Annotated in this window: 102 protein-coding genes, 1 tRNA gene and 1 pseudogene (1 of these 104 running past the window's edge); 44 read left to right on the forward strand and 60 right to left on the reverse strand. The window is 56.6% G+C overall.

The genetic code is table 11. The features are described from left to right. From GOV90_RS08415 to GOV90_RS08430, 4 genes are all read right to left on the reverse strand, one after another. Positions 1-210, reverse strand: the 5' end (the start) of a protein-coding gene (locus GOV90_RS08415; RefSeq protein WP_171092852.1) for an ABC transporter ATP-binding protein. It extends 1,629 nt beyond the left edge of the window; 210 of the gene's 1,839 nt are visible here — the first part of the coding sequence; it begins with the start codon at positions 208-210; its stop codon lies off the left edge, out of view. Between the two features lie 191 nt (positions 211-401). Further along, positions 402-1,556, reverse strand: coding sequence for a CCA tRNA nucleotidyltransferase (locus GOV90_RS08420; protein ID WP_171092849.1), 1,155 nt, complete (start codon positions 1,554-1,556; stop codon positions 402-404). Next, complete coding sequence (locus GOV90_RS08425) at positions 1,553-2,149, reverse strand: CoA pyrophosphatase (protein ID WP_171093350.1); 597 nt, start codon at positions 2,147-2,149, stop codon at positions 1,553-1,555. The genes GOV90_RS08420 and GOV90_RS08425 overlap by 4 nt, the downstream gene beginning before the upstream one ends. After that, positions 2,142-3,128 (reverse strand): Hsp33 family molecular chaperone HslO, encoded by a 987-nt coding sequence (locus tag GOV90_RS08430; protein WP_171092847.1) that lies wholly within the window; start codon positions 3,126-3,128, stop codon positions 2,142-2,144. The genes GOV90_RS08425 and GOV90_RS08430 overlap by 8 nt, the downstream gene beginning before the upstream one ends. 76 nt (positions 3,129-3,204) lie before the next feature. Here GOV90_RS08430 and GOV90_RS08435 point away from each other — a divergent pair, with 76 nt between their 5' ends. After that, positions 3,205-3,651: an NUDIX hydrolase gene (locus tag GOV90_RS08435; protein ID WP_171092845.1), complete on the forward strand. Its 447-nt coding sequence runs from the start codon at positions 3,205-3,207 to the stop codon at positions 3,649-3,651. Here GOV90_RS08435 and GOV90_RS08440 read toward each other — a convergent pair. Continuing rightward, positions 3,648-4,922: a PP2C family protein-serine/threonine phosphatase gene (locus GOV90_RS08440; protein ID WP_171092842.1), complete on the reverse strand. Its 1,275-nt coding sequence runs from the start codon at positions 4,920-4,922 to the stop codon at positions 3,648-3,650. The two genes, GOV90_RS08435 and GOV90_RS08440, sit on opposite strands and share 4 nt — an antisense overlap. A 163-nt stretch (positions 4,923-5,085) precedes the next feature. Between GOV90_RS08440 and GOV90_RS08445 the strand changes: the two genes are divergently transcribed. Beyond that, positions 5,086-5,415, forward strand: coding sequence for an Hpt domain-containing protein (locus GOV90_RS08445; RefSeq protein WP_171092840.1), 330 nt, complete (start codon positions 5,086-5,088; stop codon positions 5,413-5,415). Here the strand turns inward: GOV90_RS08445 and ilvA are convergent. Then, on the reverse strand, positions 5,412-6,638 hold the full coding sequence (ilvA, locus tag GOV90_RS08450) for a threonine ammonia-lyase IlvA (RefSeq protein WP_171092838.1): 1,227 nt from the start codon (positions 6,636-6,638) through the stop codon (positions 5,412-5,414). The two genes, GOV90_RS08445 and ilvA, sit on opposite strands and share 4 nt — an antisense overlap. A gap of 58 nt (positions 6,639-6,696) precedes the next feature. Beyond that, positions 6,697-7,464: a hypothetical protein gene (locus GOV90_RS08455; RefSeq protein WP_171092836.1), complete on the reverse strand. Its 768-nt coding sequence runs from the start codon at positions 7,462-7,464 to the stop codon at positions 6,697-6,699. Positions 7,465-7,605: 141 nt separating this feature from the next. Here GOV90_RS08455 and GOV90_RS08460 point away from each other — a divergent pair, with 141 nt between their 5' ends. From GOV90_RS08460 to GOV90_RS08470, 3 genes are all read left to right on the forward strand, one after another. Beyond that, a complete protein-coding gene (locus GOV90_RS08460) occupies positions 7,606-8,832 on the forward strand; it encodes an argininosuccinate synthase (protein WP_171092834.1) in 1,227 nt (408 codons plus the stop codon). Positions 8,833-8,864: 32 nt separating this feature from the next. Beyond that, positions 8,865-9,269, forward strand: coding sequence for a DUF1810 domain-containing protein (locus GOV90_RS08465; protein ID WP_171093348.1), 405 nt, complete (start codon positions 8,865-8,867; stop codon positions 9,267-9,269). A gap of 79 nt (positions 9,270-9,348) precedes the next feature. After that, positions 9,349-9,630 (forward strand): SCP2 sterol-binding domain-containing protein, encoded by a 282-nt coding sequence (locus GOV90_RS08470; RefSeq protein WP_171092832.1) that lies wholly within the window; start codon positions 9,349-9,351, stop codon positions 9,628-9,630. Positions 9,631-9,632: 2 nt separating this feature from the next. Here the strand turns inward: GOV90_RS08470 and GOV90_RS08475 are convergent, their stop codons facing one another. The 8 genes from GOV90_RS08475 to GOV90_RS08510 all read right to left on the reverse strand — a co-directional run bounded on the left by GOV90_RS08475 (position 9,633) and on the right by GOV90_RS08510 (position 18,274). Then, the gene (locus GOV90_RS08475) at positions 9,633-10,559 is read right to left on the reverse strand and encodes a 3-hydroxyacyl-CoA dehydrogenase NAD-binding domain-containing protein (protein WP_171092830.1); all 927 of its coding nucleotides are present in this window, start codon (positions 10,557-10,559) and stop codon (positions 9,633-9,635) included. Then, positions 10,559-11,299: an SDR family NAD(P)-dependent oxidoreductase gene (locus GOV90_RS08480; RefSeq protein ID WP_171092828.1), complete on the reverse strand. Its 741-nt coding sequence runs from the start codon at positions 11,297-11,299 to the stop codon at positions 10,559-10,561. Before GOV90_RS08480 ends, GOV90_RS08475 begins: the two co-directional genes overlap by 1 nt. After that, entirely contained in the window at positions 11,299-12,717 is a 1,419-nt protein-coding gene (locus tag GOV90_RS08485; protein ID WP_171092826.1) for a gamma-aminobutyraldehyde dehydrogenase, read from the reverse strand. Before GOV90_RS08485 ends, GOV90_RS08480 begins: the two co-directional genes overlap by 1 nt. A gap of 11 nt (positions 12,718-12,728) precedes the next feature. Next, on the reverse strand, positions 12,729-13,658 hold the full coding sequence (locus GOV90_RS08490; protein ID WP_171092824.1) for a 3-keto-5-aminohexanoate cleavage protein: 930 nt from the start codon (positions 13,656-13,658) through the stop codon (positions 12,729-12,731). Beyond that, entirely contained in the window at positions 13,655-14,449 is a 795-nt protein-coding gene (locus GOV90_RS08495) for an SDR family NAD(P)-dependent oxidoreductase (RefSeq protein ID WP_171092822.1), read from the reverse strand. The genes GOV90_RS08490 and GOV90_RS08495 overlap by 4 nt, the downstream gene beginning before the upstream one ends. Further along, positions 14,446-15,981: a choline-sulfatase gene (gene betC, locus GOV90_RS08500; protein ID WP_171092820.1), complete on the reverse strand. Its 1,536-nt coding sequence runs from the start codon at positions 15,979-15,981 to the stop codon at positions 14,446-14,448. The genes GOV90_RS08495 and betC overlap by 4 nt, the downstream gene beginning before the upstream one ends. Next, on the reverse strand, positions 15,978-17,117 hold the full coding sequence (locus GOV90_RS08505; protein WP_171092818.1) for an SRPBCC family protein: 1,140 nt from the start codon (positions 17,115-17,117) through the stop codon (positions 15,978-15,980). Before GOV90_RS08505 ends, betC begins: the two co-directional genes overlap by 4 nt. A 140-nt stretch (positions 17,118-17,257) precedes the next feature. Beyond that, positions 17,258-18,274, reverse strand: coding sequence for a GlxA family transcriptional regulator (locus GOV90_RS08510; protein WP_216602363.1), 1,017 nt, complete (start codon positions 18,272-18,274; stop codon positions 17,258-17,260). Positions 18,275-18,455: 181 nt separating this feature from the next. On the opposite strand from GOV90_RS08510, the gene msrA (GOV90_RS08515) reads away from it, so the two are divergent. Then, positions 18,456-19,127: a peptide-methionine (S)-S-oxide reductase MsrA gene (gene msrA, locus GOV90_RS08515; protein WP_171092816.1), complete on the forward strand. Its 672-nt coding sequence runs from the start codon at positions 18,456-18,458 to the stop codon at positions 19,125-19,127. On the opposite strand, the gene GOV90_RS08520 is transcribed toward msrA (GOV90_RS08515), so the two are convergent. Further along, positions 19,124-19,996, reverse strand: a complete 873-nt coding sequence (locus GOV90_RS08520; RefSeq protein ID WP_171092814.1) for a ribokinase — start codon at positions 19,994-19,996, stop codon at positions 19,124-19,126. The two genes, msrA (GOV90_RS08515) and GOV90_RS08520, sit on opposite strands and share 4 nt — an antisense overlap. A 3-nt stretch (positions 19,997-19,999) precedes the next feature. Then, positions 20,000-22,255, reverse strand: coding sequence for an NADP-dependent malic enzyme (locus GOV90_RS08525; protein ID WP_171092812.1), 2,256 nt, complete (start codon positions 22,253-22,255; stop codon positions 20,000-20,002). A gap of 162 nt (positions 22,256-22,417) precedes the next feature. Here GOV90_RS08525 and mutS point away from each other — a divergent pair, with 162 nt between their 5' ends. Next, positions 22,418-25,033, forward strand: a complete 2,616-nt coding sequence (gene mutS / locus GOV90_RS08530; RefSeq protein WP_171093344.1) for a DNA mismatch repair protein MutS — start codon at positions 22,418-22,420, stop codon at positions 25,031-25,033. Positions 25,034-25,091: 58 nt separating this feature from the next. Here the strand turns inward: mutS and GOV90_RS08535 are convergent, their stop codons facing one another. Then, positions 25,092-25,655 (reverse strand): nucleotide exchange factor GrpE, encoded by a 564-nt coding sequence (locus GOV90_RS08535; RefSeq protein ID WP_171092810.1) that lies wholly within the window; start codon positions 25,653-25,655, stop codon positions 25,092-25,094. Positions 25,656-25,665: 10 nt separating this feature from the next. After that, on the reverse strand, positions 25,666-26,730 hold the full coding sequence (hrcA, locus tag GOV90_RS08540) for a heat-inducible transcriptional repressor HrcA (RefSeq protein ID WP_171092808.1): 1,065 nt from the start codon (positions 26,728-26,730) through the stop codon (positions 25,666-25,668). 112 nt (positions 26,731-26,842) lie between these two features. Between hrcA and rph the strand changes: the two genes are divergently transcribed. The 4 genes from rph to GOV90_RS08560 are packed head-to-tail and all read left to right on the forward strand — an operon-like array spanning position 26,843 to position 29,667. Continuing rightward, positions 26,843-27,556: a ribonuclease PH gene (gene rph, locus GOV90_RS08545; protein ID WP_171092807.1), complete on the forward strand. Its 714-nt coding sequence runs from the start codon at positions 26,843-26,845 to the stop codon at positions 27,554-27,556. Then, the gene (rdgB, locus tag GOV90_RS08550; protein ID WP_171092805.1) at positions 27,553-28,167 is read left to right on the forward strand and encodes an RdgB/HAM1 family non-canonical purine NTP pyrophosphatase; all 615 of its coding nucleotides are present in this window, start codon (positions 27,553-27,555) and stop codon (positions 28,165-28,167) included. Before rph ends, rdgB begins: the two co-directional genes overlap by 4 nt. Then, a complete protein-coding gene (gene hemW / locus GOV90_RS08555) occupies positions 28,157-29,311 on the forward strand; it encodes a radical SAM family heme chaperone HemW (protein ID WP_171092803.1) in 1,155 nt (384 codons plus the stop codon). The genes rdgB and hemW overlap by 11 nt, the downstream gene beginning before the upstream one ends. 2 nt (positions 29,312-29,313) lie before the next feature. After that, positions 29,314-29,667, forward strand: coding sequence for a YbaN family protein (locus tag GOV90_RS08560; RefSeq protein WP_171092801.1), 354 nt, complete (start codon positions 29,314-29,316; stop codon positions 29,665-29,667). On the opposite strand, the gene GOV90_RS08565 is transcribed toward GOV90_RS08560, so the two are convergent. From GOV90_RS08565 to GOV90_RS08595, 7 genes are all read right to left on the reverse strand, one after another. Continuing rightward, a complete protein-coding gene (locus tag GOV90_RS08565) occupies positions 29,657-30,553 on the reverse strand; it encodes a ParB/RepB/Spo0J family partition protein (RefSeq protein ID WP_171092800.1) in 897 nt (298 codons plus the stop codon). The genes GOV90_RS08560 and GOV90_RS08565 overlap by 11 nt on opposite strands. Positions 30,554-30,573: 20 nt before the next feature. Further along, on the reverse strand, positions 30,574-31,377 hold the full coding sequence (locus GOV90_RS08570) for an AAA family ATPase (RefSeq protein ID WP_171092798.1): 804 nt from the start codon (positions 31,375-31,377) through the stop codon (positions 30,574-30,576). Further along, the gene (gene rsmG / locus GOV90_RS08575) at positions 31,370-31,990 is read right to left on the reverse strand and encodes a 16S rRNA (guanine(527)-N(7))-methyltransferase RsmG (RefSeq protein WP_171092796.1); all 621 of its coding nucleotides are present in this window, start codon (positions 31,988-31,990) and stop codon (positions 31,370-31,372) included. Before rsmG ends, GOV90_RS08570 begins: the two co-directional genes overlap by 8 nt. Beyond that, complete coding sequence (gene mnmG / locus GOV90_RS08580) at positions 31,987-33,855, reverse strand: tRNA uridine-5-carboxymethylaminomethyl(34) synthesis enzyme MnmG (RefSeq protein WP_171092794.1); 1,869 nt, start codon at positions 33,853-33,855, stop codon at positions 31,987-31,989. Before mnmG ends, rsmG begins: the two co-directional genes overlap by 4 nt. 12 nt (positions 33,856-33,867) lie before the next feature. Next, positions 33,868-35,154 (reverse strand): tRNA uridine-5-carboxymethylaminomethyl(34) synthesis GTPase MnmE, encoded by a 1,287-nt coding sequence (gene mnmE / locus GOV90_RS08585; protein ID WP_171092793.1) that lies wholly within the window; start codon positions 35,152-35,154, stop codon positions 33,868-33,870. Between the two features lie 31 nt (positions 35,155-35,185). Next, complete coding sequence (gene rho, locus GOV90_RS08590) at positions 35,186-36,457, reverse strand: transcription termination factor Rho (RefSeq protein ID WP_171092791.1); 1,272 nt, start codon at positions 36,455-36,457, stop codon at positions 35,186-35,188. Positions 36,458-36,579: 122 nt separating this feature from the next. Further along, on the reverse strand, positions 36,580-37,029 hold the full coding sequence (locus tag GOV90_RS08595) for a CopD family protein (RefSeq protein ID WP_171092789.1): 450 nt from the start codon (positions 37,027-37,029) through the stop codon (positions 36,580-36,582). 407 nt (positions 37,030-37,436) lie between these two features. Here GOV90_RS08595 and GOV90_RS08600 point away from each other — a divergent pair, with 407 nt between their 5' ends. Genes GOV90_RS08600 through dnaQ form a run of 4 tightly spaced genes read left to right on the forward strand, consistent with a single transcriptional unit; the run spans position 37,437 to position 40,171 of the window. Next, positions 37,437-38,036, forward strand: a complete 600-nt coding sequence (locus GOV90_RS08600; protein WP_171092787.1) for a nucleoside triphosphate pyrophosphatase — start codon at positions 37,437-37,439, stop codon at positions 38,034-38,036. Further along, entirely contained in the window at positions 38,033-38,866 is an 834-nt protein-coding gene (locus GOV90_RS08605; RefSeq protein ID WP_171092785.1) for a shikimate dehydrogenase, read from the forward strand. The genes GOV90_RS08600 and GOV90_RS08605 overlap by 4 nt, the downstream gene beginning before the upstream one ends. Next, a complete protein-coding gene (coaE, locus tag GOV90_RS08610; protein ID WP_171092783.1) occupies positions 38,863-39,456 on the forward strand; it encodes a dephospho-CoA kinase in 594 nt (197 codons plus the stop codon). The genes GOV90_RS08605 and coaE overlap by 4 nt, the downstream gene beginning before the upstream one ends. Further along, positions 39,449-40,171, forward strand: coding sequence for a DNA polymerase III subunit epsilon (gene dnaQ / locus GOV90_RS08615; protein ID WP_171092781.1), 723 nt, complete (start codon positions 39,449-39,451; stop codon positions 40,169-40,171). The genes coaE and dnaQ overlap by 8 nt, the downstream gene beginning before the upstream one ends. A 24-nt stretch (positions 40,172-40,195) precedes the next feature. Here the strand turns inward: dnaQ and secB are convergent, their stop codons facing one another. Together secB and GOV90_RS08625 are read right to left on the reverse strand one after the other, a co-directional pair. Beyond that, complete coding sequence (secB, locus tag GOV90_RS08620; protein ID WP_171092779.1) at positions 40,196-40,696, reverse strand: protein-export chaperone SecB; 501 nt, start codon at positions 40,694-40,696, stop codon at positions 40,196-40,198. A gap of 54 nt (positions 40,697-40,750) precedes the next feature. Further along, a complete protein-coding gene (locus GOV90_RS08625; protein ID WP_171092777.1) occupies positions 40,751-41,251 on the reverse strand; it encodes an FxsA family protein in 501 nt (166 codons plus the stop codon). A 108-nt stretch (positions 41,252-41,359) separates the two neighbouring features. On the opposite strand from GOV90_RS08625, the gene GOV90_RS08630 reads away from it, so the two are divergent. The 3 genes from GOV90_RS08630 to GOV90_RS08640 are packed head-to-tail and all read left to right on the forward strand — an operon-like array spanning position 41,360 to position 43,640. Continuing rightward, positions 41,360-42,019, forward strand: coding sequence for a Tim44/TimA family putative adaptor protein (locus GOV90_RS08630; protein WP_171092775.1), 660 nt, complete (start codon positions 41,360-41,362; stop codon positions 42,017-42,019). Beyond that, positions 42,016-43,053, forward strand: coding sequence for a murein transglycosylase A (locus GOV90_RS08635; protein WP_171092773.1), 1,038 nt, complete (start codon positions 42,016-42,018; stop codon positions 43,051-43,053). The genes GOV90_RS08630 and GOV90_RS08635 overlap by 4 nt, the downstream gene beginning before the upstream one ends. Beyond that, the gene (locus GOV90_RS08640) at positions 43,053-43,640 is read left to right on the forward strand and encodes a Smr/MutS family protein (RefSeq protein ID WP_171092771.1); all 588 of its coding nucleotides are present in this window, start codon (positions 43,053-43,055) and stop codon (positions 43,638-43,640) included. The genes GOV90_RS08635 and GOV90_RS08640 overlap by 1 nt, the downstream gene beginning before the upstream one ends. On the opposite strand, the gene GOV90_RS08645 is transcribed toward GOV90_RS08640, so the two are convergent. The 3 genes from GOV90_RS08645 to hslU all read right to left on the reverse strand — a co-directional run bounded on the left by GOV90_RS08645 (position 43,637) and on the right by hslU (position 47,360). Further along, positions 43,637-44,857, reverse strand: coding sequence for an MFS transporter (locus tag GOV90_RS08645; protein WP_171092769.1), 1,221 nt, complete (start codon positions 44,855-44,857; stop codon positions 43,637-43,639). The genes GOV90_RS08640 and GOV90_RS08645 overlap by 4 nt on opposite strands. After that, on the reverse strand, positions 44,854-45,954 hold the full coding sequence (locus GOV90_RS08650; protein ID WP_171092767.1) for an alpha/beta fold hydrolase: 1,101 nt from the start codon (positions 45,952-45,954) through the stop codon (positions 44,854-44,856). Before GOV90_RS08650 ends, GOV90_RS08645 begins: the two co-directional genes overlap by 4 nt. A gap of 98 nt (positions 45,955-46,052) precedes the next feature. Continuing rightward, entirely contained in the window at positions 46,053-47,360 is a 1,308-nt protein-coding gene (gene hslU / locus GOV90_RS08655) for an ATP-dependent protease ATPase subunit HslU (protein WP_171092764.1), read from the reverse strand. Between the two features lie 198 nt (positions 47,361-47,558). Between hslU and GOV90_RS08660 the strand changes: the two genes are divergently transcribed. Further along, positions 47,559-47,960, forward strand: a complete 402-nt coding sequence (locus GOV90_RS08660) for a DM13 domain-containing protein (RefSeq protein WP_171092762.1) — start codon at positions 47,559-47,561, stop codon at positions 47,958-47,960. 209 nt (positions 47,961-48,169) lie between these two features. Continuing rightward, positions 48,170-49,411, forward strand: a complete 1,242-nt coding sequence (locus tag GOV90_RS08665; RefSeq protein ID WP_171092760.1) for an MFS transporter — start codon at positions 48,170-48,172, stop codon at positions 49,409-49,411. On the opposite strand, the gene hslV is transcribed toward GOV90_RS08665, so the two are convergent. Further along, positions 49,403-49,960 carry an ATP-dependent protease subunit HslV gene (gene hslV / locus GOV90_RS08670; RefSeq protein ID WP_171092758.1) on the reverse strand — a complete coding sequence of 186 codons (558 nt, stop codon included), beginning with the start codon at positions 49,958-49,960 and terminating at the stop codon, positions 49,403-49,405. The two genes, GOV90_RS08665 and hslV, sit on opposite strands and share 9 nt — an antisense overlap. Before the next feature lie 197 nt (positions 49,961-50,157). Here hslV and GOV90_RS08675 point away from each other — a divergent pair, with 197 nt between their 5' ends. Beyond that, positions 50,158-50,352, forward strand: coding sequence for a DUF1127 domain-containing protein (locus tag GOV90_RS08675; protein WP_171092756.1), 195 nt, complete (start codon positions 50,158-50,160; stop codon positions 50,350-50,352). Between the two features lie 61 nt (positions 50,353-50,413). On the opposite strand, the gene GOV90_RS08680 is transcribed toward GOV90_RS08675, so the two are convergent. The 10 genes and pseudogenes from GOV90_RS08680 to regB form a co-directional block, all read right to left on the reverse strand. Then, positions 50,414-50,776, reverse strand: coding sequence for a Lin0512 family protein (locus GOV90_RS08680; protein ID WP_171092754.1), 363 nt, complete (start codon positions 50,774-50,776; stop codon positions 50,414-50,416). Further along, positions 50,773-51,123, reverse strand: a complete 351-nt coding sequence (locus tag GOV90_RS08685; protein ID WP_171092753.1) for a Lin0512 family protein — start codon at positions 51,121-51,123, stop codon at positions 50,773-50,775. The genes GOV90_RS08680 and GOV90_RS08685 overlap by 4 nt, the downstream gene beginning before the upstream one ends. A gap of 74 nt (positions 51,124-51,197) precedes the next feature. Continuing rightward, positions 51,198-51,536 (reverse strand): annotated as a pseudogene (gene trxA / locus GOV90_RS08690) (thioredoxin); the annotation flags it as partial. A 42-nt stretch (positions 51,537-51,578) separates the two neighbouring features. Further along, positions 51,579-54,935: a double-strand break repair helicase AddA gene (gene addA / locus GOV90_RS08695; RefSeq protein ID WP_171092750.1), complete on the reverse strand. Its 3,357-nt coding sequence runs from the start codon at positions 54,933-54,935 to the stop codon at positions 51,579-51,581. Further along, positions 54,932-57,856, reverse strand: a complete 2,925-nt coding sequence (gene addB / locus GOV90_RS08700; protein ID WP_171092748.1) for a double-strand break repair protein AddB — start codon at positions 57,854-57,856, stop codon at positions 54,932-54,934. Before addB ends, addA begins: the two co-directional genes overlap by 4 nt. After that, positions 57,849-58,535, reverse strand: coding sequence for a nucleotidyltransferase family protein (locus GOV90_RS08705; RefSeq protein WP_171092746.1), 687 nt, complete (start codon positions 58,533-58,535; stop codon positions 57,849-57,851). Before GOV90_RS08705 ends, addB begins: the two co-directional genes overlap by 8 nt. Further along, complete coding sequence (locus tag GOV90_RS08710) at positions 58,532-59,536, reverse strand: aminoglycoside phosphotransferase family protein (RefSeq protein ID WP_171092744.1); 1,005 nt, start codon at positions 59,534-59,536, stop codon at positions 58,532-58,534. The genes GOV90_RS08705 and GOV90_RS08710 overlap by 4 nt, the downstream gene beginning before the upstream one ends. Next, entirely contained in the window at positions 59,533-60,006 is a 474-nt protein-coding gene (tsaE, locus tag GOV90_RS08715) for a tRNA (adenosine(37)-N6)-threonylcarbamoyltransferase complex ATPase subunit type 1 TsaE (RefSeq protein WP_171092742.1), read from the reverse strand. Before tsaE ends, GOV90_RS08710 begins: the two co-directional genes overlap by 4 nt. Before the next feature lie 41 nt (positions 60,007-60,047). After that, positions 60,048-61,553, reverse strand: a complete 1,506-nt coding sequence (locus GOV90_RS08720) for a PAS-domain containing protein (RefSeq protein ID WP_171092740.1) — start codon at positions 61,551-61,553, stop codon at positions 60,048-60,050. A 66-nt stretch (positions 61,554-61,619) separates the two neighbouring features. Continuing rightward, positions 61,620-63,017 (reverse strand): sensor histidine kinase RegB, encoded by a 1,398-nt coding sequence (gene regB / locus GOV90_RS08725; protein WP_171092738.1) that lies wholly within the window; start codon positions 63,015-63,017, stop codon positions 61,620-61,622. 91 nt (positions 63,018-63,108) lie between these two features. On the opposite strand from regB, the gene GOV90_RS08730 reads away from it, so the two are divergent. Next, a complete protein-coding gene (locus GOV90_RS08730; RefSeq protein WP_171092736.1) occupies positions 63,109-63,735 on the forward strand; it encodes an SCO family protein in 627 nt (208 codons plus the stop codon). An 80-nt stretch (positions 63,736-63,815) separates the two neighbouring features. After that, positions 63,816-64,370, forward strand: coding sequence for an ActR/PrrA/RegA family redox response regulator transcription factor (locus tag GOV90_RS08735; RefSeq protein ID WP_050604676.1), 555 nt, complete (start codon positions 63,816-63,818; stop codon positions 64,368-64,370). A 51-nt stretch (positions 64,371-64,421) separates the two neighbouring features. Here the strand turns inward: GOV90_RS08735 and GOV90_RS08740 are convergent, their stop codons facing one another. Then, entirely contained in the window at positions 64,422-64,916 is a 495-nt protein-coding gene (locus tag GOV90_RS08740; RefSeq protein WP_371732498.1) for a CHAP domain-containing protein, read from the reverse strand. Between the two features lie 536 nt (positions 64,917-65,452). Beyond that, positions 65,453-66,046 (reverse strand): HD domain-containing protein, encoded by a 594-nt coding sequence (locus tag GOV90_RS08745; protein WP_171092731.1) that lies wholly within the window; start codon positions 66,044-66,046, stop codon positions 65,453-65,455. A gap of 206 nt (positions 66,047-66,252) precedes the next feature. On the opposite strand from GOV90_RS08745, the gene GOV90_RS08750 reads away from it, so the two are divergent. From GOV90_RS08750 to GOV90_RS08765, 4 genes are all read left to right on the forward strand, one after another. Further along, complete coding sequence (locus GOV90_RS08750; protein WP_171092729.1) at positions 66,253-66,567, forward strand: hypothetical protein; 315 nt, start codon at positions 66,253-66,255, stop codon at positions 66,565-66,567. A 105-nt stretch (positions 66,568-66,672) separates the two neighbouring features. Continuing rightward, complete coding sequence (gene ahcY / locus GOV90_RS08755; RefSeq protein ID WP_171093342.1) at positions 66,673-68,061, forward strand: adenosylhomocysteinase; 1,389 nt, start codon at positions 66,673-66,675, stop codon at positions 68,059-68,061. Between the two features lie 13 nt (positions 68,062-68,074). Beyond that, a complete protein-coding gene (locus GOV90_RS08760; protein WP_171092727.1) occupies positions 68,075-68,824 on the forward strand; it encodes an extensin family protein in 750 nt (249 codons plus the stop codon). A 141-nt stretch (positions 68,825-68,965) separates the two neighbouring features. Beyond that, positions 68,966-69,307, forward strand: a complete 342-nt coding sequence (locus tag GOV90_RS08765) for a DUF2853 family protein (RefSeq protein WP_171092725.1) — start codon at positions 68,966-68,968, stop codon at positions 69,305-69,307. 214 nt (positions 69,308-69,521) lie between these two features. Here GOV90_RS08765 and GOV90_RS08770 read toward each other — a convergent pair whose 3' ends face one another. The 5 genes from GOV90_RS08770 to tsaD form a co-directional block, all read right to left on the reverse strand. Beyond that, positions 69,522-70,700 (reverse strand): hypothetical protein, encoded by a 1,179-nt coding sequence (locus GOV90_RS08770; protein ID WP_171172836.1) that lies wholly within the window; start codon positions 70,698-70,700, stop codon positions 69,522-69,524. A gap of 162 nt (positions 70,701-70,862) precedes the next feature. Then, entirely contained in the window at positions 70,863-71,285 is a 423-nt protein-coding gene (locus GOV90_RS08775; RefSeq protein ID WP_171092721.1) for an EVE domain-containing protein, read from the reverse strand. Beyond that, positions 71,285-71,554: a YciI family protein gene (locus GOV90_RS08780; protein WP_171092719.1), complete on the reverse strand. Its 270-nt coding sequence runs from the start codon at positions 71,552-71,554 to the stop codon at positions 71,285-71,287. The genes GOV90_RS08775 and GOV90_RS08780 overlap by 1 nt, the downstream gene beginning before the upstream one ends. Next, entirely contained in the window at positions 71,555-72,517 is a 963-nt protein-coding gene (locus GOV90_RS08785) for an NAD(P)H-dependent glycerol-3-phosphate dehydrogenase (RefSeq protein WP_171092717.1), read from the reverse strand. Beyond that, positions 72,514-73,611: a tRNA (adenosine(37)-N6)-threonylcarbamoyltransferase complex transferase subunit TsaD gene (gene tsaD / locus GOV90_RS08790; RefSeq protein WP_171092715.1), complete on the reverse strand. Its 1,098-nt coding sequence runs from the start codon at positions 73,609-73,611 to the stop codon at positions 72,514-72,516. The genes GOV90_RS08785 and tsaD overlap by 4 nt, the downstream gene beginning before the upstream one ends. A 99-nt stretch (positions 73,612-73,710) precedes the next feature. On the opposite strand from tsaD, the gene GOV90_RS08795 reads away from it, so the two are divergent. Genes GOV90_RS08795 through GOV90_RS08805 form a run of 3 tightly spaced genes read left to right on the forward strand, consistent with a single transcriptional unit; the run spans position 73,711 to position 77,197 of the window. Beyond that, positions 73,711-74,424 carry a uroporphyrinogen-III synthase gene (locus GOV90_RS08795; RefSeq protein ID WP_171092713.1) on the forward strand — a complete coding sequence of 238 codons (714 nt, stop codon included), beginning with the start codon at positions 73,711-73,713 and terminating at the stop codon, positions 74,422-74,424. A 54-nt stretch (positions 74,425-74,478) separates the two neighbouring features. Next, positions 74,479-75,693: a hypothetical protein gene (locus tag GOV90_RS08800; RefSeq protein ID WP_171092665.1), complete on the forward strand. Its 1,215-nt coding sequence runs from the start codon at positions 74,479-74,481 to the stop codon at positions 75,691-75,693. A gap of 10 nt (positions 75,694-75,703) precedes the next feature. Continuing rightward, entirely contained in the window at positions 75,704-77,197 is a 1,494-nt protein-coding gene (locus GOV90_RS08805) for a heme biosynthesis protein HemY (RefSeq protein ID WP_171092711.1), read from the forward strand. A 296-nt stretch (positions 77,198-77,493) separates the two neighbouring features. On the opposite strand, the gene GOV90_RS08810 is transcribed toward GOV90_RS08805, so the two are convergent. Further along, a tRNA-Leu gene (locus GOV90_RS08810) sits at positions 77,494-77,580 on the reverse strand. 201 nt (positions 77,581-77,781) lie between these two features. Here GOV90_RS08810 and GOV90_RS08815 point away from each other — a divergent pair. Then, a complete protein-coding gene (locus GOV90_RS08815; RefSeq protein WP_171092709.1) occupies positions 77,782-78,774 on the forward strand; it encodes a complex I NDUFA9 subunit family protein in 993 nt (330 codons plus the stop codon). Here the strand turns inward: GOV90_RS08815 and GOV90_RS08820 are convergent. Next, positions 78,765-79,568 (reverse strand): undecaprenyl-diphosphate phosphatase, encoded by an 804-nt coding sequence (locus GOV90_RS08820; protein WP_171092707.1) that lies wholly within the window; start codon positions 79,566-79,568, stop codon positions 78,765-78,767. The two genes, GOV90_RS08815 and GOV90_RS08820, sit on opposite strands and share 10 nt — an antisense overlap. A 229-nt stretch (positions 79,569-79,797) precedes the next feature. Here GOV90_RS08820 and GOV90_RS08825 point away from each other — a divergent pair, with 229 nt between their 5' ends. From GOV90_RS08825 to GOV90_RS08855, 7 genes are all read left to right on the forward strand, one after another. Further along, positions 79,798-81,231, forward strand: coding sequence for an NAD(P)-dependent oxidoreductase (locus GOV90_RS08825; protein ID WP_171092705.1), 1,434 nt, complete (start codon positions 79,798-79,800; stop codon positions 81,229-81,231). Positions 81,232-81,289: 58 nt separating this feature from the next. Beyond that, a complete protein-coding gene (gene gltB / locus GOV90_RS08830; protein WP_171092703.1) occupies positions 81,290-85,822 on the forward strand; it encodes a glutamate synthase large subunit in 4,533 nt (1,510 codons plus the stop codon). Between the two features lie 202 nt (positions 85,823-86,024). Further along, complete coding sequence (locus GOV90_RS21360; RefSeq protein WP_171092701.1) at positions 86,025-86,939, forward strand: Hint domain-containing protein; 915 nt, start codon at positions 86,025-86,027, stop codon at positions 86,937-86,939. 39 nt (positions 86,940-86,978) lie between these two features. Beyond that, on the forward strand, positions 86,979-87,713 hold the full coding sequence (gene mtgA, locus GOV90_RS08840) for a monofunctional biosynthetic peptidoglycan transglycosylase (RefSeq protein WP_171092699.1): 735 nt from the start codon (positions 86,979-86,981) through the stop codon (positions 87,711-87,713). A 58-nt stretch (positions 87,714-87,771) separates the two neighbouring features. Next, positions 87,772-88,437, forward strand: coding sequence for a glutathione S-transferase family protein (locus GOV90_RS08845; protein ID WP_171093340.1), 666 nt, complete (start codon positions 87,772-87,774; stop codon positions 88,435-88,437). A 72-nt stretch (positions 88,438-88,509) separates the two neighbouring features. After that, complete coding sequence (queG, locus tag GOV90_RS08850) at positions 88,510-89,547, forward strand: tRNA epoxyqueuosine(34) reductase QueG (protein ID WP_171092697.1); 1,038 nt, start codon at positions 88,510-88,512, stop codon at positions 89,545-89,547. A 72-nt stretch (positions 89,548-89,619) separates the two neighbouring features. Next, positions 89,620-91,623 (forward strand): hydantoinase/oxoprolinase family protein, encoded by a 2,004-nt coding sequence (locus GOV90_RS08855; RefSeq protein ID WP_171092695.1) that lies wholly within the window; start codon positions 89,620-89,622, stop codon positions 91,621-91,623. Positions 91,624-91,662: 39 nt separating this feature from the next. Here GOV90_RS08855 and msrA (GOV90_RS08860) read toward each other — a convergent pair whose 3' ends face one another. Together msrA (GOV90_RS08860) and msrB are read right to left on the reverse strand one after the other, a co-directional pair. Further along, positions 91,663-92,175, reverse strand: coding sequence for a peptide-methionine (S)-S-oxide reductase MsrA (gene msrA, locus GOV90_RS08860; protein WP_171092693.1), 513 nt, complete (start codon positions 92,173-92,175; stop codon positions 91,663-91,665). After that, on the reverse strand, positions 92,175-92,621 hold the full coding sequence (gene msrB, locus GOV90_RS08865) for a peptide-methionine (R)-S-oxide reductase MsrB (RefSeq protein WP_171092690.1): 447 nt from the start codon (positions 92,619-92,621) through the stop codon (positions 92,175-92,177). The genes msrA (GOV90_RS08860) and msrB overlap by 1 nt, the downstream gene beginning before the upstream one ends. A 144-nt stretch (positions 92,622-92,765) precedes the next feature. On the opposite strand from msrB, the gene GOV90_RS08870 reads away from it, so the two are divergent. After that, positions 92,766-93,287, forward strand: a complete 522-nt coding sequence (locus GOV90_RS08870; protein ID WP_171092688.1) for a glutathione peroxidase — start codon at positions 92,766-92,768, stop codon at positions 93,285-93,287. Here the strand turns inward: GOV90_RS08870 and GOV90_RS08875 are convergent. Next, entirely contained in the window at positions 93,263-94,150 is an 888-nt protein-coding gene (locus GOV90_RS08875; RefSeq protein ID WP_171092685.1) for a DMT family transporter, read from the reverse strand. The genes GOV90_RS08870 and GOV90_RS08875 overlap by 25 nt on opposite strands. Before the next feature lie 182 nt (positions 94,151-94,332). Between GOV90_RS08875 and GOV90_RS08880 the strand changes: the two genes are divergently transcribed. Both GOV90_RS08880 and GOV90_RS08885 read left to right on the forward strand, forming a co-directional pair. After that, on the forward strand, positions 94,333-95,529 hold the full coding sequence (locus GOV90_RS08880) for a BCCT family transporter (protein WP_171093338.1): 1,197 nt from the start codon (positions 94,333-94,335) through the stop codon (positions 95,527-95,529). A gap of 115 nt (positions 95,530-95,644) precedes the next feature. Continuing rightward, on the forward strand, positions 95,645-95,878 hold the full coding sequence (locus GOV90_RS08885; protein ID WP_171092684.1) for a hypothetical protein: 234 nt from the start codon (positions 95,645-95,647) through the stop codon (positions 95,876-95,878). A gap of 57 nt (positions 95,879-95,935) precedes the next feature. Here the strand turns inward: GOV90_RS08885 and GOV90_RS08890 are convergent, their stop codons facing one another. From GOV90_RS08890 to GOV90_RS08905, 4 genes are all read right to left on the reverse strand, one after another. Then, positions 95,936-96,223: an HU family DNA-binding protein gene (locus GOV90_RS08890; RefSeq protein ID WP_068347305.1), complete on the reverse strand. Its 288-nt coding sequence runs from the start codon at positions 96,221-96,223 to the stop codon at positions 95,936-95,938. Between the two features lie 130 nt (positions 96,224-96,353). Next, positions 96,354-97,817, reverse strand: coding sequence for an AMP nucleosidase (locus tag GOV90_RS08895; protein ID WP_171092682.1), 1,464 nt, complete (start codon positions 97,815-97,817; stop codon positions 96,354-96,356). Beyond that, on the reverse strand, positions 97,814-99,616 hold the full coding sequence (gene ade / locus GOV90_RS08900) for an adenine deaminase (RefSeq protein WP_171092679.1): 1,803 nt from the start codon (positions 99,614-99,616) through the stop codon (positions 97,814-97,816). Before ade ends, GOV90_RS08895 begins: the two co-directional genes overlap by 4 nt. 164 nt (positions 99,617-99,780) lie before the next feature. Next, positions 99,781-100,650, reverse strand: coding sequence for a LysR family transcriptional regulator (locus GOV90_RS08905; RefSeq protein ID WP_171092677.1), 870 nt, complete (start codon positions 100,648-100,650; stop codon positions 99,781-99,783). Between the two features lie 114 nt (positions 100,651-100,764). Between GOV90_RS08905 and GOV90_RS08910 the strand changes: the two genes are divergently transcribed. Further along, positions 100,765-101,520 (forward strand): class II aldolase and adducin N-terminal domain-containing protein, encoded by a 756-nt coding sequence (locus GOV90_RS08910; RefSeq protein WP_171092675.1) that lies wholly within the window; start codon positions 100,765-100,767, stop codon positions 101,518-101,520. Between the two features lie 23 nt (positions 101,521-101,543). After that, positions 101,544-102,533 (forward strand): sterol desaturase family protein, encoded by a 990-nt coding sequence (locus GOV90_RS08915; protein ID WP_171092673.1) that lies wholly within the window; start codon positions 101,544-101,546, stop codon positions 102,531-102,533. A 24-nt stretch (positions 102,534-102,557) separates the two neighbouring features. On the opposite strand, the gene GOV90_RS08920 is transcribed toward GOV90_RS08915, so the two are convergent. Beyond that, entirely contained in the window at positions 102,558-103,190 is a 633-nt protein-coding gene (locus tag GOV90_RS08920) for a class I SAM-dependent methyltransferase (protein WP_171092672.1), read from the reverse strand. Between the two features lie 88 nt (positions 103,191-103,278). Here GOV90_RS08920 and GOV90_RS08925 point away from each other — a divergent pair, with 88 nt between their 5' ends. Beyond that, a complete protein-coding gene (locus GOV90_RS08925) occupies positions 103,279-104,124 on the forward strand; it encodes an SDR family oxidoreductase (protein WP_171092670.1) in 846 nt (281 codons plus the stop codon). A gap of 4 nt (positions 104,125-104,128) precedes the next feature. Here GOV90_RS08925 and GOV90_RS08930 read toward each other — a convergent pair whose 3' ends face one another. After that, complete coding sequence (locus GOV90_RS08930) at positions 104,129-105,748, reverse strand: GMC family oxidoreductase (protein ID WP_171092667.1); 1,620 nt, start codon at positions 105,746-105,748, stop codon at positions 104,129-104,131. Positions 105,749-106,194: the final 446 nt, after the last annotated feature.

Raw genomic sequence — 106,194 nt, forward strand, 5'->3', positions numbered from 1 at the left:
GCCGACAAGCAAATCTACGACGCGCCCCATGTAATAGATCAGACCGACCTCAACCCCCGCCACAACAATGGATAGCAGCGTGGCCCAGACAAACACGCGGAAAAACGGCCGGGAATAGTCCAGCATGAACGGCCACAGCTTTGTCGGTGGCGCGTTGGACTCTTTGTAGGCGACAAAAGGGTCAATGAGGTTTTCGAAATAGCGAAACATGGAGAGTGCTCCGATTGAGCAGAAATGCAGACGTGCGAAGAAGAATGGCGCCTGAACACCACCCTTTACGGGGCAAGTGTCCTGGCTTTAGCCGAACCAGATCCCGTAATACATTCGCTGTCCTCCATCCATGTGACAGCCGCACGTAAGCACAATCTTTTTGATTTGTCATCCCCTTTTGAGACTTAGCGCTAACTTGCCAGCAACTCCTCGCGCGACAACGCAAAGCCGGACGCGATCCAGCGGTTTTCAAGCTCGGCCAATTTCTGGCCCAGCGCTGGTCCTGTGAAGGTGGGGATCAGATCTTTGGCTTGAATTGGGAAACGGGCAGCCGCCCCTGTATGTAAGTCATGCCTCAGGTCTTCGGACCAAGGTTGTTCCAAAAAGGCGCAACGCAGAAGAGTCTCGTGCAAACCGCCTTCGTCGCCATAGCGATAGCCCAACTCGGCCACGCTTGTGGTGGCTTGTGCCTCCTCTCGCATCCGGGTCAGACGTTGCAGCTGCGAACGGCTCAACCGCAATGTCGCTGCGTCTTCGGGCGTGGCAATGGCTGCCAGCCGTCGCACCGGATCGGGATCAGCACCTGCGGCTTGTTCGAGGGCGACAAGAGGCGAAAGGGATCGGTCATTTGCACCCGGCAACAATTGCGCCAAGACACCCGTGCTGCGCATTGTAGCAATGGCAGGGGCGGGATCGGGCGCTGCCAGTAGTTTCAGCAGTTCCGCCCCGACCCGTTCGCGCGACAGTGATTTCAACCCATCAAGATTGGCACCAATTGCGGCCAGAGCGTCGGGATCAAATCCAGCGTCCGCGTCACCATACCAGGCATGAAAGCGGAAGTAGCGAAGCGAGCGCAAATAATCTTCGCGTATACGATTCTCGGCCGTTCCAATGAACCGAACCCGACGTGCCTGTAGGTCGGGTAATCCACCGAGCGGGTCTAACACTGCGCCATCGGGCCGTGCGTAGATCGCGTTCATGGTGAAATCGCGCCGGGCCGCGTCTTCCTCGACGTGATCAGAGAACGCAACAACAGCGCGCCGCCCGTCGGTTTCCACGTCACGTCGGAAAGTGGTGATCTCGTGAGGGATACCGGCACTGACGACCGTGATCGTACCGTGATCGATGCCCGTTGGAATAGCCTTGAGCCCCACAGCCTGCGCCATCTCAACAACCTGCTGGGGTCGCGCGTCGGTGGCAATATCGATATCCGAGACAGGTGCGCCCAAAAGCGCGTTGCGCACACAGCCACCCACAAAAAGTGCCTGCGCACCAGATGCAGTCAGGGCGGCGCACACCAGTTGGGTCGCTGGTTCACTGACCCAAGGCTCGTTTATCTGCATCATTCATTCACCCGTGCTGCAAGCCCGCGCAATATGCGGGCCGTCGCGCCCCAAATATAATAAGGGCCGTACGGAACTGCGTAGTATCTGCGTTTCTGACCGCGCCAGCGACGCGACTCAATCAGATAATTCTCGGGATTTAGAAGATGGGCAAGAGGGGTCGAGAAAACCTCGTCCACCTCGCCGGGCTCGGGCACAGGCTTGAATGTGTCTCGCACGATTGCGACCACAGGGGTGACGTTGAAAGAGGTGACGGTTTCATGCGCCGGCAGAAACCCCAGAACCTCGGGCTGGTCAACGGGCAGTCCAATCTCTTCCTGTGCCTCGCGCAGGGCGGCTGCGGTTACGTCGGCATCACTTTCATCCTGCTTACCGCCCGGAAAGGCGATCTGACCTGGGTGATGCTTCAGGGCTGAGGACCGTTTGGTCAAAAGCACCCGAGGCGCTTCATAAGCCAGAGAGATGGCCACCAGAACACCGGCTGGGCGCAGCCGCCGCCCGGGTGGCAAAACAGTGTCAGGGTTCAGGTCAAAGTCGCTGGACCCGTGACCGGGGCGGCGCAAGGCCGCCCGGATCTTTTCAACCGGATCATGCACCTTTGCTGTCTTCAGCTTCAAAGCCCACAGTTGCCGGATCCAGCACGTAATGCGCACCACAGAACTGGCAATCAGCGGTGACCAGACCTTCAGGCGTTGTCATCTTTTCGATGTCCTTCGCCGAATAGATCGACAAGCTTTGACGCACTCGGTCCTCGGAGCAGGTGCACCCAAACTGGACCGATTGCGCGTCATAGACACGCGGCTGTTCCTCATGGAACAGACGAACCAAAAGGTCGGTCGGCGCAACCGAAGGGCCGATCATTTCCGGATCCTCGACAGTATCCAGCAGGATATTGACGCGGCCCCAGTTCTCACCCTCTTCGCCGTCTACCAGATCGCTGGCGGTCAGGATCTCACCCGTACCTTCACCCGATGCAGCAAAGGGCGACGCTTTGGGCATGTGCTGCAACATGATGCCGCCGGCACGCCAATGCTCGCCCACGCCGGGCTCGGTCGATTTACCAAAGCTCAACGAAAACCGCGTCGGCAACTGCTCAGACTGGGCGAAATACGCCTCGGCACATGCGCTCAGCGATCCACCCGCCAGCGGCGTGATGCCCTGATACGGCTGCGTGCCTTCGCCCTGGTCGATCATGATGGCAAAATACCCCTCGCCCACCTGATCAAAAGGTGCCGCGTCGGTCAGCCGGTCGCGGTCAAAGCTGGCATATGCGCGGATTTGGGCGGCTTGGCCTTCTTCCTGCGGCGCGTAATAGTCGGTCGCGATCATGCGCACCGCCCCTTTGGACTGCACCTGCAACGACAGCTTCCAGCGCAACGCAACGGTCTGGCCGATCAACGCGGTCAGCAAAGCCATTTCAGCCACCAGCGCTTCGACTTGCGGCGGATAGTCGTGCTGCTTCAGGATGCCATCCAGCACGCCATCCAAACGGGCCACGCGGCCGCGCATGTCGGATGCATCAAGTTGAAAGGGCAGGACGGTATCGTCCCACGCGATTTTTGTTCCAAGAGACATGGGGTTTCCTTACACGCCACAGGTTGGCATACCGGCACCATATAGGTCGTACAGATTGGGTTTTAAGGGGCCATACATGATCAGACGGTTTGGTGAAACCCCTCAGGCAGGGCAGAAATACACGCAACGACCCGGCGTGTACGTGCTTTTGCCTCGTGGACGATCATTGCTGGTGACATGGTATGACGACGGCCTCAACCCAGAGCTGCAACTGCCGGGCGGTGGAATTGATCCGGGCGAATCGCCAATCACGGCCCTACATCGCGAGGTATACGAAGAAACAGGCTGGCTGGTTGCCAACCCGCGCCGGGTCGGTACCTTTCGCCGCTTTACCTATATGCCTGAATACGATCTGTGGGCGGAAAAGGTCTGCATGATCTATCGCGCGCGTCCCGTCCGCCGCATCGGACCACCAGCCGAGGCGTTTCACGAAGCACGATGGATAGATGCGTCAGATGCGGTGGTAAAGCTTGGCAATGACGGTGACCGACATTTTGCCAAGTTGCATCTTTGGTCGCTTTAAGGGCCGTTATATTCGAAGAACACGGCCGAAACGTCATCGCCGATTCCTTCTTTGGGCGACATGACCTGGGTCAGTCGCCAAAACATGTCATCCAAAAACTCGGACCCGCCATTCTCTGAAACACAGTTTTGCGCCATTTCTTGCAAACCGCCTTCATCCAACAGGCCACCATCTGCCAGAGGGCATTCGGTAAATCCGTCAGAATACAACAACAGCTTGTCCCCGGGTTGCAGTTTCGTCTCGATCTGATGGAAGCCCGCATCCTCGATCAGGCCTATAGGCAAACCACCATCGCCCAGAAATTCACTGCTGCCATCTTTGCGTAACAAAAGGGGGTGCGGATGCCCGGCCTGCACCATCTTCATAAGACCGTTGCGCAGGTCAACAATGGCATAGACCATCGTAAAATATTCTTCGATCCCCGTATCTGCCATCAGGCGGGAGTTGAGCGTTTTGGCGACATCCTCGGGCGGCAAGAGCGCGTAGAACTTGTTGAACCGCTGTTCCATCGCAACATTCTGGTCAAAGTGCTTGCTGGACAGATAGCCACCCAATCGGGCCGTCATCATGGCCGAGGTGATGCCGTGGCCGGACACATCAATGCTGTAGAACCCCAAGCGATTCACGCCAGGCGAGAACATGCCAACAAGATCGCCGCCAATATGGCCGCATGGCTTTAGCAAAAGGCTGACACGCGAGTTGCCAAAATCTCGCGATAGCTCGGGCATCAGAGATTCCTGAATCTTACGCGCCTGCATCAGATCTTTGTCGATTGCGTCATGCGCCAGTTTCAGCTCTTCCAACGCGGATTCGATCAGGCGGTTTTTCTGCGAAAGCTCGCGCTGCATGTCAAGAATACGCGCCCCGGCGGAAATGCGCGCCCGGAGTTCGTCGGCTTCCAGTGGTTTGATCAGAAAATCATCCGCCCCGGCATCCAGACCGCGTGCCACCTCTTGCTTTTCGCTTTTGGACGTCAGCAGGATGAAATAGCTGTATTGATCCGTTTCCAATGCGCGAAATGCGCAACAGAACTCCAGCCCGCTCATCCCCGGCATAACCCAGTCGCTGAGCACAAGGTCGGGCGGGTCTGTCCGACACAGCTCCAACGCGGCCTCGCCGGTATCAGCCTCGACTACGTCAAACCCCCATTTTCTGAGCGAAGCCACAAGGATGCGCCGCTGCAAACGGCTGTCATCCACAACCAGCACCTTGCGGATCGCGCCGAAGTCCAGATCTGATCTGGTGTCCTCAAGACTCGCCCCTGGCACCATTTACCCTCTGCTCTCCTGAGATTGACCGGTCAGGGCGACCCTAGCCTTCGCGGGTTTAACATCCGGTGAAGACATGACCCACGTTCAGACATTGCCGTTAACTGGGCTTTTACCAGCCGTGGCTTACCCAGAACCTTACAGATTGGTCGACGGGTAGCGCATCATGATCCACTGGGACAGAGTCAGGCAATTGCGGGACGAAGTTGGCCCGGATGAATTTGACGAGGTGGTCGAGATTTTTCTGGAAGAGGTGCAAGAGGTCATTGCGCGCCTGCATCACGATACCAACCGGATCGAATTGGAACAAAACCTGCATTTCCTGAAGGGAAGCGCGCTCAGCCTTGGCTTCGATCAGTTCTCGAAACTCTGTCAGGACGGCGAACGGCAGGCCGCAGCAGGACAGGGAGCGGAGGTTGATTTGCCAGCCCTGCTGGCCGTTTTTGAAAGCTCGAAACTCAAATTCGTATCAGAGCTGTGCGAAAACCTGAGTTAGATTACAAACTGCGCCAGTGTCTCATCTTCGGTGATGTCGGTATAGGTGAACCCGGCCTCGTCCAGATGCGCAAACAGGCGCATGAAATTTTCAGGCTTTCGGGTTTCAATCCCGATCAGGACCGAGCCGAAATTGCGCGCTGATTTTTTCATATACTCAAAGCGGGCAATGTCATCTTCGGGGCCGAGAATGCCAAGGAACTCTTTCAACGCACCCGGGCGCTGCGGCAGGCGCAGGATGAAGTACTTTTTCACCCCGGAATAGCGCTGCGCGCGTTCTTTGACCTCGGGCAAACGTTCGAAATCGAAATTCCCACCGGACGTCACACAGACAACCGTCTTGCCGCGCACAAAGCTTTGGACGTCACCCACCGCCTCAATCGCCAAAGCTCCAGCCGGTTCAAGCACGATGCCTTCAACATTCAACATTTCAATCATGGTGGCGCAGATACGGTCTTCGGACATGACAAGCACATCCGACAGATGCCGTGACTTGAGCAGTTCGAACGGCTTCTCACCAATTCGTCCGACCGCCGCGCCATCGACGAAGGTATCCACATGATCCAGCGCAACGGGATGCCCTGCCGCCAAGGCAGCACGCAGACATGCGCCCCCAGCGGGCTCGACAAACAAGCAATGACTGCGATCCCCGAACCACGTCGCCACGCCGGAGGACATTCCGCCACCACCAACCGGCAAAACGACATGATCCGGTACACCGCCCATTTGCTCTTCGATCTCAACCGCCAATGAGGCCTGACCTTCGATTACATCCGCGTCGTCAAACGGTGACAGGAAATGCCCGCCCTGCTGTGTGCACCAAGCTTGGGCAGCAGCCAGCGTGTCATCGAAATAATCGCCGGTCAGGTGAATCTCGATATTGTCGCCGCCAAAGATTCGGGTCTTTTGGATTTTCTGCTGTGGCGTCGTGACCGGCATGAAGATCACGCCTTTGACCCCCAGATGCTTGCACATGAACGCCACGCCCTGCGCGTGATTACCCGCACTGGCACAAACGAACAGATCCTGGCCCTGCTGCTTGCGCATCGCATTGAACGCGCCCCGGATCTTGTACGACCGCACCGGGCTGAGGTCTTCGCGTTTGAGCCAGATGTCCGCACCATAACGGTCGGACAAATGGGCGTTCCGCTGCAACGGCGTTGCTGGAAACACAGAGCGCATCGCCTGTTCGGCTGCGCGGGCGCGGGTCATGAAATCAGTCATGACCGTTTCACTGCCGCATCACCGCGTTAAGGGCAAGGAATACATATGTGTACGCGGGTCAGGAGAGTTCGCGTTTTTCGATGAACACGCCGTACATGGTTGTAAAAATGCTGACATTGATCATCGGAAGGATAAGCGTGCCGAAAAACACGGTCAGCAATATCCCCAGAACCGGAATGAAGGCCAGCAATGTAAAAACAAGCTGAACAGCAAACTGAAACAGAAAGGCTACGATGAGCAGGACTAGAATCGCACCGGCAGTTCCTGCTGTGTTTTTCCAAGCTTCGCCAAGTGTTATGGGGCTGCCAATAGCTGCTGCGGGCAAAATAATGGAAAGACGATACAAGCAAACGGCCAGAAACAGAAGATATGCAACAAGCAATAGAATTCCGAGAACAAGCGAACTTTGAACGAAAGTGCCGAGAACCACGCCACCCGGAAGCCACGCGATTGCCATCAATAGTACAAGCAATATAGCGCGCCCGAAATATGCGAGAATTCGGTCAGAACGGAATGTTGGCAATATACCGTTGGGATACTCTTCCAGCAGAATGAACCTGTGCCACGACACCGCAATCCAGAACATGGTTACAAAGATCACCGCAATCAGCCCAAAAACCAAAAGCAGGATAGAGCCAGGCGACGTGCCGGGCGGCAATTCTCCCGTTTCTGCTTCAAACGCTTCCAGCGGAACGCCTGACACCATGAACAATGCGACAATCAACGCGGTGGCAATCAACGCAGGACCAAATGTGATCTGTAGCACCTGCTTGAGATTTCCAAAAACCATCCGCACCGAATGCACAAAAATCTGCCATCCCAACATCCGAATACTGCCCCTTCAACCAAACATTGTTTTAATTGCGTATGTTTCACCTTAATTCCCGCTCTGCGTCAATCCACACAGCTTGCCCCCGCGTTCAAAACCCGCTAGGGGCCAATCGTTCTACGCATAAAGGGAAGTCAGATGTCCGCGCCCAAGAAAGTTGTTCTGGCCTATTCCGGTGGCCTTGATACCTCGATCATTCTGAAATGGCTGCAGACCGAGTATGGTTGTGAAGTTGTGACCTTCACCGCCGATCTGGGTCAGGGAGAAGAGCTAGAGCCCGCCCGCCAAAAGGCCGAGCTGCTGGGGATCAAGCCCGAAAACATCTATATCGAGGACATCCGCGAAGAATTCGTCCGCGACTTCGTGTTCCCAATGTTCCGCGCCAACGCGCAGTATGAAGGGCTGTATCTGCTGGGTACGTCCATCGCGCGCCCGCTGATCTCGAAACGTCTGGTTGAGATCGCCGAAGCCACCGGCGCCGATGCCGTGGCCCACGGCGCGACCGGCAAGGGCAACGATCAGGTGCGGTTCGAACTGGCAGCATACGCGCTGAACCCCGAAATCAAGGTCATTGCCCCCTGGCGTGAATGGGACTTGACCAGCCGCACCAAGCTGCTGGAGTTCGCCGAACAAAACCAGATCCCGATTGCCAAGGACAAGCGCGGCGAGGCGCCGTTCTCGGTCGATGCGAACCTGCTGCACACCTCGTCCGAGGGTAAGGTTCTGGAAGACCCTGCCGATATGGCGCCCGACTATGTCTATCAGCGCACCGTCCACCCCGAGGATGCGCCGAACGAGCCCGAGTTCATCGAGATCGGCTTTGAAAAAGGCGACGCGGTCAGCATCAATGGCGAGGCAATGAGCCCGGCCACCATCCTGACAAAGCTGAACGAATATGGCGGCAAGCACGGCATTGGCCGTCTGGATCTGGTCGAAGGCCGCTTCGTGGGCATGAAGTCGCGCGGCATCTATGAAACACCGGGCGGCACCATCCTGCTGGAAGCGCATCGCGGGATCGAATCCATCACCATGGACCGCGGCGCGATGCACCTGAAAGACCAGCTGATGCCGCAATATGCCGAGCTGATCTATAACGGCTTCTGGTATTCGCCCGAGCGTGAGATGCTGCAAGCCGCTATCGACAAATCGCAAGAGCACGTCACCGGCACCGTTCGTGTGAAACTGTACAAAGGTCTGGCCTCGACCGTGGGCCGCTGGTCGGATCACTCGCTGTACTCTGAGGCGCACGTGACCTTTGAGGAAGACGCTGGCGCATACGATCAGACAGACGCAGCCGGTTTCATCCAGCTGAACGCCCTGCGCCTGAAACTGCTGGCCGCACGCGACAAGCGTTTGTCCAAGTGATCGACGACGAAGATACCGACGACGAACTCGATATGTTCATCGAGGCGCAGGACACGGTTTGGGCCGATGTCCTGCGTGAATTGAAACAGGGGCAGAAAACCAGCCACTGGATGTGGTTTGTGTTTCCGCAACTGGCCGAGCTGGGCCAATCCCATATGGCGCAGCTTTACGGCATCGAAGATCTGGACGAGGCAACGAGCTATCTGGCCCACCCCGAACTGCGCCGTCGGCTGACAGAAGCGGCGTCGCTGATGCTGTTGCACAAAGGGCGAGATGCGGCTGACGTCCTGGGTGGGGTTGATGCAAAGAAGTTGCGATCTTCGATGACGCTGTTTTCTTCTGTCGCGGATGCTCCGGTCGAATTTCAGGCCGTTCTCGACGCCTTTTACGATGGTCAAGCCTGTGATCGGACAACCCAGATACTTGGTGCGTCATAAAGCCAAGCTCCCGTTGGGTCAGCCTTGCCTGCGCGCCGTCTGACCCTTTACGCATTCGGAAACTGCGAAAGGAACCCGGATGCTTCAAGACATCGCTGATGGAATTCAAAAGGGCTTAGACGGCAAAACCTTTGATGGCTCGTTGAAATTCGACTGTGGCGCAGACGGGGTGATTGTTCTGGCCGACAATCAGGCCACGACGCAGGATCAGGACACGGATTGCACCATCCGTATCTCACAAGACAACCTGACCAAGCTGCTGACCGGGAAACTAAACCCGACGACGGGTGTCGCTATGGGCAAGCTCAAGATCTCGGGCAATATGGGCGTCGCGATGAAACTGGGGCAGTTGCTGGGCTAAGTTCAGCGCAAATCTGCAATGGATTTCTGCATCGCCAGAATCAAAGCGTCCCGTTGCCCGGACAGCTCGGCTTGGGTTTTCCCTGCGGCCTCATCTTTCACACCATCAGCAAGTTGCTGGGCGACTTCATCTGTTAAATAGACCTGACCCAGATCGTCCCACCAGCCGTTGAACGTAGCGGTAAAGTGGTCGCAGAACGCCTTCAACCCACCTTCCCCCGCGCCGAGATTGAATAACATGGTCGGCCCCATCGCCGCCCACCTGACACCCGGTCCGGCCCAGACGGCCTTGTCCACGTCCTCAACTGATGCAACCCCCGAAACAACAAGGTGGATTGCTTCACGCCACAACGCGGCTTGCAGCCGGTTGGCAACATGGCCGGGCACCTCTTTGTTGACCCGGATCGTGGTCTTGCCCACGCTTTCATAAAACGCCTGCACCGCATCAACGACGCCATCGGCGGTTTTCTCATTCCCCATCACCTCAACCAGCGGGATCAGGTGCGGTGGATTGAAGGGATGCCCTAACACAAAATGCGACGGGTCAGACCAGCCGGGCTGCATTTGCCCCAGAGTTAGACCCGATGCAGAGCTGGCGACGATCGCGCCCGTGGACAAAGCTGGCTCAATCTCGGCAAAGGTTGTATGTTTGATCTGCAAACGCTCAGGCACGTTTTCCTGGACAAACCCCGCATCAGCCACTGCGGCAGCAGCGCTGGAATGAAACGTTATGGCGTCAGGGTTTCCGTTGCCCGTCAAGCCCAGCGCATCCAGCGTCGGCCATGCATTTTCTACATACTGGCGTACTTTCTTTTCGACGTCCGGGTCAGGATCAAAAAGGGCAACAGAACGCCCGGATGCCAGAAAAAGAGCTGCCCAACTGGCCCCAATGACGCCTCCGCCCAAGCAGGCCGTGTGTTGTATTTCCATCAGAACAATCCCGGGTTCAAAGGTGAAGCTGCCGTCATACCGCCATCCACGGTGAAAAGCTGACCTGTGGCAAAGCTTGCCTCATCTGACGCCAGCCAGACCGCCATACTCGCGATATCCTCGGGCTTGCCAAAGCGGCGCGCTGCATGGCGGGCGATTGCATCCCTTCGCGCGGCGTCGGGGTCGTTAGCCAGCTCGAACCCGGCGTCCAGCATTCCTGTTTCAATCCATCCGGGGCAAATCGCGTTGCAGCGGATCTTTGGCCCGTGATCGACCGCAATAGAACGGGTCAAGCCATGCACAAATGCCTTGGACGCGTTGTAGAGCGCCATGGACGGATCAGCGGTATTCCCTGAAATAGAGCCTATATTGATGATCGCAGCACCCTCATCCATCCGAGGTATGTGAGCCCGGCACATATTGAAGACGCCCTTGCAATTGGTGCCTATCACAGCGTCCCAATCCACGTCCGAGCTGTCTGGAACAGTCTTTTCAACCTGCACACCTGCATTATTCACCAGAATATCGGTGCCATCTGTGGCCTCGGCCAACGCTTCGACAGCGTCTGCGTCCGTGACATCCAGCGGATACCAGATGATGTCGCCAGCCAACCCATCGGGCCGCGCCCCGCGCCCGCATGTTGTTACTGTAGCGCCTTCACGGCAAAAGGCTTCGACTATTCCGCGACCAATGCCTTGCCGCCCACCTGTCACAAGCGCTCTTTTCCCAGCCAACCGCATCAGTGTGCCACCATCACATGGCGCACGGACGTGTACGCATCCAGCGCATAAACCGACATGTCACAACCCGTGCCAGACCCTTTCATCGCAGCCCAGGGCATTTCCGCCGCTGGCATTCCGTGCGTATTCACCCAGGTCATGCCGTACCGCAGCTGCGCCGTCATTTTCATCGCGGTCGAGATATCCTTGGTCCAGACAGACGACGCCAACCCGTACCGCCCCGCGTTTGCAATCCGAAGGGCTTCGTCCGCCTCGGTAAATCGCGACAGAGTCACGACCGGGCCGAACACCTCGCTACACGCGATCTCAGCGTTATTATCCACATTTGCGACGACGGTCGGCTGATAGAAGAACCCTTCCCCTTCACCAACCTTGCCGCCTACGGCGATTTCAGCGCTGCTGCGGGCGCGATCGACAAATCCGGCGACCCGGTCGCGTTGGGCGGCTGAAACGATAGGCCCCATTTCTGTTCCATCGGCCCTTGGCGCACCGATCCTGATCTGACCAACCTGATCAGCGACGGTAGCAACCACTTTGTCGTATACATCATCCTGCACCATCACCCGACAGGGCTGCGCACAATCCTGACCTGCGTTGAAGAACGAACCGTATCGGATCGTCTCGGCCACGGCGTCGATATCAGCATCATTGAACACGATGACCGGAGCCTTGCCCCCCAGTTCCAGATGCACATGGCGGATTTGGCTGGATGCCGCCCGCATCGCGGCCATTCCGGTCGCAGGAGAGCCGGTGATTGAAATCCCTTCAATCCGTGGGTCATTGATCAGGCTGTCACCAACCGACATGCCCCGACCATGGACTACGTTCAACACACCTTTGGGCAATACATCTGCCAGCAACTCTGCCAGCCGCAGCGTGGCCAGCGGCGTGATTTCGGATGGTTTCATAACAATGGTGCAACCTGCCGCCAGGGGCGCAGCGATCTTCCATGCCGCCATCATAAGCGGATAGTTCCATGGCGCGATGGAAGCCACTGGGCCAATCGGATCCTTGCGGATCATTGACGTGTGGCCCGCTGCGTATTCTCCGGCCGCCGACCCGCTCATCGTGCGTGAGGCACCGGCCATGAAGCGGAAAGTGTCGATGGTCAGAGGCATCTCTTCATCGCGGGCCATCGGCCATGGCTTGCCAACATCAAGCGTCTCTAACTCGGCCAATTCATCGATGTTTTCTTCCATTACATCCGCAATCGCGTGCAGATATCCCGACCGTTCGGAAGGCGTAACAAGCCGATAGGCGTCAAAGGCTTCATGGGCAACACACGTTGCAGCTTCGATCTGCTCGGGCGTCGCTTCGGGCACATGGGCCACGGTTTCACCGGTAGATGGATCCAGAACGGGCAGAGCATCGCCCTGACCTTCTACCATCTCTCCGTTAATCAGCATCTTTGTCTGCATGTCGTCCCCCGTCAAAAAGCTGTCTGGTCGTTGCCCTTCAGACCCAGCCGTTGGCGGGCCTCGTCCGGCGTTGCGACCGTCAGGCCAAGATTTTCGATGATTGAGCGAATCTTGCGGACCTGATCAGCGTTGGACTTCGCCTTTTCGCCGGGCCCGATGTAAAGGCTGTCTTCCAGCCCAACCCGTACATTGCCACCAAGGATCGCAGCCTGTGTCGTGAAGGCCATTTGGTGGCGACCTGCGGCCAGCACCGACCATTCATAGCTGTTTCCAAACAACTTTTCGGCGATTGTGTGCATGTGCATCAGGTTCTTGGGATCAGCCCCCACGCCACCCAGAATGCCAAACACCATCTGGATGAAAAACGGCGGTTTCACCCAGCCTTGATCTACCACCCAAGCCAGGTTGTAGAGGTGCCCCAGATCGTAGCATTCGAACTCGAATTTCGTGCCGTGACCTTCACCCAGTTCCTTCATTGCATATTCGATATCGGCAAACGTGTTGCGGAAAATGAAGTCGCGAGTCATGTCCAGAAACTCGGGTTCCCAGTCATGTTTCCAGCCTGAATATTTCTGCATCATCGGGAAGATGCCGAAGTTCATCGAGCCCATGTTCATGCTGGCCATTTCGGGGCTGGCCCGTAGTGCCGCACGCAGGCGTTCTTCGCGGGTCATGCCCAACCCGCCACCGGTTGAGACATTCATCACAGCACCGGTTGCTTGCTTGATGCGGGGCAGGAACTGCATGAAAAGGTCGGGGTCCGGATCAGGCCGACCGTTTTCCGGATTGCGGGCATGAAGATGGATGATCGAAGCCCCGGCCTCGACGGCACCAATACTGGCCTCGGTGATTTCGCTTGGCGTGATGGGCAAGTGTTCTGACATGGTGGGAGTATGAATCCCACCAGTCGGAGCACAAGTAATGATGACCGGTTTGCTCATAGCTTCATCTGCTGGACTTGCGCGCTCAGCCCTCCGTCCAGAACCCAAAGTTGACCGCTTGCATAGCGCGCCTCGTCCGAAGCCAGCCAATTCACCAGATTGGCGATATCATCCGGCGTGCCATAAGTGCGCATCGGGTGCACATCGCGCACAGCCTGCTGTAACTGGTCAATGGTCTTGCCGCCGCCACCCGAGCCATCGCCAGTGAAGAAACTCTGCAACATGGGCGTGTCGACATAGCCGGGGCATATGGCATTCACGCGAATACCCTCCGGCCCGTGATCACACGCCATCGCACGCGTCAGTGCGTGAACCGCACCTTTGGTCGCGCAATAGGCGGCAAGGCCGGGGTCCGCAATGAACCCATCGTAACTCCCGAAATTGATGATTGAGGCTGACGTTCCCGACGCGGCCCCTTTGCGCAACAGCGGCAATGCATGTTTCGAGGTCAAAAACGTGCCCGTGACATTCACTGCAAAGGACAGGTTCCATTCCTCTAGCGTTGTCTGTTCAACAGTCTTTTCAATCTCGATGCCAGCTGCGTTGACCAGAATGTCCAATTGGCCAGCCTCGGCCGTAACCTGATCCATCGCGGCTATTGCATCAGCTTCTTGCGTGACGTCCAGTTTCACAAAGATGCTGCCGTCGTCATCATGGGCTGACAGGGATCCTTCGGGCGTCAGGTCAGCCGCATAGAGCCGCGCACCTTCCCGCAGAAAACGTGCCACGATCGCGCGCCCGATCCCGCCGCGCCCACCGGTTACAAGCGCTGTTTTGCCGTCCAGCATCATTCTTTGGTCTCCTTCAACGGCGGATAGCGATAGCGAGTCGCTGCAACTGTCCAATCCATGTGATTGCGCACATATTCCTGCGTTGCATCTCGTGGCGGGGTGTAATCCCAGGCCTCTCCGGCACCCGCCTCCATCGCGGCGTGCAAGGCGCGACGAGACTTTTGCGTTGCAATGACATCCGCGCGCAGGTTTTCGCTGTTCCAACGTCGCGCCACGTCTTCAGCAAACTGCGCGGACTGCTCAGCGTAAGTCGGGTCATCGGCCACATTCACCTTTTCCAACGGGTCCTTGGACAGGTCATAAAGCTGAGGTGGGTCCGGGTCGCAATGAATATACTTCAACGGCCCGCGTCGGATCATGAATACCGGATAAGGCGTCATCTCGGCGCAATACTCACCGATGGCTTCATCCACAGGGTCGCCTTCCCCGCGTGCAAGCGGCATCAAGGATCGGCCATCAATCGGTTCCCCGAAGATCGCGTCAGAACCGCCGGCGATGTCCACGAATGTCGGCAGAAGATCGAGCAGGGAACAGGCGTTGGCAGCACAGCCTTTGGCAACACCGGGGCCAGCCATGATAAGCGGCACACGGGCCGAGTGTTCAAAGAAATTCATCTTGTACCACAACCCACGCTCACCCAGCATATCGCCGTGGTCTGCGGTGATGATGACGATGGTATTGTCTAACGCACCGATGTCTTCCAAGGCTTTGACCATCGCGCCGACTTTGCTGTCGAAGTAACTGACATTGGCCAGATAAGCGCGACGCGCGCGGCGGATTTCTTCCTCGGTCAGAGGGACATAGCTTGCCTCGATCCCATCCATCACACGGCGTGAGAACGGGTCTTGTTCCTCGGGCGTTAGTGTAAATTCCGGCATCTGGACGTCTGCGTCGGAATACAGGTTCCACCACTCGGGCTTGGCAACATAGGGGTCGTGCGGATGGATAAAGCTGGCCACCATACAGAACGGAGCATTGTCCCCAGCCGCCCGGTCTCGCCCCCTGTCGATCAGCCAGCGGCGCGCGGCAAATTCGACCTCGTCGTCATAATCCGTCTGGAAGCTAGCGACTGCCTCGCCACTTTCCTTGACCGTTTGCATGTTGTGATACCATTTGTCGATCCGTTCATCCGGGGCTTCCCAGTCCGGGGTCCAGGCAAAATCGGCGGGGTAGATGTCGGTGGTCACACGGTCCTGAAACCCGTGTTTCTGGTCCGGCCCAACAAAATGCATCTTGCCCGACAGGCAGGTCCGGTAGCCCAACGCCTTTAGGTAATGCGCAAAGGTCGGGACCGATGCGCGAAACTCGCTGGCGTTGTCATAAGCAGCGATCCGGCTGATCAGCTGCCCGGACATGAACGCAAATCGCGACGGCGCGCAAAGGGGTGAGTTGCAATAGGCCGCGTCAAATCGCATCCCGCGCGCGGCAAGCGCGTCGATGTTCGGGGTCTTGACCGTTGGATGGCCGTAGGCGCCGCAAAAATGCGGCGCCAGTTGATCGGCCATAATCACAACGATGTTCGGCCGTGTCACGGTGCGGCCTTTGCATATGCATCCAGTACAAGCCCGTGGAAATGATGCACCGCATGTTCCGATTTGCCCGAGCCATTGGGATCATGCACGATCCGGCCTTGCGCAAAGGCCGGGGTGCTCATCCCGCGTTGTACGCTTTCGACAATGTCGATGTCTTCGCGTTGCAGAACCTCATCAAGATACCGGATTGCTTCCAGCTCGGCCTCATCAGGTTCCGGGGTTTCAAGGAAGAAATCATAGGTCTCCAGCGTCCGGTCAGGACCAATCGGGATAATATTCAGCACGATCATCGAAGACCGCCCTGGATAGCGCATCAGACATGTCGTGGGCCACAACCACCAAACTGCATGGGTTCGTACTGTGGCATTGGACACGTCATAAGCGGTGTTAGCACCCTTACCCGCCTCGGCCATATGGCTGGAGTAGATGCCGTATGTAGTCACCTTGTAGGTGTCCATATCGACCAGATCACAGAAATCCTTGTGCGCTGTCGGGCAGTGATAGCATTCAAGGAAGTTGTCGACGACGTTCTTCCAGTTCGACTTGATGTCATAGGTCAGGCGGTGACCAAATGTCAGCTGCTCGATATCCGGTGCCCAATGGCGGATTTCGGTTTCCAGATTCCCGGAAACTTCGCGCAAAGGTGCTGCGTTAGGGTCTAAATTGACGTAAATGAACCCGGCAAACTCTTCGACCTGTACTTGGTCCAAACAGATATCCGACGTTTTGAAATTAGCCAGGCTCTCGGTCTCGGGCGCGCGCACCAATTGGCCGTCCAGCTTGTAAACCCAAGCGTGATATGGGCACATGATGCGCGTGGTTTCGCCCTCGCCCGACAGCAAATGATGAGCGCGGTGTTTGCAGACATTATAGAACGCACGCAATGTGCCCTCGCGGTCGCGCACAACAGCAATTGGACGCCCGGCGATTTCGACGGTTGTGTATGACCCCGGAGCGCGCAGCTTTTCAACGTGGCACACCCATTGCCAGGTCTTGGCTAGCACTTCGTTTTGATCGACCTGATACCAGGACGGATCGACATAGGCTTCGGCCTTCAGGGAACTGGTATTGAAGGGATCGGTGCTAAAACCATCGGAAATCCGCTCGAACTGGGTTTTGGACGGCAGCTGGCTCATGGGTGGCTCCACAGCTCAGGGACAGGCTTTGCCCCAATGATTGACGTGTGGCGCGTATGATCTTCTGAGTCTTTGTCGGCTACTTAACTTTTTCCGCCTGATTATTTTCTATTTTAGCCAAATTGATGATCGTGATGCCGCTAGTCTTTAGGTTTGCGATGCATCGGCCAGGCGCGGAATTCGAATGGAACCCTGCCCTCGACCCGGTCGCGCGTCGGGGGCAGGCCAAATCTTTCCTTATAAGCCCGGCTGAAATGCACGGGGCTGGAAAAACCTGACGCCATGGCGACCTCTGCAATGGGAAGCTCAGTCTGCGTGACCAGGCCACGCGCCCGATCCAAGCGAATGTCACGATAGTAAAGCGCGGGCGTTTTCTTGATGTAGGTCGCGAACAGCCGATCCAATTGGCGATGAGAAATCCCGGAACGTCTGCAAATCTCGGGAACCGGTACAGGTTCCTCCAGATTGGCCTCCATTACTTGAATCGCCATCTTTAGCTTGGCAGGAACCGTTATTCCCAAAGGTTCATTACCTTGTGGCTGCTGTTGCTCTGCCGGTCCGCGCAAACGGTCGTGAAACACGTATCTGGCTGCAGCGTTGGCAAGCGCGCTGCCATGTATCCCTTGAAGGATTTGCAACCCAAAGTCAGTTGCTGCAGACCCACCGCAACACGTAAGCCGATTGCCGTCCATAACATAGAGATTCTCAACAACCTCTACCTCTGGATAAAGCTCCTGCAATGCATCGATATGCTCATAATGAACGGTGGCGCGCCGTCCGCTCAACAACCCGGCCTGCGCCAGTATGAAGGCGCCCGTATCCAAAGCGCCCAAAGTCGCGCCGCTGCGCGCAAGTTGGCGCAAAGTTGTTCCCAGTTTGGACGTCAGGTGCCGTTCCGGTGTCCAACTGGAAGATACAATGACAATGTCGGCCTCGGTGAACGAAAGCGCGTCAAGCGGTTGAGTTTCGATGCCAGCACCGTTGCTGGACACACAAAAACCACCTGCTTCTGATACGAAGTCCCATTTGAAATAAGGCTTTCCATCCAGATAGTTGGCGGCGCGAAACGGATCTATGAACGCCATGGTGGCCGCCATATTGAAGCTGGGCGCAACTATGACCAGCACGCGCGTCGAAACCTGCATCTCCTGTGTCATCGATCCTGAATCCAAGCTTGCGTCACCACATCTCAGAAAAGGTCTTTTGACTGCGATACACAAGGTTTCTTCGAACTTGGCTGAAGTTGATAAACTCGTCTCACCAGCGCGTGACATGAGATGTCAGGCAATTGCATGTTGATCCAAGTCGGGTCACCTTGGTCGTGAAAGGAGACCTGACATGACACGGACTGCTTACCTCGACACGCTTAAACCAGCCCTTCTGTTCACGCTGATCGCCTTGGCGGCGATGTTGCGCGCTTTGCCCGCGCCGGCAGCGGGAACAGAAACTCTGACAGTAGCCGGAGGATGTTTCTGGTGTGTTGAATCTGATTTTGAGTCTGTCCCCGGCGTCATCGAGGCCGTTTCAGGCTATACCGGCGGCAAATCAGCAAATCCCACTTATGATCAGGTCTCAAAAGGAGGAACCGGCCATTATGAAGCGGTTCAGATCACATTCAATCCAACTCAAGTCTCACGTGAAACGCTTCTGAACATGTTCTTCCGCTCGGTCGACCCCACAGATGCCGGTGGTCAATTCTGCGATCGCGGTGATAGCTACCGCACTGCAATATTCGTCTCTAACACAGGGGAAAAAGCTTTGGCCGAGAAGGCAAAAGCGGATGCACAGCGGGCTTTGGGCCAGGCAGTGGTAACGCCGATCCTGAGCGAAGGAACTTTTTACCCAGCCGAGGCGTATCATCAGGATTACTACAAGGGGAACAAACTGATCTTGACCCGCTTTGGGCCCAAGCGACAGCACAGCGCGTACAAAGCTTACCGCAAAGCCTGCGGCCGTGACGCGCGCGTCAAACAGCTTTGGGGTTCTGACGCACCGTTTGTCGGATCTTAGTCAAAGGACGCGTCGCGCACCTCTTTCAAATCGGGGATAACATCAGCCGTTCCGTGCCGCGTGACCATCAGGGCCGCGGCGCGGTTTGCTTGCAGAATAGCCTGTTCCATCGGCATCCCACGATCCATGCCTGCCAGTACATAGCCGGTGAACGTATCGCCCGCCCCCGTGGTGTCGACGGCCTGCACCTTGTGCGCTTCGAACTCGACCGGATCACTGCCATTCTGCAAATACCGCGCGCCTTTTGAACCCAGCGTGACAATCACGTGCCGCACTGGCAGGTCAGCGGCATTTAACCCGGTTTCCTGACGTAGCTGGTCAGCCTCGACCTCGTTGAGGATCAGAAAATCCAGATAAGGCAGAACCGCCTTTACCGCCTGGGCCTGAAACGGAGCAGCAGCATAGCACACGGTTAATCCCATCCGGTGCCCCAACTGCGCGGCTTCAACCTGTGCGTTGGTTTCATTCTGCAGGATCAGCAGGTCACCCGTGCTTGCCGACGACAGAGCTTGTCCCAGATCGCTGACCTCTAACGCATGATTGGCACCGGGATACAGGATGATCAGGTTTTCGCCCTCAGCATCCACGGCAATAATCGCGTGCCCGGTTGGTACATCTGCCTCTGAAATATAACGCGTATCCACGCCATATTCCGTCAATCGGTCTTTCGCCCAGCGCCCATCATGGCCGACAGCGCCAATATGGCTGACACGCGCACCCGCCCGTGCCGCTGCAACCGACATATTGGCCCCCTTGCCGCCCAGAAACCGGTCCAGTCCAAGGGCGGCCAGAGTTTCCCCCGGCGCAGGCAAATGCGGCAGGTCATAAACCATATCCGCGTTGATCGAGCCGAGGTTCCAGATCGTCATGACTTATCCAATATCGCATGAGGCCAAAATGGCCATGTTGAGAATGTCATTCGCAGTCGAGACGGTGGAACAGATCTGAATTGGCTTATCCACGCCCGACAGGATCGGGCCAATCACGGTCGCGCCACCCATTTCCTGCATCAGCTTGGTTGAGATCGAGGCTGAGTGCCGCGCCGGAACGATCAAGATGTTCGCCGGACCTGTCAGACGCTGGAAAGGATAAGCTGCTTGCTGATCCACGTTCAGGGCCACATCAACCGTCATCTCGCCTTCATACTCGAAATCCACGCCGCGCTGGTCCAGCACTGCGGGCGCGCGGTGCATCTTTTCGGCGCGTTCCGAGACCGGGTAACCAAAGGTCGAGAAACTGACAAACGCAACCCGTGGCTCCAGACCCATGTGTCGGGCGACGGCTGCAGAGCGCTCGGCGATGTTGGCCAGATCGTTTTCGTCCGGCCATTCATGCACCAGGGTGTCCCCAATCAAGACGATCCGACCTTTGTGCAAAAGGGCCGTCACGCCAGCAGCCCCATGCGCAGCATCGGCATCAAAGACGTGGTTGATCCGATCCAACACATGGGCCGACTTACGCGTCGCGCCTGTGACCAGCCCGTCCCCGTGACCATGCGCCAGCATCAACGAAGAAAACACGTGCCGATCCCGTGCGGCAAGGCGGTGAATGTCCTTGCGGTCAAAACCCTTACGCTGCAGGCGCTCATAGAGGAAATTAGAATAAGTTTCGAGATGGCTGGTATTTGCGGCGTTCACAACCTCGATTTCTCGTACCGCATCCCCAAGACCCGTGGCTTCCAGCTTGTCTTTGACGTCATCTGCCCGACCGACCACAAGCGCTTTACCAAAGCCTGAACGCTGATACATGACCGCAGCGCGCAGCACCCGTGGATCGTCGCCCTCGGCAAAGATCATCCGGCTTTGGGCCTGACGCGCACGGGCGTTCAAACCGCGCAGGATGCTTGCGGTCGGATCCATGCGGGATTTCAGGCTTAGTTCATACGCGTCCATATCAATGATCGGACGCCGCGCTGCACCAGTATCCATTCCGGCCTTGGCAACGGCTGGAGGGATACGGTGGATCAGGCGCGGGTCAAACGGCGTCGGGATGATATAATCGCGCCCGAACGTAAGTGATTTGCCATAGGCCATGGCGACCTCATCCGGCACATCCTCACGCGCCAGATTGGCCAGCGCGTGGGCGCAGGCAATCTTCATCTCATCATTGATGGCGCGGGCATGGATGTCCAATGCACCCCGGAACAGATAGGGGAAGCCAAGCACGTTGTTGACCTGATTAGGGTAATCGCTGCGCCCGGTGGCAACGATAGCATCCACGCGCACCTCGTGCGCTTCTTCCGGCGTGATCTCGGGGTCAGGGTTCGCCATCGCGAAAATCACCGGGTTGTCCGCCATGCTGGCGACCATTTCTTGTGTGACCGCACCCTTGACCGAAACGCCCAAGAACACATCCGCGTCCTTCATCGCATCTTCCAGCGTACGCAAATCCGTGGTGATGGCGTGGGCGGACTTCCACTGATTCATACCTTCGGTTCGGCCCTGATAAATTACGCCTTTGGTGTCACAGACGATGCAATTCTCGTGCCGTGCGCCCATCGCTTTCAGCAATTCGATACAAGCGATCCCTGCCGCGCCCGCACCGTTCAAAACAATCTTTACATCCTCGATTTTCTTACCCGAAATATGCAGCGCGTTCAGCAAACCCGCAGCACAAATCACAGCCGTGCCATGCTGGTCATCATGGAAGACAGGAATATCCATCTCTTCCTTCAGGCGCTGTTCGATTATGAAACACTCGGGCGCTTTGATGTCTTCCAGATTAATGCCACCAAAGGTTGGCCCCATCAGGCGTACGGCGCGACAAAACTCATCCGGGTCTTCGGTGTCCAGCTCGATGTCGATCGAGTTCACATCGGCGAAACGCTTAAATAGAACGGATTTCCCTTCCATCACCGGCTTCGAGCCCAGCGCGCCAAGGTTTCCCAGACCAAGTACCGCCGTCCCGTTCGAGATCACAGCCACCAGATTGCCCTTGTTTGTATAGTCATAGGCAGTCTCGGGCGCTTCGGCGATAGCTTCACAGGGAACAGCCACACCGGGGCTGTATGCCAATGACAGGTCTCGCTGCGTGGTCATGGGAACAGTGGCTTGCACTTCCCATTTTCCGGGGGTGGGGTCCAGGTGAAAGGCCAGCGCCTCTTCTTTGGTGATCTTCGCTTTGGGCATCGGAAATGTCGTTTCTTTGCATCTGTTGGGCTGTTGCCTCATAGCGCAGGCAGGGGCGCGCCTCAACGACAATACGTTTTCGCCTTTCGTCGCAGGGGCCGGGTTTGTAAGGTCACGCCCGGAAACGCCAAAAGGGGGCCGCCTTTGTCCACAGTCACGCCGATGATGGCGCAATATCTCGAAATCAAAGAGGCCCACGCCGACGCCCTGCTGTTCTATCGCATGGGCGATTTCTACGAAATGTTCTTCGAAGATGCCGTCAATGCCGCCGAAGCGCTGGACATCGCCCTGACCAAGCGCGGCAAGCACAATGGCAACGACATTCCCATGTGCGGTGTGCCAGTGCATTCAGCCGAAGGGTATTTGCTGACCCTGATCCGCAAAGGCTTTCGCGTTGCTGTCTGCGAACAAATGGAAAGCCCTGCCGAAGCGAAGAAAAGAGGCTCTAAATCAGTCGTAAATCGCGATGTCGTGCGTCTGGTGACGCCCGGAACGCTGACCGAGGACGCCCTGCTCGAAGCCCGCCGCCACAACTTTCTGGCCGCCTATGCCGAAGTTCGGGACGAGGCCGCTCTGGCCTGGGCCGATATCTCGACCGGTGCATTTCACGTGATGCCTTTGACCGGCGCGCGCCTGAGCCCGGAACTGGCACGGCTGGCCCCGTCCGAGTTGATCGTTGCAGACGGGGTGCAAGACAAGTTGCAGGAACCCGTTCGCGATCTTGGGATTTCTCTGACGCCGGTGGGACGTGCCAGTTTTGACAGCACAGCGGCAGAAAAACGTATATGCGGTTTGTTTCACGTCGGTGCATTGGATGCATTCGGGAACTTCGGTCGCGCCGAAGTCTCGGCAATGGGTGCACTGATCGATTACCTTGAGATCACGCAAAAGGGCAAATTGCCTCTACTGCAGACCCCTCTCAAGGAATCAGAAGACCGCGTTGTTCAAATTGATGCTGCAACACGCCGCAATCTGGAACTGACGCGATCGCTCTCAGGTGGTCGCGCCGGATCGTTGTTGTCTGTGGTCGACCGCACCGTCACACCCGGTGGCGCACGGTTGCTGGAACAACGCCTGTCCAGCCCATCGCGCAATCTGGACGTGATCCATGCGCGCCTGGATGCGGTAAGCTTCGCAGTTGAGGACGGCCTGATTGCGTCAGACCTGCGTGAAGCACTACGTAAAACGCCGGATCTGGACCGCGCCCTGTCGCGGCTGTCGCTGGACCGAGGCGGTCCGCGCGATCTGGCCGCCATTCGTAACGGGTTGGCGCAAGCGGCTAAAATTGCGGAATTGTGCGAAACCCAAGATTTGCCAGTACTGTTATCGACCGCCATCCAAAACCTGACCGGGTTTGACGACCTTCTTGGACTGCTCGACGAGGCACTTGTCGCCGAGCCGCCCCTGCTGGCGCGCGATGGTGGTTTCATCGCCCCAGGCTTTGACACTGAATTGGATGAGGCCCGCACCCTACGCGATGAAGGCCGCTCGGTCATCGCAGGTTTTCAGCGAAAATACGCGGAACACACGGGCATAACCTCGCTGAAGATCAAGCACAACAATGTGCTGGGGTATTTCATCGAAACCACCGCGACCCACGCCGAGAAGATGCTAAACCCGCCGTTCAGCGAAACCTATATCCACCGTCAGACCACCGCCAATCAGGTACGGTTTACAACCGTCGAACTGTCAGAGATCGAAACCCGCATCCTGAACGCGGGCAATCTGGCACTTGAGATTGAAAAGCGGCTCTATCAAAGGCTTTCTGATCAGATTTTGACCTTGGCAGCCCGTCTCAACCAAGCCGCTCGAGGGTTGGCCGAGCTGGATTTGACAACGGCACTGTCCGATCTGGCGCGTGGGGAAAACTGGTGTCGCCCACATGTGGACACATCACGCGCGTTCAGCGTGCACGGCGGCCGCCATCCGGTTGTGGAGCACGCCTTGCGTCAGCAAAGTGGCGATGCCTTTGTCGCCAACGACTGCGATCTTAGCGCTGAACAGGGTGCCGCCATCTGGTTGCTGACCGGCCCCAATATGGCCGGTAAATCGACTTTCCTGCGCCAGAACGCCCTGATCGCGCTTCTGGCTCAGATGGGAAGCTATGTACCCGCCGAACACGCCCGTATCGGCGTCGTAAGTCAATTGTTCAGCCGCGTTGGTGCATCGGATGATCTGGCTCGGGGTCGTTCGACCTTCATGGTCGAAATGGTCGAAACTGCCGCGATTCTGAACCAGGCCGATGACCGCGCGCTGGTTGTTCTGGACGAAATCGGACGTGGCACCGCCACCTATGACGGCCTCTCAATCGCGTGGGCCACACTGGAACATCTGCACGCCTCCAACAAATGCCGCGCTCTGTTTGCCACGCACTATCATGAGCTCACAGCTCTGGCCGGTAAGCTGGAAGGCGTGGATAATGCAACCGTTGCTGTCAAAGAATGGGAAGGCGAGGTGATCTTCCTGCACGAGGTTCACAAGGGCGCTGCAGACCGGTCCTATGGTGTGCAAGTCGCCCAACTTGCCGGCCTGCCAGCCTCGGTTGTCGAACGCGCCCGTGTCGTTCTGGATCAACTCGAGAAAACGGAACGCGAAGGTGGAAAGCAAAAAGCTCTGATCGATGATCTGCCGCTGTTTTCAGCCGCGCCGCCACCCCCGCCACCTGCCCCTAGGGCCTCGCCTGTCACGGATATGTTGGATGATATCTTACCGGACGAGCTCACTCCTCGTGAAGCACTCGATCTGATCTACAAGCTGAAAGAGGCGGCCAGATCCTGACCGCCCCTTCATCTTTTCCAAAATACTCTCGCCGAAGGCTTGGCCTCGCAGGGGCCAATCAGCTTGCAGGCGTCGACGACACGCCAACCTGCGCCGGACGCAGCAGGCGGTCATGCAACATGAACCCTTCGGCAGACACCTGAATGATGTCCCCCGCCCTGGTGCCGGGCACCGGCGCTTCGAACATCGCCTCATGCACGTTTGGATCGAACCGGTCTCCGACCTCAGGCGTGATCACTTCAATCCCGTGCTTCTGGAACACGTCCTTCAGCGCACGCATGGTCAGTTCGACACCTTCCAGCAACCCAGCGGCCACTTCTTTCTGCTCATCCGTCGCAGCTTCAAGCGCACGCTTCATGTTGTCATAAACCGGCAGCATGTCTCGGGCCAGCTTCGACCCGCCATACTGTTCCGCATCCCGGCGCGCCTTGTCGCCGCGCTTACGCGCATTCTCAGCATCCGCCAGCGCGCGCATGAACTTGTCTTTATAGTCATCCCGCTCGGCGCGCAGCTCATCGAGCTCCAGCGCTTCCTCGCTGATCTCTGCAAACTCTTCGGCCAGCTCTTCCGCTTCCGCAGCCATGATGTCGTCCAGAAAATCTTCGTTCTTGGGCTCTGCCATCTCTTACCCTCTAGCTCCGGTCGGATATCAACTTACCGACCAGTTGCGCCGTATAATCCACGATCGGCACGATCCGTCCATAATTCAGACGCGTGGGCCCGATGACCCCGACCGCACCGATTATCTTACGATCAGCGTTCATATATGGAGACACCACCAAAGAGGAACCCGAAAGTGAGAAAAGTTTGTTCTCAGACCCAATAAAAATGCGCACACCTTCGCCATCCTCGGTCAATTCAAGGAATTCCGCGATGTCACGTTTGCGTTCCAGATCGTCAAACAGGGTTCGAATCCGGTCAAGCTCCTCGGCCTGACCCGGTTCGTTCAACAGATTCGCTCGCCCACGCACGATCAATCGGGCCGAGTCGCCGCCGTCTCCGTCCCAGGCAGCCATGCCACTTTCCACCATCTCACGCGCCAGAATGTCTATTTCCTGCTTGCGTGCATCGATCTGCGTCTGCATCTGCCGACGCACTTCGCCAAGGGTCCGCCCCTCGATCAGCGCATTGAGGAAATTCGCCGCCTCGCGCATTGAACTGGGGGTTTGCCCCGGTGGCGGGGTAAACAGTCGGTTTTCCACATGACCATCCGAGAAAACCAGAACCACCAAAGCCCGATCATGACCCAGAGAAACAAACTCAATATGCTTGATTTCCGATTCATGCTTGGGCGTCAAAACCAGCGAGGCGCCTTGTGTCACGTGTGACAAAGCAGAGCCCACTCGGTCGAGCATTCCGCCGACATCGCCTGTGTTAGAGCCTAATGTCTGTTCCAGTTTCTGCCGATCATCGGCACCCAGATCGCCAACTTCAAGCAACCCGTCCACAAACATCCGCAAGCCCTGCTGCGTTGGAATTCGACCTGCACTGACATGTGGGCTGTCCAGAAGGCCCAGAAATTCCAGATCCTGCATCACATTGCGAACGGTCGCGGCGCTGACTTTTTCGGACAAGGTACGCGTCAAGGTGCGGCTGCCAACCGGCTCACCGCTTTCCAGATAACTCTCGACAATCAACCGGAACACTTCGCGCGACCGGTCGTTCATCTCATCCAGAATCTTGCTCGCTTCGCTCATGCGTCTTCCCCTGCTCGTTCGTCATTAAATAGCAGGCAAATGAAAGGTCAATCGGGGTTGCATCGTAACGCTGCGGGGCGTTATCCCCAACCCAGCAAACAAAGGAATTCCGATGCGACCCTCTGGAAGAGATTTAAGCGAAATGCGCGCCGTTTCAATCGAGACGGGGTTCACCAAACATGCCGAAGGTTCCTGCCTGATCAAAATGGGCGACACGCACGTTTTGTGCACTGCAACGATTGAAGATCGCGTGCCGCCCTTTATAAAAGGCTCGGGCCTGGGCTGGGTCACGGCAGAATACGGTATGCTGCCCCGCGCCACCAACACCCGAATGCGGCGCGAAGCTGCCAGCGGCAAGCAAGGTGGTCGCACCGTGGAAATCCAGCGCCTGATCGGCCGCGCCCTACGCGCTGGTGTGGATCGGGTCGCGTTGGGTGAGCGTCAGATCACTGTGGACTGCGACGTGATCCAAGCCGATGGCGGCACCCGATGCGCGTCGATCACCGGCGGCTGGGTGGCCCTGCGTCTGGCCGTGAACAAGCTGATGAAAGCGGGCGACGTCATCTCTGATCCCCTGGTGGATCCAGTTGCGGCTGTGTCCTGCGGTATTTATGCTGGTCAGTCAGTTCTGGATCTGGATTACCCGGAAGACAGCGAAGCGGGTGTTGATGGCAACTTCATCATGACCGGATCCGGCAAGCTGATCGAAGTGCAGATGAGCGCCGAAGGCTCGGTCTTTAGCCGCGCGCAAATGGATCAGCTGATGGATCTGGCCGAAAAAGGCGTCGGCGAATTGGCTGCCGCGCAAAAGGCCGCAACCGCATGACCCGTAAGTTCGATGGGGACAGGCTGCTGGTTGCCACCCACAACAAAGGCAAGCTTGAGGAGATGGCGCATCTCCTCGAACCTTTTGGCGTCACTGTCGTCGGCGCGGGCGAGATGAACCTGCCCGAGCCGGAAGAGACCGAAGACACATTTGTCGGCAACGCGCGGATCAAAGCCCATGCCGCCGCCAAAGCCACTGGCCTGCCTGCCCTGTCGGACGATTCCGGGATCACCATCGACGCGCTGGATGGCGCGCCGGGGGTTTACACTGCCGATTGGGCGGAAACGGCAAATGGTCGTGATTTCCTGATGGCCATGACCCGCGCACATAATGAGCTGGAGGCTAAAAACGCCCCTCACCCACGCACAGCGCAATTCCGTTGTACATTGGTTCTGGCCTGGCCCGACGGACATGATGAAGTATTCGAAGGCATCGCACCGGGCCACCTGGTCTGGCCGATCCGCGGCAAGGACGGATTCGGGTATGACCCGATGTTTGTTCCGGACGGGCACGACATTACCTTTGCCGAAATGGATCGCTGGGAAAAGAACAAGATCAGCCACCGCGGCCGCGCGGTTGAGAAGTTCGTGAAAGGCTGCTTTGGCGGATGATTGGCGCAACGGGGGCTTTGGCCTTTATATCCATTGGCCTTTTTGCGAGGCCAAATGCCCCTATTGTGACTTCAACAGCCATGTTTCAAATAAAATAGATCAAAAACAATGGCTTGCTGCTTATCTAAGCGAGCTGCGCCGTGCTGCCTCTGAAGCGCCGGGTCGGGTCCTGAACACGATTTTCTTTGGGGGTGGTACCCCGTCTCTGATGGACCCGGAAACCGTTTCTGACGTGATTGATGAGGCGCGCGCGCTCTGGCACCCGTCCAATGACATGGAAATCACGCTCGAGGCCAACCCCGGATCGGTCGAGGCTGGTCGGTTTGCAGCCTATCGGGACGCAGGCGTTAACCGAATTTCGATGGGCGTTCAGGCCCTGAATGACGAAGATTTGCGTCGGCTGGGCCGGATCCACACAGTCACCGAGGCCCGAGCGGCATTTGACATTGCACGTGCCTGCTTTGATCGTGTGAGTTTTGACCTGATCTATGCCAGACAGCACCAAACACCCGAAGCTTGGCGCACGGAGCTGAACGAGGCCCTGTCAATGGCCGTGGACCACCTGTCGCTGTACCAATTGACGATCGAGGACGGAACGGCTTTTGGTGATCGCTATGCCATTGGAAAACTGCGTGGCTTGCCCGAGGATGACAGCGCCGCCGACATGTATCTGATCACGCAGGACATTTGCGAAGCCCACGGTTTGCCCGCCTATGAAGTATCCAATCATGCGCGCGCAGGCGCGGAATCCCAACACAACCTGACCTATTGGCGTTACGGAGACTATGTCGGCATCGGACCCGGTGCTCATGGACGGGTCACCCTGAACGCCCAAAAATACGCAACCGAAACATACCTGAATCCGCAACGTTGGCTTGATGCGGCCGAGCGCGGCAACGGGGAAAAAGATAGAACGTTACTGTCCTACGAAGATCAGGCAAACGAATACCTTATGATGGGTATGAGAATTTCAGAGGGGCTAGATATAGACAGATGGGAAACCCTATCCGGTCGAAAACTTCCAAAGAACACTATTGATCATCTCTCTGAAATAAAAATGATTGAACATAGTAACGACAGGCTTCGGGCGACTGCGGACGGCCGGGCCGTTCTGAATGCCGTCATCCGGGAACTATTGAGCTAACCATGCACTATCTGTGGGCAGGACTGGGACTATTTTGCGTTGCTCTGGCGATGGTTGGGGTTGTTCTTCCCCTTCTGCCAACCGTGCCATTCCTGCTTTTGGCAGCGTTTTTCTTTGCCAGATCATCTTCGCGTCTTCACACTTGGCTGCTGACTCACCAACTGTTCGGACCGTTGATACAAGATTGGCAAAGCTCTGGTGCTATACGGCCTGCGGCAAAAAAGGCGGCAACTGTTTCCGTCGCCGCCGTTTTTGGTCTCTCAATTTGGATGTCCGCCCCGGTTTTCGTTTTGGCCATTCAAGCCGTTGTCCTGGGCGGTGTATTGGCCTTTATCTGGACGCGGCCTAACGGCTGAGTTTGGCGCACAAATCGTCAAGCTGGTCCAGGTTCTCATACGTCAGAACAACCTGACCCGTTTCTGTTCCAGCCTTGTGATTGATCGAGACCTTCATCGCCAGAATTGCCGACAGGTCTTTTTCCAACGCCCTCGTATCGGCATCCTTACCCGCATCCAAGTTTCTGGACCGAGGCGCAGGGCGTTCGGCGTCACCTTGTTGTTGTTTTTTGACCAAAGTTTCGGTTGCACGCACCGAAAGCCCCTCTTTGACGATCTGCTTCGCCAATTCCGAAGGGTTTTCGGCAGTAATCAGAGCTCGCGCATGTCCAGCAGATATTTTTCCTTCAATAACAAGTGCTTGAACATCCATTGGCAAGGACAAAAGACGTAGAAGATTTGCAATATGGCTACGGCTCTTACCCAAAGCTTCAGCCAGCTTTTCCTGCGTGTGGCCAAAACGATCCATCAGCTGCTTGTAGCCAGCGGCCTCTTCCACAGCGTTCAGGTCCGCGCGCTGGATGTTTTCGATGATCGCAACTTCCAGAACTTCGGTGTCGTCAAAATCGCGCACGATGACCGGGATATCATGCAGCTGCGCCATTTGCGCCGCCCGCCAACGACGTTCCCCCGCAACGATTTCGTATTCATCAGCTCCGGTCGACCGGACAATCAAAGGCTGGATGATGCCCTTTTCCTTGACCGAGGCAGCCAATTCGTCCAGCTGCTCGGGCAGGAACGTGCGGCGCGGCTGATTGGGGTTCGCTTTCAGCTTTTCGATTGGAACTTTCAGATCAGGCCGGCGCGCTTCGGTTGGCGCCCTTCCTTCTGCTTCGGGGTTCACATCCGCCATAAGGGCCGACAGGCCGCGCCCCAAACCTCGGGATTTTGCTTTCTTGGCGCTCATGTCGCCCTCCTCACTTCCGCCTACGCAGCGGTTTTATTGTTCTTGTGCATGATCTCTCGGGCCAGATGCCGATAAGCCATTGCGCCAAGCGAACCCGAGTCGTATTGCAGGACCGGCAACGCATATGACGGAGCCTCACTGACCCGCACGTTTCTGGGTATCTTTGTCTTAAAGACCATCTCACCCAGATTGTCACGCGCATCCTTTTCGACCTGACGGGACAAGTTGTTGCGGTTGTCATACATGGTCAACACAACACCTTCGATTCTCAGGTCAGGATTTGCGGTTTGCCGAACTTCTCTGATCGTCAGCATTAGTTGCGACAAACCTTCCAGGGCAAAGAACTCACTTTGCAGCGGTACAAGAACGGAATGTGCCGCCACCATTGCGTTGACGGTCAGCAGATTCAAAGAAGGTGGGCAATCGATAAGGATGAAATCCAGATTAAAGACATCGACCGCAGTTTGCCGCAACGCATCGTGCAACAAATAGCTGCGCTTTTCATTGGATATCAATTCAATGTCGGCAGAACTCAGATCTACGGTTGCCGGAACAACCAGAAGGTTTTCGATCTCTGTCTCTTGAACAACGGCCTCCAACGGCGCGTCGTCAAGGATGAGATCATAGGTTGTCCAATCCCGATCCTCTACACCCAATCCGGTGGACGCATTCCCTTGAGGGTCAAGATCAACCACCAGAACCCGGCAACCGGATTCCGCCAGCCCTGCCGCCAGGTTGATTGCCGTTGTTGTCTTCCCCACTCCGCCCTTCTGATTGGCGACCGCAATAATCCGAGGTCCTGAAGGTCGGGACAGATCAACCACGTGATACTCCTTTAATTTTAAGGATAACGGCCTGAGGTTCAGTTAAACTTGTAATCGGCTCGGCGTGGAAATTCCATTCCTCTTGCGCATCTGACAGTTCTTTTTTCCAGTTTGCGCCTTTGGGCAACAAGGCCGTACCATTTTTACTTAAATGCCTGTCACAGAACGACAATAACACCCGCAACTCTGCCAATGCGCGCGCTGAAAGAACATCGGCACCCAATGGATCGACACTTTCGATTCGTTTGGAAATCACGCGGCACTTAATTCCACACTCCCGAGCAACACTGCGTAAGAAGGCAGACTTCCGTTGATCGCTTTCAACAAAAGTAAATTGCGATTTTGGTGACTGATCTGCCGCGATCAACGCACAAACCATACCCGGAAACCCGCCCCCACTGCCTAAATCCACCCAGCTTACGAACTGTTCCACGCAGCCAAAAACTTGCACGGAGTCAAAAATGTGGCGCTCCCAAATGTGTTCAAGACTGTTGCGAGACACAAGATTGATCTTGGGATTCCAACGCCTCACCAGTTCAACGTAGGCCTCCAGGCGCTCGAATGTTTCACGTGAAACATTCAACCGTTCAAATGCAGAATAGTCGGGCGTCATGCCTGTCGAACCCTCTGGTCCCGGCGGAGTTTTGCAAGAACAAGGGTCAGCGCAGCGGGTGTAACCCCTTCTACACGACCCGCCTGCGCAATGTTTTCGGGCTTGGCTTGCGAGAGCTTTTGTTTCATCTCGGAAGATAGACCATCCAACGCGAAATAATCGAAATTCCGGGGAATTTCGTAGGATTCATCCCGCTTCATTGCTTCCACATCACGTTTCTGACGCGCAATATAGTTTGCGTAAAGCGCGTCGCGCTCAATCTGTAGTCTGATCTTTTGGTCTACGTCTTGGAGATCCGGAATCAAAGGCAATAAACTATCGAAGGATACGTCCGGAAAAGCCAAGATCGCCATTCCATCCCTGCGATTTCCATCCTGGTTAACGTTTATTCCGGCGGACAACACTTCTTTTGGTGTATAGGTACGTTCTGCCAATTTGGTTTTTACTGCATCAAGTTGAGCCATCTTGTCTTCGAAATGCAGCCGACGGCTGGACCCAACGCATCCAAGATCAATGCCAATCGGTGTCAAACGCTGATCTGCGTTATCCGCGCGCAAGGACAGACGGAATTCAGCTCGTGAGGTAAACATACGATATGGTTCAGCCACGCCACGCGTCGTCAGATCATCTATCATTACGCCAGTATAGCTGTCAGATCTGGTGAAATGCACAGGATCACGGCCTTGAACCTCCAGCGCGGCATTAAGGCCAGCGACCATCCCCTGAGCAGCTGCCTCCTCATAACCCGTTGTTCCATTGATCTGGCCCGCCAAATACAACCCGGGAACTTCGGGCAGCGACAGAGTCGCGGTCAAGACACGAGGGTCGACGTAGTCATACTCAATTGCGTATCCGGGCTGCAGGATCTCTGCGTTTTCAAGGCCTTTGATGGATCGGACATACTGCAACTGCACATCTTGCGGCAATGACGTTGAGATACCATTGGGGTAAATCGTATGATCATTCACACCTTCGGGTTCCAGGAAAATCTGATGCGATTCCTTGTCAGAAAACCGCACAATTTTATCCTCAATAGAGGGGCAATACCGAGGACCTATGCCATCAATATGACCGCCGTACATTGCGGATTTCGAAAGATTGGCCTCAATAATCTCGTGCGTTTTCGCGTTGGTATGCGTGATTCCACAAGAAATCTGAGGTGCCACCACGTCTGTCGATAGAAATGAAAACAGTGTTGGCTCTTCGTCCCCGTCTTGACGCTCGAGATCAGACCAGTCAATTGTCCGCCCATCCAAACGCGGCGGCGTGCCTGTTTTCAACCGACCCAGTGGCAGATCATAACTATCCAAACGTTCCGCAAGCTTGATGGAAGGGCGATCACCCATGCGGCCACCGGGGCGAGATACATCTCCGATATGAATAACACCGCGTAAAAACGTGCCAGAGGTCAGAATGACGGCGCGCGCGGAAATCTCTGAGCCATCCGCAAGCGAAACTCCGGAAACGCGCGAGCCGTCCATGATAAAATCAACGACCTCACCGACAATAACAGACAGGTTGGGTTGAACTTGTGTTTCTTTTTGCATTGCTGCCCGGTAAAGGGCGCGGTCCGCTTGCGTCCTGGGGCCCTGCACCGCAGGACCCTTTCGGCGATTCAGCAGACGGAACTGAATGCCAGCTTGGTCTGCAACACGTCCCATAACGCCGTCCAGGGCGTCAATCTCGCGTACCAGATGGCCTTTCCCTAAACCACCAATTGCAGGATTGCAGGACATAACTCCGATATCTGATGCAGACAGCGTTACCAGCGCGGTACTTGCCCCCATCCTGGCAGACGCGTGCGCAGCCTCGGTACCGGCGTGCCCGGCTCCAATAACGATCACATCGAACTTTGAATGTTTCACGTGAAACACTCCTTACTTTCCCAAACAGAAGCTAGAGAAGATTTCGTCCAGCAGTGTTTCGACATCTATTCTACCAACCAGAGATTCAAGAGCTCGAATGGCAGTTCTAAGCTCTTCTGCCGCGATATCATACAGGTCCGGACCTGATTCCAGAACCGCGATTGCAGATTGAAGCGAGTCCAGTGCCCGACCAATTGCCACGCGATGGCGTTCCCGCGTAGCGATACCATGGGTAGTAGTTCGTTCACTCAAAACACGCGAAATCTGGTCAACAAGCGCATCAATCCCCTGCCCAGTCTTGCCAGATACACCCAGACCTTCATCACCTCGAAGATCAGCTTTGGGCAGAACATGAATGTCACCAGCTTGCATCCCAACACCCAATTCTTCCGGCTTTTCCGATAGAAAAACACGAAGGTCGGCCGCCTCCGCTCTTCCGCGTGCCAGCTCGATGCCCAGGTTTTCGACGTGATCTTCGGTTTCTCTCAACCCGGCCGTGTCCAACAAGGTCACTGGCAATCCTGCTAGATCCATTCGCACTTCGATCACATCCCGCGTGGTTCCAGCGTATTCCGAGGTAATCGCCGCCTTCCGACCGGCCAGCGCATTTAGAAGAGTGGACTTGCCTGCATTCGGAAGACCAACAATTGCGACTTCAAACCCTGTCCGGATACGCTCAGCGATTTTCACACCGTCGGCCTCACATCTGAGGTCTGACATCACACCATGGATCAATTCTCGTACCTCAGGTGTCACATCTGTTGGCACCTCTTCATCGGCAAAGTCGATGACAGCTTCCAACAAGGACGCTGCTCGTATCAAATCCCGGCGCCACCGTTCTGCCAGTGTACCCAGTTCGCCAGCCAGAATGGTTTGGGCCTGCTTACGCTGAGCTTCGGTTTCCGCGTCTATCAGATCCGCCAGACCTTCGACCTGAGTCAGGTCCATCTTACCATTTTCAAGTGCCCGGCGAGTGAACTCACCCGGCTCGGCGATGCGCAAGCCGTCAATGTCTGATAAACACCGCAGCACGGCGTTAACAGATGCGGTGCTGCCATGGATCTGCAGCTCCGCCACATCCTCTCCGGTGAAACTGGCCGGGGCTTGGAATGTCAGAACCAACCCGTCATCCAGACGCGCACCTTTCTCGTCCCGCAACGTGCGCAGGACCATGCCACGTTTTGGAAGCGCATCCCCTGTAAGGCGTGCCGCTGCAAAATGAGAGTCAGGGCCGGAGAGGCGGATCACAGCCACTCCAGCTTTACCTTGCGCGCTGGCCAAGGCGAATATCGTATCCATTCGAAGGCCTCGCTTGGGTCTAAGACCTGTGTCAGGTGTTCATCGAATCGAAGAACTCGCCGTTTGTCTTCGTCTGTTTCAACTTCGACAGCAGGAACTCGATTGCGTCGGTGGTACCCATCGGGTTGAGGATACGGCGCAGAACGAAGGTCTTGGCCAGATCGCCCTTGTCGACCAGCAGGTCCTCTTTCCGGGTACCGGACTTGAGGATGTCGATGGCCGGGAACACGCGTTTGTCTGCGATTTTACGATCCAGAACGATTTCCGAGTTACCGGTGCCTTTGAATTCTTCAAAGATTACCTCGTCCATCCGGCTGCCGGTGTCGATCAGCGCGGTGGCGATGATGGTTAGCGATCCACCCTCTTCAATGTTCCGTGCCGCACCAAAGAACCGCTTGGGCCGTTGTAGAGCGTTTGCATCCACACCACCGGTCAGAACTTTACCCGAGGATGGGACCACAGTATTAAAGGCCCTACCAAGTCTTGTGATCGAGTCGAGAAGAATAACAACATCTCGTTTATGTTCGACCAAACGTTTGGCTTTTTCGATCACCATTTCCGACACCGCGACGTGGCGTGTTGCCGGTTCATCGAAGGTCGAGGATACAACCTCACCCTTCACCGAGCGCTGCATGTCGGTCACCTCTTCCGGGCGTTCGTCGATCAGAAGGACGATCAGGTAACACTCCGGGTGGTTCTGTTCGATCGAATGCGCGATGTTCTGCAGGATCACAGTCTTACCGGTCCGCGGCGGCGCCACGATCAGCGAGCGCTGGCCTTTACCGATCGGCGACACAAGGTCGATCACACGCGCCGACTTGTCCTTGATGGTCGGATCTTCGATCTCCATCTTCAGACGTTCATCCGGGTACAGAGGCGTCAGGTTGTCGAACAGGATCTTGTGCTTGGCCTTTTCAGGATCTTCAAAGTTGATCTTGGTGACCTTGGTCAGCGCAAAGTAACGCTCATTATCATCAGGTGCCTTAATCTCACCCTCAACAGTATCACCGGTCCGTAGCGAGTGCTGGCGGATCATGTCGGGTGAAACGTAGATGTCGTCCGGACCCGGCAGATAGTTCGCCTCGGGCGAGCGTAGGAAGCCGAAGCCGTCTTGCAGCACCTCAAGTACACCATCGCCTCCAACGGTCCAGCCCTCATCCGCGCGTTCGCGCAGAATCTGGAACATCATCTCGCCTTTCCGCATGGTCGAGGCGTTTTCGATCTCCAGCTCTTCGGCCATCGCCAGAAGGTCTTTAGGGCTTTTGGCTTTCAGGTCGGCCAGATTCAGGGCGTCAGTTGTCATGATATATACCTTCACCGCGATCAGCGCGGCACGAAGTGGAATTTCAGTACGGAAGATACGCCGCCCGGACGGGCGTGTTGATCCCTACATAAGCGCGACAGCTTTCGGAGTCAAACGGGCCTTCAGAACTTCAGAATGACCGCCAGAACGATGATAATCATCAAAACGGTCGGAACCTCGTTCATCATGCGATACTGCCGCCCAGTGAGCTTATTTCGGCCTTCCAGGAAATCCTTGCGCCGGGCCATCAGCCAGTGATGGAACCAGGTCATGCCGATCACGGCCGCGCCTTTGACCCAAGGCCAGGACCAATCCCATCCAACAATGCCCGGTGTGAACACCATGATCAGGCCACACACCCACGCCACGATCATCGCAGGGCGCATAATCACACGCAGGAGCTTTTCTTCCATTTCAAAGAAAATTTCTTGTGCCCCGTCGACAGCCTGAGCTTTCTCAACGTGATAGACGAACAAGCGTGGTAGATAGAACAGACCTGCCATCCACGAGATTACGGCCATGATATGAAGTGACTTCACCCACGGGTACAGCGTGAAAAGAAGATCAGTCATTTTGGCTCCGAGCGTTGTTCGGAACTCTCCCTAATAAAAAAATAAGAAAAGAAAAAGGAAGATGGTTTTGTAGGGCGTTCAAAAACCGTGGATTACTGTTTTACCCATGTGTTTTCCCCAAGGTGGACAGAACAATCTCACTTTCCGATGATTCTGTTGAAGTTATCTTTTTTATATTTAAAAACAATGTACTATCCCATAACAACAGGCTGATGATCTGGGGATAAATCTTTGGCTATCTTGGGATGGTTCAGTTATCCCGGTGATCAGACTTATCCTTGTCCCGGTTGGATGGGATTTGAGCGACTCGGGGATCTTTGACACGATTTTCCCGGGGTTGCGTGTCAACCGGAAAACCATACAAAGCACCCCAGAACTCTCATCGACTTGCACACGGGGTTTTCCACATGTCTGTCCCCATTATTCTGGCGTCGGGATCTGCGATACGGGCGCAGCTGCTTGAGAATGCAGGTGTACCATTCACCGTTCAAACCGCGCGCGTGGATGAAGACACAACCAAGCGCGCCTTGCTGGCTGAAAACGCGTCACCACGGGATATTGCCGACACGCTTGCTGAAATGAAAGCGCGCAAGGTCAGTGACAAAAACCCTGGCGCTATGGTGCTGGGGTGTGATCAGGTTCTGGATTTTGACGGTCAGTTGCTGTCAAAACCTGAAACCTCGGAACAGGCAGTCGCTCAGCTAAAAGAGCTGCGCGGCAAACGGCACATGCTTTTGTCTGCGGCCGTGATCTATCAGGACGGCGAACCGATTTGGCGGCATGTAGGACAGGTACGGTTGCGGATGCGGGCCAGCTCTGATGCCTATTTGAAGGATTATGTTTCACGGAACTGGGACAGTATCCGCCATGCCGTTGGAGCATATAAGCTGGAAGAAGAAGGTGTCCGGCTGTTCGCCACCATTGACGGCGACTATTTTAACGTTTTGGGTATGCCCCTGTTGGAGCTTCTCAACTTTTTGGCTGTCAAAGGGGTGATCGATCAATGACGGACTACCGGGTTCCTCTGGCCGGGGTGATCGGACATCCCATTGGGCATTCGCGTTCACCGAAATTGCATGGTCATTGGCTAAAGACGTATGGCCTCGCCGGGCATTACATCCCAATGGATGTTGCCCCTGCCGATCTGGAAACCGTGCTCCGCACCCTGCCCAAGGCGGGCTTTGTCGGGGCCAACGTGACTGTTCCCCACAAGGAAGCAGCGTTGAAGATCGCGGATCACGTATCCGACCGCGCAACGGTGATTGGTGCTGCGAATACACTGGTGTTCCGCGAAGATGGCTCAATCCATGCAGATAACACTGATGGGTACGGGTTCATGGAAAACCTGCGCAACGGTGCCCCCGACTGGAATGCCAAAGACGGCCCGGCCGTAGTGTTTGGGGCCGGCGGGGCGGCGCGCGCTGTTCTGCAAGCCTTGTCCGATGCAGGTGTGCCGGAAATCCTGTTGACCAATCGAACGCGTGCCCGTGCCGATCATCTGAAAGAGGAATTTGGCCAACGAATCCGCGTTGTTGATTGGGTTCAGGCCGGAAACGTCATCGAAAATGCGGAACTGGTGGTCAACACGACCTCATTGGGGATGCAGGGCCAGCCGGAATTGCGGGTTCCTCTGGATGGGTTGCAGCCCGGCGCCGTTGTCACGGATCTGGTTTATGCCCCGTTAAAGACAAACCTGCTGAAAACTGCGGAAGATGCAGGCTGCACGACGGTTGATGGTTTGGGCATGTTGTTGCATCAGGCGGTTCCGGGGTTTGAGCGGTGGTTTGGCGTGCGTCCCGAAGTGGATGCAGAGACGCGCGCGGCGGCTTTGGCATGAGTTTTGCCCTTGGCCTGACCGGTTCTATCGGCATGGGGAAAAGCACCACAGCACAGATGTTTCTCGAAGAAGGCTGTGCTTTGTGGGATGCTGACGCAGCAGTGCACCGGTTGTACACGTCCGGAGGTGCTGCGGTTGAACCAATGCGAGCAGCCTTCCCTGCCGCGATTGTCGACGGAGCTGTAAGCCGGGACGCGTTAAAGCGGATCATTGCTGCCGACCCCGAAGCGTTGAAAGCAATCGAAGCGATTGTGCATCCTCTGGTTGCGAAAGATCGCGCAGAATTTCGTGAAAACACAACAAGCGATATTTTGGTGTTCGACATACCACTTCTTTTCGAAACGGGCGGAGATGCAGCCATGGACGCCGTCGCCTGCGTTTCGATCCCGGCTAACGAACAAAAGCGCCGAGTTATGGAACGGGGAACCATGTCCGAGGCGCAGTTCGAACAGATCCGCGCCAAGCAGATGCCGAATGCAGAGAAATGCGCGCGGTCGGATTTTGTAATCGTAACAGACACGCTGGACCATGCCCGTCAGCAGGTGCAGGATGTGGTCAGGCAAATACGGGCGGGGATGAAAGATGCGTGAGATCGTACTCGATACCGAAACCACCGGGTTCGATCCCGAAAGCGGGGACCGGATTGTTGAGATTGGTGCCGTTGAGCTGTGGAACCACGTCGCGACGGGTGAAACCTATCACGTCTATATCAACCCTGAACGCGGTATGCCGGATGAGGCGTTTGGCGTGCATGGCATCGGCCCGGATCTGTTGGAAAACCCGCGTCCACCGGAAAAGGGTGAGGTAACGCTGAAAGACAAACCGGTGTTTGCCAAGGTGGGTCACGGGTTTCGTGAATTTGTTGGGGATGCGCGGTTGGTAATCCACAACGCATCGTTTGACATGAAGTTCCTGAACGCTGAACTGAAGTGGATGGGCGCGCCGTTGATCCCGATGGAACAAGCGCTGGATACGCTGGCAATCGCCCGCAAACGGTTTCCCGGATCCCCAGCATCTTTGGATGCGCTGTGTCGTCGATTTAATATCGACAACTCGAACCGTGTTCTGCACGGTGCTTTGCTCGACTCTGAAATACTGGCCGAGGTTTATCTTGAGCTGATCGGAGGGCGGCAGCCTGATTTTGGCCTGTCCACGTCCGCATCATCTGCATCCGGTGGCGGTGAAGACTGGCGACCGGCGCCGCGTAGCGCGGCATTGCCATCCCGGATCACCAAAGATGAACGCGCAGCACATGAAGCGTTTGTAGAGAAGCTGGGCGAAAGCGCCCTGTGGACCCGCGCCTGATCCGGTCAGGCACGGGTCGAAGCCTTAAGCGTCGGTCTTTTCGGCCTGAGCGGCCTGACGACGCATCAATTCGTTGCGATACAGCGCCACGAAATCGATATTGTCCAGGTTCACCGGCGGGAAGCCGCCATCACGGGTGATGTCGCTGACGATGCGGCGCAGGAACGGGAACAGCATCCGCGGGCACTCGATCATCAGGAACGGGTGCATCTGATCTTCTGGCACGCCTTCCACGTGGAACAGCCCACAATAGTCCAGTTCGCACAGGAACAGCACATCATCCATGCCTTTTGCTTTGGATGTCAGGTTCAGCTTGATGGACACTTCGAACTGATGTTCAGCGCTGCGCTTTTTCGCGTCCAGGTTCACCTGAACAGCGATTTCCGGCTGCACGTCGCCTGACACACCCTTTTGCGCCATCACGTTTTCAAAAGACATGTCACGGATGAACTGCCCCAGAACCCGCATTTGAACTTGCGGGGCGGCTTGGGCCGCAGTGTTTTCTGCAGCGTTTTCTTCGGCCATGGATCTACTCCAAAATTAAATTTCGCTACTGCTTAGCAAGTTGGGCGCGGCACCTCAATGCTGGTGGGGCCCTTCCACCCATTTCGACGGCTTAGAAGGGTCTTTTTTCGGGCGAACTTCGCTGAATTCACCGTCAATGATGTCCCCCTGCTCGAAAGGGTTTTGTCGCGATTGAAATCCTGTGCCCGGTCCCATCTGAAACTGTGCCACGGTGACTTTCGACTTCAGGTAGCGGAAAACAGCGACACGAACGCCCGGTACCAGCAAGGCAAATCCTATGGCATCGGTGAAAAAACCCGGTGTAAGCAGCAATGCGCCGGACAAAAGGATCATAGCACCATGGGCCAAAGGTTCGGTCGGGTCGTCCAGTTCAGCGAACGATCGCTGCAAATTTACCAATGCCATGCGACCTTGTGTCCGCACCAGAACCGTGCCCAGAACGGCGGTCAGCACAACGATGGCAAGAGTTGGCCAAAGTCCAATCAGACCACCTACTTGAATAAACAGAGCGATCTCGATGATAGGCACCAATAAAAATGCCAAGAACAGATACATTTGCGCTATCCTTTCCCTAAGGCCGGGCTGTGGACTTGCCACCCACGCTCACCTACATAGTAGCATGAGGCCGCGTATACAAAGTCGCGGTTCTGAAAAGAGGATGAAATGAACGAACCCATGATCCAGCTACTGGTCCTGGCCGGAATTGCCGTTTTCCTGATCCTGCGCCTCAAAAGCGTATTGGGTACGCGTGAAGGTTTTGAGAAACCACCTTTGCAGCAACAGCCTGAAGCGCATAAATCGCGTCGCGATTTCGAGGTGATCGAAGGCGGCCCGGATCATGACATCACTGACCATGTCGCCGAAGACAGCGAACAGGCGCAAACCCTGGCCGCGATGAAACGGGTTGAGCCCGCCTTTTCTGTCAATGAATTTGTTCAGGGCGCACGCGGTGCCTATGAGATGATTGTGATGGGGTTCGAAAAAGGCAACCTGGACGAAATACAGCCGTTCCTGTCGGAAGAGGTATTTGAAACATTCGTCTCGGTCGTCGCTGCCCGCGAAGATCAGGGCCTGACCATCGAAGCTGAATTTATCGGTGTACGGGAAACCACCCTGTCGGATGTCAAGTTCGACAAAGACACCAATGAGGCCGAGATCACCATGAAGTTTGTGGGTGAACTGACCTCGGTCGTGCGGGATCGCGGCGGTGATATTGTCGAGGGCAACCCCAACACCGTGAAACGCCAAAAGGACAGCTGGACCTTTGCCCGTGTGATGGGCAAGGACGATCCGAACTGGCTGCTTGTTGCCACGGACGCATGATTGCCACGCTCCGGTCGCTTTTTCTGGTGGGTGCAATGACCGCCGCCAGCGCTGCCGGAGCCGAGGCAACGCGCTCCATTCTGTCGTTTGACGATCTTCAGGGCTGGGCCGAAGATGACCACGGCGCGGCCCTTTCCGTTTTTCTGAACACTTGCGGCGATCTGAAGGACCCGGACTGGCGTGCGTTATGCGGAGTTGCGGGAACGTATGAAGCGGATGCAGCACGGGCGTTTTTTGAACTCTTTTTCCGCCCCGTCTTGGTCGAGGATGGCAAAGACGCCCTGTTCACGGGGTATTTTGAGCCAGAGCTTGATGGTGCGCGCAGCCGGACTGATCGTTTCAAGTACCCCATTTACAAGATGCCCCCCGAAGCGCGAGACGGGCCATGGCTCAGCCGTCGGGAAATCCTGACTGGTGATGTGATGCAGGGTCGCGGGCTTGAAATTGCCTGGGTCGATGACCCGGTCGAGCTGTTTTTCCTGCAAATTCAGGGTTCGGGACGTGTGCGGCTGCCCGATGGTGGTGCCTTGCGAGTGGGATACGGGGGCGCAAACGGTCATCCGTACAGATCTATCGGTGTCGAACTGGTTCGGCGCGGGATTTTAGGCGCGCATGAGGTCAGTGCTCAGATGATCCGAGCCTGGGTGCGCAAGAACCCTGAGGCCGGTGCCGAGCTGCTGTTCCACAATCCGTCCTATGTGTTCTTTCGTGAAGTCTCGCGCGTTGCGCCCGAACTTGGGCCATTGGGGGCCATGAACCGATCGATTACAACGATGCGCAGCATTGCGGCGGATCCGGCCTATACGCCATTGGGGGCACCGGTCTGGGTTGAGAAGGATGGCAAAAACCCGATGCGTCGCCTGATGATCGCGCAGGACACAGGGGCCGCCATCAAGGGTGCCCAGCGGGCAGACATCTTTTTCGGAACGGGTGACGAGGCCGGGCAAGCTGCGGGCAGGTTAAAAGATCCGGGTCGGATGATCGTTTTGTTGCCTATACAGCGGGCCTATGCCCTGCTGCCGGACGAATTCTGATGACCCGGCGCAAACTGACGACAGAAGAGATCGAGCTGTGGCGCAAGGTCGCCAAACAAGCCGAACGGATGCATCCGGAAATTCCACAGACGGTGCATCCGACCTCATTGCCGAAACCCAAGCCGAAAAAAACGCCGAGGCCTCGGTTCGAAGCGTTTGAAATTGGTGAAACTCATCAGACCAAACCAAAGCCAAATGATTTGAAGCCATCGGTCACAGATGCGCTGCGCAGAACGCCGGTTCAGATGGACAACAAAGCTTTTGGCCGAATGAAGCGCGGTAAACTCAAACCGGAAAGCAAACTGGACTTGCACGGCATGCGGGTCGACACGGCGCATCCCGCGCTGATCCGTTTTGTCCTGACAGCGCAAGCCCAAGGCAAACGTTTGGTTTTGGTTGTGACCGGCAAAGGAAAGGATCGGGACGAACCGGGCCCGATTCCGACCCCACGCGGAGTACTCCGCAATCAGGTGCCGCATTGGCTGACCATACCGCCACTGGCACAGGCGGTGATGCAGGTTACGCCCGCCCACATAAGCCATGGTGGGGATGGAGCTTATTACGTTTACCTGCGGCGTCTTCGCTAAAGGGATCGTGCCGCACGGGTGACACCAACACGGACCAGCGTGCAGACCAGAACAAAAAATCCTCCGGTCCACAGGAACTGAGTATCCAACGAAACGCCCCAATCGATCAGCACTCCGGTCAGACCCGGACCGATCGCCGAACCCAGAACCATGACCGCTGTTGCCATCGCTTTGATCGCACCGATGTGTCGGGTGCCGTAGAACTCGGCCCAGAAGGCGCTGGGCAACGTGCTGTTTGCCCCGGCGGTGAGTGCCAGAAGAACCAGCCCAAGCGTCGCCCCGGCAATCGAGGTCGTCAGGGCAAGAGTCACAAAACCCAGCGCAATCGGCAGCTGGTAATAAGGCATCATCCGTGCTGTGCCCCATTTGTCCAACGCCCAGCCGGCCGCAAACATCGAAAGCAGCGATACCCCGGTGTAAACGGGAAACAAGGCGACCAATTGGATGTGAGCCCATCCTTTCACCTCGGCCAAATGGACCTGATGAAAAAAGAAGGCCGTGACAAAAGCCGAAGGCCCAAGGACAGCGGGTGCCATAAACCAGAACAACGGGTGTTTTAGCGCATCACTCCGAGTCCAGTGACGGCCTTGCATACCGGTGGCTGAATATTCGCTTGCAAGGCTTTGCGGGGTGCGTTCTTCCCTGAGAAGGCGCATCAGAATTGGAATACCCAGCAATACGATAATGGCTGCAAGCCCCCACAGCCACCGCCAGTCCAGAAACACCATGGCCGTGACAAATGCCAGCGGCAGCAGCGCCTCTCCGATCGCGTATCCGACCGAGGCAATGGACAAGGCCTTGCCCCGTGTTGCGGTGAACCAACGGGCCATTGCAACCATCGCAAGATGGGTGCTCATGCCTTGCCCAAACAGGCGCAAAAGAAAGATCACCGCGGGCAGCAGCAATACCCAGCTGTTCAGCGACATGGCCAGTGCCGCCAACGCCAACCCGGCCAGAACCACAGGTCCCAACATGCGGACGCGGAAAACATCTGTCAGCCCGCCCGCCCAGATCATCACCAGTGCCGCTACGAGCGTGCCCAGAGAATACAACCCACCCCAGGCCCCGTGGCTGAGGCCGTTAGCAGTGCGAATTTCACCGGCAAAGACCGAGATAAAGAAGGTCTGCCCAAAACTGGACAGGAAGGTCAGCAGGACTCCGGCTCCCAACCACGCCGCATTGTCAGTTAGAAACCGACGCAGATTAAACTGCGTCACGGTGTGGTCACCTCGGCCTGTCCGGTTTCGGTCAATACAATTTCAGTGGCGCCATCGGGATTGCGTTCGCTGGGCGGCACGAGAATATCGATGGCCTGCCGATCTTCGCGCCCGAACGTGCTGTTGATGCGCCGCAACGAGCTGAGGATCGACAGCAGTGCCGGAGAGGTTGCGGCGACGAAATGCGAGGACGCAGCATCGCTGTTGAAAGCGGTGGTATCGATCACGCTGATCGGGAATTCTTCAAGCGAGGCGATCGAGCTGATGTTTCCAAGCCTTTCACCCTCATCCGTGCCGCGCAGACGAGCCGAGATATTCAGGATTTTGTCCTTTTGGGATACCATAACAAGAAACGGGTCGGGTGGATTGTCGATGCGTTTCATTTGCGAGCGAAACAGATCCAGATCCAGATCCGGTGAGATCAGCACGACACCTTCGAGGTTTCTTTTCGCCCACCCGGGTTCCTGCAGCTCAGCTTGTCGCATCATTTCCATCGACAAGGCGCCGCCCATGGAATGTGCGACCAGAATAACACGCTTTACCCCCATGGCCTTGAGTTCGCGGATGGTCTGCTCCAGCCCGTCGCGGGCGAACAGCATGCTGTCCAGGTCATAGGCATACCCATAGCCGGTTGCTCGGCTTGGCCATGAATACACCAGCGTAGATCCCGGAAGACCAATGTCATGGGTCAGTTGAGCGGCGCGGAAGATGGTTTCGGTCTGAGTCGAGTTATAGCCGTGTACAAAAATCGTAACGTCATCTTGACCGCGCAGGTGTTCGCGCAGACCCCGCGGGCCGTCCAGCTCGGTCACGCCTGTCAGTACGAATTCCTTCTGCGGGTTGGGGTTTGCATATGAGAATTTGAGCGTACCCGGAGTATGTGTTGGCGGAATCGAAACCGTCGTTTCCAGAAACTGGAGCGTCTCGCCACGCCGGAACCCATAAGATCCATCGACTTCGCGCGCTCGGGTCGTACTGGCAAAAATCGTTTCAGGTGTACCAACAGCCACAGCCGATGGAACAATTTCGGACACAGTCCGATCAACACAGGCGCTCAGCGAAAGGGACAAGAGTAAAACGATGAAATAGCGCAGCACGTGCCAGCCCTCGGGTTGAATCGTGCTTACGCTATCTTATTCTCACTCCGCGTCCAGCGTCGAACGTCTGAAAGAGCGGCAAAAAACGGCTGGCCCTGTTACAAAACGTAACGGCTCAGGTCTGCGGACTTGGTCAATTCACCAAGATTGTCACTGACGAATTGCGCATCGACAGTGATCTCCGTTCCGGCCTTATCCGGTGCAGCAAATGAGAGGTCTTCGAACACCCGCTCCATCACCGTGTAAAGCCGGCGCGCGCCGATATTTTCAACGCTCTGGTTCACGTCTGCAGCAATCCTAGCCAGTGCGGCAATGCCGTCTTCAGTAAAGCTGACCGTGACCTCTTCGGTCCCCATCAGGGCGGTGTACTGTCTGGTCAGGGCGTTGTCGGTTTCGGTTAGAATGCGCACGAAGTCCTCTTCGGTGAGCGCACGCAGTTCAACGCGGATGGGCAGACGGCCCTGCAGTTCTGGCAGAAGGTCCGAAGGTTTGGCGATGTGGAACGCGCCTGAGGCGATGAACAGGATATGGTCGGTTTTTACCGGGCCGTGTTTGGTGCTGACGGTGGTGCCTTCGATCAGAGGTAGCAGGTCGCGCTGCACCCCTTCGCGGCTGACATCGCCACCGCGCGCGTCCGAACGGGCGCAGACCTTGTCGATCTCATCAAGGAAAACGATCCCGTTTTGCTCGACCGCCTCGAGGGCAACCCGATTGACGGTTTCGTCATCCAGCAGCTTGTCGGCCTCTTCTCCGATCAGCGCGTCATAGCTTTCAGCGACCGTCATGCGTTTCTTAACGGTTCGTCCGCCAAACGCCTTGCCGAAAATGTCACCCAGATTCATCATGCCCATCTGACTGCCCGGCTGCCCGGGAATGTCGAACATCGGCATCGGGTTTGAAGTGTCGGAGAGCTCCAGCTCGATCACCGTGTCGTCCAGTTCTCCGGCTTTTAGTTTTTTACGGAACATCTCGCGCGTGCCTTCGCGGGCGTCTTCGCCTGCGATTGCGGCAATCACACGATCTTCGGCGGCCTGATGCGCGCGCGCTTTAACATCCTCGCGCATGTATTCGCGGGTCTGGACAATGGCTGCATCCGCCAGATCACGAATGATTTGCTCGACATCTCGACCGACATAACCAACCTCGGTGAACTTGGTGGCCTCGACCTTGATAAAGGGCGCACGGGCCAGTTTGGCCAGACGTCGGCTGATCTCGGTCTTGCCGACACCGGTCGGGCCGATCATCAGAATGTTCTTGGGGTAGACTTCGTCCCGAATGTCATCGGCCAGCTGTTTGCGCCGCCACCGATTACGCAAGGCAACGGCCACCGCTCGTTTGGCATCCTTCTGGCCAATAATAAAGCGGTCCAGTTCCGAGACAATCTCGCGCGGGGTCAGGTCGGTCATGTGTATTCAATCCGGTTGTTTCGAAACGGAACCTAATCATAAGACGGGAAAACACAAGCTGATCACGGAAAACTCACGCCAACTCAGGGGGTGCACACGGAAATTCGTGCCGATGTGAATCGCCATGGGTGCAGCACGTACGGCATAGTTTTTGCGACGGGCAAACCTGCCTGCATCTATCAATGGAGATATCAAATCATGATGACTCGTCGATCGCTTTTTGTGAAAGCTGCTGCCACGGGCGCAGCGCTCACCCTGGCCGGTACCACCACTGCCCTGGCCGGCGGCGCCAAAAAGAAAGGCTCGTTCGAGGGTCGCTCGAACCACATCACCACCGGTTCGGTGAAACTGGTCAAGGATGGCGACCGTTACATCGTTGAACTGGGCGAGGACTTCTCGCTGGACAACGGCCCCGACCCGCGTGTCGCATTTGGTAAAGATGGCAAATATGCCCCCGACAGCAAACTGGGCGCACTGCTGCACCTAACCGGCAAGCAATCTTATGCCGTGCCGCCGACCATGGATGTGTCGGGTTACAACGAAGTGTACATCTGGTGCGAAGTCGCCGGTGTGCCGCTGGGCGTTGCATCGCTGAAGTAACCACTCAGGTCAGAGGCCGACCCCCCCGGCCTCTGACAAGCCTTAACGCGCTTCGGCTTTAACTTGCGACGTGAATACCCTGCCACGCTTCCGGCGTTCTCGGGACTTTCGCGTCGCAGTTTGATTCAGATAAAACCCGAAACGCTTTAGGTAACAGAGCAACTGTCTGTTACACTCGCCTCAAGGTATTGGAACCGGGGGCGTTTTTAATGACCAAGATTGCCAAGATCACCTTATTGTTCGTGGTATTTGTCGACCTGATCGGGCAAGGGCTGGTCTTTCCGATCATCAACTCGCTCATCATGGAGACCAAGTCCGGGTTCCTGCCAGACAGCACACCAGTCGGGCGACGCCACTTTTATTATGGCCTCGTGATTGGATGTTTCTTCCTGTCCTGGTTTCTTGGGGTCGTTTACGTCTCCAAAGTCTCGGATTCCATCGGGCGCAAGAACGCGCTGTTGGTCTGTCTGGGTGGAGCACTGGTCGGTTATGCACTGACCATCGCGGCGCTTTACATGAATAGCCTGTTGCTGCTGATCGTCGGGCGCTCGATCACCGGGTTCACGGCTGGCAACCAGCCCATCGCGCAGGCGGCGATGATTGACGGCAGCACCGATGCCGCCGACCGCGACCGGAACATGGGTTATATCGTGACCGGCGTCAGCTTTGGTCTGGTGGGCGGCCCGATTATCGGAGCGGTCCTGTCCGACGCGGCCTTGTTGGGCAGTTACGCAACCCTGAAAACCCCGTTCTATGGCGCATTTGTTCTGGTTCTGATTGCCATTTTCCTGGTCACAACCTTTTTCAAGGATACCCGGACCGAGCGTGAACCCTTTGTGTTCCGTCCACGCGACATCACCGACAGTCTGATCGCCGTGCGCGGGCATCCGATGGTTCTGAAAATCCTGCCGGTCTATGCATTCTTCATGATCGCCAACGTGACTTTCTATGTTTTCGTCGACAACTTCCTGACAAGCGCTTTTGGATACGGTGTGATCGGTGGCAGCATGGCCATGGTGGTGATCGGCTTTGCGTTGGCGTTCTCGAGCACGTTCCTCGTCAAGCCCGCGCAAGAGCGTTTCAGCAAACACCAGATCATCTACACGTCTCTCATCGTGATGGTGATTTGCGGCCTGGCCTTTGCCTTCAGCCCCAGTGGCGTGCTCAGCTATGTGCCGGTCTTCTTCTTCTACTTCCTGTTCGGTGTCGCATATCCAACCATGTTGGGCCTGTTCTCGTCCAGCGTTAGTGAGACGGACCAAGGCTGGGTCATGGGCGTGACCACGGCGGTCTTCTGTCTGTCTGGCGGGATTATGTCCCTTATCGGCGGCGGGTTGATGAGTATCGACATCCGCGTGCCTTACTACATCGTGGTCATCGCCGCGATCTTCGGGTTGATCGGAATGCACCGTCGCTGGAAAGGGAAAGAGATCAAGGCATTGTTAGCCTGAAATGGTTTCAACCGTCAGATTGCCGTTTGTATAGACGCAAATATCGGCAGCAATCGCCATGGCTTCGCGCGCCACCTGCTCGGCTTCTTTGTCGCTGTCCATCATCGCGCGGGCCGCGGCCAGTGCAAAGTTTCCGCCCGATCCGATGGCGGCCACGTTGTGTTCAGGCTCTAGCACGTCCCCTGCCCCGGTGATGACCAGCAGATCATTGCCGTCGGTGACGATCAGCATCGCCTCAAGCTTTTGCAGGTATTTGTCGGTGCGCCAGTCCTTGGCCAGTTCGACCGAAGCGCGGGCCAGTTGGCCGGGTGTGGCCTCAAGCTTGGCTTCCAAACGTTCCAGCAGTGTGAAAGCATCTGCGGTCGATCCGGCAAAACCTGCCACAACCTCGAACCCGCCGGGCGACAAACGGCGCACTTTGCGGGCCGTTCCCTTGATCACGGTCTGACCGAGGCTGACCTGACCATCACCGGCTATGACAACCTGACCGTTCTTTTTGACGCCAATGATCGTCGTGCCGTGCCAACCGGGAAAGTCGTTATCTGCCATGATCGTCTCCGTTTTCGCTGGCGGTATATATGGGCCGGGTAAGGTGTTGGCGCAACCCGTTCTTAAAGTGCCCAAAAGATATGCAGAAAATGCAATCCGGGGTTACCAGACCAGCAATTGTGAGTCCAAGCGCGCGGGACTACATGAGGCTTACAACCGACAACGGGTCGGCTGTTTCACATCTAAGGACTGCGCACATGGCAACCACAGCTAACATTCATGCGCCGCTCGGAGCAGCTACCATCCTGCACGTGGCGGACGCGTTCTCAAACGTCGTCAAATCTGTTGCGAAATGGAACGACGCACGTAAAACACGGAACCTTCTGTCGGAGCTCAGCGACGCACAGCTGGAAGACATCGGTCTGACCCGCGAAAGCATCGCAAATATCTGATCCTTCGTCTGGATTACCGAATTGGAACAGCCGCCCGGAACCCCGAGCGGCTTTTTCTTTGTCAGCTTTGTACGTATTTCCCCGACAGGTCGGGTAGGAATGCTTCGACCGCTGCGGTCGCAATCACGTGGCGGGTTCCAGCGTCGCTGTCCGTTACGTCCAGCCCGCCTTTGACCGCGCGTACTTCGGCACGGCCCCGCGGCAGATCGACAGCAACCAGATCACAATCCACCTGATCAGGCTTTTGGACACCGATGGTCACGCTGACCCGCATCTGGGAATGATCAATGCCCAGTTTGGAAAACAGTGTGATTGATGAATGATGCAACGCATCCTGCACCGCGCGCCGCGCCGCTTTGGTATAGTCCTGACCATACAGGTCGTTGCCTGTTCCCATCTCCAGAATGATGCGTTTTTCACTCATTGCGCGGGCTCCATGTCAAAGGAAACGATCAGGGCGGCGTTTGCGATGACCGTGCACCCGTCCCCATGTGGCTTTTCGATATCCAGCCCACCTCTGGTGACGGTGATATTCGGCTGACCATAAGGAAAGATTGCCTTCAGCGCGTCAGTGTCCACCTGATCTGGTTTCTGCACACCGATTTCGGCATCGATGATCATTGCCTCTTTAGGAAACCCGAACAGTTCGGCCATGTTGACCGAGTTGTGCCACAGCGCATCCTTGATCGCCCGTAACGACGCCTCGGTATAGTCCATTCGGCGCAGGGATGTACCCATGCCGAATTCTACAAGAACACGCGTTTTTGCCATTGGTTTCTCCGACATATACAACAAAAAAGGCGCCCCGATCTGAGGCGCCTTTGAAACGTTCTGCTAGGACCAGATCAGATGGATTCGTCGATCCAGCTTTGCAGCGCGGCCTTGGGTGCTGCACCTGCGCGGTTGGAAACAACCTGACCATCCTTGAAGATGAACAGCGCGGGGATACCGCGTACGCCCATCGCAGCGGCAGAGTTTGGGTTGCTGTCCACATCCACCTTGGCGATTTTCACCTTGTCGCCATACTCGGCGGCCAGCTCTTCCAGTGCGGGGCCGATTTGCTTGCATGGGCCGCACCATTCTGCCCAGAAGTCCACGACCACGGGAACGGTCGAGTTCTTGACTTCGGCGTCAAAGGTGTCGTCGGTAACGGCTACGGTCGACATATTCTGTCTCCTGAATGGGGTAAACTCGGGAACAGAACGTAGGTGCCGCGTGGGGTAAGGTCAAGGTATCCGAGCGCGGGTCAGGGCATCCGTCACAAGATCGTGTGGCAACCACATGAGGTTCGCGGTTCGGGTCCAAAGAATGGCGGTTCGAATGCTGCGGTCAGGATAGATCTGAGCAAGCGCCTGCGCATAAGCCCCCATTTGGCGTAACAGGCCCTCAGGGCAGTCTTCAACGCGAATTGGAACAGTTGCATTTGTTTTGAAATCAACCACTTGCACGTCCGTGTCCGAAACGACCAGCCGGTCGATGACCCCATGCATGCGCTGCCCATTCAAATCTGCGGTTACTGGAACTTCGGCCAGAGTTTCAGGTGCAAAAATATTCCTCAGCGGTTCAGCCGTCAGAACCCGGGCGGCTTCGGTCAAAAGCTCTTGCCGGTCTGTGTCCTGCATGTCCGGTAGCAGCCGCGCGCAAAGTTCGGGCCAAGTCTCCGGTTCAGCTATCGGCAAGTGCTCCAGCAACAGGTGAATACGTGTTCCACGCAGTTTCGCAGCGTCTTCATCCAAACCGACATCACCGGGCAACGCTTTGGCCCCCCCCAGATCCGAAGGGCTGAGCGTGCTTGTGGTTTCAGTGGGTTCGGGTGCCGGATGCAGAAATATGTTTGGTACCCCGAACGATTCAGTCGCCAATTGTGGCTGTTCAACTAAAGGCAGCGCATCCCAATTCCCGTGAGACAGGCGGCGAATGTCGGAACCCGGCAGCTGTGCGGCTCCGGCCATCTCCATCGCGGCCTCGACCATTTGGTACCAGCTGTTGCCGTCTTTCCCCAATTCGCCGGCTGCGGCCACGATTAACCACTTTTCGGCCCGTGTTAGAGCCACATATAGCAACCGGAGCCGTTCATTTTCCTCACGCGTACGCGCCTCTTCCCGCGCCTGAACGATCAGTTTGGGCGAGACATCTGTCGACACTTTCCACAGCGGAATGCCTTCGGTCACCATGATCTCGGCATCGCGCGGTGCTTGGCGTTTGCCGGTATCCGGCAGGATCACGATCGGAGCTTCAAGACCCTTTGATCCATGCACGGTCATTACGCGGATCATATTGCCCACACCGCTCATCTGCCGTTTGATTTCCAGATCGTCGGTTTGCATCCAGACCAAAAACCCGGTCAAGCTGGGGATATCGGTGCGCTCATAGGCCAGCGCCTGAGACAGCAACGCATTGATGCCGTCTTCCGCTTCGGCGCCCAGGCGGCCCAGCAATTTGCGCCGCCCGTCATGGCGGGTCAGAATGCGTTCGATCAGGTCATAGGGGCGCAAAAAGTCGATCTGGCTGCGCAAATCGTTCAAAATGGCGAGCGTTTCGGGAAACTCCTCAGCCCGGTTGCGCAACGCAGCCCAGAGGAATTGTTCCTGCCGCCGGTGCGCCAGATCGAAAAGCTGCTGTTCAGACCATCCGAACAAAGGGGATTTCAGAACCGTTGCCAATGACAGGCTGTCTTCGGGCGTGGCCAGAAAGCTCAGCAGCGCGGCCAGGTCTTTGACCGCCAGTTCAGCGCCCACCTTAAGCCGGTCGGCCCCGGCGATGGGCAGCCCGGCTGATTTGCAGGCGCGGATGATTTCGGCGAACAGGTCTGACCGCCGCTGCACGAGGATCAGGAAATCCCCCGGCTTCACCTTTCGTCTTACAAACGTGCCGTTCTTATCATCCTCAGGGATCGTTTCGCCCCGTTCGATCATGGCCTTGATCGATTGTGCAACTTGCTCGGCCAGAATGACGGTATGGTGCCGCGCACCGGGGCGATCCACCGGATCGGTCCAGTCGCCTTCCTCGGCCTCTTCGACCTTTTCCACGACAGGCCAAAGATCAACCCGGCCCGGCAGGTCAGCTTTGAAGGCGCGGTGCAGGCTGTCCTTGTGAAACCCTGCCTCGATCCGGTTTTCAAAAAGAATATCGACCAAAGACAGGATGGCGCTGGAGGAGCGGAACGAATATTCCAGCGTCATATCCCAAAGTTTAGAGTCTGATTCAGCCAGTTTCCGGCCAAACTCCTCTTGCATCCGATCAAACGCCTGCGGGTCGGCGCCCTGAAAGGAATAGATCGACTGTTTCTTGTCGCCGACCACAAAAATAGTGCGCTCAACCCCGGATCGGGCCCCTTCCCCGCTGGTGAATTCCTGCGCCAGCTTCTCGACCACGTCCCATTGGTCCGGACTGGTGTCCTGTGCTTCGTCCACCAGAATATGGTCGATGCCGCCGTCTAACCGATACAGCACCCATTCGGCCACCGCCGGGTCATTCAGCACTTGCCGCGCGCGCAGGATCAGGTCGTCGAAGTCCAGCCAGCCCCGCAATTGCTTGCGTCGCTCGTACTCTGGCAGGAAGGCTGCGGCAAAGCGGTGCAGGACGGCGGTTTTCTGTGCCGCGACCAAGGCAAGGCGCTGTTCGCGCGCGGACTCGACCCGCAGCATGAAGGATTTCAATTGCGGCATCCGGTCGGCCAGCTCGCCCTCACGCAGGGGTTTGGTTGGAAACCCGTTGATCTTGGCGGTGAAAGGTTCCTTAGCTTTAGCTCCGGTTAGGAATACGCTCTCCAGCATCGGCAGATGCATCAATCGCGCTTCGGTGAAACTGGCCAGCTTGGCCGCTGCCTTGGCATCGTTGACGCCGCTTTCTGTCAAAGCGGGCAGCATGGACTGGATCAATTCGACTTCGCCGCCCAGAAACACCCGCTCGGCCAGGGCCGTTTCGTCAAAGCCATCCGGAAGATCGAACCGTTTCAATAGGTCGGACCAGCCCAATGGCAGTGCAAACAGGTTGCGCCTGTGCGTGATCGCGGCGGTCAATTTGTCAAAGCCCGTATCGGTCACGAACCGGGCTACATCTTCAATCAACCCGGCCTGCGGACCTTCGGCGAAGTCCTCGACGATTTCTTCCCGCAAAAGCGCTGCTGCGCGGTCTTCCATTTCGGAGAACTGAGGGCTGACCCCAGCCTCCAGCGGGAACCGCCGCAGCAACGAGGCGCAGAACGAGTGAATGGTCTGGATTTTCAGACCACCCGGCGTTTCGATGGCGCGGGCAAACAAAGTGCGGGCTTGCGCCAATCTGTCCGAGTCGATGTCGCCGGGCACGCCCAGATCGGTCAATTGCTCCAAAAGAGCAGCATTTTCCAGCATTGCCCACTCACCAAGGCGCTTGAACAATCTGTTCTGCATCTCGCTGGCGGCCGCCTTGGTATAGGTCAGGCACAGAATGTGCTGCGGTTGGACCCCGCCCAGCAACAGGCGCGCCACGCGGTCGGTCAGAACCCGCGTTTTACCCGACCCCGCGTTAGCCGCCAGCCAGGTTGAGGCATCCGGTCGCGCCGCCTGCACTTGCCGTTCGGTTGCATCGTTTCGCGGGCTCATTTCAGGTCCTCAGGGCAAGTTTCAGCGGTTCGGTCCCATTCGCCGAACCGTGCCAGATGATCATAGTCGCCGATATCTGTGTCTTTGTGCAGCATCCGGCGGGATGAAAACCCCTGATCAGGCTCTAAATAAGCTGAAATCAGCTCTTTCAGCTCAGCAATAACTTTATCGGTCGGCTCTTTGATCAAGGGTGCGGCGACCTCTTTGTAACTGCCGCCCATGCCGATGAAGATGGCTTCGGCCACGTCTATCGGGTCAATGCCTTCGATGCCGCCCTGCTCGGCCATGGCCGCCTCGATCAGCAGCTGTTTGTCGAACTTGGATTGCTGACTTTCTGTGGGCGGCGCGCCGGTTTTGTAATCGATGATCCGCAGCGCGCCCCAGCTGTTGCGATCAATCCGGTCCGCACGTCCGACGATGGTAAAATCCAGAGGGTTCAGCACCAGTTTCATAGCTGCTTCAAACGCAATTGGCCCGCCGTCACCCCGGCGCGAGAGTTCAGCGCTCAGGAAGTCGTCTGCGATCCGTTCCAACCGGGCCAGCCAGAGTTTGCGGGCGGTGGGCCAGGCCACATGCTGGTCCAGAAGGCTGTGCGCCCGTTTCAGGAAATTCTCACGTGTCAGCAAAGCGCCGTCGAGAACGCTGTCTTTAACGAAATGCTCAAGGATTTCATGGATCACGATGCCCCGCAGCAAGGCATCGGGGGCCTGCACCAAGGGGTCAAGCGGTTTCAGGCGCAACACGTGTTTGGCATAGATCGCATAAGGATCGCGGATCAGCCGCTTGATTTCGGTCACTGACAAGCGACGTGGGCGTGCAGCGACCGGCGGGCGTGGCGACGGGCGAGGAGCGGGCTCAATGCGCGGCGCTTCTTCCAAAGCTTCTGACCAGTCCAGCCAGCGCTGACCACGCGCACCCATTTCTTCCAGAGCGTTGCGACCGCCCTGCTCCGGCAACCCTTGCAACAGGTTTGTCAGCCGGTTGAGCCAGCGCGACGGCACCGTTTCCGCGTCATCCGAGCGGGTCGCGCGGGTCAGCCAGACCTCGGGCGCGCCGATGGCTTGCTGGAAATCATGTGCCGACAGGCCGATCCGGCGTTCAGGCAGCAGCAATCCGGCTTTGTCCCGCATCTGGCGGTTCAGCCACGGATCTGGCGACGGGGCCTCAGGCCAGCTTCCTTCATTCAAACCGCCTAGAATCAGCAGGTCGGCACCCTGCACTCGCGCCTCAAGGGTACCCCAGATCATGATATGTGGATGCGGGGCATCGCGATCACGAACCTCTTCGCTGGCCAAAAGCGCGCCCAGAAGATCGGCAAAATCATGGGCCGTCATCGGGCCACCATGCTGCGCTTCATCTCTGAGAGAGTTCACGACTGCCTGCGCCTTTTGACCTGCGTTTTTGTCCCAAAGCGTGCCGGTTTCACCTGTGCTGCCAGCCGAGATCGCTTCGGCCAGTGTTGTCAGTCGGTCTACCCAGTCGGACAGATGCAGCTCGCCGCTGATGTGCTGGTCGCAAAAGTGATGTACGACCCATTTGACCCAGCTTTCAGGTGCTTCTTTGCGGATCGCAAATGCCGTCAGGCTGATACTGTCGGGGAATGGCGGGCCATGGCGGCGAAGGTTCAGTTCCAGATCACGCGTATGCAACAGATGAGTGCCACGCTCACCGCCGTCATGGCACAGCGGGTGTTTCAGCAGCGTCAGCAACGCCTCGCCTTCAAGGCGGCGCGTGAACAGGTTGGCCACATGGCGCAGAAAACGACCGGGCGGTGAGAGTTGCAGAGGCAAGCCCGCACTGTCATCCGGTAGGATATTCCACCGATCCAGTGCGGCGCTGACCTGACGGGTCAACATGCGATCCGGTGTAATCAGGGCAGCGGTTTGACCGTCTTCAGCGGCTTGTCGCAGGCGCAAGGCGATGGTCAAAGCTTCGGCGCGGGGCGATTGCGCCTCGACCAGGGTCAGGGCTTTGGTTGCACCCTCCAGGTCGGTAAGTTCAGGCCCTTCGGTCATCCAGGCGTCAGTTACCGGTGCCGGGCGTAAAGCGAGCGAAACCAAACGGTTGCGCGCGCGTGAAGGCGAGGACAAGTCAGTCCATGCAGCAACCTGATCAGGCGCAAGATCCAGCGCGCGCATCAGTTTGTGGAACCGGTATTGTGGGTGGTCTTCCGATGTCAGCGCATCGTCCAACCCCTGCCAAACGTGATCGGGCTGGTCGAAATCATAACCCGGCAGGACCAAGGCCCCCTGTGGCAGACGCGCGATGGCCTCCATCAACATAAGCGTTGTTCCGCGCGACCCGGTGGAGCCTGCCAGAATGACTGGGTGCTGCGGAGGATTCTCCTGCCAGCGCGCGATCAGGTTTTCGACAACGCGGCGTTGGCGGGCTTGCGCATCCATCGCATTTGCGCCGGTATCGATGAAATGATCGGCAATGCCGATGAAAGCCTGCGCTCGTGCCCAATGCCCCGACATGTCGCTGACATCCAACTGCCGAATGGCCTCGGGCGACACACCTTCGCCCTGCATTTCATCAATGAGGGCCGCCAAGCTGTCCGAGAGGTCGAAGACCGAAGAACGCGCCGCCAGATCCGGCTGTTGCTCCAGCAGTTTGGCCACCAGCTGCGTGAGTTCCAGACGTCGTCGAAGCGGTGGAATGGCAGGGGGAATCTTTGCCAAATCAACGCTTTCCCCCAAATCCGTGACCAGCGACAGGCGTGGTAGCAGGCAGGGTGGCCCTTGATTGAACAGCTCGCGCACGCGCCGTTCCATACGCCTTGTATTCAGAACCACTTCCACCCGCGCCAAGGCTTCCGGCGGGCCAGAGCAGCGCTGCCGTAGGCCATCCACCAGTGCTTTCGGGAAATCTGTGCCGGGCGGCACAGCAAAGACGCGGGGCAGGGTGCTGGGTTCAAACATCTGTCAGCAGACCTTCGGCCAGTGCGATCCCTTCGGGGCGACCGACGTCACACCATCGCCCCGGATACTCTATAGCAAACAGGCGATTTTGATCGTGCATCTGGTTCCAAAGCAGGTTCAACGAGAACGCGGATTGCGGGAATGCGTGCAACCCATCTGTTTTGATAATCTGCGCCCCCCCATAGACCAAACCCGGCCCGCGCGTTATACGCCCGTCTGTGTCGGCCGAGAAATCTCCGTCCCCCGTGTGACCAATGGTTTGGGCAATTGGAACACACATCAAAAGCGCATCCATACGGGTCGGATCCCACGCTTTCTGCAACAGGGTCAGAGGGTTTGGGCCCGACCAGATGGCATCGGTGTTCAGCGTGAAAACGGGGTCGGTGCCCAACAAGGGCAGGGCGGCTCTTAATCCGCCGCCGGTTTCCAGAATCTCTGGTTCTTCGCGTGAGATTATTACCCCTTTGGGGTTGAGATGCGCATACAGCTGATCGGCATGGTAATGCACGTTCGCCACGATGCGCACAGGGTCAAGTTCGTAAACAAGATCCAGCGCATGATCAATCAGAGGGCGCCCGGACACGTTGATCAACGGCTTGGGATGGTCCTTGGTCAAAGCGCCCATACGTGTGCCAAACCCTGCTGCAAACAGCATCACGCCAAAGGGTGAACCGGTCATTGCACCCTCAGCTTGTTCAAGTTTTCGGGGGTTGGGCTGGGCAAAGCCTCGTGCAGCAACGGTGCGATCGAAACCAGGGCCGGATGATCCAGATCGCGCATCAGATGGTCCCAGACCGCTGGTATCATGTCCACGTAGTGCGGTTTGCCAAAGTCCGTGGCAAGGCGTGCGAACACACCTAAAATGCGCAGGTTCCGTTGTGCGCCCAGCACACTGTAAGCGGTGCGAAAATCGTGATCGTCCATGCCAGAGGCCGCAATATACCGATTGATCATCTGCATTTCGACCCCGGGAGAGACCTTGCGGCGAATGTCCTGCAGAAGAGAGACCAGATCATAGGCGGGATGCGCCAGAACGGCTGATTGGAAGTCCAGCAGGCCAACGCGTTTTAGCCCGTCGCGATCCGGGAGCCAAATCAGATTTTCCGCGTGATAGTCCCTGAGCGCGACCACTTTCGCACCTGATGTTTCGCGGTGTAGAACATCCGCGAAACGGTGTTCAAACCGGCTTAGTGCACGTGCGTCGTAAGACCCCACAATTCCGGCCGCGTAACTTGTAAAGGCCAGCGTGCACAGTTCGGTCATCAGCGGCGGGTCAAAGGATGTCAAAGACAAAGACGGCGCTTGATGCAGGTGCAGCAAAACGTCTGTTGCCGCTTCATACAAAACACGTTCCTTCGAAGGATCCTTTGCCAGCACTCGGCTAAAAAGATCGTCACCCAGATCTTCCAGCAACAGAAAGCCGTATTGCGCATCTTCTGCGTAGATCTCAGGCGCGCTCAGGCCGACCGAACGCAGGTAATTCCCGATGCGTACAAAGTCCTCGACATCCTCGCATTTTTCAGGTGGTGCATCCATCAAAACGGCCGTTTGTCCGCTGGCCTGGTCGGTCAGCCGTTCGTAGCGGCGGTCCGAAGCGTCGCCCGCCAACGGTGCACGGGTGGCATCGGCCCATTGGGTTTGAGCAATCAGGGCCTCGGCAAGGATCGTCCTGTTTGTCATCCGAAGGTCTCCAGTTTCTTCGTCCATTTCGGATCAAGCCATGACAGGGTCAGATGGCGCATATCTTCAGTGTTAGGGTCTGTTTCAAAGGTCAGTTTCAAAGCGGCACCTGGTGTAAGTGGACCAAGTTTGTCAGGCCACTCAACAAGGCAGATAGCGGTTTCGAAAGCGTCAATCAGGCCCAGTTCCTCAACCTCGTCTACCGCACTCAGACGATAGAGATCGCTGTGCCATATTTCACCAATTGGCGTATCGTAGACCTGCACCAAGGTAAACGTGGGTGAGGGGACATCTTCGGGCTCGGACATGAGCGACTGAATAAGCGCGCGCGCAAAATGTGTCTTGCCGCTGCCGATCTCACCTTCCAACAACACAACATCGCCCGATTGCAGGTTTGCACCAATACGCTCGGCAAAATTGGCGGTTTCTTCGGGGGACTGAAACGTCAGGGATCGCGGCTTTGTCGTCATGGCGCCACAATGGCCTTGCGTCTGACGGGCTGCAACCCGGTTCAAGCGCTGATCTGTTCTATCTGCTGGATTTTCGACGGGATTCTAGAAATGGAAAAACGAACTATGGTCGCGCCGTTCTGGAGCGGAGTGACCGTGCATTGAACAGGGGTACCGGTTCTCAGTTGAATTTCAGCCGACCATTCCGCCCGATCATCACGCAATTCCAAAAAGTCCCTGATCTCGCCCAGGATCGGGGTCGCAAGGCAGAGATCCTGCCAGCGTCGTGTAACATCTGTGGCCGTGTCAGTTTGAAAGCCGGCATCTTCTGCGTCACCCCAAAGTTTTTGATACGCGTAGTTGGTCAATGCCAGGGTACCGTCATCTGCAAACACGGCAATTCCATCTGCAAGCTTGTCCAATATGGACTGCATAAGGTCCATTTCAGACCGAAAGCGGCGCGTCAGGGTGATCTCGGCTGTGATGTCCTCAAACAAGAACGCCACGGCCCCGTCGGGATGTGGTCGACCACTGACCGAATAGACCGAGCCGGATGGGAGCGACCATGTCTCGTGATAGTTTCCATCTTCTGCGGCTTCGAGAAGGTCATTCATCTGGCGCCGCCAACTGCGATAGTTCTTGGGCTCGGGCATCATGTGCTGATCCCGAAGGCGGTCGAAAAAGCTGCTTAGACTCGGACGACAGCTTAGAAAATCTGGCGGTAGGGTGGTCAGGTCGATCAAAGCCGGATTGAACAGTGCAAGCTGCCGGTTGCGATCGAAAATGGCCAAGCCGATTGAAAGCTGCGCAAAGGTCTTGGTCATCGTCTGGACAAATTTGCGCTGGGCGGTTTCTGCTTGGACGATGGCGTTGATGTCGACGGCATAACACAGGTGGCCGGACGCGTGTTCTACCTGAGTCAGATCGAACCAAAGCTTGTTACTACTGCCTGAAACTTCAACAGATATTCTGGTTTTTCCAACGGATCGTTCCTCGGGCGTTGAAGGGAATAAGGGGTCGGTCAGGTCGGTGTCCTGATCGCGAGCTTTGCGCACGAGTGCGACATAGGCGGCGTTGCACCATTGTACCCGGTTGTTCTGACCCAGCAGCCACACTGGGTATGGGGCCTGATCCATGGCCAGCCGGGTTGGATCGTTCTGCGCTTCTGACCCTGCGGGCTTGGCCTTGGCAGCTTCACGCAGGCGGACACGGACAATTCCGTCAATCCACTCGCAAAGAACATCGCGCTCGACAGTGCAGTCGATAGGAGACACCACAACATATCCCTTATCGCGCACAGCGCCCTGAGATTCCGGAAAGGTCGGGAAATCCCTTTGTAGCAATCGGCGCAAGTCGGTCCAGTTTCTCACATGTTCGAAACCTGCCAGAGCGATGTCGGAATGGCTGATCAGCCTTTCTTCGTCGAACAGAAAAACTGCGTCAAACAGTGAAGTGTTTGAAAATAGCCCAAACGCATGGTCCCTTTGCGCACGACGCGGTAAGAGCCACTGAACGGCAAAACAGCCCGAGACAATGCTGATCGCGGCCAAAATGATCCAATCGGCCATTGTGTTCCCCAAAGCAGACTCCAACCCGCTTGAACTATGAGCAGGATTGGTTAACGGTCTCTTAACTCACACCTGAATGCGTTCGTTCAGACCCGATGGGACAGGCGTATCGCCCTTTTGTGCGTCAATCAGCTTGCGTGGCCAGGAGACTTTGACAATGGCGCCTCTGCGGGCGGGGTCGTCAGTCAGGCGTTGATAGGGATCAGCGCCATTGGCGAACTCCAATTCAGCACCACTGCGTTCCAGCAAGGTTTTGGCGATGAACAGGCCAAGGCCCATGCCTTCATATTCGGGGCGGGCCTTTTGGTCCGTTTCTGCCCGCCTGCGTCGCATAAAGGGATCACCGATGCGACCAATCATATGAGACGGATATCCGCGTCCGTCGTCCATAATACTGACGGTGATAAGGTTGTCGGTCCATTCAGCCTCGACCCAGACATTGTACCGTGCAAAATCCACTGCGTTCTGAATCAGGTTTCGCAATCCGTGGATGATTTCAGGCTTTCGCAGGATCGAAGGCTGTTGCACATCCCCGTCCTGCGCTGGCCCTTCGTAAAAGTGGACCTCTTTACCGCGACCGACATGTGGTTCTGCGGCTTCATTCACCACGGTCGAAAGCGGGGCCTGCCGCAAATGAAGGTCGTCTTTACCAGCCCGGCCCATGTCCCTTAGAATGTCTCGGCACCGGTCGGCCTGCTCGCGGATCAAAGCGGCATCTTCCTTGAGGTCGGGGTGGTCGTCCAGTTCCTCGATCAGTTCCGCGCTGGTCAGTTTGATTGTGGCCAGCGGCGTGCCCAACTCGTGCGCGGCGGCCGCAACAACGCCACCCAAATCAGTCAACTTCTGTTCACGCGCCAGGGCCATGTGCGTCGCAGCCAATGCTTCAGACATGGACTGAACCTCAGCGCTGACGCGGTGGGAATAAGCTCCGATAAAAACAATAGCGATGACGATCGCGGCCCAATTGCCGAACAGAAGAATATCCGGAATATCCAGAACCAGCCCCAGGCTGGTGCGCAGCGGCAGATGGAACTCGGCCAGCAGGGTCGTCAGCACAATCGCCACCGCGCCAACGATCAGGGTCGAACGCGTGCTCATGACATTGGCCGAGATCGTGACTGGCCCCAACAGCAGAAGCGCAAACGGATTGTTCAGCCCGCCGGTCAGGTACAGCAATATGGACAGTTGCAAGAGGTCAAACAGAACCATCAAAAAGTTTTCAAACTCGGTCAGACGCTTGTTCTGTGGGAACAACAGGATGGCCGTCAGGTTGCCCATGACCGAAATGCCGATGGCCAGATAGCACAGGCCCAGTTGCAACTGCACATCGTAATATTGTTGGGCAACGGTAATTGCTGTGAATTGGCCAATAATGGCCACCCATCGCAACAGGATCAGAGTGCGCAGGCGAATCCAGCTGCTCCGTTCCTGGCCGCGCCAAAAAGTCTGGTTGGATTCTGCCATCGGTTCCTTATGTCCTGTTGCAAAGGCTGATCATCTTGATAGGTGTCCCGGCCGAAACGATCAACAACCCCCTTGTGACCGGAACTCTGAAATGACCCGTCTATACGCAATTCTCGCAACTGTTGTATTGGCAATTGGCCTTGGGGCCATGTGGCTTTTGACGCGGGGCAGCGGTTCTGATGACCAGTTTGCGCAGTGCCGGTCCAGCCAGATCGCAGGGGGATCGGCCACGATCGGCGGGCCGTTTGAGCTGGTCAATGGCAAGGGCGAAACGGTGACTGACGCAGATGTGATCACCGAGCCGACGCTGGTTTATTTCGGCTACACGTTCTGCCCGGATGTCTGTCCTTTTGACATGTCGCGCAATGCTGACGCCGTGGATATTCTGGCCGAGCGTGGATATTCCACCACGCCGCTGTTCATTTCAATCGACCCCGAACGTGACACGCCAGAGGTGGTGGATGACTATGCTTTCAACCTAGGGGGCAAGACCATCGCGCTGACAGGCTCGCCCGAGCAAGTGAAGGTGGCAAGCAAGGCTTACAAGACCTATTACAAGGCGCATGACAAAAGCGACGAGTACTATTTGGTCGATCACTCCACCTTCACATATCTGGTCACGCCCGAACATGGTTTTCTTGAATTTTTCAAGCGCGATGACACGGCCGAGCAAATGGCGGACAAGGTTGGATGCTTTTTGGATCAGGCCGCTTCGTAACAAGGTTGTTTGACCTTTGTTCCCGCGCTGCTATTACTCATGTTCAAGCCAACGGCATGAAATAGCAGAAAGACCTAAGTATGGCAGACAGTTCTCAGCTTGATATTGGCCCTGATAAATCCCTGCTTCTGGTGGATGATGACGAGCCGTTTCTGAGACGTTTGGCCAAGGCCATGGAAAAGCGTGGGTTCGAAGTTGAAACCGCCGGATCCGTCGCAGCAGGCCGCGCTATTTCTACTGCACGCCCCCCGGCTTATGCCGTGGTTGACCTGCGGCTTGAGGATGGCAACGGCCTGGACGTGGTTGAAGTGCTGCGCGAAAAACGCCCGGACAGCCGGGTTGTAGTTCTGACGGGCTATGGCGCAATTGCGACTGCCGTGGCCGCCGTGAAGATCGGTGCGACAGATTATCTGTCCAAACCCGCCGATGCGACTGACATTACCAATGCGCTGCTGGCCAAGGGCGATGAACTGCCGCCGCCGCCGGAAAACCCCATGAGCGCAGATCGCGTGCGCTGGGAACACATCCAGCGGGTTTATGAGCTATGTGATCGGAACGTCTCGGAGACGGCGCGACGGTTGAACATGCACCGCCGGACGTTGCAGCGGATTTTGGCAAAGCGCAGTCCCAGATAGAGAAAAACCGTTGGGTTCAATCCCCTCAGGGTCCTCTTCGGGGGATCCGCACTAAGGCTGCGCGTCAGGATTCGGATAAATAAACCCGTTCACCGGGTACAAGCTGCCATATTGGCCCGGAAGGCTTTCGACCCGTACCAGCGTCCAGTCATTGTTTTTGGACACGTCTCTGACGCCCATCTTCAATGACACTTTGTTGCGGTGCCAATTGGCGTGGTTCACGATGACTTCGCGCTCGGTGACAACATCGGATACGACAGCCACATGGCCAAGTGGCATCCCGCGTGTTGCCCGAAACGACATGACAGAACCAACAACCGGCTCGTTGCCCCGATCAAACGCACTGCGCGCCTTGCCCCACCAATCCTTGGCGTTTCCACGAATTTCGATACCGCTGAGGTTGCGCGCATAGGGTACGCACCACACCCTTTGCCCGCGGGACTGCTTTTGCGAGACCTCGCGTAGCGCCATCAACTGACGATCCGGGTCAAGCTGCTCATCGGTTGGGCCATGGGCGCACGCAGAAATCAGACTCAAAAACCCCACCGCAATTGCGGCTCGGGTTGTGCCGGACAAACGCGGCCAAGTCGTGTCTGTTTTGCGTATGCCTGTGTTCAAGAATCTTCACTGCCCATTCGAAGACATGTGAGTTTTAGGGCTAACATGCGAGCTGTGAAAAGAGGTCTGCAAATACGCGGCAAGATTTCGCCGGTTCTCTGTTGCATCGTTAAGACAATAGTGGCTGATCTTGACCAAGCGCCGCCTGTGGTAGGTCTCTATCAGAAGTTGTTATTGGGTGTCGCGTTGTGAAAATGAAGCAGCACTTAGTAAGTCTAAGAATTTCACTTCGATTTCATCCAAAGAATGAAGATATTCACCTTTTGAAACTTTCATGTCGATTCCGAATAGAAACATTGACGCCTCCTACAAAGGGGCTCGATCTTGGTCTGGGTAAAAGCTGAGAACACCTTTGTCTTCGGCCCGCACAATGCTAGAGGCCCAACGGTCAGCATTTTCTAATGAAATATCTCCATCAGCTACACTTTGGTAAACCTCACGTAAGATCCGCCAATTCAGTTCCATCAAATTTTCTCCAACAATGAAGCGTGCCGCGCCAAATACGCTTCTCGCACCTCAACCGGCGGCCTTAGCGTAATCGTCAACCCCTCCATTACCACCCGATCAGGACGGCCAAAGAACTTCGTTGCCTCGGCTTCTGAAAATCCGGCAATCTGTGTCGCCTCCATCCAGGCGCTGATCTTATCGGCTTTCTTGATCTGCTGTTTCACCGTCTTCGGTACTTCGGCAGGCAAGCCGAACCGGATGTGGATCGCCGCCGTTAGACGGTCATCCAGCGCGCCATAATCCGGGCCGACGGCGGATTTGACAGGGGAAATCATGTCGCCGATCACATATTCCGGCGCATCGTGTAACAGCGCGGCCAGCCGCCATTTGATTGGCGCTTTGGGCGAAATTCGACCAAATATCTCTTCGACCAGCAAGGAATGCTCGGCCACAGAATAGGCAAAATCACCGTTGGTTTGACCGTTCCAGCGCGCCACAAAGGCCAGTCCGTGCGCGATATCTTCGATCTCGATATCCACCGGGGTCGGGTCCAGCAGGTCCAGCCTGCGGCCTGACAGCATGCGCTGCCATGCTCGGGGTTGTGTTGCCATTTTGCCATGCCTTGTGAAGTCGGACACATAAAAATCGTATTTTTCTGCTATGATGTACCTGTCAGGATCACCAGCTGCCAACGTTTTCTTGAGCGTTCGTGCTTTGAAACATCACCACTTGATCCCGACATTAAAACCGAGGGGGGCACACGCTTCTCCCGGTGTGCTCCTCTCGCAAGCGAAACGCGAAACGAAAGGAGTTCGCCATGTTCAAGCGTTTGTTCGCCATCACATTGACCTTTGGTATGGCTGCCACAGCCCCACCTGCTTTTGCCCAAAACTGCGCAGAGCGAGAATCGATCATCACCAAATTGCAGGAAAGCTACGCCGAGGAATTGGCCTTTGGTGGTCTGCAAAAGACGCGCGGTGCGCAATCGGTGATGGAGGTTTGGACCTCGAAGAAAACTGGTAGTTATACCGTTCTGGTCACCAATGCGAATGGCATCAGCTGTATTGTTGCCGTTGGCACGGATTTTTTTGAAGCAATACCAAAGATAAAAATTGACGGCACCCCAAGCTGACAAAGGCCCGTAGCCTTCGGTTTCAACTCATCGACATTGCCACCTGCCCCAAGGAATGCTAGGGGCAGCCGGGACTGAGTAAAACCAGAAAAAATGGAGCGCCTGATGGCCGGGGACTATATCGTTAAGGACATTTCACTGGCCGGGTTCGGTCGCAAGGAATTGGACATTGCAGAAACCGAAATGCCGGGGCTGATGTCCCTGCGTGCGGAATACGGTGAAAGCAAACCTCTGAAAGGTGCGCGTATCGTTGGATCGCTGCACATGACCATCCAAACTGCCGTTCTGATCGAAACGCTGGTGGCGCTGGGCGCGGATGTGCGCTGGGCCTCGTGCAACATCTTCTCGACCCAAGACCACGCGGCGGCTGCAATTGCCGAGGCGGGTATTCCGGTCTTCGCCATCAAAGGTCAGACGCTGGAAGAGCATTGGGATTATCTGGACAAGTCCTTCCTGTTCGACGAAGGCCCGAACATGATCCTGGACGATGGCGGCGACGCGACGCTTTACATCCTGCTGGGTGCTCGCGCTGAGGCGGGTGAAGACATTATCCCTGTTCCGGGCTCGGAAGAGGAAGAGGTGATCAAGAAGCAGATCGCGAAACGCATGGAAGCATCGCCGGGCTGGTTCACCAAGATGCGTGACCAGATTCAGGGCGTATCTGAGGAAACCACCACTGGCGTGAACCGCCTGTATCAGCTGGTGAAAGACGGCCACCTGCCGTTCCCTGCGATCAACGTGAATGACTCGGTCACCAAGTCGAAATTTGACAACAAATACGGCTGCAAAGAGTCGCTGGTCGACGGCATCCGCCGCGCCACTGACACCATGATGGCCGGCAAGGTTGCCGTGGTTTGCGGTTACGGCGACGTGGGCAAAGGCTCGGCCGCTTCGCTGCGCGGCGCCGGTGCCCGCGTGAAGGTCACCGAAGTTGACCCGATCTGCGCCCTTCAGGCTGCGATGGACGGTTTCGAAGTCACCCTGTTGGAAGACGAAGTTGCCAGCGCCGACATTTTCATCACCACCACCGGCAACAAGGACGTGATCCGCATCGAGCATATGCGTGCGATGAAGGACATGGCGATCGTTGGCAACATCGGTCACTTTGACAATGAAATCCAGGTTGCCAGCCTGAAGAACCACAAATGGACCAACATCAAGGAACAGGTGGACATGATCGAGATGCCTTCGGGTAACCGCATCATTCTGCTGTCCGAAGGCCGTCTGCTGAACCTCGGCAACGCCACTGGGCACCCGTCGTTCGTGATGTCGGCATCCTTCACCAACCAGGTTCTGGCGCAGATTGAGCTGTTTACCAAAGGCGACCAGTACAACAACGAGGTCTACATCCTGCCCAAGCATCTGGATGAGAAAGTGGCCCGCCTGCACCTGGATCGCATCGGCGTGAAGCTGACCCAGATGGACGCCGATCAGGCTGCCTATATCGGTGTGAAGCCGGAAGGTCCCTACAAGCCGGAACACTACCGCTACTAAGCGCTGTCTGACGATGACTCAGACTTCTGGACGCCGCCGGTTTTTGTACTCGGCGGCGTCTTTCATTTTCAGGCTGGCAGTCGTGGTGATCCTGTTGGGCGGAGGGGGATGGTGGCTGCTTGCGCATCCCAATACTCCGGTGCCTTCTTATTGGAATCCGTTGCGCGATCTGAAAATCAGCGCGCCGGTGACGCCGGTCACAAAATGGCAGCTGAAACGCGCGCTGGCGCATGAGGCACAGTGCCGGGCGGCTTTGGCAGAGGCTGGTGTGCAATTCCCGGCAATGCAGGATCTGGTTGTAGATCAGAATTGTGGCATCAGCGGCCGGGGTTTGCTGTCGCAACTGGTCACGGCGCGAATGGAGCCTGTGGAAACCAGCTGCACCACCACCTTGCGCCTGGCCATGTGGGAACACCACGTCGTGAAACCCGCTGCGCGCGATCTGCTTGGGACCGACATAACCCGATTGCGTCACATCGGCAGCTATAACTGCCGCCGTATGCGCACCGCGCAGGGTGAAAACAGCGGTTGGAGCAGCCACGCCCGCGCGGACTCGATCGACATTATCGGTATGGATACGGCTGATGGTCGAACGCTGACCTTGTTGTCTGACTGGCAGGGCGCAGAACCGGAAGCCGCTTTTCTGCGCCAGATCTGGCGCGGGGCTTGCGAGTGGTTTCGCGTTGTTCTTGGCCCTGATTTCAATCGTTTGCACGCGGACCATTTCCACCTGCAAGGCCCCGGTTGGGGATACTGCCGATAGACCTTTTGGCAGTTACTGTTCCAAACGCGATTTTGGGGGGAGAAATCGCGGATTTTTTTCCTTTTGGAAAAACCGTGGACGCGGCTACTCTTCCGGCCATCGGTGAGGATTGCCGGATTTATGGATTAAGGAGACTGGGATATGGGCAAGCGCGACGAGTTGATCGCTAAATACGCAGAAGATTTGAAAAGCAAATGTGGGATGGACCCCGATATGGACCTGTTGACCAAGGTCACCATCGGTTGCGGTCCGGCGATTTACGACGCAGATGCGGCAACAGTTGCAGCCAGCCAAGACTCCGAACTGGAAACAGTCAAGAACAACTTCCTGATCAAAAAGCTGGGTTTGGCCGACGGGCCGGAACTGATGGAAGGGATCAATAAAGCCATGGAAACCTATGGCACGTCCGAGCGCAACAAATACCGCGCCGTGGTCTATTACATGCTGACCAAGCATTTTGGGAAAGAAGCGGTTTACGGCTGATTTGTCGATAAATTCATGCAACGCCCGTCTTCTTCGGCGGGCGTTTCGCTTTTGAATCGTAGTTTAAATATTTGAGGTTTGAACCACTGGCAGCGGTTGGGCTAAGTTCAAACTGTGACCAGGACGGTCAGAACCAGACATTTCCATACGCGTGTGGTGAGTAGGGAGCACGCGGGGGTAGGGAAGGTTCTGCACCGTCGGAACCTTCCCTTATTTATTGTCTTAGCTCATTGAGTATGCGGTCTATGAAGGTCTCGAAGCTTGTCGGTTGCCGGTCTGAATCGCGGCTTACCCCTCCACCCGAGCCAGCCAGATAGACTTCAATGCGTCCAGGGCGTGTTTTGCTGCCAGAACCTGTGAAGTCCCGCGCAATACCACCCAAAGCCTTGGCAGCAAGATCGGCGTTTTCGGCGTCTGCCGGGTGATAGTACCGCACCTGAGTTTCTCTGATCCGATAGCCTACGCGCGCCGTCGCAACCACATTCGCCCGGCTTTCGTTCAATAGTTCGAATGCCCGGTCGCTGGTGTCTTGCGAGACTCGTGCCGGAACGAACAGTGACACTTCAAGGTCGATCGAAGGTTTAGCGGGTTGAAGTGGTTTTACCTCAGAGTAATTCGGAGTCGCTGATTGCGTGATCTCTTTGGGCAATGGGTCGAAGACTGCTTGTGTCGGCTGCAAAGAACTACGCTTTTTCAGCAGGCCGGAATCGGGATATGGCGGCGCAACGGGAACTGAAAATGACACCGGTTTGGCAAGCGTTTCCGGATCCTCCAAAACAGGTTCAAGTGAGGCGGGAAGAAACACAATCGGCGGGGCAAGTGACGCTTCGGCTTCTTGCAGTGGTGTTTCATCAATTTCAATGGGAGGCGGAACTGGCTTTTTCTCAAGAATCGGAGCTTGTATTTCTTCCTCAGGCGCGGGCGCAGCAGGATCCTCTGGAATTTGCTCGGTTGATGCCGCTGTAGGCGAAAGTGTTTCGTCCAATGCAGGTTCGTCGACAGGATCATTCGATTGCACGACAGAGTTTTCTGGCGTGGACTGTCGGGTTTCAATCAACTTTGTTCCGGCCCAATGCAACAAAGCCCCACAAAGCAGAGCCGCCAAAATGATAGGGATTCGGCTTTTCGAAGGCGGTTTGCTGACGGGTTCGTCCAGATGGAGTGAGCGCACCCGTTCGGACACGATCTCGTCGATCTCAGTGTCATCTGTTGGCGGTAGAAGGTCTGTCTCAGTTGGTTTCAAGCGCGGTGGTTCGCGCGCTTCGACCTTTCCATCAGCCAGCGCGTTTGCACGCTTTTCGCGCGCCTCTTTCAGGCGCGCTTCCCAGGTTTTTGTGTTCTTCGCAGCGACGGCGTCTTCGAGAATCCCACTGCCGCCTTCAACGTCAGACATGGGGTCACACTTTCAAGAAAGACCGAATTTTATTCGAACACCACCAAGCGTCTGCGATTACAAGAAACAGCAGATGGCAAGCCCCCACCCGGCGAAGCCCAGAGAAACATAGCATTTTGTCGAGCGCTTGAGAAGTTTTACGCCACACACAAGGTTTGCACGTCAATCAGGCTGCGTGTCGCCCAGTGCGCAAATCACCTTCCATTCGTCCTCAGTCACCGGCTGCACCGACAAGCGCGAGTTCTTGACCAGCACCATTTCAGCTAGACGTTCGTCCCCCTTGATCTGGTCCAGCGTCACCGGTTTGGCAAAGGGCCGAACTGCCTTGATGTCCACGCATTCCCATCGATCATCATCGGTGGTGCTATCCGGATGAGCTTCGGCGCAGACCTCGACGATGCCTACCACTGATTTGTCTTTTTGCGAGTGGTAAAAGAACCCGCGATCCCCAACGGCCATCTGCCGCATGAAATTGCGCGCCTGATAGTTTCGCACGCCATCCCATTCCTCGCCGCTATCCCCTTTTGCGGATTGCTGATCCCAGCTCCAGGTTGAAGGTTCGGATTTGAACAGCCAATACGCCATCAGCCAATCACCTTTTTCCACGGAATCAGCTCAACCGATTGAAACAACCCCGCCTTGGCGTAGGGGTCATTGTCGGCCCAGGTCTGCGCGGCGGCCGTATCGGCGACGTCCAAAATGATCAACGACCCGATCATAGCATCACCATTCAACAGGGGCCCTGCCTGAGACACCACGCCCGTCTCTTCGATATACGCCAGGTGAGCGGCGCGGTTGTCCAGCCTGGTTTGCAGCGCGTCGGGTTTGTCTTTGGCGATGAGAGCGATCAGCATTTATTCCTCCTTGAGGGGTCGATTGAGCAAGGTTTGAATGGCCTCAGACACACTGTATGCACCGTGGCTCAGATCCGCCACCGTAGTGCTGATAGGCATGTCCAACCCTTCTTTTTCAGCGATGTCCGACATGGCGCGCGCTGTGGCGACACCTTCGACTGTCGTCTGGCTGTCAAAACTCTGGTTTAGACCCAAACTCAGGCCAAAACGGTAATTTCGGGACAAGTCAGACGAACAGGTCAGAACAAGGTCACCCAGTCCCGACAATCCCATCAGAGTATCAGGACGCGCGCCTCGGGCCGTGGCGAATCGCTGCATTTCGACAAAGCCGCGGGTCAGCAATGCCGCGCGCGCGCTGTCGCCCAATCCGGCCCCCATTGTCGCGCCGCATGCGATGGCCATAACGTTTTTTAGCGCACCGCCCAGCTCGGCCCCAACCGTGTCGGTCGTGCGATAAAGACGAAGATTTGTCGTTGTTAGTTCGGCTTGCAGCGTTTTGCCGATCTGGGCATCTGCACATGCCAGTGTCAGCGCAGTTGGCAAGCCGCGTGCGATGTCGTCAGCAAAGCTGGGCCCGGTCAGCAGCGCGATGTTGGCAGTTGGTACAACGCTTTCAATCACGGCTATCGGCCCGAGGCCCGTGGACAATTCGATCCCTTTGCAGCAGGCAACCAGTGTTTTGCCCTGCAACAAGGGTGCATGATCCGTCAAAGCCTGTCGCAGTTTCTGCATCGGCACAGCCAGAAGAAGTGTATCTGCTGTGCACGCTTCCTGTATATCTGCCGTAGCGGCAATGTTTGGCGGCAAGGTTACACCGGGCAGGCGGGCCTCGTTTCTTCGTGCCTCTTGCATTTGTCGCGCTTGGTTTTCGTCACGCGACCACAGCGTAACCTGCCCATTGCCCGCCAATGAAATCGCCAGTGCGGTTCCAAATGCGCCAGAGCCCAGGACAGAAATGCTCATGCCTTGGCCCCTTTCTTGCCACTGCCCAGCATTGCGGGGCTGCGCTGATCCAGAGGCCAACGGGGACGTGCGGTCAGGTCCAGACCGTCGCGCGCGCCGGTGCGAAAACGCTCCAGCCCGGCATAGGCGATCATGGCGGCGTTGTCCGTGCACAAGGGCAGCGGCGGGGCCGTGAATCGCGTGCCTTTTTCCGCACAAACAGTCTCTAACGCAGCACGAATGGCTGAATTTGCCGCGACGCCTCCGGCAACGGCGATGACGGGTTCGGAAGGGTTGAGGACCAGATACTGGTCCATCGCGCGTCGGGTTTTCTCGGCCAAGGTGTCCACAATCGCTTGTTGGAATCCGGCGCATAAATCCGCGCGGTCCTGACGGGTCAGCCCGCCCTTTTCGGCAACGATCTGGTCGCGCATCCGCATCAAAGCCGTTTTCAACCCCGAGAAGGACAGATCGCAACCGGGCCGGTCCAGCAGCGGCCGGGGAAAGCGAAAGCGTTTGGGATCCCCTGCGCGGGCCTCAGCTTCAACAGACGGACCGCCGGGTTGTGGCAGGCCCAGAAGGCGCGCGGTTTTGTCGAAGGCTTCTCCGGGCGCATCATCAATTGTGCCGCCAAGGCGCGAGAAGTGCTCGGGCCCGTGGGCGATCAGGTATTGGCAATGGCCGCCAGAGACCAGAAGCATCAAATAGGGAAAGCTGATCCCGTCCGTCAGACGTGGTGTCAGCGCGTGCCCGGCAAGGTGATTGACGCCGATCAGGGGCAGGCCGGTCGCGGCACTCAGCCCTTTGGCGCACATGACGCCGGACATGACGCCGCCGATCAGGCCCGGGCCCGCTGTGACGGCAATGGCATCCATATCGCGCAGATCAAGGTCGGCGGACTCCAGCGCTTGTTTTACGCAGATGTCGAGCTTTTCCGCATGCGCTCGCGCGGCGATTTCGGGCACAACACCGCCATAGGCACTGTGCAGATCGGTTTGACCATGTACCACCGACGACAGAATTTCAGCATCCGCGCCGTCGGTTTGGCGCACAACGGCGGCAGCCGTGTCGTCACAGCTACTTTCCAAACCCAGCACGGTAAGTGTTTGCACCATCACCCTGATCCGTTGCATCATGTTACCAACGGCGGGGTATCACCCTGCGCGGATGCAAACAATCCTCAAGGGCCAAGGCGCCATACGTTGTATTTGTTGATGACCCGCCCGCGTGCAGCCTCGAAACGGTTTGTCGCGCAACTGCCAACCCGCGTCAGATCCCGGGTTCAGGTTATCTATTCTCCTATTCTCGAGATCCGACCCTTGAGCGTCGCGGTCGAAACAGAGGGAGTGAAGGGCCTGATTTTCACCTCGGCCAACGCGGTGAATGCGGCGGCTTCCAAAGGTGTTGATCGCACGTTGCCTGCTTATTGCGTCGGTCCGTCGACGACCGGGACCGCCAAAGGTTACGGCTGGCAGGCCGAGATGGTTGGGGCCACAGCCGAAGAGCTTGTGGGATATTTGCTGAAGAATCGGCCCGACAGCCCTTTGTTGCATTTACGGGGCGAGCACACACGCGGCAACATCGCGGCTCGACTTACCGAATCCGGTCTGACTGTGCGCGAGAAGCCGGTTTATCAGCAACTTCTGTTGCCGCTAACACCCGAGGCGGCAGACGCCGCAGACCGAAATTTGCCAGTCATCGCCCCATTATTTTCACCGCGTACGGCGCGACATTTTGCCGATATTTGGTCCGGCTCAGCGCCGCTTTGGCTTGCCGCAATCAGTCAGGCAACGGCTGATCCCCTTTATTCCATGGACTATGCGCACCTAAAGATCGCCAAAGCGCCGACACCCAAGAAAATGCGTAAGGCAGTTAAAAAGCTTGTAAAACATGTGTTGCGGGTTGAGGGAGGCGAGGTCCCCGATTAACTTAACTTGGGCTGTTATTCATCTGAATTTGGATTCGATAAGGGGAATATTGCGGTGGCTGGTAAGAAGAAATCCGACGAAAAGCCGGTGGAAGACCCCAAGGCAGACGACGTTGTTGAATCCGAGCTGCAACAGGAAGATACGCCTGTTGACCCCGATGAACCTGTAGCAGAAGACCTTTCCGAAGCCGAAGCCGAAGCCGAAGCCGAAGCCGAAGCCGAAGCCGAAGCCGAAGCCGAAGCAAAACCGGAAGAGGCCGCCCCGGTCAAAGAAAAAACTGTCGAGCGTGTGGTGGAAAAGCGCGGTGGATTTGCGCCTGCTTTGCTGGGCGGGGCTGTCGCCGCTGTAGTCGGATTTGCGCTGGGCAGTGGTGGGCTGCTACCGGGTGGAACCGACCACTCGGACGCTCTGGCGGCACTGGAATCGAAACTGGCGGATCAGTCGGATCAGATTGCGAAGCTGTCTCAGACGCTGGCAAACACTCCAGACGTTTCTGGTCTGACCGATCAGGTCAAAGCCCTGTCTGACAAGCTGGCACCGGTCGAAGGTGACCTGAACGCGGTCAAATCATCAGTTGATGCGCTGTCCGGCCAGGTCACGCCTTTATCGGAACGGATCGCAACGCTTGAGAAAGCCCCAATCGAAGCCAACACATCACCTGAGGCCACTGCCGCATTTGAGGCTGAGCTTAAAAAGCTTCAGGATTCGCTGGCGGCGCAACGGGCTGAGGTCGAAAAGATGGTGTCGGACGCGCAAGCGCTCGAGGCGAAAGCATCTGCCGAAGCTCAGACGGCATCAAATGCTGCGGTTCTGTCTCGTGTGCATGGGCAGTTGGATGCGGGCCAACCCTATTCCGAACTGGTTGCGGAATTGAAGGCGGGTGGTGTCGATGTGCCTGACGCATTGAGCGCGCCGGCTGACAAAGGTGTGGAAACCTTGTCGTCACTTCGGGCTTCTTTTGAGCCAGCAGCCCGAAATGCTTTGGCAAACGCGCGTGATGCGGACAAGGGCACCGGCCTGATTGCCTTTTTGCAACGGCAAACGGGTGCGCGTTCGGTCACGCCACAAGAAGGGGATGGGCCGGACGCCGTTCTGTCGCGCGCTCAGGCTGCGCTGGCGAACGGAGACCTGTCCAAAGCGTTGAGCGAGCTGAAATCGCTTCCCGAAGCGGCGCAGACCGCGATGGCCGATTGGGAGCAGGCGGCTCAGACACGGGTCGCTGCCGTCGATGCGGCGAATACTTTGGCTTCTGGCCTGAACTCGAACTGAAGGACCTGCCATGCTGTGGTCACTGTTTAAGATCCTCGTTTTTGTTGCGATTATTGGCCTGCTGGCGTTGGGCGGTCAGTTCCTGATGCAAACCAGCGGTGGTGTGCAGATCACCGTCGCGGGCACGGAATTCACGCTTGGACCATTACAGTCCGTGATTGCGCTGGGCGTGCTGGTATTTGCCGTCTGGCTGTTCTTCAAACTACTCAGCCTTTTGGTTGCCACGCTTAAGTTCCTCAACGGCGATGAAACGGCCCTGTCGCGATATTTCGACCGCAGCCGCGAACAGCGCGGGTATCAGGCGCTGTCGGATGGTCTGATGGCACTGGCTTCGGGTGAGGGGCGTGCAGCAATGACCAAAGCCAACAAGGCCGAGAAGCTGCTGAACAAGCCGGAACTGACAAATCTGTTGGTGGCGCAGGCGGCCGAGATGACGGGCGACACCAAAAAAGCGGCTGAAACCTACAAGAAACTTGTCACCAACAACGCGACCCGTTTTGTCGGCGTGCGCGGGATCATGAAGCAGAAGCTGGCTGAAGGTGATGACGAAACGGCCCGCAAGTTGGCCGAAAAGGCTTTGGCAATCAAACCGCGCCATGCAGAAACGCAAGACGTTTTGCTGAACCTGCAAACCAAGGCCCAGGACTGGGCCGGGGCGCGTTCGACCCTGTCTTCCAAATTGAAAGCGGGCTATCTGCCGCGTGACGTGTTCAAGCGCCGCGACGCGGTTCTGGCTTTGTCCGAGGCGAAGGATATTCTGAACGAAGATGCGAGCTTAGAACAGCAGGAACACGCGATCGAGGCCAATCGACTGTCACCTGATCTGGTTCCTGCCGCAGCCATGGCCGCCCGTGCTTACATCGCCAAAGGCAAACCCCGCCCGGCAACCAAGATTCTGAAAAAGGCCTGGGAGGCGCAACCTCATCCAGATTTGGCCCATGCCTTTGCCGAGATTGCGCCGGATGAAACGCCTGCGGAAAGGCTCAAGCGTTTTACCGCGCTGACCCGCATTCACCCCGAGAATTTGGAAACCCGTTTGATTCTTGCCGAGTTGAACATCGTAGCCGAAGATTTCCCTGAAGCCCGCCGTGCGCTGGGAGATGTGGTGGAAAAACAAGGAGATGCGCGTGCTTTCACCTTGATGGCCGCCATTGAGCGCGGCGAAGGTGCTTCGGACGCTGTTGTACAGGGATGGCTGGCAAAGGCGCTCAACGCACCGCGTGGTCCGCAGTGGGTGTGTGACAATTGTCATGACATCCAACCCGAATGGGTCCCGGTTTGCCAGAATTGCGGTAGCTTCGATACGCTCAGCTGGCAAACGCCCCAGACGCCCGAGATCGCAAGCGCGACCGGTGTTCACATGTTGCCACTGATCGTGGGTGCACTTGAAGACAAGGCGGACGATCCGGAAGAGGCAGAGCCGCTGGACGAGACTGAAACGGTTGAAGCGACAGCGGAGCCCGTCGAAGTTGCAGAAGAGACCGAAGTTCAGAAACAGGCCTGAGCCTGACACAGACCAATTTGGTCATCACATCTGAGTCAGTGTGCCTTTGAGCCTCCGGTCGCTGATCGGAGGCTTTTCTGTGTCGAAAGCTATGGCGTGGTCTGAACCTCCGAATTGCGAATACCTTGATCCGCTTCAATTTCGGACTTTTAGCGATGTGCTTCAGGGCAAGCCGTGACGTTTTGATTTGCACCCGGAGCAGGGATCAGAACGGAACGCACAACGCAGACAGAGCTTGACGTAGACAGGTACGCTCTACCGCAACCGCGTTTATTTTCAGCATGTTAGGAAAAATTTGGTGCCCAGGAGAGGACTCGAACCTCCACGTCCATACGGACACTAGCACCTGAAGCTAGCGCGTCTACCAATTCCGCCACCTGGGCAGGTGTCGTGAGGGGGCGTTTAAGCCCAGTGGCGGAGGGCGTCAACCAGATTCGCAGAGATTTTTGAAAGTTTTTTGAATTTGCTCCTGAGCCGCTGAATTGGCTCGGCGCATTTCACTCCTCACGCGGCGAATTAGCGCCTTGTTAGGAAGGCTTGCGGGCGTTAGGTCTAGGGCGCAATTTCTCAGCAGGAGCCCTCTCATGTCGAAACTGGTGACGATTTATGGCGGATCGGGATTTGTCGGTCGCTACATCGCGCGGCGCATGGCAAGTGAAGGGTGGCGTGTACGGGTAGCAGTGCGCCGCCCGAACGAGGCGATGTTCGTGAAGCCCTATGGCGTCGTCGGCCAGGTCGAACCGGTGTTGTGCAACATCCGCGATGACGCGTCCGTTGCATTAGCCATGCACAGTGCGGATGCTGTGGTCAACTGCGTTGGTGTTCTGAACGAACTGGGCAAAAACGATTTTGGTGCTGTACAGGCCGAAGGGGCCGAGCGTATTGCGCGATTGGCGGCTGAGCAGGGGATTGAACGAATGGTTCATGTCTCGGCCATTGGCGCTGATGCCAACGCCGCCAGCGAATATTCTCAGACCAAGGCGCAGGGTGAAGAGGGCGTGTTGAAGCACATGCCAAACGCGGTGATCCTGCGGCCTTCCGTGATTTTTGGCACAGAGGATCAATTCTTCAACCGCTTCGCCGGTATGACGCGCATGGGGCCGTTCCTGCCATTGGTTGGGGCCGAAACCAAATTCCAGCCGGTTTTTGTGGATGATGTGGCCAAGGCTGCGGTCAAAGGTGTTCTGGGACAGGCCGAACCTGGCGTGTATGAGCTGGGTGGTCCCGAGGTCAAAACCTTCCGCGCTTTGATGCAGCAGATGCTGGAAGTGATCCATCGTCGTCGCGTTATCATCGGTATGCCGTTCTTTGCCGCTCGGATCATGGCGGGTGTTCTGGATATCGTGAAGTTTGTCAGTTTCCAGTTGTTCCCGAACAACATTCTGACCCGCGATCAGCTGAAGAACCTGCGGAACGACAATGTGGTGTCCGATGGAGCAAGGTCTTTCGCCGATCTTGAGATCACGCCGACCACGTTGGAATCTGTGCTGCCGGAATACTTGTGGAAGTTCCGCCCCTCGGGTCAGTATGACGAGATTCAGAATTCGGCGAAGAACCTGCGGACTGATCAGCTGTAGGCCATGAACAGCAGGATCGCGCCAAGAATGACGCGGTAGATGACGTAGGGTGTGAAGCTGACGCTGCGCAGTAGCCGCATCATCAGGCTGAGTGCCAAAAGAGCTGAGATAAAAGCAAACACCGCAGCAATGGCGCCGTCGCGCGCCAACCGTGCGTCGGCGTTTCCTATCACATCCAAAGAAAGCAAGGTGCCAGAGGCAAGGATCGTCGGGATCGACATCAACATGGCAATCCGCGCGCCGTCTTCGCGGGTATAGCCTAACTGGCGCGCGCCAGTGATGGTGATTCCAGACCGTGATGTGCCTGGGATCAGGGCAAGAACCTGCCACAACCCCATTTTGAACGCGTCGCGTACGCCCCAATCAGCGCTTTCTTTGGTTTGTGGGGCTTTCTGGTCCATCCAATACAGCAACAGACCGAAACCCAACATGGTCCAACCAATTACAGTGATCGAACGCATGGCCTCACTCAGCCCGGTCATATACAGGATGAAGCCTGCGATCACTGTCGGGATTGTTGCGATGATCAGGCCCAGGGCCAAGCGTGCTTGTTCTGTGTCAGTACGGCCAATCAAGGCATGCGGTAGGCCCGAAATGGCGCGTTTAACGTCCGGCCAGAAATACAGAACGACCGCGCCAAGGGTTCCCACATGCACCGCAACGTCTATGGTTTGCCCCTGATCCTGCAGGCCCGTCAGGTTTGGCAAAAGGATCAGGTGACCTGATGAAGATATGGGCAAAAACTCAGTGATTCCCTGAATAATTGCTACGAGAATCAGGTGGAAAAGACTCATCTGCCCTGCCGAGTTACGGTCACTATTGCTTTCCTTGTATGGGTATAAGGGTGGTGCAAGAAAAGAAAGCACACAAATAGGTCCGAAGCGGAACTAAAATTCGGTTACTTTTTCTGAAATTGACTTGCAGATGGTCGATTTTCTCAATTTAGGTCAGTATAATTGACTTTTAATCCGTAAGACTATCTCGTAAAGAGACCGGACCAAGCCAATTCATGGAGTCTGACCCGTGGCCAAGCAACCGATGCTGAAATTTGTGCAGATCGACCGGGACATGCCGGATAAACGCGCCGCTGATGTGCGCAAGGAAGACTTCAACGAGATCTATGCGGAATATGCCGCTGCCAAAGCGGAAGAACAAGCCAGCCGGTGCAGCCAATGTGGCGTGCCCTATTGCCAGTCGCACTGCCCGCTGCACAACAACATCCCCGACTGGCTGAACCTTACGGCCACCGGTCGTCTGGAAGAGGCGTATCAGACCAGCCAAGCGACCAATACCTTCCCTGAAATCTGCGGCCGTATCTGTCCGCAGGACCGTTTGTGCGAAGGCAATTGTGTGATCGAACAATCGGGTCATGGTACCGTGACCATCGGCACGATCGAGAAATACATCACCGACACCGCTTGGGACAAAGGCTGGGTGAAGCCTGTCGCGCCCACCGCAGAGCGCAGCGAAAGTGTGGGTATCATCGGTGGTGGCCCCGGTGGGTTGGCTGCTGCAGACATGCTGCGCCGTGCCGGAATTCAGGTCACTGTCTACGACCGCTATGATCGTGCGGGTGGATTGTTGATGTATGGTATCCCGGGTTTCAAACTTGAAAAGGACGTTGTGCAACGGCGCAACGATCTGCTGTCTGAAGGCGGCGTGACATTTGAGCTGAACTGCGACGTCGACGCCGAGAAATTTGCAGAAATCCATGCCAAGCATGACGCGGTTATCATTGCAACTGGCGTTTATAAATCGCGTGACTTGTCCATGCCAGGAAGTGGGTTGGGTGGAATCGAGAAAGCCATCGATTTCCTGACTGCCTCGAACCGCAAAAGCTTTGGCGACGACGTAGAAGACTTCGACAATGGCCGACTGAATGCTGAAGGCAAGAAAGTGGTTGTGATCGGTGGCGGCGACACGGCAATGGACTGTGTGCGTACCTCGATCCGTCAGGGCGCGACCTCGGTCAAATGTCTGTACCGACGCGACCGTGCCAATATGCCTGGCTCGCAACGTGAAACACAAAATGCCGAGGAAGAAGGCGTTGTCTTTGAATGGCTCAGCGCGCCCAAAGGGTTCACCGGTGACGACAAAGTAACCGGCGTGATGGTGCAGAAGATGCGTCTGGGGCAACCCGATGCTTCGGGCCGTCAGGCTCCGGAAGTCATCGAAGGTGCGGATTATGTGGAAGAGGCCGATCTGGTCATCAAGGCGCTGGGTTTTGAGCCTGAGGACCTGCCCACTCTGTTCGGCCAACCGGATTTGCCTGTGACACGCTGGGGCACCGTTAAGGCTGCATTCCAGACAGGTGAGACCGAAATGGATGGCGTCTATGCCATTGGTGATATCGTGCGCGGTGCATCGCTGGTCGTCTGGGCGATCCGCGACGGTCGCGACTGTGCCGACGCGATCATCGACCGTTTCAACGCCAAAGCGGCCATCGCAGCCGAATAAGCTCAAGGATTATCAGGGTTCGACGCCAAGACGTCCCCTTGAAAGAAGGAAACAGCCAATGACCAAATATGATGCCGATTGGGTCCGAGCCGAGGAAGCCAAACGCGAATGGATGGCGGAAAACGGTCTCTATTCCAAGGAAGAAGAGCATTCATCGTGTGGTGTGGGCCTAGTTGTATCTGTAGATGGCAAGCCGTCACGCAAGGTGGTGGACGCGGGGATTGATGCACTAAAGGCGATTTGGCACCGTGGTGCTGTGGACGCCGACGGCAAAACCGGCGACGGCGCGGGTATTCACGTTCAGATCCCTGTTCCTTTCTTCTATGACCAAATTCGCCGCACCGGGCACGAACCCAAACTAGACGAGCTTATCGCAGTGGGGCAGGTTTTCCTGCCGCGCACAGATTTTGGTGCACAGGAAAGCTGCCGGACCATCGTGGAAACCGAAGTTCTGCGCATGGGCTACTACATCTATGGCTGGCGTCACGTGCCGGTCGATGTGACTTGCCTGGGCGAAAAAGCCAATGCGACCCGCCCCGAGATCGAACAGATTCTGATCTCGAACTCCAAGGGTGTGGACGAAGAGACATTTGAGCGTGAGCTATACGTGATCCGGCGCCGCATCGAAAAAGCCGCGACTGCCGCGGGTATTTCAGGGCTTTATCTGGCGTCGTTGTCCTGCCGTTCGATCATCTACAAGGGCATGATGCTGGCCGAACAGGTCGCCGTGTTCTATCCCGACCTGATGGACGAGCGCTTTGAGTCCGCTTTTGCGATCTATCACCAGCGTTACTCCACCAATACGTTCCCGCAGTGGTGGCTGGCTCAACCCTTCCGAATGTTGGCCCATAACGGCGAGATCAACACGCTGAAAGGCAATATAAATTGGATGAAAAGCCATGAGATCCGCATGGCCAGTGGTTCTTTTGGTGACTACGCTGAGGACATCAAGCCGATCATCGCTGGCGGATCGTCGGATTCGGCCGCATTAGACTCGGTTTTCGAGGTTTTGGTGCGTGCCGGCCGGTCTGCGCCCATGGCGAAAACCATGCTGGTCCCGGAAAGCTGGTCCAAACAGGCGGTAGAGCTGCCTCAGGCGTGGCGCGACATGTATTCCTACTGCAACTCGGTGATGGAGCCGTGGGATGGACCTGCTGCACTGGCGATGACCGATGGTCGTTGGGTCTGTGCCGGACTGGATCGGAACGGTCTGCGCCCCATGCGCTATGTGGTTACCGGTGACGGGCTTGTCATTGCAGGGTCCGAGGCGGGCATGGTTCCGATCGACGAGGCAAGCGTCACTGAAAAAGGCGCGCTTGGCCCCGGTCAGATGCTGGCCGTGGACATGAAGAAAGGCAAGCTGTACCGCGACAGACAGATCAAGGACAAACTGGCACGTGCGTTGCCCTTTGGTGAGTGGGTTGGCAAGATCAACGATCTGGACGACACGTTGGCCGGTGTCAGCGAAGCCCCGATTTTTTCTGGCGAAGAGCTGCGTAAGCGTCAGATCGCTGCGGGGTATTCGGTCGAAGAGCTAGAGCAGATCCTTGCCCCGATGGCCGAGGATGGCAAAGAAGCGCTTGCTTCAATGGGGGACGACACGCCCTCGGCTGTTTTGTCGAAACAGTACCGGCCACTCAGCCATTTCTTCCGCCAGAACTTTAGTCAGGTGACCAACCCACCGATCGACAGTTTGCGCGAATACCGGGTGATGTCGCTGAAAACACGCTTTGCCAACCTCAAGAACGTGTTGGATGAGGACAGCAGCCAAACCGAGATCATCGTTCTGGAAAGCCCCTTTGTTGGAAACGCCCAATGGGACAAGTTGGTCGAAAATTTTGATGCGCCCTTGGTTGAAATCGACTGTAGCTTTGAATCTGGCCGTGGTGCACTGAGTGTCGCTTTAGCCCGTGTTAGAGCCGAATCAGAAGAAGCCGTTCGGTCCGGTGCAGGACATATCGTGTTGTCTGACATGAACACGGGCGAGGGCCGGATTGCGATGCCGATGATTTTGGCAACCAGTGCAATTCACTCACACCTGACCCGGCAAGGGCTACGGACGTTCTGCTCTTTGAACGTGCGTTCCGCTGAATGTATCGACCCGCATTATTTTGCCGTTCTGATCGGGTGCGGTGCGACCGTAGTGAATGCCTATCTGGCAGAAGATTCTCTGTCCGATCGCATTGATCGTGGTCTGTTGGACGGAACCCTGACCGAGAATGTCGCCCGTTATCGCGAAGCTATCGATCAGGGCCTGCTGAAGATTATGGCCAAGATGGGTATTTCGGTGATCTCGTCCTATCGTGGCGGGCTGAACTTTGAGGCCGTGGGCCTCAGCCGCGCCATGGTGGCCGAGTATTTCCCGGGCATGACCAGCCGGATTTCGGGGATCGGTGTGACGGGTATTCAAGCCAAGCTTGAAGACATCCACGCTAAGGCTTGGGACAGCGGTCTGGATGTTCTGCCTATTGGTGGTTTCTACAAGGCGAGGAAATCGGGTGAAACCCACGCGTGGGAAGCGACCTCGATGCACATGATGCAAATGGCCTGTAACCGCGCTTCTTATGAGTTGTGGAAGCAGTATTCGGCCAAGATGCAATCGAATCCGCCGATCCACTTGCGCGACCTGATGGATTTCAAACCCATGGGCAACGCGATCCCGATTGAAGAGGTCGAATCGATCACCTCGATCCGCAAGCGCTTTGTCACGCCGGGCATGTCTTTGGGTGCACTCAGCCCCGAGGCGCATAAGACGCTGAACGTGGCGATGAACCGGATTGGTGCGAAATCCGATTCAGGCGAGGGTGGCGAAGATCCGGCGCATTTCGTGCCCGAGCCCAATGGCGACAACCCATCCGCCAAGATCAAACAGGTGGCTTCGGGCCGGTTTGGTGTAACCGCAGAATACCTGAACCAGTGCGAAGAGCTTGAGATCAAGGTGGCTCAAGGTGCCAAACCGGGTGAGGGTGGTCAGCTGCCGGGCATGAAGGTCACCGACCTGATCGCGCGTCTGCGTCATTCGACCAAGGGCGTGACGCTGATCTCACCGCCGCCGCACCACGATATCTACTCGATCGAGGATCTGGCGCAGTTGATCTATGACCTCAAGCAGATCAACCCGCGTTGCAAGGTGACAGTCAAGCTGGTCGCATCTTCGGGCGTTGGCACAATTGCTGCCGGTGTGGCCAAGGCAAAAGCCGATATTATCCTTATTTCGGGTCACAATGGCGGAACTGGTGCGTCACCAGCGACCTCGATCAAATACGCGGGCCTACCGTGGGAGATGGGCCTGACCGAAGCGCATCAGGTGTTGGCGATGAACAACTTGCGCGACCGCGTAACCTTGCGGACCGATGGTGGCCTGCGCACTGGACGTGACATTGTTATGGCCGCGATGATGGGGGCCGAAGAATACGGGATCGGCACTGCTGCGCTGATTGCGATGGGCTGTATCATGGTGCGTCAGTGCCAATCGAACACCTGTCCGGTTGGTGTGTGTACGCAAGACGAAAGCCTGCGCGCCAAGTTCACCGGAAATGCGGACAAGGTGGTGAACCTGATCACCTTCTACGCGCAGGAAGTGCGTGAGCTTCTGGCCAGCCTTGGTGCCCGCTCGATGGATGAGATCATTGGTCGTGCCGATCTGCTGGCTCAGGTCAGCCGTGGGTCAGCGCATCTGGATGATCTGGACCTGAACCCGTTGCTGATCACCGTCGATGGTGCACACAACATCGTTTACAACCGCGACAAGGATCGGAATGCTGTACCCGATACTCTGGACGCCGAAATCGTGCGCGACGCGGCGCGGTTCCTGAAGGACGGCGAGAAGATGCAACTGTCTTACGCGGTGCAGAACACGCATCGGACGGTGGGTACTCGTGTCTCCAGTCATATCGTTCAGAATTTTGGTATGCGGAATACGTTCCAGGACGACCACCTGCACGTGAAACTGCAAGGATCTGCCGGTCAGTCATTGGGTGCATTTGCCGCGCCGGGTCTGAAGCTGGAAGTTTCGGGCGATGCCAACGACTATGTCGGCAAGGGACTTTCGGGTGGCATGATCGTCGTGCGCCCACCGCAGGTCAGCCCACTGAAAGCAGACGAGAACACCATCATCGGCAACACCGTTTTGTACGGTGCAACCGATGGCCATCTGTTTGCTGCCGGTCGCGCGGGCGAGCGGTTCGCCGTGCGCAACTCGGGCGCCAAGGTGGTGATCGAGGGCTGTGGCTCGAATGGCTGTGAATACATGACAGGTGGTGTTGCGGTGATCCTTGGCGACATCGGTGCCAATTTTGGTGCCGGCATGACAGGTGGCATGGCCTATCTGTATGATCCCGAAGGCAAAGCCCAAGCGCTGATGAACATGGAAACCCTTGTCACCTGCCCGGTTTCTGTTGCGCATTGGGAAGAACAGCTGAAGTCGCTGATCATACGCCACGCAGAAGAGACCTATAGCCGGAAAGCCGCAGACATCCTGCAACACTGGGACGTTGAAAAAGGCAACTTCCTTCAAGTTTGCCCCAAAGAGATGCTGAATAAGCTGAGCCATCCGCTGAGCATCGAAGCCACCGCAGTTCCAGCAGAATAAGGCCTGCTGCAAAGCTTTATCGGCTGAAAAGCACTAAATAACAGGCCTCGCGTGTCATTTGCACCACGCGGGGCCTGGTTTGTTTACACTGTTTTTTCGGGATTCTTGCCTGTGCAACGGAATTTCGCCAATCTTCCCCGGAATTCGAGCGAAAACCATGGGCTGCTTCAGATGTCCCGTGGCGTAAACCGGGGGCGGCAGAGTGCCAACAACATATCGCGACCAGTTCTACACCTTTGATCCGGCGAACCCTCCGCCTGTGGGAACGGCAATTGCTGTCGCCAGTTTCGATTTCACGGACGTTGATGATGACAACGAAATCGATGCGCCCAGTGGTGATACTGTCAATGGGCAGGACGTCACATCGTCATGGCCAGGGGATACGGTCACCATCAATGTGACCGGAGTTGGTAATGTCACCTATGTCGGAACCACGTTCTATCTGGCCGATGGGTCTCGGGTGTTCACCCCGACAGACGGTCAGGTTTTACAGCCAGGGACGTTGGTTTCGACAAGTTTCGTCAACACACAGGGACCGCTGGATGTTGGTACTTTGGGTCCGCCCTGTTTCACGCCGGGCACTATGATTGCAACGCCTGACGGGGAACGCACGGTGGAAGACCTGAAAGCTGGTGATCTGGTCACGACACTGGACCATGGCCCTCAGCCCTTGATCTGGGTTGGGCGCACAAGGGTCGAGGCCAAAGGGAAACTGGCCCCAATCCGATTTGAGGCAGGCGTTTTCGATCTGGACTGTCCGCTTCTTGTCTCGCCGCAGCATAGGATGCTGATCGAGGATTGGCGCGCATCCTACTTGTTTGGACACGCCGAGGCGCTGATCGCGGCCCATGTTCTTGTCAACGGCGATACAGTGACCCGCGTTGAAGGCGGGGAGGTGGAATACGTTCACCTGCTGTTCAAGAGGCATGAAATCATCATCGCCAACGGGGCAAAAAGTGAAAGCTATTATCCGGGTCACGCTTTGACGGCCGCGGACCGAGAGACCCAAAGCGAAGTGTTGCACCTGTTTCCTGAACTGGCCGGAGCGGACCCGATGTCGCTGGAAACGGCGCGCCCGGTCGTCCACCCGCGAGAGGCGCGCGCCTTGGGAATTTAGGCCGTTTCAAACCCCGGCGACGCGTCGTATAGCTGAGATATGGCGAAGAAAGCAGCCCGCAAATCAGGCGGAAAAAAAAGTAAGGCAACCAAACGGAAATCAACTGTGGCCCAAACGGTCCGTCGTTGGGCGACACGTGCCGCTTTGGCGATTACCGGCCTCGTGGTCGCCTTGGTCTTGTTCTATTCGGTTGTAAACCCGCCGGTAACCCACACCATATGGTCCGAGTGGCGGCGGTTGGGCAAAGTCGAACGCGAGTGGGTTCCGATAGAAGAGATTTCCCCGATCATGGCCCGATCGGTTGTCGCGGCGGAAGATGCGAATTTCTGCCAGCACTGGGGATTCGATGTTGAAGCCATACGTGACGCACTTGAAGGCGGCGGCAATCGCGGCGCGTCGACTATCACGCAGCAGGTGGTGAAGAACGTGTTTCTCTGGCAAGGGCGCAGCTGGGTGAGGAAGGCGATGGAAACCTCAATCACCCCGGTGGTTGAGATCTTCTGGAGCAAGCAGCGTATTCTCGAAGTCTATCTGAACGTTGCAGAAACCGGTAACGGCGTGTTTGGCGTTGAAGCAGCGGCACAGCGCTATTTCAACCGAAGTGCTGCGCAATTGACTTCTGTTCAGGCGGCCCGGATTGCTGCCATTCTACCATCACCGCGCAATCGTTCGGTCACAGATCCAAGCGTGCGCACGCGTCGACGCGCAGCTTCGATTCTGGATGGGGCGGCCACCATCCGCGCAGATGGTCGCGCAGATTGTTTCGAGGATTGAAACCCGCCGCCCTCAAGGGCTAAATCAGTCGGGTATGCACTGGTTCGATTGGAAGCCCATGGCGCGTCTGTTTCACGTTCCCCTCTCTCCGTATTGCCGCAAGGTCCGATTGTCTTTGGCCGAGAAGAAGATCGAAGTTGAATTGGTCGAGGAGCGATACTGGGAACAGGATCCGGACTTTCTGCGCCGAAATCCGGCGGGAAAAGTGCCGGTGTTGCGTTTGGACGGGCAAATCATGTCGGAAAGTGCGGCGATCTGCGAATATATCGAAGAAACTCGCCCCGAACCGCCCTTGATGCCGAAAAACCCCGAAGCTCGGTTTGAAGTTCGTCGCCTTGTGGGATGGTTTGACGACAAGTTCCATCACGAAGTGACATCGAAGCTTTTATATGAGCGAGTGAACAAGAAGGTGACCGGTCAGGGATACCCGGACAGCAAGAATGTCAAACAGGGTGCCAAGGCGATCAAGTATCATCTGGACTATATGGCCTGGCTGCTGGATCACCGCCGATGGCTGGCCGGGGATCAAATGACTTTGGCCGATTTCGCGGCGGCGGCACATTTGTCGGCGCTGGATTATATCTCGGACGTAGACTGGAACCGCAGCCAGGTGGTCAAGGATTGGTACGCGAAGATCAAGTCGCGCCCGGCGTTTCGGTCCATTCTGGCGGATCAGGTGCCAGGGTTTCGGCCGCCGCCTCATTACGCCGATCTGGATTTCTGATAGGGTTCAGCAGGGGGCTGCCTGCCCCCATCGCGCCGGGGGCGCGATTCCCCCGGAGGTATTTTGGGCCAGATGAAGAGCGGATCGGACCTGAAGAAAAAGCTGGTGCAACAGGCCCTGGCAGAGGGGTTTGTGTCGTGCCGCGTGTGCCGTCCTTGGGATGTTCCGCAGGTGCCCGAACGCCTTGGGGCGTTTTTGGAGGCCGGGTATCACGGACAGATGGGGTGGATGGCTGAGCGGGTGCATTGGCGCGGTGATCCCGCCGCCCTGTGGCCTGAGGCGCGGTCTGTGATCATGTTGGCTGAAAGCTACACGCCAGAGCATAACCCGACAGAGGTTCTGAACCATCCGGATCGCGGCGCTATTTCCGTTTATGCACAGAACAAGGATTACCATGATCTGGTGAAGAAACGCCTCAAGCGATTGGCGCGATGGTTGATTGCTGAAGCGGGGGGCGAGGTAAAGGTTTTTGTCGACACCGCTCCGGTTCCGGAAAAAGCCTTGGGGCATGCTGCTGGCCTTGGGTGGCAGGGCAAGCACACCAACCTTGTCAGTCGTGAATGGGGGAATTGGGCTTTTATAGGCTCTGTTTTTACGACAATTGAGTTACCGTCGGACGCGCCGGAGGTAGATCACTGTGGTTCGTGTCGCGCCTGTCTGGACAGCTGCCCGACCGATGCGTTTCCGGCCCCGTATCAATTGGATGCACGGCGGTGCATTTCGTACCTGACCATTGAACATAAAGGTCCAGTGGAGCCCGAGTTGCGCAATAAGATGGGCAATCGGATCTATGGTTGCGATGACTGCTTGGCGGCTTGTCCCTGGAACAAGTTTGCCGTCGCTGCCAGCGATATACGCTATGCCGCCCGGGCTGATCTGAAAGCACCGTCACTGGCAGAGCTGGCGGCGCTGGATGATGCGGCCTTTCGTTCGAAGTTCTCTGGTTCACCCATCAAGCGCATCGGGCGGGACCGGTTCGTCCGGAATGTGCTTTACGCCATTGGAAACTCGGGTCACTCAAACTTGAGGCCGGTTGCACAGGTGTTGACAAGCGACCCGGATGAAACCGTGGCCGACGCGGCACGCTGGGCGGTAGAACAGCTGTCATAAATGCCGCAAACAGGCTGGACGCGTCGCGCATAACCGCTACACCCAATCGCAGCGAACAGTAAGGAGGACCCGATGACTCTGTCTTTGGGGGTGGATACGGGCGGAACCTATACCGATGCGGTGTTGATCCGGGATGAGAAAGAGGTGATCGCCTCGGCCAAGTCGCTGACCACGCGTGCGGATTTGGCCATCGGTGTGGGCAAGGCGATCTCTGCCGTGCTGGAAGACGCGCAGGTCTCGCCGGATCAGATTGCGATGGCGTCATTGTCCACGACACTGGCCACAAATGCTTTGGTTGAAGGGCAGGGTGGGCGTGTCGGGCTGATCTATATCGGGTTCAAGACGAATGATCTGGTAAAGCATGGCTTGAAGGACGCGCTGAAAGATGATCCGGCGCTTGTGATTGCGGGTGGCCATACACATTCCGGCGGCGAAGCTTCGCCGCTGGATACTGCCGCCTTGGAGCAGTTTTTAGACAATCACAAAGGCATTTCTGGCTTTGCGATTGCGGCCCAATTCGCAACCCGTAATCCAGCGCATGAGCTGGAGGCGGCGCGGATCGTATCTGAAAGGACCGGTGCGCCGGTGACATGTTCGCATCATTTGTCGGCCAAGTTGAACGGGCCGAAACGTGCTGTGACGGCGGTACTGAATGCGCGTTTGATCGGAATGATTGATCGTCTGATCGGACGCGCGCAAGATCAATTGCGCGTTCTGGGAATCTCGGCCCCGATGATGGTTGTGCGTGGCGATGGAGCTTTGATGAGCGCCGAACAGGCGCGGGAGCGCCCGATTGAGACCATCCTGAGCGGTCCGGCGGCTTCGATTGTCGGTGCGCGCTGGCTGACCGGGGCTGACAATGCGCTGGTGTCGGATATTGGTGGAACCACAACTGATGTTGCGCTGATCCGGGATGGCAAGCCTGCTATTGATCCAGGCGGCGCGCAAGTCGGTGGATTTCGAACCATGGTCGAGGCTGTGGCGATGCGCACACATGGTTTGGGAGGGGACAGCCAGGTTCATGTTGTGACCGAAGGGTTGCAGGGTGGCGTGTTTCTGGGGCCTCGGCGTGTTCTGCCCGTGTCTTTGATCGCAGCGGAAGCGCCTGAGGTTGTGCACGCCATTCTGGACGAACAACTGCGAGCGACCACGGTGGGCGAGCACGACACCCGATTTGTGCGACGCGTGCCGGGTGTGCATGCGGATGGTGTCGGCGCTCGGGAAGAGATGTTGTTGGAACGTCTGGGCGATCAGGTTCTTCCGCTTGGCGCACTGTTGCGGTCGCGGATGGAGAATGGCGCACTGAATCGCTTGGTCGACCGCGGGATCGTCCAAGTCTCGGGCGTGACGCCGTCGGACGCGAGTCATGTATTGGGCCGCGTCGATGCTTGGGATTCTGAAGCTGCACGCAAGGCCTTGGAGCTGGTGGCCCGGAAACGGGTCGGATCCGGGGACATGCTGGCAAATTCGCCAAAGGCATTGGCGCAGATGATCGTGGATCAATTGACGGAACAGACCAGTTTGACCTTGTTAGAGGCTGCTTTTGATGAAGAGCAGGACGATTTCGGATTGTCACCCCAGGAATTGGCGCGGCATGTGTTGACGCAGCGTGGGTTGGCGCAACATCGTGGTTTGTTGTCGTTAAATGCCGCGTTGAACGTGGATGTGGTGGGCCTTGGAGCGTCAGCCCCCAGCTATTACCCCGCAGTGGGCGAGCGGTTGCACTGTCGCATGATCCTGCCCGAGCACGCTGGCGTAGCGAATGCGATCGGCGCGGTTGTTGGACGACTGACATTGCGGCGGTCTGGTACGGTCACGTCACCGACCGAAGGGCGGTATCGTGTGCATCTTGAGGACGGGCCACAGGATTTTTCTGCATCGGATGAAGCGCTGGCGTTGTTGGAACGGGTTTTGAAATTCGAAGCCGAGAGTGCAGTCAGAGAAGCCGGCGCGGAAGATATCCGGGTGATCGTGGATCGCGATATCAAAACGGCGCGGGTCGAGGCCAAGGATGTTTTTGTCGAAGCCATGATTACGGTCGAGGCAAGCGGGCGACCAAGGGTGGCGACAGGCTAGCCCCCCTGAAGAGTTCAGAGGGGCCGGGCAGGTGGTGCTTTATTCTGCGGCGCTGGCGCGTTTAGGAAGGACCCAATCCGGGCGCGGGAAGTGGCAGGTATAGCCGTTCGGAATGCGCTCCAGATAATCCTGATGCTCTGGCTCGGCCTCCCAGAAATCTCCGACAGGTTCAACTTCGGTCACGACCTTGCCGGGCCACAGGCCACTGGCGTTCACGTCAGCGATGGTATCGACCGCAACCTGCTGCTGAGCGTCGTCCACATAATAGATTGCCGAGCGATAGCTCATGCCGCGATCGTTGCCTTGACGGTTAATCGTAGTCGGATCGTGGATTTGGAAAAAGAACTCCAACAGGTCGCGATAGCTGATCTGCGACGGATCAAACCAGATCTCGATCCCTTCGGCGTGGGTACCGTGGTTGCGATAGGTCGCGTTGGGCACATCGCCGCCGGTGTAACCGACGCGGGTGCGTGAAACGCCCGGCATTTTGCGGATCAGGTCCTGCATGCCCCAAAAGCAGCCTCCGGCCAGTACAGCGCGTTGTTCGGTCATCAGATGTCCTCCACATGAATCAGATATTCGCCATATCCTTCGGCTTCCATTTCGTCACGATGGATGAACCGAAGAGAGGCGGAGTTGATGCAATAGCGTAGCCCGCCATGTTCGCGCGGGCCATCGGGAAAGACATGCCCCAGATGGCTGTCGCCGTGTTTCGAGCGGACCTCGGTCCGGATCATACCATGCGTTGTATCGCGAAACTCTTCCACATGTTCATGGATGATCGGCTTGGTAAAACTGGGCCAGCCGCACCCGGATTCGTATTTGTGGGTCGAGGCGAAAAGTGGCTCACCAGATACGATGTCCACATAGATCCCCGGTTCCTTGTTGTTCAGGTATTTTCCGGTGCCTGGACGTTCAGTCCCACTGCGTTGAGTGACGTGAAACTCTTCGGGCGAAAGCGCAGCGATGGCCGTGGGGTCTTTGGTATAGCGGGTCATGGATCCTCCGGCTGGTAAAGTATTGTGCCATAATCTGGGGACTGCAGAGGGGAAAGCAAAGCGATATTTCAACCGGCTCTCGCAGTCGTGCAAGTGATCTGAGTGCTGACGAACCGCGTATCAGATTTAAAGGGAGGACAAGACATGTTCAGATTGCTGCTTCTGACTGCCCTGATCTTACTGGGACGTGCCGTTCAGGCCGCGCCGTTGACCGGCGAGTTCGCCTCGATCGACGGGGGTACATTGGCCATTGAAGATTGGCGTGGCCAACCGGTACTGGTGGTCAATACCGCGTCACACTGCGGCTTCACCGGACAGTATGCGGCTCTACAAAAGGTGCATGAGGCGTACTCCGACAAAGGGTTGGTCGTTCTCGCGGTCCCCTCAGATTCGTTCAATCAGGAACTTGGGTCCGCCGAAGAGGTAAAACAGTTCTGCGAGATGAACTATGGGCTGACGTTGCCGATGACAGATATTACGCCAGTTAAGGGAAAAGACGCCCACCCGTTTTACAAAGCCGTCGCCGCCCAGACTGGGTTCACGCCCAAGTGGAACTTTAACAAGATCCTGATCGATCCAGCGGGCGAAGTGGTTGCGACCTATGGTTCGAACGTCAAACCCGATTCTCGCAAGCTGTTGTCTCAGGTCGAAGCTTTGCTGCCCTGAGCGGGTTGCCGCGAGAGTTGGACGGCAAGAATGCCAAGTGTTGTGACGCCCACGCCAACGGCATCCATGGCTCCTAACTTTTCGCCCAGCAGGATCGCCGCGATTGTGACCCCGAATACAGGGTTGAGGAAATGAAATGTTGCCGCCCTGACGGCACCAATGCGGTCCAGCAGCAAGAACCAAATCAGCGTCGCGAGCAGCCCGGGGAACAAAGTGGTATAAGTGAACGCCAGCGCCAGTGGCAGAGTCGGGCGAATGTAAATCGTTTCAAAGACAGGTGCAGCGACAAACAAGGCCGCTGAGCCAACCAACATTTGAAGCCCCACCACCATCATAAAGTTCCCACCAGACGTCGCGCCGCGAACCGCGAGCGTGGCAAATGTCAACGCCAGGGCTCCGATACCGCAAAGTGCGACCCCGAACATATCGACACCCGCACTGACCCGACTGCTCATGATCAGCGCAACACCTGCGAAACCTGCGAACAAACCAAGTATGCCAAGCGGGCGTAACTTCTCCTTGAAAATCAACCACCCTGCCAGCGCCACCAACAAGGGCATTGTGGATGCGATAATGGCGGCGACCGAGGCTTCTACCGTTTGCATGGCATAGAAGTTTAGACCCAAATAAAGGGTATTTTGGCAAATTCCGAACAGGATCGTTGCGCGCCACTGGTTCCGGGTCAGGTGCCAGCTTTGGCCCATCGCCCTTGCAATCATCACGCCCAGAACACCAGAAATCAGAAATCGTAGCGCCAACGAAAACAAAGGCGAGGCATCTGCAACGATAATACGCGCCGAGGTAAAGGCAGACGACCAGATCAGAGCAAATGTAAGCCCCATGGCTATGGCGCGCAGATCCATGGAGACCCCCCGTCATGTTGGGCGGACTGTTCCCGATTTTCCAACTCGCTGCAAGTTGCCTGCGCCAAAAAAGACACGCAGGTAACATGCGGTGTGATTTGTGCATGTTTTTATTGATTGATTAGCCAATAAATTATAACGGCTTGACGATCTGACCAAACAAGGGAGGTTTGTCAGTGCTTCTGGAGTACATTCTATCTTTTGGCGTCCTGCTGGCATTGGGCCTGGTCGCTTTCTTCGTCGTGAAATGGTGGAACCTGCGTTGCGTTGGTGTGACACCGGTTCATCTGTTCACGTTCATCGCGATCCTGTTCACATCCGGACTGGATGTCGGCCTGATCATGTTCCCTCTGACTGAATTCGGCGGCTATGCCGAAGACCCTGCTTATGCATTCGCCAATCCGTTGGCAATCGAGTTTGGGTTCTGGGGCTTCCTGATCTGGGCGTTCTATTTCCTGACAGCCTTCTATTTCTGCGTCATCGAACCGCGTGTGAAGTTCTTTGAGATCCCTCTGGTCAAGTTGATCAACAACGTGGTCATCATCGGCACCTGCGCTTTCACCGCCAGCCTTTTCCTGATCTATCTGCCCGGCTACTTGCCTGAAGTCGGAGACGGCGAGTCCGTCGTAACCACGTTCTACATCATCGTCTTCGTGGTTATCCTGGCGGCGGCCTATTCGTCGACTGACCTGAAATACGTACGCATCCTGTCGGTGGGTTCGACCTTCCTGTTCCTGGCTTTGATCATCGGTATGTGGGCCGCAGCAGGCATGGGCGTAACCGGGTTTGTGGAAACCGGCAGCAATATTGGTGCCTATTTCGCCAACCTGCACAAGTTTGTCCTGCCGCTGACCGACTATCACGCCTTCTACCTGTTCTGGTGGTTCGCTTGGTCGATCATGATCGGTCAGTTCACCTCGCGCTTTGTGGGTGGTCTGACGACGTGGCAATTGCTGGCGGCACTGTTGATCTTTCCATCCATCCCGCTGGGTATCTGGTTCACGGTTCTGTACTATTACCACCTCAACGGCATCAGCACCGCTGGCATCACCAACATCGCGATGGTGATCGTTGGCGTGACCTTTGTGATCAACTCGCTCGACTCGCTGATCCGCCTGTACACAGACAACCTGAACATGACGGTTGAGCGGTTCGGTAAGGCCCCTTATGTGGCGGGCAACGTTGTGCTGCTGTTCGTCCTGACTTTGCTTTTCCAAAGCCAGTGGCTGCAAATCCAGTGGATCGGCGCGGTGGTTGTTGGTCTGTATCTGGCCTGCGTGGTCTATATCCTGATCACAAAGCGCAAAGAGGTGTTGAGCATCGATGCGATGCCTGAAGGCCGCGATCTGGACTTCCATAAGGTTGAGACGGTTCACTAATCGTCGATCAAATCACTGATCTGAGGGGCACCCCAAAGGTGCCCCTTTTTCGTTGCATCTTGGCGACCATCAGGTTTGCCCTATGTTTTACCGGGAAAGACGAAAGGTGTGCAGAGTGCTGGAAGAAAAACGCAAAGATCTTGACTCAGAGAAACAGAAGAAAATTCTGATGCGTCTGGTCGAAGCACTTAGCCAACTTGATCCTGATCTGTATTACAGACCGACTAGTGACATTGCCTTGCATCTGGAAAAGTATATTCGCGGTGACGCGAAGCTTACGTCTGACGAACGGTCGCTGATGGAGCGGTTGAGCCGCCGTGACCTGGAGGTCTTGCTGAGCTTGCATTGAGGCCAAAGAAAAAGGGCCCCCAATTGGCGGCCCTTGATCATGTCGAAAAAACGGAACTTAGCCGTTCACGCTGTCCTTCAGCGCTTTCGCGATGGTCATTTTCACAACCTTGTCGGCTTCTTTGGTGAAGGTTTCACCAGTGGCCGGGTTGCGGACCTGACGCTCGGGGCGCTCGCGGCAGTAGATTTTGCCGACGCCGGGCAGCGTCACTGCGCCACCGGCAGAAACTTCGCGGGTGATCAGGCCGGTGATGGCCTCCAGCGCCGCGTTCGCGGATTTCTTGTCGGTTCCCATTTCCTCAGCGAGAGCAGCAACCAGCTGAGTCTTAGTCATAGGCTTTGCCATTTCTTGGTCTCCTTAACGTGCCCGATCTATAGGGCCTCACCGCGTAACTGTAACGGGATATTGTGGGCGAACACAACGAATAGTAGCGCTGAAACCCCTAAAAATATGGGGAAAACGTTGCTTTTTTGCGTCAGAGGAAGGCTGTTTCGTCAAAGGAACGCAATTTCCGGCTGTGTAACCGCTCAAGCGGCATGCCGCGCAAGTGCTCCATTGCCTTGATACCGATGGCCAGATGACGGCTGACCTGAGTGGTATAGAAGGACGATGCCATACCTGGCAGTTTCAGTTCACCGTGCAACGGCTTGTCCGAAACGCACAGCAAAGTGCCGTAGGGTACGCGGAAGCGATAGCCGTTTGCAGCAATGGTCGCGCTCTCCATATCCAGCGCAATTGCGCGCGATTGGCTGAGACGCTGGACCGGGCCGGTTTGATCACGCAATTCCCAGTTGCGGTTATCGACCGAGGCCACAGTTCCTGTCCGCATGATCCGCTTCAGCTCATAGCCTTCCAACTCCGTCACTTCAGCCACGGCGCGTTCCAGGGCCACCTGAACCTCGGCCAGTGGAGGAATCGGAACCCAGACAGGCAGATCGTCGTCCAGAACCTTGTCGTCACGCAGATAGGCATGGGCCAGTACAAAGTCGCCCAAGGCTTGCGTGTTACGCAACCCGGCGCAATGGCCAACCATCAACCAGGCATGAGGGCGCAGAACGGCGATATGGTCTGTTGCGGTTTTTGCATTTGACGGACCAACACCGATATTCACCAATGTGATCCCCGAACCATCTTCCCGCTTGAGGTGATAGGTCGGCATCTGTGGCAGTTTCAGCGGTTGTTCGATCGCTGCCTCTGGGTCCGTGATCTCGGCGTTTCCGGTTGAGACAAAGCTGGTATAGCCGCTGGCGGGATCTGCCAATTGCTCGCGGGCGTAGTTTTCGAACTCCGATACATAGAACTGATAGTTCGTGAACAGTACATGATTCTGAAAATGGCTTGCATCGGTCGCCGTGTAATGCGCCAGACGGGCCAGCGAATAATCCACGCGCTGGGCGGTAAACAGCGACAGGGGTCCAACGACATCCTCGTGATCGTGTACACCGTTGACGATGTCGTCGTTGGTGGTGCTCAGATCCGGCACGTCAAACACATCGCGCAGTGTAAACGCGGCCGCGCCCTGATGTGGCACAACCAGATCTGAATTGTTTGCCACTGCGAAATGCACCGGGATGGGTGTGTCCGAGGCTGCAATCGTGACTGGCTGGCCGTGATTCTTGATCAACAATGCGATCTGTTGGGTTAGGTAAGACCGGAACAGATCGGGCCGTGTCACGGTGGTGGCATGGACGCCGGGTTCAGAAACGTGGCCAAAGCTCAGGCGGCTGTCGACCTGCGCATAGGTGGATGTTCGGATGCGAATTTCCGGGTAATAGGCTCTGTACCGCGCGGATGGGGCACCTTCCTGCATCGCTTTTGAAAAGCTGTCGCACAGGAATTCCGTGGCTTGTGTGTAAAGCTCTTCCAGACGGGCAACGGCGGCTGCCGGATCGGTGAATTGGTCTGGCGCTTGTGATTCAGGGGTCAGAAGTGTCGTCATGCCAAAGGTTCCAAAAGGTCGATTTTTTCAAAGGTGCGTACGTCCACCAGCCCGAGGTCCGAGATTCGAAGCTCTGGAATCACGACCAGCGCCAGTAATGAGTGCTGCATATACGCGTTGTTTAATTGACAGCCGCAGTCCTGCATGGCTTGCACCATCCTATCGGCTTTGGCTGCGACCTCGGCGGCGGGGCTGTCGGACATCAGGCCAGCGATGGGCAATTCCACCAAAGCCAGTTCCTGCCCGTCACGGAACAGAGTGATGCCACCACCCACTTCGGCCAGACGGTTGGCGGCCAAGGCCATCTGTTCCCGGTCCGTGCCGACAACGATCATGTGGTGACTGTCATGCGCCACGGTCGAGGCCATGGCCATCTTGCCCTGATAGCCGAAACCCGAGACAAATGCGTTGGTCACACCACCTGTCGCGCGGTGCCGCTCGACCAAAGCGATCTGGCAGACATCACCTTCGCCCTCGACCAGCCCACCGATGATCGGCAGTTCAGATTTCAACGCTTTGGTCGGGGCCTGGTTTTCCACCACACCGATAACATTAGCCTGCACCCGGTTCGCCCCGTCCGGGGCCTTGATCTCAAAATCGGTCGCGCTCAGATCGTGCCCCAAGTGAACGGTGTTACGTGCCTTTTCGGGCCAGTTCAAATGCGGGCAATCCACCGCAATCTTACCGTTTTCCGCAACCACTTTCCCACGGGCGATCACTGTTTCGATCGGCAAGCTCGTCAGGTCCGAGCTGAGAAGGATGTCTGCCCTGCGCCCCGGTGTCACGGACCCGATTTCACGTTCCAGCCCAAAATGTGACGCTGTATTGATCGTTGCCATTTGCAGCGCGACCAAAGGGTCACATCCACAGGCAATGGCGTGGCGCACGACACGGTTCATATGCCCGTCATTGACCAACGTGCCCGAGTGGCAATCGTCGGTGCACAGAATGAAGTTACGCGGATCCAGCCCTTTCTCGGTCACGGCGGTGATCTGACTTTCGACATCATACCAGGCCGAGCCCAAGCGCATCATCGACCGCATTCCCTGCCGCACCCGGGCAATGGCGTCGGCTTCGCAGGTGCCTTCGTGATCATCCGCTGGTCCACCGGCCACATAGGCTGCAAAATCAGACCCTAAATCGGGCGAAGCGTAATGTCCGCCCACGGTTTTACCCGCCCGTTGCGTGGCTGCAATCTCGGCCAGCATCTTGGGGTCGCCATGGATTACACCCGGGAAATTCATCATTTCACCCAGCCCGATGATACCGGGCCAGTTCATGGCTTCCGTCACATCTTCGGGCGTGATTTCATAACCGGTCGTTTCCAGCCCCGGGGCAGATGGGGCGCAGGACGGCATTTGAGTAAAAATATTGACCGGTTGCATCATCGCTTCGTCATGCATCATGCGCACACCGTCCAGACCAAGCACATTGGCGATCTCATGCGGATCGGTGAACATGCTGGTCGTACCGTGCGGGATGACCGCGCGTGCGAATTCGGCAGGGGTGAGCATACCAGATTCGATGTGCATATGCGCGTCGCACAGGCCGGGCAGAATATAGCGGCCACGCGCGTCGATGATCTGTGTTTCCGGGCCAATGCAATGCGAGGCGTCAGACCCGACAAAAGCAATCCGCCCGGCTGCAATCGCAACCGAATGATCCGGCAAAAGTTCGCGTGTATGTACGTTTACCCAGATTCCGCCCTGAATTACGGTGTCGGCGGCGTCGCGTCCGGCGGCAACTGCGATCAATTTGGGGGCGACGTCGGGCCAGCTTGGGAAGGGTGTGTATTCCATGGCTCAACTTTCACGAATGCGCCAGCAGGTGCAACCCCGGTTCTGCGCTGTCACAAACAGATCATAAATTCCTGTTTGGCCAGTATCCACTTGCAGCGCGCCCATGCCGCCCGGCCATTGGACAGGTGCGCAGTGACCTTGGGCAAAGGCGAAAGCTTGCCAGGTTACGTGGCTGGCGCAATCTCGCGCCGAATCCAATTCGCAAAGGCCACAGCTCCGGGCGTGTCCTCGGCCTGCGGGGACAACAGCAGATAATATGCCTCGGGCATCGGCGCGCGATGTTCAAACGGCGCGACAAGCTGCCCGCGTTCGATCAGGTGGTGTGCAATGGCGTCATGCGCAAGGCACAGGCCCCCGCCCGCCATGGCTGCAGAAAGGCAAACCAGATAGGTTGTTGCATAGGTAATCGATGGGTTTCCCCATGTTAGACGCTGTTCTTCTGCCCAGCTTGACCAATTGGACAGCAGATTAGAGCAATCAAACAACGGTTTTTCCTGAAGATCGTCCAGACTCACCTGATACCCTGGGGCACAGACCGGATAATAGTGTTCAGTGCGCAGCATCTCGGTCCGGGTGGTGTCTGATGGGCGCAACGAAAAGCGAATCTCAACCGCAGCACCTTCGGCCATCTCTCGTGGTTCCCAGAGTTCGGTGAAGATATTTAACTGTACATCAGGATGCTCGGCCTGAAACATCGGCAGGCGCGGGGCCAGCCAATTGACGGCAAAGCTGATGTTGCATTGCACCTGAACAGCGTTTGGCTGCGCACCGGTGACAGCCTGTGTGCCGCGCATAAGCGTCCGAAACGCTTCTCGGACTACTGGCAAATAGGTGATTCCGGCCTCGGTCAGTTCTAACGCTTTGGGGCGGCGCAGGAATAAGGGCTGCCCCAGATGGCCTTCCAACGATTTTATCTGCTGACTGACAGCGCTTTGCGTCATGTTCAGATCCCGCGCTGCGCCGGTGAAAGACAGATGCCGTGCTGCGGCTTCAAACGTGCGCAGCCAGCCCAGCGGAGGCAGTTTGTTATGCATCGACATAACCCCGGCATAAGTTCAGCTAATGGGATAGCTTTGTTTTTTTCGTTGGTCAAACGCGCAAGTCAAATGCAGGCTTTATCCAAGGTCAGCCGCAACAGGAGCCGCCGCATGAGTGTTACCAACCTTCGCCCCAATATCGATCACTGGTCCGAGCGTGTGGATATGGCTGCCGCGTTCCGCTGGACCGCGCGGCTGAACATGCACGAGGCTGTCGCCAACCATTTCAGCCTTGCAGTGAACGAGGACGGCACGCAGTTCCTGATGAACCCCAATCAGGCGCATTTCTCGCGCATTCGCGCGTCAGACTTGTTGTTGTTGGATGCCAAAGATCCTGACGTGATGTCCCAACCCGGCGCGCCGGACCCCACCGCATGGGGGTTGCATGGGTCAATTCATCGCCACTGTCCGCATGCGCGTTGCGTCATGCACGTGCATTCGATCTTTGCGACAGTTCTGGCCTCTCTGGCCGACAGCACCTTGCCGCCGATCGATCAGAACACGGCAACCTTCTACAATCGCTATGTGATTGATCAAGAGTTCGGCGGGCTAGCCTTCGAAAGCGAAGGCGAACGCTGTGCCGGGATGCTGACGGACCCAAAGAAAAAGGTCATGATCATGGGCAATCATGGCGTTCTGATCATCGGCAGCGATCCCGCAGATACGTTCAACCGGCTGTATTACTTTGAACGCGCGGCCGAGACGTATATCCGCGCATTGCAAACGGGCCTGCCCCTGCGTGTGCTTTCGGATGAGATTGCCGAGAAAACCGCACAAGAACTGGACGACTACCCCGACCAGGCCGAAGCCCACCTGCGTGAGATCAAGGCGATTCTCGACGCAGAGGAATCAGACTACGCAACCTGACTGCACATCCTAAAGAGAGCATCATGACGGATATCGCCCCGGATCCCGAAACCGCCCGCTGGCACTATCACCCCGAAGGCCCCGTGGGTCTGAACCCTTTGTTCAGCTGGCCACCGCGCCCCGCGGCTGTTCTGAAATGGTACAGCGGCGCGTGGCTGCAAATCACGTCCCTGACCTTGTGCATGGTCCTGGCGGTAATTGCCTATGCCTTCTTTTTCCCTGCATTAGAGACAATGCAGAGCTTTGCGTCCGGCTGGATGTTTCGGATCTGGCTGTTGAACATGGTGCCGCAAATCCTGGTGGCTGGGGGGCTGCATTGGTGGCTTTACATGCGCAAAGGGCAGGGCATGTATAAGAAGTTCGACCGGCGGGATCTGACGCGGAACAACGGAACGTTTACCTTCCGCAATCAGGTTTGGGACAATATCTGGTGGACACTGGGCAGCGCCATGACAGTGGCCACCGTTTATCAGTGGATCATCTACTGGGCCATGGCCAATGGCTGGGCGCCGACGATCACCTGGGCTGAAGCTCCGCTTTGGTTCGTATTGTGGATGATGTTCATTCCGATGTGGTCCGGCCTGCACTTTTACTGGGTGCACCGGCTAGAGCATCACCCAAAGCTCTACAAACACGTCCACGCCGTGCATCACCGCAATGTCAATATCGGGCCCTGGTCTGGGATTTCGAACCACTGGTATGAAAACCTGCTTTATTTCACCACCTACTTCATCCACCTGATTGTGCCGTCTCATCCGCTGCATCTGCTGTTTCACAGTTCATTCCAGCAGATCAGCCCGGTTCTGTCCCATTCAGGGTTCGAAAAATTGAAAGCTGGCGAGACCGAGGCCGCGCGAGCTGGGGATTTCTTCCACCAGCTTCACCACAGGTATTTCGAGTGCAACTACGGCACGTCCGAAATCCCGTTCGACAAGTGGTTCGGCACCTACCACGATGGCTCGGCTGAGGCGACGACGCGTACGCGCGCGTACAAAAAGCAGATGTACACCTGATGGTTTCGGTCTGATTACCTCAGTTTAAACCCGCTCAAACAAAGCAATGAACGCCGTGTCGTCTTTGTTGGGGCCAGCGGCAAGATCGCCATAAATACGAACTTCGGGCAGGGTCAGATTTCGAATCTGACCCTGTTCCAATTGACGCAGTTTTTCTGCGAAACCCAGTTTTTCGAAATGACGGGCATTGATCGAAAGAGCGAACTGCGCACCAGGCCGTGCGACACGCAAAAGCGCGGGAAAGACCTCGGGGCCGAGATGGCCGTGGGTGAAGGTCCCGGATGAGACGATGCCGGAATAGCTTTCACGCGGTACCGGAATGCCCTGGGTCAGGTTTGCTTCGATCGCGTCGCGGTAGATATCCTTGCGCATGGCCTGATCCAGCATTTCCGCGCTGATATCGGTCGCATCAATAGGCCCAACGCCCAGCCCGGACAACACTGCGCCGCAAAGACCTGTGCCCGCGCCGACATCCAGAACCGGGCCCTGACCGCCTGCACCCACGAATGCCCGTGCGGTGTGGGTGTGAAGCTGGTAATCCTCGCGCGCGGCGAAGCCGTCATCATAATCTCCGGCCCACTCCGCATAGAGGCGTTTGTGTTCATTTGGGGAGTTCAGCGCATAGGCCGAATGCAAATCGGGTTTCTTGTCGCTCATACCCAACAGAAAGCCGCATCCAAAGATTCGATTCAAGTGCGTCCATGCAGCGCTTGCATCCCGGTGCACTGAGGCCCATCAAAGGGGCATGACTCAGACGCTTTTCTCATTTGGCCATGGTTATTCCGCACAGGCCCTGTCCCGACATATTGCTCCGAAAGGCTGGCGCATTTTTGGCACCACACGTGACAACGAAGGCATGGCAGCCATCCGAGACTCGGGTGCCGAGCCGTTGGTCTGGCCTGGACAGGAACCGACTCTGGATGGGGTGACGCATCTTCTGATTTCGACCGCCCCGAATGCAGAGGGCGATCCGGTTTTGGCGGCGCTGGGTGAGAAAATCGCCCGCCGCGCGGCGCAATTCACATGGGTTGGGTATTTGTCGACAACTGCCGTTTATGGCGATCATCAGGGCGGATGGGTTGACGAAGACACGCCTCCGGCTCCGACCGCCAAACGCGGCAAATGGCGCATGTTGGCCGAGCAGCAATGGTCATCTATTCCCGGCCTGCCGGTACATATCTTCCGGCTGGCTGGCATCTATGGCCCGGGCCGAGGTCCCTTTTCCAAGCTGAAACGCGGTGGGTTGCGGCGTATCATCAAGCCGGGGCAGGTGTTTTCGCGCATTCACGTGGAAGATATCGCGCAAATCCTTGAAGCCTCAATGACTAAGCCCAACCCGGGTCGCGTCTACAATGTATGTGACGATGAACCCGTCCCGCCCCAGGACGTCATTGGTTACGCTGCTGAGTTACAAGGTCTTCCCCTTCCGCCGGCGGTGTCCTTTGAAGAGGCCGACCTGACGCCAATGGCGCGCAGCTTCTATAATGAGAACAAGCGTGTGCGGAACAGTCGGATCAAGGACGAGTTGGGCGTGAGATTGATCTACCCCAACTACAGGGTCGGGTTAGACGCTTTGATGAAAGGCCAATAGCACCTTAACACGCTGCTGCCTTGATCATGTCCGCCGCTTTTTCCGCGATCATGATGGTTGGCGCGTTTGTATTGCCAGACACAAGTGTTGGCATGACCGACGCGTCGACTACGCGCAGCCCTTCTATGCCATGTACGCGCAGTTCGGGATCCACTACCGCCATCGGGTCGTGCCCCATTTTGCAGGTGCCGACCGGGTGATAAATTGTATCGGCGCGGGCGCGGATGTGCTTTTCCCAATCCGCGTCGGTTTGGGCGCTATCTGTTCCGAACATCTCTTTGTGTCGGTATTTCGCCAAAGCGGGCGCTTCGAGGATGTCCCGTGTCATACGCGCCCCTTTGATCATGGTCTCAATATCCCTGTCGTCTGACAGAAAGGCCGGGTCGATGTTGGGTGTGTCCATCGGGTCAGCACTGCGCAGCCCGACTGTTCCGCGGCTGTCCGGGCGTAACTTGCAGATATGGCAACCATATCCGTATCCGTAATGCAGTTTGCGAGCGTGATCATCGACCATTGCGATAGTGAAATGCAGCTGAATATCCGGGCGCTCGAGATCTGGACTGGTTTTCAGAAAAGCCGCGCCTTCGGCAAACGGGGTGGCAGCCATGGATACACCTGTCTTGCGCCACCTGTGAATATGTCCAAGCAGTCGGGCGGCCCCCACAGGTCCTATGCCGAACGTGTTTGTGTCTTTGCTGCGGTACGTGAGAATGAAGTCCAGATGGTCCTGCAGGTTTTGTCCAACGCCCGGCAACTCATGACGTATCGCGATTCCGTGCGGTTTCAGATCACCTATCGCACCTATACCGGATAGCTGTAGCAATTGCGGCGACTTCAACGCACCGGCGCACAGCAGGACTTCGCGCGTGGCTGTCACCGTGAAATCTGCGCCTTTGCCTTTTTTCTGATAGGTCACTCCGCTGGCACGTCTTCCTTCGAACGTCAGCTCTTTGACATGGGCATGTGTGATGACGGTCAGGTTGGGGCGGCTCAATGCTGGAAACAGATACGCCGCCGCAGCAGAGCAACGCTCGCCATTTTTTGCCGGATCGTGGAACTGCGTGACCTGATAAAGTCCAACGCCTTCATTATCACCGCGATTGAAGTCGTCTGTGCTGCGGTGTTGCAATTGCTCAGCGGCTTCAACAAAGGCGCGGGTGACAGGGCGCGGTTCTTTTTGGTGCGAGACATGCAGAGGTCCGCTATCGCCATGCATGTCATCTGCGCCTTGTTCGTTATTCTCAGCGCGTTTGAAATAAGGCAATACGCTGGTCCAATCCCACCCATCGCACCCAAGGTCCGCCCATCCGTCATAGTCTTGTCGTTGACCCCGGATATAAAGCATCGCATTGATCGCGCTTGAACCGCCCAGGGCCTTACCACGTGGTTGATAGCCCCTGCGTCCATTCAAACCGGGCTGCGGAACGGTCTCGAAGGCCCAGTTGTTAATTCGAGGTCGCCCCGGCAAAGCTGCAACAACAGCGGATGGCACCCGGACAACCATGCCATTGCCGCGGCCTCCGGCCTCAAGCACACACACGCGTATGCTGGGATCTTCGCTGAGGCGATGTGCCAGTACAGATCCCGCAGAACCTCCGCCAACGATGACATAGTCGAATTGCAATACTGTGCTCCCAACTTCTTTCAGCAGTGGCCGCTGGGTCTTTGGCGTCCTGATCTAGCGGTTTTGGGAACACTGCGGGATTTTAGTAAAAAAACAATTATAACGCCAAGTCAGTTACCGAGGCCTTTAAGTTGCTACTCCAAATATTCGACTGATGCAGACCGGCGCTCTCAATGGCTTTTGGAGTACCGATGATCCTCTACGCACCGCGATTCCGCCTCTAAGGTTCGTTTCGCCTAGTTTCTCATGTTTCCTAAGCGCTCAAAGCGCATCTGCGAGATTGATTTATTAACGTAATATGTTGTTTTCATTAACGAACTGAAGAAAACGATGAGAAATGTGAAGTTTTTTCAAAATGGGGGTTGCAGGTCCCAGACCTAATCCGTAAATACCCCTTCACCGGCGCTGCTGAGGCGCTGGGACGCTGCGGAAGCGGCGGTGACGCT

The organism is Ruegeria sp. HKCCA5929, from assembly GCF_013034525.1.
GTDB lineage: Bacteria > Pseudomonadota > Alphaproteobacteria > Rhodobacterales > Rhodobacteraceae > Ruegeria.

Excerpts from the sequence above, each read along its gene's own strand:
- GOV90_RS08420 (WP_171092849.1), bottom strand. The coding sequence starts at position 1,556 with ATGATGCAGATAAACGAGCCTTGGGTCAGTGAACCAGCGACCCAACTG.
- GOV90_RS08430 (WP_171092847.1), bottom strand. The coding sequence starts at position 3,128 with ATGTCTCTTGGAACAAAAATCGCGTGGGACGATACCGTCCTGCCCTTT.
- GOV90_RS08435 (WP_171092845.1), top strand. The coding sequence starts at position 3,205 with ATGATCAGACGGTTTGGTGAAACCCCTCAGGCAGGGCAGAAATACACG.
- GOV90_RS08440 (WP_171092842.1), bottom strand. The coding sequence starts at position 4,922 with ATGGTGCCAGGGGCGAGTCTTGAGGACACCAGATCAGATCTGGACTTC.
- GOV90_RS08445 (WP_171092840.1), top strand. The coding sequence starts at position 5,086 with ATGATCCACTGGGACAGAGTCAGGCAATTGCGGGACGAAGTTGGCCCG.
- ilvA (WP_171092838.1), bottom strand. The coding sequence starts at position 6,638 with ATGACTGATTTCATGACCCGCGCCCGCGCAGCCGAACAGGCGATGCGC.
- GOV90_RS08455 (WP_171092836.1), bottom strand. The coding sequence starts at position 7,464 with ATGTTGGGATGGCAGATTTTTGTGCATTCGGTGCGGATGGTTTTTGGA.
- GOV90_RS08460 (WP_171092834.1), top strand. The coding sequence starts at position 7,606 with ATGTCCGCGCCCAAGAAAGTTGTTCTGGCCTATTCCGGTGGCCTTGAT.
- GOV90_RS08465 (WP_171093348.1), top strand. The coding sequence starts at position 8,865 with ATGTTCATCGAGGCGCAGGACACGGTTTGGGCCGATGTCCTGCGTGAA.
- GOV90_RS08470 (WP_171092832.1), top strand. The coding sequence starts at position 9,349 with ATGCTTCAAGACATCGCTGATGGAATTCAAAAGGGCTTAGACGGCAAA.
- GOV90_RS08475 (WP_171092830.1), bottom strand. The coding sequence starts at position 10,559 with ATGGAAATACAACACACGGCCTGCTTGGGCGGAGGCGTCATTGGGGCC.
- GOV90_RS08480 (WP_171092828.1), bottom strand. The coding sequence starts at position 11,299 with ATGCGGTTGGCTGGGAAAAGAGCGCTTGTGACAGGTGGGCGGCAAGGC.
- GOV90_RS08485 (WP_171092826.1), bottom strand. The coding sequence starts at position 12,717 with ATGCAGACAAAGATGCTGATTAACGGAGAGATGGTAGAAGGTCAGGGC.
- GOV90_RS08490 (WP_171092824.1), bottom strand. The coding sequence starts at position 13,658 with ATGAGCAAACCGGTCATCATTACTTGTGCTCCGACTGGTGGGATTCAT.
- GOV90_RS08495 (WP_171092822.1), bottom strand. The coding sequence starts at position 14,449 with ATGATGCTGGACGGCAAAACAGCGCTTGTAACCGGTGGGCGCGGCGGG.
- GOV90_RS08505 (WP_171092818.1), bottom strand. The coding sequence starts at position 17,117 with ATGAGCCAGCTGCCGTCCAAAACCCAGTTCGAGCGGATTTCCGATGGT.
- GOV90_RS08510 (WP_216602363.1), bottom strand. The coding sequence starts at position 18,274 with ATGACACAGGAGATGCAGGTTTCGACGCGCGTGCTGGTCATAGTTGCG.
- msrA (WP_171092816.1), top strand. The coding sequence starts at position 18,456 with ATGACACGGACTGCTTACCTCGACACGCTTAAACCAGCCCTTCTGTTC.
- GOV90_RS08520 (WP_171092814.1), bottom strand. The coding sequence starts at position 19,996 with ATGACGATCTGGAACCTCGGCTCGATCAACGCGGATATGGTTTATGAC.
- GOV90_RS08525 (WP_171092812.1), bottom strand. The coding sequence starts at position 22,255 with ATGCCCAAAGCGAAGATCACCAAAGAAGAGGCGCTGGCCTTTCACCTG.
- mutS (WP_171093344.1), top strand. The coding sequence starts at position 22,418 with ATGATGGCGCAATATCTCGAAATCAAAGAGGCCCACGCCGACGCCCTG.
- GOV90_RS08535 (WP_171092810.1), bottom strand. The coding sequence starts at position 25,655 with ATGGCAGAGCCCAAGAACGAAGATTTTCTGGACGACATCATGGCTGCG.
- hrcA (WP_171092808.1), bottom strand. The coding sequence starts at position 26,730 with ATGAGCGAAGCGAGCAAGATTCTGGATGAGATGAACGACCGGTCGCGC.
- rph (WP_171092807.1), top strand. The coding sequence starts at position 26,843 with ATGCGACCCTCTGGAAGAGATTTAAGCGAAATGCGCGCCGTTTCAATC.
- rdgB (WP_171092805.1), top strand. The coding sequence starts at position 27,553 with ATGACCCGTAAGTTCGATGGGGACAGGCTGCTGGTTGCCACCCACAAC.
- GOV90_RS08560 (WP_171092801.1), top strand. The coding sequence starts at position 29,314 with ATGCACTATCTGTGGGCAGGACTGGGACTATTTTGCGTTGCTCTGGCG.
- GOV90_RS08565 (WP_171092800.1), bottom strand. The coding sequence starts at position 30,553 with ATGAGCGCCAAGAAAGCAAAATCCCGAGGTTTGGGGCGCGGCCTGTCG.
- rsmG (WP_171092796.1), bottom strand. The coding sequence starts at position 31,990 with ATGACGCCCGACTATTCTGCATTTGAACGGTTGAATGTTTCACGTGAA.
- mnmE (WP_171092793.1), bottom strand. The coding sequence starts at position 35,154 with ATGGATACGATATTCGCCTTGGCCAGCGCGCAAGGTAAAGCTGGAGTG.
- rho (WP_171092791.1), bottom strand. The coding sequence starts at position 36,457 with ATGACAACTGACGCCCTGAATCTGGCCGACCTGAAAGCCAAAAGCCCT.
- GOV90_RS08595 (WP_171092789.1), bottom strand. The coding sequence starts at position 37,029 with ATGACTGATCTTCTTTTCACGCTGTACCCGTGGGTGAAGTCACTTCAT.
- GOV90_RS08600 (WP_171092787.1), top strand. The coding sequence starts at position 37,437 with ATGTCTGTCCCCATTATTCTGGCGTCGGGATCTGCGATACGGGCGCAG.
- GOV90_RS08605 (WP_171092785.1), top strand. The coding sequence starts at position 38,033 with ATGACGGACTACCGGGTTCCTCTGGCCGGGGTGATCGGACATCCCATT.
- coaE (WP_171092783.1), top strand. The coding sequence starts at position 38,863 with ATGAGTTTTGCCCTTGGCCTGACCGGTTCTATCGGCATGGGGAAAAGC.
- dnaQ (WP_171092781.1), top strand. The coding sequence starts at position 39,449 with ATGCGTGAGATCGTACTCGATACCGAAACCACCGGGTTCGATCCCGAA.
- secB (WP_171092779.1), bottom strand. The coding sequence starts at position 40,696 with ATGGCCGAAGAAAACGCTGCAGAAAACACTGCGGCCCAAGCCGCCCCG.
- GOV90_RS08625 (WP_171092777.1), bottom strand. The coding sequence starts at position 41,251 with ATGTATCTGTTCTTGGCATTTTTATTGGTGCCTATCATCGAGATCGCT.
- GOV90_RS08630 (WP_171092775.1), top strand. The coding sequence starts at position 41,360 with ATGAACGAACCCATGATCCAGCTACTGGTCCTGGCCGGAATTGCCGTT.
- GOV90_RS08635 (WP_171092773.1), top strand. The coding sequence starts at position 42,016 with ATGATTGCCACGCTCCGGTCGCTTTTTCTGGTGGGTGCAATGACCGCC.
- GOV90_RS08640 (WP_171092771.1), top strand. The coding sequence starts at position 43,053 with ATGACCCGGCGCAAACTGACGACAGAAGAGATCGAGCTGTGGCGCAAG.
- hslU (WP_171092764.1), bottom strand. The coding sequence starts at position 47,360 with ATGACCGACCTGACCCCGCGCGAGATTGTCTCGGAACTGGACCGCTTT.
- GOV90_RS08660 (WP_171092762.1), top strand. The coding sequence starts at position 47,559 with ATGATGACTCGTCGATCGCTTTTTGTGAAAGCTGCTGCCACGGGCGCA.
- GOV90_RS08665 (WP_171092760.1), top strand. The coding sequence starts at position 48,170 with ATGACCAAGATTGCCAAGATCACCTTATTGTTCGTGGTATTTGTCGAC.
- hslV (WP_171092758.1), bottom strand. The coding sequence starts at position 49,960 with ATGGCAGATAACGACTTTCCCGGTTGGCACGGCACGACGATCATTGGC.
- GOV90_RS08675 (WP_171092756.1), top strand. The coding sequence starts at position 50,158 with ATGGCAACCACAGCTAACATTCATGCGCCGCTCGGAGCAGCTACCATC.
- GOV90_RS08680 (WP_171092754.1), bottom strand. The coding sequence starts at position 50,776 with ATGAGTGAAAAACGCATCATTCTGGAGATGGGAACAGGCAACGACCTG.
- GOV90_RS08685 (WP_171092753.1), bottom strand. The coding sequence starts at position 51,123 with ATGGCAAAAACGCGTGTTCTTGTAGAATTCGGCATGGGTACATCCCTG.
- addA (WP_171092750.1), bottom strand. The coding sequence starts at position 54,935 with ATGAGCCCGCGAAACGATGCAACCGAACGGCAAGTGCAGGCGGCGCGA.
- addB (WP_171092748.1), bottom strand. The coding sequence starts at position 57,856 with ATGTTTGAACCCAGCACCCTGCCCCGCGTCTTTGCTGTGCCGCCCGGC.
- GOV90_RS08705 (WP_171092746.1), bottom strand. The coding sequence starts at position 58,535 with ATGACCGGTTCACCCTTTGGCGTGATGCTGTTTGCAGCAGGGTTTGGC.
- GOV90_RS08710 (WP_171092744.1), bottom strand. The coding sequence starts at position 59,536 with ATGACAAACAGGACGATCCTTGCCGAGGCCCTGATTGCTCAAACCCAA.
- tsaE (WP_171092742.1), bottom strand. The coding sequence starts at position 60,006 with ATGACGACAAAGCCGCGATCCCTGACGTTTCAGTCCCCCGAAGAAACC.
- GOV90_RS08720 (WP_171092740.1), bottom strand. The coding sequence starts at position 61,553 with ATGGCCGATTGGATCATTTTGGCCGCGATCAGCATTGTCTCGGGCTGT.
- regB (WP_171092738.1), bottom strand. The coding sequence starts at position 63,017 with ATGGCAGAATCCAACCAGACTTTTTGGCGCGGCCAGGAACGGAGCAGC.
- GOV90_RS08730 (WP_171092736.1), top strand. The coding sequence starts at position 63,109 with ATGACCCGTCTATACGCAATTCTCGCAACTGTTGTATTGGCAATTGGC.
- GOV90_RS08735 (WP_050604676.1), top strand. The coding sequence starts at position 63,816 with ATGGCAGACAGTTCTCAGCTTGATATTGGCCCTGATAAATCCCTGCTT.
- GOV90_RS08745 (WP_171092731.1), bottom strand. The coding sequence starts at position 66,046 with ATGGCAACACAACCCCGAGCATGGCAGCGCATGCTGTCAGGCCGCAGG.
- GOV90_RS08750 (WP_171092729.1), top strand. The coding sequence starts at position 66,253 with ATGTTCAAGCGTTTGTTCGCCATCACATTGACCTTTGGTATGGCTGCC.
- ahcY (WP_171093342.1), top strand. The coding sequence starts at position 66,673 with ATGGCCGGGGACTATATCGTTAAGGACATTTCACTGGCCGGGTTCGGT.
- GOV90_RS08760 (WP_171092727.1), top strand. The coding sequence starts at position 68,075 with ATGACTCAGACTTCTGGACGCCGCCGGTTTTTGTACTCGGCGGCGTCT.
- GOV90_RS08765 (WP_171092725.1), top strand. The coding sequence starts at position 68,966 with ATGGGCAAGCGCGACGAGTTGATCGCTAAATACGCAGAAGATTTGAAA.
- GOV90_RS08770 (WP_171172836.1), bottom strand. The coding sequence starts at position 70,700 with ATGTCTGACGTTGAAGGCGGCAGTGGGATTCTCGAAGACGCCGTCGCT.
- GOV90_RS08775 (WP_171092721.1), bottom strand. The coding sequence starts at position 71,285 with ATGGCGTATTGGCTGTTCAAATCCGAACCTTCAACCTGGAGCTGGGAT.
- GOV90_RS08780 (WP_171092719.1), bottom strand. The coding sequence starts at position 71,554 with ATGCTGATCGCTCTCATCGCCAAAGACAAACCCGACGCGCTGCAAACC.
- GOV90_RS08785 (WP_171092717.1), bottom strand. The coding sequence starts at position 72,517 with ATGAGCATTTCTGTCCTGGGCTCTGGCGCATTTGGAACCGCACTGGCG.
- tsaD (WP_171092715.1), bottom strand. The coding sequence starts at position 73,611 with ATGGTGCAAACACTTACCGTGCTGGGTTTGGAAAGTAGCTGTGACGAC.
- GOV90_RS08795 (WP_171092713.1), top strand. The coding sequence starts at position 73,711 with ATGACCCGCCCGCGTGCAGCCTCGAAACGGTTTGTCGCGCAACTGCCA.
- GOV90_RS08805 (WP_171092711.1), top strand. The coding sequence starts at position 75,704 with ATGCTGTGGTCACTGTTTAAGATCCTCGTTTTTGTTGCGATTATTGGC.
- GOV90_RS08815 (WP_171092709.1), top strand. The coding sequence starts at position 77,782 with ATGTCGAAACTGGTGACGATTTATGGCGGATCGGGATTTGTCGGTCGC.
- GOV90_RS08820 (WP_171092707.1), bottom strand. The coding sequence starts at position 79,568 with ATGAGTCTTTTCCACCTGATTCTCGTAGCAATTATTCAGGGAATCACT.
- gltB (WP_171092703.1), top strand. The coding sequence starts at position 81,290 with ATGACCAAATATGATGCCGATTGGGTCCGAGCCGAGGAAGCCAAACGC.
- mtgA (WP_171092699.1), top strand. The coding sequence starts at position 86,979 with ATGGCGAAGAAAGCAGCCCGCAAATCAGGCGGAAAAAAAAGTAAGGCA.
- GOV90_RS08845 (WP_171093340.1), top strand. The coding sequence starts at position 87,772 with ATGGCGCGTCTGTTTCACGTTCCCCTCTCTCCGTATTGCCGCAAGGTC.
- queG (WP_171092697.1), top strand. The coding sequence starts at position 88,510 with ATGAAGAGCGGATCGGACCTGAAGAAAAAGCTGGTGCAACAGGCCCTG.
- GOV90_RS08855 (WP_171092695.1), top strand. The coding sequence starts at position 89,620 with ATGACTCTGTCTTTGGGGGTGGATACGGGCGGAACCTATACCGATGCG.
- msrA (WP_171092693.1), bottom strand. The coding sequence starts at position 92,175 with ATGACCGAACAACGCGCTGTACTGGCCGGAGGCTGCTTTTGGGGCATG.
- msrB (WP_171092690.1), bottom strand. The coding sequence starts at position 92,621 with ATGACCCGCTATACCAAAGACCCCACGGCCATCGCTGCGCTTTCGCCC.
- GOV90_RS08870 (WP_171092688.1), top strand. The coding sequence starts at position 92,766 with ATGTTCAGATTGCTGCTTCTGACTGCCCTGATCTTACTGGGACGTGCC.
- GOV90_RS08875 (WP_171092685.1), bottom strand. The coding sequence starts at position 94,150 with ATGGATCTGCGCGCCATAGCCATGGGGCTTACATTTGCTCTGATCTGG.
- GOV90_RS08890 (WP_068347305.1), bottom strand. The coding sequence starts at position 96,223 with ATGGCAAAGCCTATGACTAAGACTCAGCTGGTTGCTGCTCTCGCTGAG.
- GOV90_RS08895 (WP_171092682.1), bottom strand. The coding sequence starts at position 97,817 with ATGACGACACTTCTGACCCCTGAATCACAAGCGCCAGACCAATTCACC.
- ade (WP_171092679.1), bottom strand. The coding sequence starts at position 99,616 with ATGGAATACACACCCTTCCCAAGCTGGCCCGACGTCGCCCCCAAATTG.
- GOV90_RS08905 (WP_171092677.1), bottom strand. The coding sequence starts at position 100,650 with ATGCATAACAAACTGCCTCCGCTGGGCTGGCTGCGCACGTTTGAAGCC.
- GOV90_RS08910 (WP_171092675.1), top strand. The coding sequence starts at position 100,765 with ATGAGTGTTACCAACCTTCGCCCCAATATCGATCACTGGTCCGAGCGT.
- GOV90_RS08915 (WP_171092673.1), top strand. The coding sequence starts at position 101,544 with ATGACGGATATCGCCCCGGATCCCGAAACCGCCCGCTGGCACTATCAC.
- GOV90_RS08920 (WP_171092672.1), bottom strand. The coding sequence starts at position 103,190 with ATGAGCGACAAGAAACCCGATTTGCATTCGGCCTATGCGCTGAACTCC.
- GOV90_RS08925 (WP_171092670.1), top strand. The coding sequence starts at position 103,279 with ATGACTCAGACGCTTTTCTCATTTGGCCATGGTTATTCCGCACAGGCC.